123 protein-coding genes, 2 tRNA genes and 2 pseudogenes are annotated in these 112,680 nt (G+C 51.2%); 83 read left to right on the top strand and 44 right to left on the bottom strand.

Features of this window, described 5'->3' with window-relative positions:
• Positions 1-7 precede the first annotated feature (7 nt).
• Positions 8-981: pseudogene (locus GN278_02575) on the top strand (LysR family transcriptional regulator).
• Here the strand turns inward: GN278_02575 and GN278_02580 are convergent.
• Complete coding sequence (locus tag GN278_02580; protein XAT59800.1) at positions 978-2,507, bottom strand: trimethylamine methyltransferase; 1,530 nt, start codon at positions 2,505-2,507, stop codon at positions 978-980. The pseudogene GN278_02575 and the gene GN278_02580 sit on opposite strands and share 4 nt — an antisense overlap.
• Before the next feature lie 191 nt (positions 2,508-2,698).
• Between GN278_02580 and GN278_02585 the strand changes: the two genes are divergently transcribed.
• On the top strand, positions 2,699-5,134 hold the full coding sequence (locus GN278_02585) for an FAD-dependent oxidoreductase (protein ID XAT59801.1): 2,436 nt from the start codon (positions 2,699-2,701) through the stop codon (positions 5,132-5,134).
• 88 nt (positions 5,135-5,222) lie between these two features.
• On the top strand, positions 5,223-5,390 hold the full coding sequence (locus GN278_02590) for a DUF1737 domain-containing protein (GenBank protein ID XAT59802.1): 168 nt from the start codon (positions 5,223-5,225) through the stop codon (positions 5,388-5,390).
• Positions 5,391-5,454: 64 nt separating this feature from the next.
• Here GN278_02590 and GN278_02595 read toward each other — a convergent pair whose 3' ends face one another.
• From GN278_02595 to GN278_02660, 14 genes and pseudogenes are all read right to left on the bottom strand, one after another.
• Complete coding sequence (locus GN278_02595) at positions 5,455-5,856, bottom strand: hypothetical protein (protein XAT59803.1); 402 nt, start codon at positions 5,854-5,856, stop codon at positions 5,455-5,457.
• A 135-nt stretch (positions 5,857-5,991) separates the two neighbouring features.
• Positions 5,992-7,380 (bottom strand): uroporphyrinogen-III C-methyltransferase, encoded by a 1,389-nt coding sequence (gene cobA, locus GN278_02600; protein ID XAT62514.1) that lies wholly within the window; start codon positions 7,378-7,380, stop codon positions 5,992-5,994.
• Positions 7,381-7,407: 27 nt separating this feature from the next.
• Positions 7,408-8,358, bottom strand: coding sequence for a glycosyl transferase family protein (locus tag GN278_02605; protein XAT59804.1), 951 nt, complete (start codon positions 8,356-8,358; stop codon positions 7,408-7,410).
• Positions 8,355-10,985 carry a molybdopterin-dependent oxidoreductase gene (locus GN278_02610; protein ID XAT59805.1) on the bottom strand — a complete coding sequence of 877 codons (2,631 nt, stop codon included), beginning with the start codon at positions 10,983-10,985 and terminating at the stop codon, positions 8,355-8,357. The genes GN278_02605 and GN278_02610 overlap by 4 nt, the downstream gene beginning before the upstream one ends.
• Positions 10,985-11,314 (bottom strand): nitrite reductase small subunit NirD, encoded by a 330-nt coding sequence (nirD, locus tag GN278_02615; GenBank protein ID XAT59806.1) that lies wholly within the window; start codon positions 11,312-11,314, stop codon positions 10,985-10,987. The genes GN278_02610 and nirD overlap by 1 nt, the downstream gene beginning before the upstream one ends.
• Positions 11,311-13,742 (bottom strand): annotated as a pseudogene (locus GN278_02620) (nitrite reductase large subunit). The gene nirD and the pseudogene GN278_02620 overlap by 4 nt, the downstream one beginning before the upstream one ends.
• Before the next feature lie 6 nt (positions 13,743-13,748).
• Entirely contained in the window at positions 13,749-15,434 is a 1,686-nt protein-coding gene (locus GN278_02625) for an ATP-binding cassette domain-containing protein (GenBank protein XAT59807.1), read from the bottom strand.
• A gap of 5 nt (positions 15,435-15,439) precedes the next feature.
• Entirely contained in the window at positions 15,440-16,516 is a 1,077-nt protein-coding gene (locus GN278_02630) for an ABC transporter permease subunit (protein ID XAT59808.1), read from the bottom strand.
• Positions 16,517-16,589: 73 nt separating this feature from the next.
• Positions 16,590-17,957 (bottom strand): nitrate ABC transporter substrate-binding protein, encoded by a 1,368-nt coding sequence (locus tag GN278_02635; protein XAT59809.1) that lies wholly within the window; start codon positions 17,955-17,957, stop codon positions 16,590-16,592.
• Between the two features lie 266 nt (positions 17,958-18,223).
• Positions 18,224-19,396 (bottom strand): nitrate transporter, encoded by a 1,173-nt coding sequence (locus tag GN278_02640; protein XAT59810.1) that lies wholly within the window; start codon positions 19,394-19,396, stop codon positions 18,224-18,226.
• The gene (locus tag GN278_02645) at positions 19,393-19,977 is read right to left on the bottom strand and encodes an ANTAR domain-containing protein (protein ID XAT59811.1); all 585 of its coding nucleotides are present in this window, start codon (positions 19,975-19,977) and stop codon (positions 19,393-19,395) included. Before GN278_02645 ends, GN278_02640 begins: the two co-directional genes overlap by 4 nt.
• Positions 19,978-20,269: 292 nt before the next feature.
• Positions 20,270-20,686 (bottom strand): hypothetical protein, encoded by a 417-nt coding sequence (locus GN278_02650; GenBank protein ID XAT59812.1) that lies wholly within the window; start codon positions 20,684-20,686, stop codon positions 20,270-20,272.
• Between the two features lie 160 nt (positions 20,687-20,846).
• Positions 20,847-21,434: an HD domain-containing protein gene (locus tag GN278_02655; protein XAT59813.1), complete on the bottom strand. Its 588-nt coding sequence runs from the start codon at positions 21,432-21,434 to the stop codon at positions 20,847-20,849.
• A complete protein-coding gene (locus GN278_02660; GenBank protein ID XAT59814.1) occupies positions 21,424-22,575 on the bottom strand; it encodes a gamma-butyrobetaine dioxygenase in 1,152 nt (383 codons plus the stop codon). The genes GN278_02655 and GN278_02660 overlap by 11 nt, the downstream gene beginning before the upstream one ends.
• 96 nt (positions 22,576-22,671) lie before the next feature.
• On the opposite strand from GN278_02660, the gene GN278_02665 reads away from it, so the two are divergent.
• The 4 genes from GN278_02665 (at position 22,672) to GN278_02680 (ending at position 24,925) form a co-directional block, all read left to right on the top strand.
• Positions 22,672-23,532, top strand: a complete 861-nt coding sequence (locus GN278_02665; protein ID XAT59815.1) for a LysR family transcriptional regulator — start codon at positions 22,672-22,674, stop codon at positions 23,530-23,532.
• Between the two features lie 373 nt (positions 23,533-23,905).
• On the top strand, positions 23,906-24,064 hold the full coding sequence (locus tag GN278_02670; GenBank protein XAT59816.1) for a hypothetical protein: 159 nt from the start codon (positions 23,906-23,908) through the stop codon (positions 24,062-24,064).
• 62 nt (positions 24,065-24,126) lie between these two features.
• Positions 24,127-24,576 (top strand): hypothetical protein, encoded by a 450-nt coding sequence (locus GN278_02675; GenBank protein XAT59817.1) that lies wholly within the window; start codon positions 24,127-24,129, stop codon positions 24,574-24,576.
• A 190-nt stretch (positions 24,577-24,766) separates the two neighbouring features.
• Positions 24,767-24,925, top strand: coding sequence for a hypothetical protein (locus GN278_02680; protein ID XAT59818.1), 159 nt, complete (start codon positions 24,767-24,769; stop codon positions 24,923-24,925).
• Here the strand turns inward: GN278_02680 and GN278_02685 are convergent.
• Both GN278_02685 and GN278_02690 read right to left on the bottom strand, forming a co-directional pair.
• Positions 24,915-25,859, bottom strand: a complete 945-nt coding sequence (locus GN278_02685; protein ID XAT59819.1) for an SDR family NAD(P)-dependent oxidoreductase — start codon at positions 25,857-25,859, stop codon at positions 24,915-24,917. The genes GN278_02680 and GN278_02685 overlap by 11 nt on opposite strands.
• 112 nt (positions 25,860-25,971) lie before the next feature.
• Complete coding sequence (locus tag GN278_02690; GenBank protein XAT59820.1) at positions 25,972-26,292, bottom strand: hypothetical protein; 321 nt, start codon at positions 26,290-26,292, stop codon at positions 25,972-25,974.
• A gap of 40 nt (positions 26,293-26,332) precedes the next feature.
• Between GN278_02690 and GN278_02695 the strand changes: the two genes are divergently transcribed.
• Complete coding sequence (locus GN278_02695) at positions 26,333-26,539, top strand: hypothetical protein (protein ID XAT59821.1); 207 nt, start codon at positions 26,333-26,335, stop codon at positions 26,537-26,539.
• Here GN278_02695 and GN278_02700 read toward each other — a convergent pair whose 3' ends face one another.
• Both GN278_02700 and GN278_02705 read right to left on the bottom strand, forming a co-directional pair.
• Positions 26,540-26,866, bottom strand: coding sequence for a hypothetical protein (locus tag GN278_02700; protein ID XAT59822.1), 327 nt, complete (start codon positions 26,864-26,866; stop codon positions 26,540-26,542).
• 266 nt (positions 26,867-27,132) lie between these two features.
• A tRNA-Thr gene (locus GN278_02705) sits at positions 27,133-27,207 on the bottom strand.
• Positions 27,208-27,455: 248 nt separating this feature from the next.
• Between GN278_02705 and murA the strand changes: the two genes are divergently transcribed.
• From murA to GN278_02730, 5 genes are all read left to right on the top strand, one after another.
• Positions 27,456-28,727: a UDP-N-acetylglucosamine 1-carboxyvinyltransferase gene (gene murA / locus GN278_02710; GenBank protein XAT59823.1), complete on the top strand. Its 1,272-nt coding sequence runs from the start codon at positions 27,456-27,458 to the stop codon at positions 28,725-28,727.
• Entirely contained in the window at positions 28,724-29,203 is a 480-nt protein-coding gene (locus GN278_02715) for a DUF2948 family protein (protein ID XAT59824.1), read from the top strand. Before murA ends, GN278_02715 begins: the two co-directional genes overlap by 4 nt.
• 64 nt (positions 29,204-29,267) lie before the next feature.
• On the top strand, positions 29,268-30,569 hold the full coding sequence (gene hisD, locus GN278_02720) for a histidinol dehydrogenase (protein ID XAT59825.1): 1,302 nt from the start codon (positions 29,268-29,270) through the stop codon (positions 30,567-30,569).
• 93 nt (positions 30,570-30,662) lie between these two features.
• Positions 30,663-31,142 carry a UPF0262 family protein gene (locus GN278_02725; protein XAT59826.1) on the top strand — a complete coding sequence of 160 codons (480 nt, stop codon included), beginning with the start codon at positions 30,663-30,665 and terminating at the stop codon, positions 31,140-31,142.
• Positions 31,143-31,147: 5 nt separating this feature from the next.
• Entirely contained in the window at positions 31,148-31,597 is a 450-nt protein-coding gene (locus GN278_02730; protein XAT59827.1) for a low molecular weight phosphatase family protein, read from the top strand.
• 14 nt (positions 31,598-31,611) lie between these two features.
• On the opposite strand, the gene GN278_02735 is transcribed toward GN278_02730, so the two are convergent.
• Both GN278_02735 and GN278_02740 read right to left on the bottom strand, forming a co-directional pair.
• Complete coding sequence (locus tag GN278_02735) at positions 31,612-32,622, bottom strand: enterochelin esterase (protein ID XAT59828.1); 1,011 nt, start codon at positions 32,620-32,622, stop codon at positions 31,612-31,614.
• 61 nt (positions 32,623-32,683) lie between these two features.
• Positions 32,684-34,009, bottom strand: a complete 1,326-nt coding sequence (locus tag GN278_02740; protein XAT62515.1) for a cytochrome P450 — start codon at positions 34,007-34,009, stop codon at positions 32,684-32,686.
• Positions 34,010-34,191: 182 nt separating this feature from the next.
• Between GN278_02740 and GN278_02745 the strand changes: the two genes are divergently transcribed.
• From GN278_02745 to GN278_02755, 3 genes are all read left to right on the top strand, one after another.
• Positions 34,192-34,728, top strand: a complete 537-nt coding sequence (locus tag GN278_02745) for a hypothetical protein (protein XAT59829.1) — start codon at positions 34,192-34,194, stop codon at positions 34,726-34,728.
• Positions 34,729-34,916: 188 nt separating this feature from the next.
• Positions 34,917-36,092, top strand: coding sequence for an elongation factor Tu (tuf, locus tag GN278_02750; protein ID XAT59830.1), 1,176 nt, complete (start codon positions 34,917-34,919; stop codon positions 36,090-36,092).
• Positions 36,093-36,251: 159 nt separating this feature from the next.
• Positions 36,252-36,327, top strand: a tRNA-Trp gene (locus GN278_02755).
• Between the two features lie 173 nt (positions 36,328-36,500).
• Here the strand turns inward: GN278_02755 and GN278_02760 are convergent.
• The 3 genes from GN278_02760 to GN278_02770 are packed head-to-tail and all read right to left on the bottom strand — an operon-like array spanning position 36,501 to position 38,801.
• Positions 36,501-38,129, bottom strand: a complete 1,629-nt coding sequence (locus GN278_02760; protein XAT59831.1) for a recombinase family protein — start codon at positions 38,127-38,129, stop codon at positions 36,501-36,503.
• Positions 38,129-38,542: a DUF2924 domain-containing protein gene (locus tag GN278_02765; GenBank protein XAT59832.1), complete on the bottom strand. Its 414-nt coding sequence runs from the start codon at positions 38,540-38,542 to the stop codon at positions 38,129-38,131. The genes GN278_02760 and GN278_02765 overlap by 1 nt, the downstream gene beginning before the upstream one ends.
• 4 nt (positions 38,543-38,546) lie before the next feature.
• A complete protein-coding gene (locus GN278_02770; protein XAT59833.1) occupies positions 38,547-38,801 on the bottom strand; it encodes a DUF3489 domain-containing protein in 255 nt (84 codons plus the stop codon).
• A 99-nt stretch (positions 38,802-38,900) separates the two neighbouring features.
• Here GN278_02770 and GN278_02775 point away from each other — a divergent pair, with 99 nt between their 5' ends.
• On the top strand, positions 38,901-39,074 hold the full coding sequence (locus GN278_02775; GenBank protein ID XAT59834.1) for a hypothetical protein: 174 nt from the start codon (positions 38,901-38,903) through the stop codon (positions 39,072-39,074).
• 123 nt (positions 39,075-39,197) lie between these two features.
• On the opposite strand, the gene GN278_02780 is transcribed toward GN278_02775, so the two are convergent.
• Complete coding sequence (locus GN278_02780; GenBank protein ID XAT59835.1) at positions 39,198-39,620, bottom strand: AsnC family transcriptional regulator; 423 nt, start codon at positions 39,618-39,620, stop codon at positions 39,198-39,200.
• A 130-nt stretch (positions 39,621-39,750) separates the two neighbouring features.
• Between GN278_02780 and GN278_02785 the strand changes: the two genes are divergently transcribed.
• The gene (locus GN278_02785) at positions 39,751-41,274 is read left to right on the top strand and encodes an aldehyde dehydrogenase family protein (GenBank protein XAT59836.1); all 1,524 of its coding nucleotides are present in this window, start codon (positions 39,751-39,753) and stop codon (positions 41,272-41,274) included.
• Between the two features lie 9 nt (positions 41,275-41,283).
• Complete coding sequence (locus GN278_02790) at positions 41,284-42,342, top strand: L-lysine dehydrogenase (protein XAT59837.1); 1,059 nt, start codon at positions 41,284-41,286, stop codon at positions 42,340-42,342.
• 163 nt (positions 42,343-42,505) lie between these two features.
• On the opposite strand, the gene pcaF is transcribed toward GN278_02790, so the two are convergent.
• From pcaF to GN278_02820, 6 genes are read right to left on the bottom strand one after another with little or no spacing between them, the layout of a single operon-like run.
• Positions 42,506-43,744: a 3-oxoadipyl-CoA thiolase gene (gene pcaF / locus GN278_02795; GenBank protein ID XAT59838.1), complete on the bottom strand. Its 1,239-nt coding sequence runs from the start codon at positions 43,742-43,744 to the stop codon at positions 42,506-42,508.
• Positions 43,741-44,421 (bottom strand): 3-oxoacid CoA-transferase subunit B, encoded by a 681-nt coding sequence (locus GN278_02800; protein ID XAT59839.1) that lies wholly within the window; start codon positions 44,419-44,421, stop codon positions 43,741-43,743. The genes pcaF and GN278_02800 overlap by 4 nt, the downstream gene beginning before the upstream one ends.
• A complete protein-coding gene (locus GN278_02805) occupies positions 44,418-45,140 on the bottom strand; it encodes a 3-oxoacid CoA-transferase subunit A (GenBank protein XAT59840.1) in 723 nt (240 codons plus the stop codon). The genes GN278_02800 and GN278_02805 overlap by 4 nt, the downstream gene beginning before the upstream one ends.
• A gap of 30 nt (positions 45,141-45,170) precedes the next feature.
• On the bottom strand, positions 45,171-46,529 hold the full coding sequence (locus tag GN278_02810) for an aminotransferase class III-fold pyridoxal phosphate-dependent enzyme (GenBank protein XAT59841.1): 1,359 nt from the start codon (positions 46,527-46,529) through the stop codon (positions 45,171-45,173).
• A complete protein-coding gene (locus tag GN278_02815; protein XAT62516.1) occupies positions 46,486-46,824 on the bottom strand; it encodes a DUF3470 domain-containing protein in 339 nt (112 codons plus the stop codon). The genes GN278_02810 and GN278_02815 overlap by 44 nt, the downstream gene beginning before the upstream one ends.
• Positions 46,825-46,880: 56 nt before the next feature.
• Positions 46,881-48,311 (bottom strand): hypothetical protein, encoded by a 1,431-nt coding sequence (locus tag GN278_02820; protein XAT59842.1) that lies wholly within the window; start codon positions 48,309-48,311, stop codon positions 46,881-46,883.
• A gap of 204 nt (positions 48,312-48,515) precedes the next feature.
• Between GN278_02820 and GN278_02825 the strand changes: the two genes are divergently transcribed.
• A complete protein-coding gene (locus GN278_02825; GenBank protein ID XAT59843.1) occupies positions 48,516-49,421 on the top strand; it encodes a LysR family transcriptional regulator in 906 nt (301 codons plus the stop codon).
• A gap of 200 nt (positions 49,422-49,621) precedes the next feature.
• Here the strand turns inward: GN278_02825 and GN278_02830 are convergent, their stop codons facing one another.
• Genes GN278_02830 through GN278_02855 form a run of 6 tightly spaced genes read right to left on the bottom strand, consistent with a single transcriptional unit; the run spans position 49,622 to position 54,975 of the window.
• Positions 49,622-50,434, bottom strand: a complete 813-nt coding sequence (locus GN278_02830; GenBank protein XAT59844.1) for a TSUP family transporter — start codon at positions 50,432-50,434, stop codon at positions 49,622-49,624.
• 30 nt (positions 50,435-50,464) lie between these two features.
• Positions 50,465-50,875, bottom strand: a complete 411-nt coding sequence (locus GN278_02835) for a hypothetical protein (GenBank protein XAT59845.1) — start codon at positions 50,873-50,875, stop codon at positions 50,465-50,467.
• Positions 50,876-50,879: 4 nt separating this feature from the next.
• Positions 50,880-52,187, bottom strand: a complete 1,308-nt coding sequence (locus tag GN278_02840) for a TRAP transporter large permease subunit (GenBank protein XAT59846.1) — start codon at positions 52,185-52,187, stop codon at positions 50,880-50,882.
• 1 nt (position 52,188) lies between these two features.
• On the bottom strand, positions 52,189-52,785 hold the full coding sequence (locus GN278_02845) for a TRAP transporter small permease subunit (protein XAT59847.1): 597 nt from the start codon (positions 52,783-52,785) through the stop codon (positions 52,189-52,191).
• Positions 52,736-53,734, bottom strand: coding sequence for a C4-dicarboxylate ABC transporter substrate-binding protein (locus GN278_02850; protein XAT59848.1), 999 nt, complete (start codon positions 53,732-53,734; stop codon positions 52,736-52,738). The genes GN278_02845 and GN278_02850 overlap by 50 nt, the downstream gene beginning before the upstream one ends.
• Before the next feature lie 53 nt (positions 53,735-53,787).
• Complete coding sequence (locus GN278_02855; GenBank protein XAT59849.1) at positions 53,788-54,975, bottom strand: M24 family metallopeptidase; 1,188 nt, start codon at positions 54,973-54,975, stop codon at positions 53,788-53,790.
• Positions 54,976-55,069: 94 nt separating this feature from the next.
• Here GN278_02855 and GN278_02860 point away from each other — a divergent pair, with 94 nt between their 5' ends.
• Together GN278_02860 and GN278_02865 are read left to right on the top strand one after the other, a co-directional pair.
• The gene (locus tag GN278_02860; protein XAT59850.1) at positions 55,070-55,981 is read left to right on the top strand and encodes a LysR family transcriptional regulator; all 912 of its coding nucleotides are present in this window, start codon (positions 55,070-55,072) and stop codon (positions 55,979-55,981) included.
• 109 nt (positions 55,982-56,090) lie between these two features.
• On the top strand, positions 56,091-57,929 hold the full coding sequence (locus tag GN278_02865; protein ID XAT59851.1) for a gamma-glutamyltransferase family protein: 1,839 nt from the start codon (positions 56,091-56,093) through the stop codon (positions 57,927-57,929).
• Between the two features lie 702 nt (positions 57,930-58,631).
• Here the strand turns inward: GN278_02865 and GN278_02870 are convergent.
• Positions 58,632-58,955 carry a hypothetical protein gene (locus tag GN278_02870; protein XAT59852.1) on the bottom strand — a complete coding sequence of 108 codons (324 nt, stop codon included), beginning with the start codon at positions 58,953-58,955 and terminating at the stop codon, positions 58,632-58,634.
• Between the two features lie 149 nt (positions 58,956-59,104).
• Here GN278_02870 and GN278_02875 point away from each other — a divergent pair, with 149 nt between their 5' ends.
• The 15 genes from GN278_02875 (at position 59,105) to GN278_02945 (ending at position 69,280) form a co-directional block, all read left to right on the top strand.
• The gene (locus tag GN278_02875; GenBank protein ID XAT59853.1) at positions 59,105-59,422 is read left to right on the top strand and encodes a hypothetical protein; all 318 of its coding nucleotides are present in this window, start codon (positions 59,105-59,107) and stop codon (positions 59,420-59,422) included.
• 167 nt (positions 59,423-59,589) lie between these two features.
• Positions 59,590-59,973 (top strand): nuclear transport factor 2 family protein, encoded by a 384-nt coding sequence (locus GN278_02880; GenBank protein ID XAT59854.1) that lies wholly within the window; start codon positions 59,590-59,592, stop codon positions 59,971-59,973.
• 49 nt (positions 59,974-60,022) lie between these two features.
• Complete coding sequence (locus GN278_02885; GenBank protein ID XAT59855.1) at positions 60,023-60,334, top strand: hypothetical protein; 312 nt, start codon at positions 60,023-60,025, stop codon at positions 60,332-60,334.
• Positions 60,335-60,520: 186 nt separating this feature from the next.
• Entirely contained in the window at positions 60,521-60,808 is a 288-nt protein-coding gene (locus GN278_02890) for a hypothetical protein (protein ID XAT59856.1), read from the top strand.
• 301 nt (positions 60,809-61,109) lie between these two features.
• Positions 61,110-61,409, top strand: coding sequence for a hypothetical protein (locus GN278_02895; protein ID XAT59857.1), 300 nt, complete (start codon positions 61,110-61,112; stop codon positions 61,407-61,409).
• Between the two features lie 9 nt (positions 61,410-61,418).
• Positions 61,419-61,577, top strand: a complete 159-nt coding sequence (locus GN278_02900) for a hypothetical protein (protein XAT59858.1) — start codon at positions 61,419-61,421, stop codon at positions 61,575-61,577.
• A 492-nt stretch (positions 61,578-62,069) separates the two neighbouring features.
• Positions 62,070-62,462 (top strand): hypothetical protein, encoded by a 393-nt coding sequence (locus tag GN278_02905; GenBank protein ID XAT59859.1) that lies wholly within the window; start codon positions 62,070-62,072, stop codon positions 62,460-62,462.
• A gap of 658 nt (positions 62,463-63,120) precedes the next feature.
• Positions 63,121-64,539 carry a dihydropyrimidinase gene (hydA, locus tag GN278_02910; protein XAT59860.1) on the top strand — a complete coding sequence of 473 codons (1,419 nt, stop codon included), beginning with the start codon at positions 63,121-63,123 and terminating at the stop codon, positions 64,537-64,539.
• Positions 64,540-64,547: 8 nt separating this feature from the next.
• On the top strand, positions 64,548-65,237 hold the full coding sequence (locus tag GN278_02915; protein XAT59861.1) for an Asp/Glu racemase: 690 nt from the start codon (positions 64,548-64,550) through the stop codon (positions 65,235-65,237).
• Positions 65,230-66,147: a dihydrodipicolinate synthase family protein gene (locus GN278_02920; protein ID XAT59862.1), complete on the top strand. Its 918-nt coding sequence runs from the start codon at positions 65,230-65,232 to the stop codon at positions 66,145-66,147. Before GN278_02915 ends, GN278_02920 begins: the two co-directional genes overlap by 8 nt.
• Before the next feature lie 202 nt (positions 66,148-66,349).
• Positions 66,350-66,709: a hypothetical protein gene (locus tag GN278_02925; protein XAT59863.1), complete on the top strand. Its 360-nt coding sequence runs from the start codon at positions 66,350-66,352 to the stop codon at positions 66,707-66,709.
• 66 nt (positions 66,710-66,775) lie between these two features.
• Complete coding sequence (locus GN278_02930; protein XAT59864.1) at positions 66,776-67,444, top strand: hypothetical protein; 669 nt, start codon at positions 66,776-66,778, stop codon at positions 67,442-67,444.
• Between the two features lie 471 nt (positions 67,445-67,915).
• Positions 67,916-68,545 carry a hypothetical protein gene (locus GN278_02935; GenBank protein ID XAT59865.1) on the top strand — a complete coding sequence of 210 codons (630 nt, stop codon included), beginning with the start codon at positions 67,916-67,918 and terminating at the stop codon, positions 68,543-68,545.
• A gap of 7 nt (positions 68,546-68,552) precedes the next feature.
• Positions 68,553-68,924, top strand: coding sequence for a hypothetical protein (locus GN278_02940; GenBank protein XAT59866.1), 372 nt, complete (start codon positions 68,553-68,555; stop codon positions 68,922-68,924).
• Positions 68,921-69,280 (top strand): hypothetical protein, encoded by a 360-nt coding sequence (locus GN278_02945; GenBank protein ID XAT59867.1) that lies wholly within the window; start codon positions 68,921-68,923, stop codon positions 69,278-69,280. Before GN278_02940 ends, GN278_02945 begins: the two co-directional genes overlap by 4 nt.
• Positions 69,281-69,302: 22 nt before the next feature.
• Here GN278_02945 and GN278_02950 read toward each other — a convergent pair whose 3' ends face one another.
• A complete protein-coding gene (locus tag GN278_02950) occupies positions 69,303-69,677 on the bottom strand; it encodes a hypothetical protein (protein ID XAT59868.1) in 375 nt (124 codons plus the stop codon).
• A gap of 298 nt (positions 69,678-69,975) precedes the next feature.
• On the opposite strand from GN278_02950, the gene GN278_02955 reads away from it, so the two are divergent.
• Positions 69,976-70,641 carry a glutathione S-transferase gene (locus GN278_02955; GenBank protein ID XAT59869.1) on the top strand — a complete coding sequence of 222 codons (666 nt, stop codon included), beginning with the start codon at positions 69,976-69,978 and terminating at the stop codon, positions 70,639-70,641.
• Positions 70,642-70,881: 240 nt separating this feature from the next.
• On the opposite strand, the gene GN278_02960 is transcribed toward GN278_02955, so the two are convergent.
• A complete protein-coding gene (locus tag GN278_02960) occupies positions 70,882-71,247 on the bottom strand; it encodes a nuclear transport factor 2 family protein (GenBank protein XAT59870.1) in 366 nt (121 codons plus the stop codon).
• A 144-nt stretch (positions 71,248-71,391) separates the two neighbouring features.
• A complete protein-coding gene (locus GN278_02965; protein XAT59871.1) occupies positions 71,392-72,195 on the bottom strand; it encodes an alpha/beta fold hydrolase in 804 nt (267 codons plus the stop codon).
• Between the two features lie 239 nt (positions 72,196-72,434).
• On the opposite strand from GN278_02965, the gene secE reads away from it, so the two are divergent.
• From secE to GN278_03010, 9 genes are all read left to right on the top strand, one after another.
• Entirely contained in the window at positions 72,435-72,632 is a 198-nt protein-coding gene (gene secE, locus GN278_02970) for a preprotein translocase subunit SecE (GenBank protein XAT59872.1), read from the top strand.
• 199 nt (positions 72,633-72,831) lie between these two features.
• Positions 72,832-73,365, top strand: a complete 534-nt coding sequence (gene nusG / locus GN278_02975) for a transcription termination/antitermination protein NusG (GenBank protein ID XAT59873.1) — start codon at positions 72,832-72,834, stop codon at positions 73,363-73,365.
• 105 nt (positions 73,366-73,470) lie between these two features.
• Positions 73,471-73,896, top strand: coding sequence for a 50S ribosomal protein L11 (gene rplK / locus GN278_02980; GenBank protein ID XAT59874.1), 426 nt, complete (start codon positions 73,471-73,473; stop codon positions 73,894-73,896).
• 1 nt (position 73,897) lies between these two features.
• Entirely contained in the window at positions 73,898-74,596 is a 699-nt protein-coding gene (rplA, locus tag GN278_02985; GenBank protein ID XAT59875.1) for a 50S ribosomal protein L1, read from the top strand.
• Positions 74,597-74,851: 255 nt separating this feature from the next.
• Complete coding sequence (gene rplJ / locus GN278_02990; protein XAT59876.1) at positions 74,852-75,367, top strand: 50S ribosomal protein L10; 516 nt, start codon at positions 74,852-74,854, stop codon at positions 75,365-75,367.
• A 69-nt stretch (positions 75,368-75,436) separates the two neighbouring features.
• A complete protein-coding gene (gene rplL / locus GN278_02995) occupies positions 75,437-75,820 on the top strand; it encodes a 50S ribosomal protein L7/L12 (GenBank protein XAT59877.1) in 384 nt (127 codons plus the stop codon).
• 240 nt (positions 75,821-76,060) lie between these two features.
• The gene (gene rpoB / locus GN278_03000; GenBank protein ID XAT59878.1) at positions 76,061-80,197 is read left to right on the top strand and encodes a DNA-directed RNA polymerase subunit beta; all 4,137 of its coding nucleotides are present in this window, start codon (positions 76,061-76,063) and stop codon (positions 80,195-80,197) included.
• Positions 80,198-80,248: 51 nt separating this feature from the next.
• Positions 80,249-84,490 (top strand): DNA-directed RNA polymerase subunit beta', encoded by a 4,242-nt coding sequence (gene rpoC / locus GN278_03005; protein XAT59879.1) that lies wholly within the window; start codon positions 80,249-80,251, stop codon positions 84,488-84,490.
• Positions 84,491-84,681: 191 nt separating this feature from the next.
• Positions 84,682-85,569: an EamA family transporter gene (locus GN278_03010; GenBank protein XAT59880.1), complete on the top strand. Its 888-nt coding sequence runs from the start codon at positions 84,682-84,684 to the stop codon at positions 85,567-85,569.
• Here the strand turns inward: GN278_03010 and GN278_03015 are convergent.
• Positions 85,544-86,353, bottom strand: a complete 810-nt coding sequence (locus GN278_03015; GenBank protein ID XAT59881.1) for a hypothetical protein — start codon at positions 86,351-86,353, stop codon at positions 85,544-85,546. The genes GN278_03010 and GN278_03015 overlap by 26 nt on opposite strands.
• A gap of 374 nt (positions 86,354-86,727) precedes the next feature.
• Here GN278_03015 and GN278_03020 point away from each other — a divergent pair, with 374 nt between their 5' ends.
• From GN278_03020 to rplP, 13 genes are all read left to right on the top strand, one after another.
• Positions 86,728-87,099: a 30S ribosomal protein S12 gene (locus GN278_03020; GenBank protein ID XAT59882.1), complete on the top strand. Its 372-nt coding sequence runs from the start codon at positions 86,728-86,730 to the stop codon at positions 87,097-87,099.
• Between the two features lie 12 nt (positions 87,100-87,111).
• Entirely contained in the window at positions 87,112-87,582 is a 471-nt protein-coding gene (gene rpsG, locus GN278_03025) for a 30S ribosomal protein S7 (GenBank protein ID XAT59883.1), read from the top strand.
• A gap of 21 nt (positions 87,583-87,603) precedes the next feature.
• Entirely contained in the window at positions 87,604-89,721 is a 2,118-nt protein-coding gene (gene fusA / locus GN278_03030; protein XAT59884.1) for an elongation factor G, read from the top strand.
• A gap of 82 nt (positions 89,722-89,803) precedes the next feature.
• A complete protein-coding gene (gene tuf, locus GN278_03035) occupies positions 89,804-90,979 on the top strand; it encodes an elongation factor Tu (GenBank protein XAT59885.1) in 1,176 nt (391 codons plus the stop codon).
• A 141-nt stretch (positions 90,980-91,120) separates the two neighbouring features.
• Positions 91,121-91,429 (top strand): 30S ribosomal protein S10, encoded by a 309-nt coding sequence (rpsJ, locus tag GN278_03040; protein XAT59886.1) that lies wholly within the window; start codon positions 91,121-91,123, stop codon positions 91,427-91,429.
• 12 nt (positions 91,430-91,441) lie between these two features.
• Positions 91,442-92,164, top strand: coding sequence for a 50S ribosomal protein L3 (gene rplC, locus GN278_03045; protein XAT59887.1), 723 nt, complete (start codon positions 91,442-91,444; stop codon positions 92,162-92,164).
• Positions 92,161-92,778 carry a 50S ribosomal protein L4 gene (rplD, locus tag GN278_03050; GenBank protein XAT59888.1) on the top strand — a complete coding sequence of 206 codons (618 nt, stop codon included), beginning with the start codon at positions 92,161-92,163 and terminating at the stop codon, positions 92,776-92,778. Before rplC ends, rplD begins: the two co-directional genes overlap by 4 nt.
• Positions 92,775-93,071 (top strand): 50S ribosomal protein L23, encoded by a 297-nt coding sequence (locus GN278_03055; GenBank protein ID XAT59889.1) that lies wholly within the window; start codon positions 92,775-92,777, stop codon positions 93,069-93,071. Before rplD ends, GN278_03055 begins: the two co-directional genes overlap by 4 nt.
• Positions 93,072-93,221: 150 nt before the next feature.
• Positions 93,222-94,064 carry a 50S ribosomal protein L2 gene (gene rplB / locus GN278_03060; GenBank protein XAT59890.1) on the top strand — a complete coding sequence of 281 codons (843 nt, stop codon included), beginning with the start codon at positions 93,222-93,224 and terminating at the stop codon, positions 94,062-94,064.
• A 3-nt stretch (positions 94,065-94,067) separates the two neighbouring features.
• Entirely contained in the window at positions 94,068-94,346 is a 279-nt protein-coding gene (rpsS, locus tag GN278_03065; GenBank protein XAT59891.1) for a 30S ribosomal protein S19, read from the top strand.
• Between the two features lie 4 nt (positions 94,347-94,350).
• Positions 94,351-94,731, top strand: coding sequence for a 50S ribosomal protein L22 (gene rplV / locus GN278_03070; protein ID XAT59892.1), 381 nt, complete (start codon positions 94,351-94,353; stop codon positions 94,729-94,731).
• Positions 94,731-95,438 (top strand): 30S ribosomal protein S3, encoded by a 708-nt coding sequence (gene rpsC, locus GN278_03075; GenBank protein XAT59893.1) that lies wholly within the window; start codon positions 94,731-94,733, stop codon positions 95,436-95,438. The genes rplV and rpsC overlap by 1 nt, the downstream gene beginning before the upstream one ends.
• A gap of 13 nt (positions 95,439-95,451) precedes the next feature.
• Positions 95,452-95,865: a 50S ribosomal protein L16 gene (gene rplP / locus GN278_03080; GenBank protein ID XAT59894.1), complete on the top strand. Its 414-nt coding sequence runs from the start codon at positions 95,452-95,454 to the stop codon at positions 95,863-95,865.
• 127 nt (positions 95,866-95,992) lie between these two features.
• Here rplP and GN278_03085 read toward each other — a convergent pair whose 3' ends face one another.
• Positions 95,993-96,613 (bottom strand): hypothetical protein, encoded by a 621-nt coding sequence (locus tag GN278_03085; GenBank protein XAT59895.1) that lies wholly within the window; start codon positions 96,611-96,613, stop codon positions 95,993-95,995.
• A 232-nt stretch (positions 96,614-96,845) separates the two neighbouring features.
• On the opposite strand from GN278_03085, the gene rpmC reads away from it, so the two are divergent.
• The 14 genes from rpmC to GN278_03155 all read left to right on the top strand — a co-directional run bounded on the left by rpmC (position 96,846) and on the right by GN278_03155 (position 102,764).
• Positions 96,846-97,058: a 50S ribosomal protein L29 gene (gene rpmC, locus GN278_03090; protein XAT59896.1), complete on the top strand. Its 213-nt coding sequence runs from the start codon at positions 96,846-96,848 to the stop codon at positions 97,056-97,058.
• A 3-nt stretch (positions 97,059-97,061) separates the two neighbouring features.
• The gene (gene rpsQ / locus GN278_03095) at positions 97,062-97,292 is read left to right on the top strand and encodes a 30S ribosomal protein S17 (GenBank protein XAT59897.1); all 231 of its coding nucleotides are present in this window, start codon (positions 97,062-97,064) and stop codon (positions 97,290-97,292) included.
• Positions 97,293-97,365: 73 nt separating this feature from the next.
• Positions 97,366-97,734: a 50S ribosomal protein L14 gene (gene rplN / locus GN278_03100; protein XAT59898.1), complete on the top strand. Its 369-nt coding sequence runs from the start codon at positions 97,366-97,368 to the stop codon at positions 97,732-97,734.
• Entirely contained in the window at positions 97,734-98,045 is a 312-nt protein-coding gene (locus GN278_03105; GenBank protein XAT59899.1) for a 50S ribosomal protein L24, read from the top strand. Before rplN ends, GN278_03105 begins: the two co-directional genes overlap by 1 nt.
• Positions 98,038-98,601 carry a 50S ribosomal protein L5 gene (rplE, locus tag GN278_03110; GenBank protein ID XAT59900.1) on the top strand — a complete coding sequence of 188 codons (564 nt, stop codon included), beginning with the start codon at positions 98,038-98,040 and terminating at the stop codon, positions 98,599-98,601. Before GN278_03105 ends, rplE begins: the two co-directional genes overlap by 8 nt.
• Before the next feature lie 21 nt (positions 98,602-98,622).
• The gene (gene rpsN, locus GN278_03115) at positions 98,623-98,928 is read left to right on the top strand and encodes a 30S ribosomal protein S14 (protein XAT59901.1); all 306 of its coding nucleotides are present in this window, start codon (positions 98,623-98,625) and stop codon (positions 98,926-98,928) included.
• A 12-nt stretch (positions 98,929-98,940) separates the two neighbouring features.
• Positions 98,941-99,333, top strand: a complete 393-nt coding sequence (gene rpsH, locus GN278_03120; protein XAT59902.1) for a 30S ribosomal protein S8 — start codon at positions 98,941-98,943, stop codon at positions 99,331-99,333.
• 11 nt (positions 99,334-99,344) lie between these two features.
• Complete coding sequence (gene rplF / locus GN278_03125; GenBank protein ID XAT59903.1) at positions 99,345-99,878, top strand: 50S ribosomal protein L6; 534 nt, start codon at positions 99,345-99,347, stop codon at positions 99,876-99,878.
• Positions 99,879-99,889: 11 nt separating this feature from the next.
• Positions 99,890-100,249 carry a 50S ribosomal protein L18 gene (rplR, locus tag GN278_03130; protein XAT59904.1) on the top strand — a complete coding sequence of 120 codons (360 nt, stop codon included), beginning with the start codon at positions 99,890-99,892 and terminating at the stop codon, positions 100,247-100,249.
• A gap of 12 nt (positions 100,250-100,261) precedes the next feature.
• A complete protein-coding gene (gene rpsE / locus GN278_03135; GenBank protein XAT59905.1) occupies positions 100,262-100,831 on the top strand; it encodes a 30S ribosomal protein S5 in 570 nt (189 codons plus the stop codon).
• Positions 100,832-100,843: 12 nt separating this feature from the next.
• On the top strand, positions 100,844-101,032 hold the full coding sequence (rpmD, locus tag GN278_03140) for a 50S ribosomal protein L30 (GenBank protein XAT59906.1): 189 nt from the start codon (positions 100,844-100,846) through the stop codon (positions 101,030-101,032).
• 130 nt (positions 101,033-101,162) lie between these two features.
• Positions 101,163-101,546 (top strand): GFA family protein, encoded by a 384-nt coding sequence (locus tag GN278_03145; protein ID XAT59907.1) that lies wholly within the window; start codon positions 101,163-101,165, stop codon positions 101,544-101,546.
• Positions 101,547-101,552: 6 nt separating this feature from the next.
• Complete coding sequence (locus tag GN278_03150) at positions 101,553-102,203, top strand: HAD-IA family hydrolase (GenBank protein ID XAT59908.1); 651 nt, start codon at positions 101,553-101,555, stop codon at positions 102,201-102,203.
• A 120-nt stretch (positions 102,204-102,323) separates the two neighbouring features.
• The gene (locus GN278_03155) at positions 102,324-102,764 is read left to right on the top strand and encodes a GNAT family N-acetyltransferase (GenBank protein ID XAT62517.1); all 441 of its coding nucleotides are present in this window, start codon (positions 102,324-102,326) and stop codon (positions 102,762-102,764) included.
• 132 nt (positions 102,765-102,896) lie between these two features.
• Here the strand turns inward: GN278_03155 and GN278_03160 are convergent, their stop codons facing one another.
• Positions 102,897-103,748, bottom strand: a complete 852-nt coding sequence (locus GN278_03160; protein XAT59909.1) for a hypothetical protein — start codon at positions 103,746-103,748, stop codon at positions 102,897-102,899.
• A gap of 216 nt (positions 103,749-103,964) precedes the next feature.
• On the opposite strand from GN278_03160, the gene GN278_03165 reads away from it, so the two are divergent.
• The 9 genes from GN278_03165 to rplQ all read left to right on the top strand — a co-directional run bounded on the left by GN278_03165 (position 103,965) and on the right by rplQ (position 112,588).
• On the top strand, positions 103,965-104,189 hold the full coding sequence (locus GN278_03165) for a hypothetical protein (GenBank protein ID XAT59910.1): 225 nt from the start codon (positions 103,965-103,967) through the stop codon (positions 104,187-104,189).
• A 160-nt stretch (positions 104,190-104,349) separates the two neighbouring features.
• Positions 104,350-107,115, top strand: a complete 2,766-nt coding sequence (locus tag GN278_03170) for a DUF2339 domain-containing protein (protein ID XAT59911.1) — start codon at positions 104,350-104,352, stop codon at positions 107,113-107,115.
• Between the two features lie 193 nt (positions 107,116-107,308).
• Positions 107,309-107,785 carry a 50S ribosomal protein L15 gene (locus GN278_03175; GenBank protein XAT59912.1) on the top strand — a complete coding sequence of 159 codons (477 nt, stop codon included), beginning with the start codon at positions 107,309-107,311 and terminating at the stop codon, positions 107,783-107,785.
• Between the two features lie 107 nt (positions 107,786-107,892).
• Entirely contained in the window at positions 107,893-109,254 is a 1,362-nt protein-coding gene (gene secY, locus GN278_03180) for a preprotein translocase subunit SecY (GenBank protein ID XAT59913.1), read from the top strand.
• On the top strand, positions 109,251-109,895 hold the full coding sequence (locus GN278_03185; protein ID XAT59914.1) for an adenylate kinase: 645 nt from the start codon (positions 109,251-109,253) through the stop codon (positions 109,893-109,895). Before secY ends, GN278_03185 begins: the two co-directional genes overlap by 4 nt.
• A gap of 198 nt (positions 109,896-110,093) precedes the next feature.
• Positions 110,094-110,462, top strand: a complete 369-nt coding sequence (gene rpsM / locus GN278_03190; GenBank protein XAT59915.1) for a 30S ribosomal protein S13 — start codon at positions 110,094-110,096, stop codon at positions 110,460-110,462.
• Positions 110,463-110,477: 15 nt separating this feature from the next.
• Positions 110,478-110,870, top strand: a complete 393-nt coding sequence (gene rpsK, locus GN278_03195; GenBank protein XAT59916.1) for a 30S ribosomal protein S11 — start codon at positions 110,478-110,480, stop codon at positions 110,868-110,870.
• A 114-nt stretch (positions 110,871-110,984) separates the two neighbouring features.
• Positions 110,985-112,001: a DNA-directed RNA polymerase subunit alpha gene (locus GN278_03200; protein XAT59917.1), complete on the top strand. Its 1,017-nt coding sequence runs from the start codon at positions 110,985-110,987 to the stop codon at positions 111,999-112,001.
• A gap of 167 nt (positions 112,002-112,168) precedes the next feature.
• Complete coding sequence (gene rplQ / locus GN278_03205; GenBank protein ID XAT59918.1) at positions 112,169-112,588, top strand: 50S ribosomal protein L17; 420 nt, start codon at positions 112,169-112,171, stop codon at positions 112,586-112,588.
• Positions 112,589-112,680: the final 92 nt, after the last annotated feature.

The raw sequence follows: 112,680 nt of genomic DNA on the forward strand, positions 1-112,680 counted from the left end.
AGCAATTATGCAGGAAACCGAATTGAGCCTGAAGTGGCTGGAAGTATTTAAACTCACGGCGGCCTTGGGGTCGGTGCGCGCTGTGGCCAAAGAAACTGGGCTTTCGATCAGCACAGTTTCGCATCATTTACGCAGTTTAGAGACCAAGCTGGGCGTCAATTTGCTGGATCATAAACGCCGCCCAATGGTTTTAACTCCGGCAGGCCGTGAATTTTTAAAATATGTCGAGCAGGCCTTGATGTTGATCCGGAAAGGACAGGCCGAGGTGATGACCGGCAATGTCCATGAAGCGCGCATGCTAAGGCTCGGGTTGATCGAGGATTTTGACAATGATATCGGCCCTGATCTTGCGGTGCGTTTGGCCAGAACCATGCCGAAATGCAACTTTATCCATCGCACCCGCTCAAGTCATGAAATCCTCGATTTGCTGCGTCGGCGTGCAATTGATATTGGGATCGCTAATGTGCCAATCGACGGCGCGCCCGATTTGCAGGAAACACCTTTCCTGCGCGATCCGTTTGTTCTAGCTCTGCCGGTTAATTGCCAACATACGCCAGCCGATCTGCTTGACGGCTTAGATAGTTTGCCGTTTTTGCGCTATGACGCTGGTCAGATTATTAGCAATCAGATCGAAACCCAGCTCAGGCGTTTGAAGATTAATCTGCCCCGGCGGTTTGAAATCGAAAGCAATCAAACCTTGATGGCAATGATCGCCGAAGGGGGGGATGGGCCATTACCACCCCGCTTTGTTATATGCGCGCCAGTCGGTTCCATACAAAAGTAAAGCTATTCCCGTTTCCTGAAAAGGCATTCGCCCGCTCGATTTCCATATTTGCAACGCCAGAATGTGCCACCAAATCCCAACAGATCGTACAGGATATTATGGTACGATTGATCGAAAAACGCGCTCTTGAACCGGCGCTTGCGATGATGCCTTGGCTTGCAGGAAATTTCGGGTTTGATCCTCAGGCGGAATACTAACTTAAGATTTTAAACCCTGCCCGGATTTGCCGATCCTGCTGAGAGGACAAATACTCGGGGCGATGGGTTGCCAAAATGTCTTGAGCACGGGATTTTGCGACCGCCCATGCATCGGGTGCGCCGCTTGCCTGCCAGGTGCGCGGCTCGTCACGATTGGCGAGCGAAGGGTAAAAATAATCGCGCTCCATCGCGGCGAGTGTCTGCGCGCCGCCAAGAAAATGGCCCTCTCCTAAAACTGCCTCGCAAATCGCATCAAAACCAAGGTTGTCCTCTGTCACTTCGATCCCTCTCAAAGCGCGGTAGATGTTTGAATGCATTTCATCATCCAGAACAAAGCCTTCAAAGCTGGCACCAAGAAGCGAGGCGGTCATTCCAGAGCTTTCATAAATCAAATTACCCCCGGCCAATGCTGTCGCCATGGCGGTGATGCCTTTTTCTGCGCCATATTGGGCGTCGATCGCTTTGCTGTCGGTCATTGAAGACGCCACGCCAGAGGGCAGGCCAAGCCAGTTGGACACTTGCGCCGAGGCGGCGTTGAGCACAGCGGATTCTCCGCTGCCGCCAGAAAAGGCGCCAGTGCGAAGGTCAATCACCAGCGGCCAGTTGGAAAATATCATCGGATGGCTGGGTTTGATGGCATGCACCATCACCAAACTGGCCAGGGTTTCGGCCAGTGATTGCGCCAAAAATCCTGCCAATGTGGCCGGGGCTGTGGCCCCAGCCTGTGCTGCAGTTATGCAGGAAATTGGAATATTGTGGGCAATACAGCCGAACACCACATCCACGGCGTCTTCGGCAAATCGCATGGGCGAGATGACTGGGCTAATATGCGCCTTTAAAAAAGGCCGCTTTGAAAATGCGCCTTCACCGCCTGCTGCAATATCTAGCATTTGGACAATTGGCGCGATATGCTCGGCCAGTGTAAAGGCGGTGGCCACGGGTTTGGTGGTGTTCTTTATCAGCGCATAGGCCGTGTTCACATCCAGATCGAAATTATCCGCAACATCCGTTGCAATGCAGCAGCGCGTGAACCAGCTAACATTGGCCAAGCTGTCCTGCAAACGGGTAAAGTCATGCAGGTCTTTGAGCGTAGAGGGTCGATATAGCCCGCTGTCCATATCCAAGGTCTGCACGGCAGCGCCGCCGGTGCCAAAGTATACTTTTTGGCCGCCAACCTCGATTGAGCGGTCTTCGGCGCGCCCATGCAGGACAAATTTTTTCGCCGCGCAATCAATAGCATCTTCGACCAACGCAGGGGGAAATACAATCCGGCCGCGTCCGGTGTCCTCGGCGCCTGCCGCCAAGAGTTTTTCAGATAAATTTTTGGGAACTTCGCCCATTCCAAGCTCGGCTAAAAGCCGCAAGGATGTCTGGTAAATTTCCTCAATGTTACGCTCTGACAATGGACGGTATGCGCCGCCAATTTGACCGGGTGGGCAGGGATCTATGACCGGCTTTGCGGCGCGCTGGGCAAGCCGTTCGCGCCGTCCGCCGCGTTTTGGTTTTGGGGTCTGCTTTGGTGTCATCTATATCCTGTGTATGATGCGCTTTGAGCGCTGACTAAACGGGGTCTGGGCCTGCGTTCACAAGCGAAGAGCCCATATGTGGAAAAATTAGTAACTCTGTTTCTAATTTTTAGAAATTACACGGCTTGGGTTGACCTTAGGCGGCGGTTTTTGTGCAGCGTGCTAACAGAAGATAATCGGGAGAGTGTGTGATGAAATCAAGAACCAAAGTGGTGGTCATTGGCGGCGGCATTGCCGGGTGCTCTACGCTCTATCATCTGACGCAAGAGGGCTGGAGCGATGTTGTTTTGCTCGAGCGTAATGAACTGACCAGCGGAACAACTTGGCATTCCGCCGCGCAGGTCACCAATTTTGGCATGAACCAAACCATGGTTGGGCTGAAAACCCATTCTATAAACCTATATAAATCACTGGCTGAAGACCCCGATTATCCAATTAATTACCATCATGGGGATGGTGGTATAAGGCTGGCCAATACCGAAGCACAAATGCAGGGATATCGCCATTTTGCATCCATGGCGCGCGGTATGGATGTACATTTTGAAGTGATTGACGCCGATGAATGTGCCCGGCGTCATCCGCTGATTTCAACCGATAATCTTTTAGGCGGGCTATGGGATCCTCTGGATGGGGATATTGATCCTGCGCAGCTTTGTCAGGCATTGGCGCGCCGTGCCCGCAAAGCCGGCGCTGAGGTTTATCGCAACACACCCGTGATCGGACTTAAGCAGCATGCAGACGACACTTGGACGGTGCAAACCGAACAGGGCGATATTGCCTGTGATATTGTTGTCAACGCCTGTGGGTACCGTGTCAACGAAGTGGGCGCGATGATGGGGGTACACCATCCGGTGATGTCGATGGAGCATCAGTATTTCCTCACCGAAGAAATGCCTGCTATTGCGGACGCAGGCCACCGGATGCCGCTGCTGCGCTGCCCGATCAGCGATTATTATTGCCGTCAGGAAAAAAACGGCTTGCTTGTCGGGTTTTATGAGCAGGATTGCAAAACATGGGGCATGGACGGGATTGATCCCCATTTTGTCAACGCGCTGTGCCCCGATGATCTTGATCGGGTCAGTGACGTGCTTGAAGGCGCCTTTGCACGGATGCCTGCCTTGATGGACGTGGGCATCCACACCGTGGTCAACGGCCCGATCACCTATACCATTGATGGCGCACCTCTGGTGGGGCCTATTCCGGGCAAACGCAATGCCTATTGCATTATCGGTCTGCGCGCGGGGCTTGGCGAGGGCGGGGGACATGGCTGGCTTTTGGCGCAGCAGATCGTTCACGGTGAGGCCTGTTATGACACTTGGGTTCTAGACCCGCGCCGTTTTACCGGCCATGCAAACGTAGAACTGACTGCGTTGAAGGCCATTGAGGATTATCAAAACGAATTTCGGTTTCATTTCCCGCATGAGCACCGCCCTGCAGGGCGGCCCGCCAAGACAACGCCTTTGACGCCGGTGCTTGCTGCGGAAGGCGCTGAATTCACCGTGGTCAATGGCTGGGAGCGGGTGGATTACATCAAGCCCAATAAGGATTTTCATCCCACTCTTGGGTTTGATTTCGACGAAACTTTTGATCTGGTGGCAGAAGAAATTAGAAACCTGACCGAAAATGTAGGCCTATGCGAAGTCAACGGCTTCAACCGATTTGAAATTACCGGCGCAGATCGGAATGCATTTCTGGACCGGATGTTTTGTGGCCCTGTAACCAAACGCGTTGGCCGCGTGGGACTGGGCTATCTGCTGAACCACCATGGCATGATCAAAAGTGAGGCAACGGTTGCCAATCTGCCCGCATCAGACCGCGGACCAGCGCGGGTCTGGTACGGCTCTGCTGCGGCCAGCGAATTTCATGACATGGATTGGCTGCAATCCCATCTTGATCCAAGCCAAGATGTCCAGATCCGCAGCCTGACCAATGAGCAAACCATATTGGTTCTCGCCGGACCACGCGCCCGTGATGTGCTATCTGCCTGCGCGCGGGGCGATTGGTCAAAAGAGGCCTTTCCGTGGCTTTCCGTGCGTGTATGTTTCATTGGCATTGCACCTGCCACAGTGATGGGGGTCAGCTTTTCGGGTGAGTTGGCCTATGAGCTTCATCTGCCCAATGCATCACTTTATGCCGCTTATTTGGCCCTGCGAAAAGCCGGTGAGGCCCATGGGATGAAGCTTTTCGGTGCACGCGCGGTTGACTCCATGCGGATGGAGAAAGGGTTTTTGCATTGGAAAGCGGATTTGCTGACTGAGTTTGATCCTTTTGAAACTGGACTTGAGCGCTTTGTGAAACTGAGCAAACCTGACTTTATCGGAAAAGTGGCGCTGCATCAGCGCTTTGCAGAAGGTCCCCGCCGAAAACTGGTCACTTTGGAAATCGCATCGCGCGCAGCGCCCGCCCATGGCGGCGCATCGCTCATGCAAGGCGATAAGGTGATTGGCACGGTGACCTCGGGCGAGTGGGGGCACCGCGTGCACAAAAACCTTGCCTATGCTTTTGTTGCCCCGGAACACGCAGCGATCGGCAGCGCCGCCGAGCTGGATCTATGCGGTCAGCGGGTGGCGACGAAGGTCGTCCCATTTAGCCCCTATGATCCCGACAATCTTCGCATGCGCAGCTAGGACTTGGCAAATTTGACTTGCCAGCATCGGCTGGCTTGCGATGCACCAACTTGTCGTTTAGCCTGTCGTTGCGGTCAGGAGTGGGCAGATGCAAGCGGTCAACTATGAGATTTTGAAGGGCAAAGACCCAGGGACCTTGGAGGAAAAGGTCAACGAAAAACTAAAACGTGGTTGGGTTTTGGTCGGTGGGCCGTTTTCTGCAAAGTATGACCTGCATCACTGGTTTTATCAGGCGGTTGCCCTGCCGATAATTTAACCACTTTACTGAGCGCAAAAAATTTACGAATGCAATTGGGTGGCACGGGTCACACGGTTTGCGCCTATTGGCCCAACTCTTCTCGCAGCGCTTTAAAGGTTTCCTCCATCCGGTCGGACTGGGCGCAATCAATACTCATGGTCATGCGTTCTTGCGCGATTTGTTTTGGGCCGTCAAAAGTCACATCTGGATATTTCTGGCTTAGTTGAACCTGCAAACTGCTGCCGTGGTAGGTGCGCACACGCGCTTTGCCATTTACAAAGGGCACGTGCCGCATGGTGCCAAGGTCATGAACAACAAAGGCGTTATCTGGCACCTGACATGAATTGTCTAAATCAATGATGGCAATCAGCGGCAAGGGAGCCGGATCAATCAGCGCCTTTATTCGGTCATGGTAATAATACGCTGCCACCGCTCCCAAAGCGGCTGATATAATTACAGTAAGGATAAAACCCACCACTCTCATTAATGGTCCAAACTTTTAGATTGCGTGAAAACGATAACATTTATCCACCCAAAATAGAAGTAAAACCGGTGCGGCCTGCCAATCCCGTTACCCTTGCCGCATCATCCAGCAAAAAGGCATCGTTTCACAAATCAACTATGCGGAGTACTTTAAAGAGTTGTGCGCCAGAATTGGCCGAATGGCCGATTGCTTTGGCCATGTCACCAATAAAACTGCGCACCCGTTGACGTCGTGCTCACTTAAGGTTTTAGACACGGTTGCAACTGTCGCCACCAAATGCCTTTGGCTTGGTTTTGAGACATCAATGCAGATATCAACACGGTTATTTGACGGCATGCCTTGCTGCATCCATTTACGAGAAAGCCGTTCTGCACCGGCAACAGACATATAAAGTGCCGTTGTGGTACCGGGGCCGGAATGGCGTGTGCTGTCCGGCGTCGGATCATCTGTGCAACCGGCCCCAGAGGCCAGAACAAGCGTATTGGCCACACCGCGTTCGGTCAGGCTTCGTGTAAGGCTTGCTCCTGCGGCAGAGGCGGCCGTAACACCTGGTATAATTTCTACGGTAATACCTACTTTACGGGCGGCTGAAATTTCTTCGCCCGCACGGCCAAAAATTCCTGGGTCCCCGGATTTTAGCCGCACCACACGCAGGCCTTTACGCGCTTCGGCGACGATCATTTGGTTGATCTTATCTTGTGGCCACGAATGTGCGCCAACGTGTTTGCCAACAAAGATCCGTTGCGCATCGCGCCGTGCAAGTTCTAATACTTCGGTATCCACTAAACGATCATAAAGTATGACGTCAGCTTCTTGAAGACGCTGCACAGCACGCAGTGTGAGCAAATCACGCGCACCGGGACCCGCGCCCACCAAGGCAATGTGGCCAGTGTTAGGGTCTTCGTTCGGCAAACCTCCTTCAGCAATCGCTTTCTTGATTTCTTTGGCGGCTTCGCGCTCTGCCCCCTGCACCCAAGTAGCGCTAGGAGCACCCTTGAAAACCCAAGCCCAGAATGCACGGCGCTGCGCTCGGGGGATGTGCCTGTTCACACTTGAGCGCAGACGTCCGGCAAGCGCAGCAAGACCGCCCATGGACTGCGGCAGCATAGCCTCCAAACGGGTTTTAATCTCGCGGGTTAGAACCGGCGCAGTGCCTTCGCTGCCGATGGCAATGACAACTGGATCACGATCTAGAATAGCCGGCGTGGTCATGTCACATAGATCGGGTTGATCAACCACATTGACAGGACAGCCTACAGATTTTGCCAAGGCATGGGCCGCTGCATCCAGCCCGGGGCAACCAGTGCCGATAAAGGCCATGGCAGCACCTTTAAATATTTCGCTTGAAAGCGTTTCTGAGTGCTGCGCGCGGTTGCTGTCAACCACTTCTTGCAGCTCATCCTCCAAATATGGTGCCACTAGCATCAGCTCTGCATCAGTTTTCAATAGCAAGCGGGTTTTTTGGGCTGCCTGTTCGCCGCCGCCGACGATGATGACGCGACGGCCGGTGGTGCGAATAAACATTGGGAAAGATTTCATGGCGGTTTCCTTTCACGCGGTGCTGGTGGCCCTTTGATCATTCCAGAGATCCTCAGCTGCCCTTAAGCCATCGCTCTTGCCCAGGGTCTCTAGTGCTAGAGCTGCGGTGCTGATGATAATATCGGTTTCGAAATTCGTTGGATTCAGCTGCAAGATGGATGTTTTCCCATCTGATACCTTTTGCCCAGACAGCCGGCGGATTTCGCTGCGGATCGCAGGGTATTGGCGTTTCCATATCGCGCCAGAGCGCAATCCAAACGCTTCTGTTGTTTTGGCTGGATGGCGCTCAAACTCGCCACCGCCGCCTTTAATTACGGTTAGGTTGTCCCACCCCATATGTTTGGCCGCATCAGCTTGCAGCAGGCGGTAAGAGGGATGAAACACGCCTTGTGCGCTTGCATTAGCGGCTCCGGGGTTGAGCATACGGCAGACCGTGTTGATGCAAGAGCGCAGGCCAAGCACCTGCCGCAGGTTCAGCAGGTGAAATAAGGCAGGGTGATGGGTTTCAAGGGGCAGATAGGCGATCCGATGCTGTTTGAGAAATTTTGCCGCCTCAGATGGCGAAGATGCAACTCTAATCCTGGCATGGGTAAGGTTTGCGCGCACGCTTTGGTCTGCACCGTTCCAGCCATGCAACAAAACCCTATAACCTGCGTTGGCGACGAGCTTGGCTGAGATTAAAAACCAAGGCGCTCCCCGTGTCCGTCCAGCAGCATAACTGGGCCAATCTAGATCAACAGGTGGTAGATTAGGCAGAGCTGCCTGCGCGCTTGCAGCAAAACCTGCAATTTCCTCTGCAATCTCACCTTTCATCCTGAGCAACATCAGCAGAGCGCCAACCGCCTCGGGTGCGTCTTGCCCCGAAAGCATGGCATCCATGGCGTCAAAGGCTTCCTCTTGGGTGAGCGAGCGTGATCTTCCCGGGCCTCGGCCCAAAGTGCGCACATGCTCGGACAGGGTCATTCTGCAGCCTCTTTTATGGATCGGCGGCCAAGCAGTTCCGTCAGCTCCGGTCTGCAAGAGCCGCAATTTGTGCCGGCGCCAAGAGCCGAACCAATATCGTCAACAGAGGTCAGTCCTTGGGTTTCAACAGCGGAAATGATCGTATTGACACCAATGCCGAAACAGGAACAAAGCACGGGGCCGGGGTCGGGTACATCTTTTGGTGGCACACCCAAAAGCGCTGTTGAAGCATCGTCGCCGGGCAAGGTTGCCAGATAATCACGCATGACTGCCACCGGGGCAGCAGAGATAAATAGCGCCCCGATAAGCCGCCCTTCCTCTTGCAACGCCACCCGCGCAGAGCCGCGCGCAGTATCAACCATAGTAATGGCTTTGGCATTTTGTGCCGCAAAAAGCCGTCTTGCGTAGGCTTCCCAATTCTCTGGCGTAGTCGAACCCGCCAGCTCAGCCCGATATCCCGCTTGAGTTCTGGCAAGTGCCCAATACTCTGAGGTAAGCACCGGAGTGCTTTGCGAAACCGCAAACCCATACCAGCTTGCATCATAGCAAGAGAGCGAAACCACGCTTGCTTTGCTTTCAGGTTGGCCCGAGACAGGATCGCAAGCTGCCGCGACAAGCGCGTCGATCCGCGCACATTGGGCGGTCTGCGCTGTCCAATGCATTGGTGCAAAAACCTGCCGCGGCTGTACGGCGTCGGAAATACGGACCCGCAGGATCGCTGATCCGCTTGCACTTTTAACCTGCACCAGATCCGCGGGCCTGATTGATAGCTCTTTTGCGTCCTCTGGATGAATTTCCAGAAACGGTTCCGCCAGATGTGCTGACAAACGTGGACTTAACGCCGTTCGTGTCATGGTGTGCCACTGGTCGCGCACGCGCCCGGTGTTCAGTTGGAAAGGATACTGTTGCGAGGGTTTTTCGGCCGGAGGCTTCCATGATACTGGCAGGAAACGGGCTTTTTTATCGGGATGAAAGAACCCGCCGTCTGCAAAGAAGCGTTCACCCCGGAGTGAAGTCGTCACTGGCCAGCGTTGCGGGGCCATGGTCTCGTATTCACTTTCGGAAAGCGCCGACAGACCCGAGATATCGAAGTCACGGCCAAACTGTCCTGCAATGCCCGAAAGTGCGGCATACTCGCGGAAAATCTCGGCCTCATTGGTGTAGTCGAAGGCTTTGGCAAAGCCCATGCGGCGCCCGACCTCAGCCAAGATGGCCCAGTCCGGTCGCGCCTGACCGGGGCGCGGTAAAATACTGCGTTGGCGGCTAATCGTGCGATCAGAATTTGTGACGGTGCCCTCCTTTTCCGCCCAGGCCGTCGCGGGCAACAGCACATTGGCCACTTGGGCGGTATCGGTCTGCGCAGTAATGTCGCTGACTACGGTAAAAGGGCATGACCCGATGGCGGCCATAACAGCATCGGCCTCGGGCATAGAAACAGCTGGGTTGGTATGGATGATCCACAGGGCCTTGATCTGGCCGGAACGCACTGCACAAAACATATCTACAGCCTTAAGACCGGGCGCGTTGGGTATAGACGTAGCCCCCCAAAAATCGCGCACGGCGCTGCGATGATTGGCGTTTTCAAGATCAAGATGGCACGCAAGCATATTTGCCAGCCCACCGACTTCGCGCCCCCCCATGGCATTGGGTTGTCCAGTGACAGAAAACGGTCCACAGCCCGGTTTTCCAATCCGTCCAGTGGCAAGGTGGCAGTTCAGAATCGCATTAACTTTATCAGAGCCCGAAGTGGACTGGTTTACGCCCTGTGAATAAACCGTCACCACCTTTTCAGTATTGATCCAGAGATCGCAGAAGGCTTTAATTTCCTCATCTGATAAGCCTGTTGCATCAATGCCATCTTCCTGAGCGGCTTTCAGGGCGTCATCAAACCCTTCGGTGTTTTCCATATAACTGTTATCAAGCCCGCCCTGTTCACACAGCGTAACAAGCAGGCGATTGAAAAGCGCCACATCACTTCCGGGCTTTAAAGCAAGGTGCATATCGGCGCTGTCACAACTGGCCGTGCGGCGGGGGTCAATAACGACGATGCGTGTGCTGCGGGACTTTCGCGCGGCAAGCAAACGTTGATACAGCACCGGGTGGCACCACGCGAGGTTCGAGCCAACCAAAACAACCAGATCTGCCTGATCAAGGTCTTCATAAGTGCCCGGCACTGTATCACTGCCAAAGGCTCGTTTGTGACCGGCCACCGAAGACGCCATGCAAAGGCGCGAATTTGTATCGATGTTGGCCGAGCCGATAAACCCTTTCATCAATTTATTGGCAACATAGTAATCTTCGGTCAGAAGTTGGCCCGATACGTAAAACGCCACACTGTCAGGACCGTGATCTGCAATGGTTTGAGAAAAAGTATCTGCCACCAATTGCAGGGCGTGATCCCATGTGCTGTCCTGACCATCAACACGCGGTGCAAGCAGCCTTTGGTCTAGGCCAACCGTTTCGCCCAAGGCCAAGCCCTTGGAACAAAGGCGCCCAAAATTCGCGGGATGTTCTGGATCGCCGCGCACAGCAAGACCGCCTTCACCATCGGGGCGCATAAGTACGCCGCATCCTACGCCGCAATAGGGGCAAGTGGACCGCGTTTCGGGCAAGCCCGTCCCGTCCATCAGGCCACGCTCCTCGGGCTGAGTTTTGCACTGTTGATAAAAATGCGCCCGTTTTCCACTTGCACTGGAAATGTCTCAATGGAACTGTTTTCGCCTTGAGCCTGTCCAGTATTTAGATCAAAAACCCAGTTGTGCAGCGGGCAAGTTACGGATTGGCTGTGCACGATACCTTCGGACAACGGACCGCCCTTATGTGGACAGCTATCGGTCACTGCAAAAACCTCATCTGCATCAGTGCGAAACACAGCTACGCATCCCAAGACAGTTTTAATCTTCCGTGCCCCGCGCAGAGGAATATCTTCTAACCTACCAATTTCGACCCAGCTCATTCCGCAGCCTCCAATGTCAAATCTGCCAACGGCTGGTATCGTGCGGCTTGCTGTGTATGCTCGGCCCAAGGGTCTTTGCGGTAGATGCTTTGTGAAAGTTCAAACGCCTCAAGCAATCGGGCACGCTCTTCCAGATCATCGACCACCCGCGCCTTGACCCAGTCAAGTCCGACCTTTGCGACCCATTTATAGGGGCGGTCAAGATATTTGGCGTTTTCGCGATACAGCTGGATGAATGCCACCGTGAGGTCGATAGCCTCTTGTTCGGTCGCGGCGTATGCTAAGCGCTCGGTTTCCTTCACATCCATACCGGCGGCGCCCGCAACCCCCACTTGATAGCCGCTGTCGACGCAGATAATGCCGACGTCCTTGCAGGTGGCTTCGGCGCAGTTGCGCGGGCAGCCTGAGACGGCGAGCTTGACCTTATGGGGCGTCCATGACCCCCATAGGATCTTTTCCAGTTTAATTCCTAATCCGGTGCTATCCTGTGTGCCAAACCGGCAATGGTCAGTTCCGACACAGGTTTTGACTGTGCGCAGCCCTTTGGAATAGGCATGACCCGAAACCAGCCCAGCCTTGTTCAGATCGGACCAGATAGAGGGCAAATCTTCGCCTTGAACACCAAGCAGGTCGATCCGCTGGCCGCCTGTGACCTTCACTGTTTGGACGTCATATTTTTCCGCCGCATCCGCGATGGCACGCAGTTCGGTCGGATTGGTAATCCCCCCCACATACGCGGCACAACGCTAAAGGTACCGTCTTTTTGAATGTTGGCGTGTTTGCGTTCGTTGACAAAGCGGCTTTGTGGGTCGTCTTGGTAATCAACTGGCCAGTCTGCCAAGAGGTAAAAATTTACGGCTGGACGACAAATATGACACCCGTTACGGGTTTTCCAACCAAGTTCCTGCCAAACAGCTTCTTGACTTTTTAGGTTCCGGCTTTTGATCAGGCGGCGTACATCTTCGTGTGTTAGATCGCTACATCCGCAGATGGGCTGCGCGGTGGGCATTTGAAAATCATCCCCGAGCGTGACCTGTAAAACCTGCTCGACCAGACCGGTACAGGTGCCGCAAGACGCACTGGCCTTTGTTGCGGCTCGCACAGCACCTAGATCGGTTGCCCCATCCGAGATTGCATCCACGATGGTGCCTTTGCAAATGCCGTTACAGCCGCAGATTTCCGCATCAAGCGGCAAGGCTGCAACGGCTGAAAGCGGGTCCGCGGTATCGCCCCCTTGAAACGCTGGGCCAAAGATCAGCGTTTCCCGCATTTCATCGATCTCCGTTCCGTCCTTGATCAATTGAAAGAACCAGTTGCCATCAGCTGTATCGCCGTACATGACAGCACCCACCAGACGGTCATCTTCAATCACAAGTCGCTTGTATATACCTTTGCCTGGGTCCCGCAGCACAATGTCTTCGCGCCCTTCGCCATCAGCAAAATCACCTGCGCTAAAAAGATCACAGCCGGTGACTTTAAGCTTGGTTGCAGTATCCCGAACGATAAAGGCATCTTCTTTGCCAAGCAGCGTCTGCGCCAGTATCTTGGCTTGATCGTAAAGGGGGGCCACAAGACCAAACAGGTGGCCATTGAATTCGACACATTCCCCGACAGCAAAGATATTGGGTTCAGAGGTCTGCATTTGTGCGTTTACCTCGATCCCGCGGGCGACATCCAGCCCAGCATCAGTGGCCAGCCTTGTTTCAGGCCGAATACCCACAGCCATCACAACCAGATCGGTAGGCAGAGTTTCACCGCCTTCCAAAAGCACCGCTTCGGCGCGGTCGTCCCCAATAATTGCCTTGGTCGAGGCAAGCGTTCGGATGGTTATACCGCGGCTTTCAAGATCTTTGCGCAGCAGATACCCAGCGGCCTCGTCCAATTGCCGTTCCATCAGGTGGCCCATCAGATGCACGACCGTGACATTCATGCCTCTTTCGGCCAAACCTGCTGCGGCCTCTAGCCCCAACAGACCGCCACCGATAACAACCGCGTTTCCGCCTGTTTCGGTGGCCTCAATCATGGCATTGGTATCATCAATGTCGCGGTAACTGATCACGCCGGGAAGGTCTTTTCCCGGCACAGGGATAACAAAAGGGGCAGATCCGGTTGCGATAACCAGTTTGTCATAGCTTACAGAACCATTTTGCCCTGTTATGACCTTTGTGTCCGCATCAATGGCAACCACAGGTTCGCTGAAACGGCAGGTCACGCCCTGAGCCGCGTACCAATCCGCATCGTGGGTGACAATTTCGTCATAAATTTTCTCACCCGATAGAACCGGAGACAGCATGATGCGGTTATAATTGCCACGTGGTTCAGCATTGAAAAGGGTGATGTCAAAAGCCTCTGGGGCAGTTTCTACAAGCTGTTCGATAACCCGGCCTGACGCCATGCCTGCGCCGATGATTACAAGGTTTTCCTTCATTGCAATCTACTCCGCTGCTACGGTCGTTGGGACCGGTTTTGTGGGTTTCGGATTACCGCCGTTTTCACATTCTTCAAGAAAATCGAGCACTTCTTGGCGGTAGGTATAATAGTCGGGATGCTCTAGCAGCGCCTTGCGGGTGCGCGGGCGCGGAAGGTCAACGTTGGTAATTTTGCCTATGGTTGCTTGTGGACCATTGGTCATCATTACCACGCGATCAGCCAAGAGGATTGCTTCGTCAACGTCATGCGTGACACAGATTGCAGTCACCTTTGTGCGGGACCACACTTCCATTAAAACTTCCTGAAGTTCCCACCGTGTGAGGCTGTCAAGCATACCGAAAGGTTCATCAAGGAGCAGTAACTTGGGCGAAAGGGCAAAGGCCCGCGCGATGCCTACACGTTGCTGCATGCCGTTTGATAGCTCGGTTGCAGGCTTGTCCATCGCATCGCCAAGCCCGACCCGTTCAAGGTAGTATTCCACTACATTCTGCCGTTCTGGCTGGCCGGCTTTTGGATAGACTTTGTCCACCCCGATGGCCACATTCTGTTTCGCCGTAAGCCATGGGAACAGATTGGGCGACTGGAACACAACGGCACGTTCCGGATCGGCGCCTTCGACGTGGCGCCCATCCAGAGTAATGGCTCCTTTCGAGATCGGATTAAGACCTGCGGCCATAGTCAGCACTGTCGACTTGCCACAGCCGGAATGGCCAATCAGGCTGATAAACTCACCGCGGTTCATTTTTAGATCAAAATCTTCGACAACGGTCAGCGGACCTTTGGGAGTTGGGTAAACCTTGTGCAGCTGACTAAAGTTCAAAAACCGCTTGTATATTGCACCCTTTTGGGCATCTGCAATCGCGGTTGGCACGCCATGAATAGGGGTCACATCAGGTAATTTACGAGTGCCTTCTACCTTGGCCTCGATACCAACATCCATAAGATATTTGGTCACGTCAGCGCGTAGGGATTTGAACGCATCATTGCTGTTCATTTCCGTCCGGTCCCGTGGGCGCGGGATGCTCACGGTAAACTCTTCGCCCAAAGTTCCATCCGGATTTAATGCGATGATCCGATCCGCAAGAATGATCGCTTCATCCACGTCATTTGTGATTAAAACACAGGTTTTCTTTTCAGTGTCCCAAATACGCTCGATCTCATCGGCAAGGTTGGCGCGGGTAAGCGCATCTAGCGCCGAGAGCGGCTCATCCAAAAGCAGCATCTCGGGGCTCATCGCAAGCGCGCGGGCCACATTCACACGTTGCCGCATACCTCCGGACAGCTCGGCTGGACGGCGTGTTGCCGCGTGGCTCAGGCCCACCATATCAACGTAATGCGCAACCTTTTCTGCCTTTTCCGCTTTCGACAGGTTGGGAAAGACACAGTCCAATGCAAGCCCGACATTGCCGGTTACCGTCAGCCAAGGCATCAGTGAGTAGCTTTGGAATATCACGCCGCGCTCTGGCCCAGGTCCAGTGATCGGGGCACCCTTGAAAGTAACGCTGCCTGTGGTGGGCTTTTCTAGCCCAGCCATCAAATTGATCAGCGACGTTTTACCAGTTCCAGAGAAGCCAAGCAGCACAAGGAATTCGCCTTCGGCAACCTTGAGGTTTATATTTTTTAGCACATGGGTGGCGTGCTGGCCTGTGCCAAAACTTTTGTTGACGTTTTCTAGCTTGAGAATACTCATAGCGCTTACCGATTGTTGGTGAAGGTGAAAAGGGATTGTAGCGCGTACATCACGCGGTCGAGCAAAAAGCCGATGATCCCGATGGTCAGAACTGCAACCATTATTTTCGCCAATGAACTTGAAGATCCGTTTTGAAACTCATCCCAAATGAATTTGCCCAAGCCGGGGTTTTGCGCCAGCATTTCGGCAGCTATCAGCACCATCCATCCAACCCCAAGGCTTAGCCGCAGCCCGGTGAAAATAAGTGGCAGCGCTGACGGTAGAACCAGTTTGGTAATCTTGGTCCATGTATTCATCTTTAAGACCTTTGAAACATTGACCAGATCTTTGTCGATGGACGAGACGCCAAGTGCAGTGTTGATCAATGTCGGCCAAAGCGAGCAAAGCGTCACTGTCACGGCAGAGATCACGAAGCTCTTGGGCAGAAGACCATCGTTTGAGGCGGCCAATGCAGAGACAACCATCGTCACAATCGGCAACCATGCCAGCGGTGATACCGGTTTGAATATTTGGATCAGCGGATTAAGCACGGCGTTCGCTATAGGTGATAGCCCCGCAGCAATACCCAGAGGTACAGCGATAGCGGTGGCGATTAAGAAACCAAAGAAAACAGTCTGAATAGATGTCCAGATCTGCTGATAATAGGTTGGTGCGCCGGTGTAGGCGCGATTAACAGGCTCTTTGCCTTGCTGAATCCGGCGCTCATTAAGCTGAGCGACCTTCGCATCAAAGTCCGCTTTGCTTTGTGCTTTTGCCTCGGCATCTGCATGAAGGTTGACCGCTTGGGACCAAACCTGCGCTGGTCCCGGTACGGCCCCAAGCGAGGTTTGTACCTTGGGTGCCAGCATCCCCCACAGCATTAGGAAGGCCACAATTGCCAAAAGTGGAACTGCCAGAAGGCGCCAAATTTCTTTTACCTGGGCGGACGGGTTGTCGCCGGCTATAGCTTTAAGGATGGGCGTCATCCACGACAGTCCCAAAATCTGGAACCATTTGTCGGCGGCATTGATGCGCGTGAAAAGCCGGGCACGCTTTGCTTCGCGCTGTTCGGCGGCAGAGAAATTTGGATCAATGGTGGTCATGGATCTGGTCCTCGTCTTGGTTGAGGGGGCGGTTTGCAGGCCCCAGAGCGCAGCACTCTGGGGCCCGTGCGATTTAGTCTTGGACGTTGTTTCCAACAACCAACTGATCTTTCTTCAGCCCAATTGGCAGGCTTTCAAGATATGCGTTGGGGGCTTTGCCGTCATAAGCAATGCTATCTATGATATCTTCGGCAGGCGTTGGCGCTTTGTAACCATCGCTATCCCAGGGGAAATCTGCTTCGTTGGCAAAGCCCTCGTCTACCAGCAGGCGTGCTGCTTCTAGATAAATTTTGGGCTTATAAACAGACTGCGCGACCTCGTCATACCAGCTGTCTGGCTTATGTTCTGCGATCTGGCCCCAGCGGCGCATCTGGGTCAGATACCAGACAGCGTCGGAATAGAACGGATATGTCGCATTGTAGCGGAAAAAGACGTTAAAGTCGGGAATGTCGCGTTTGTCACCTTTTTCGAACTCAAAGAAGCCCGTCATAGAATTCGCAATCACCTCGTAATCGGCACCTACGTATTCCGGACGGCTCAAGATTTTGACTGCTTCTGGGCGGTTGGCGTTATTATTTTCATCCAGCCATATCGCCGCACGGATCAAAGCCTTGGTGATGGCAAGCGTGGTGTTTGGATTTTCCTCGGTGAATTCCTGGGTCAGTCCAAAGACCTTTTCGGGGTTATTTTTCCAAAGCTGGTAGTCGGTAATGACAGGCACACCGATCCCTTTGAACACCGCTTGCTGGTTCCAAGGCTCACCTACGCAGTATCCGTTTATTGTTCCTGCCTCCAGCGTCGCCGGCATTTGCGGCGGCGGTGTCACAGACAGAAACACATCAGCCGCGATTTGGCCCGAGATGTTATCCGGGCTGTAATAGCCGGGATTAATCCCACCCGCAGCAAGCCAGTAGCGCAATTCGTAGTTGTGGGTGGAAACCGGGAAAACCATGCCCATATTAAATGGCTCGCCACGCGAATTGAATTCTTCGATCACTGGCGCAAGGGCCTGTGCGGAAATCGGGTGCATGGGCCGGCCGTCATCCATAGAAGGAATATTGGGGCGCATCATGTCCCAAACCTCGTTCGACACTGTGATCCCGTTGCCGTTCAGGTCCATGGAAAAGGGTGTCACAATATGCGCCTTAGTGCCGTATCCTATGGTTGCTGCAAGCGGTTGGCCAGCAAGCATATGAGCGCCATCAAGTTGGCCATCTATCACGCCGTCTAGCAGCACTTTCCAGTTGGCTTGTGCCTCCAATGTCACAAACAAACCTTCATCAAGGAAATACCCTTGCTCATAAGCTACGGCGAGCGGCGCCATATCCGTGAGCTTGATAAAGCCGAAGGTCAGCTCGTCTTTTTCAAGATCCAGCATTTCGGCAGCTGCCGTGCCGGCAAGCGCTGTCATAGTGACAAAGCTTAGGAGGGGTTTTCTCATATTATATCCTTTCCAATCACCCGGCTACAGCCAAAAACAAAAGCCGGGAAAACAAAAAAAAGGCCGTTCACCACCTGCTGATAGTATCAGCAGAAAGCGAGCGACCTTGCTCAGTACAACCCTATCAACGGGAGAAAATTCGTTACGCCCACATCGTTGTAGGCACTCCCTTTTCTATGCTGCGGTGCAGCGAGAGTTCAACGCTTGAACAGATAAATTATAGCAAAAAAATTGACCAAACTGTCATTTGCACAAAAAAAGGGCACCTATTTCAGTTCTGGGTCGAAAATACGGGCATCAAAGAAACGATTTGGCAGCAGCGTTAGTGTACCACCAGCTGCGGCTACCAATGTGGTATCACGAATCGCACCTTCAAGTTTTTCTGAGGCACCGGGCATCTCGCAGCCTGCAACACCCAGATGCTGGCGATGCAGATCAGAGCGAAACACACGGGTTGCGGCATCAATATCGGCGGCTTGCGCACTTTGATGCGAAAGTTGCAGCTGCCGGGCGATCCATCTGGCTTGACTGCGCCAAGGAAAACTGGCCGCACCATGGTGAAATTCGACAAACCGCTCCACCTGACGCTGATCGCCGCGTGCCGTTACCGTCAAGTGACCTGAAAGAGCGCGGTCAAGCCATTCGGCCGAGACATCGAGATAGGATTTTCGCGCTAGCAAATCACTCGCGGTCGCATGCACATCAGAATTGGCCAGCCACCGGCCCGCGCGCCATGTCGCGCGCATCAAACGCCCCAGCAAATCTGGTTCAGTCTCGGCCCAATCGGTGCGTATGGCAAGTACCTTTTCGGGCGCAAAGCTCCATATGGAAGCAGTGGGCAATAACAGCGCGCCGACCCCTTGTTCCACCGCAACAGAGCCCCAAGGTTCACCGACGCAAAATGCATCGATATCGCCAGCTTCCAGTGCTTTGGCCATTAAAGGTGGTGGGACTGTGCGAATGACAACACCATTAGGGCCGAGAGCGGTTGCCCGGATCCAGTAGCGTAGTAATTCCACGTGCATTGAGAAAGGAAATGGTACACCAAATACGATCGGACCATCGCTGACTTGCGCTAGGACATTGGCCGCGAGGACAGGATCGGCAAAACCGAAATTAAATCCGGTCGCGCGCAATCGGTCCTCCAGCGGCTTTCCAACACCAATGACATTGCCGTTAATCGACAGAACTGAAACCGCTGAAAGTGCTGTTGATACGCCGCCCAATCCCATTGCCATTGCTACTGGCACAGCCGACAGCATATGCGCCGCATCCACGCGCCCAAAGGCGAGCATATCGCGCACAGATGACCAAGAGGGGGCAGGGATCAGGTCAAGAGCAATACCTTCTGCTTCGGCAAACCCCATTTCCTGCGCGATGATCAGCGGAGCTGCATCTATCAATGGCATGTAAGCAACGGGAAGTGTGACCGTATTCATCCCAGCAACCTCGACGCAGTGACCAGCGCTTCGGCCACGTCTGCGACGCGCCTACCCTGATCCATTGCGGTTTTCCGTAAAAGAGCATAGGCGGCGTTTTCATCGATGTTCTTAGCCTTCATTAATAGGCCTTTGGCGCGGTCAACCACCTTGCGTTCTTCCAAAGCGCGGCGGGTTTCAGCCAATTCATTGCGCATTTGCCGCACTATCCTGAACCGCGCGATGGCTGTGTCGATGACAGGTTTGATCCGCTCGGGTGACAGACCATCCACCACATAGGCAGAGACCCCAGCCTCTAGCGCAGTTTGCGCGAGGCCACCTGCCGTACCGGAAACAAACATAGCGACTGGGCGCTCTAACGGGCCAGAGGCTAAAGTGAGTTCTTCCAACATGTCGCGTGTCGGATTGTCGACATCGATCAGTACGATGTCAGGGGCGTGTATGGCAATTTGGCGTGCGAGCCCGCTTGGGTTACCAACAACGCATATATCACAGGCAAGCGAATCTTTTAGCGCATCAACAATCGCGACTGAGCGCTCTTGATCTTCTTCAACGACAACAATGGTCAAATCTTTTGGCATAAGGCGGGGGTGACAGATATTAAAATGACCAGCAAGGGTCAGAGTGTGCCGGGATAGGCTGGCGGCATTTCCACGAGGGCGCTTTTGAACAAATGCCCACGACTCATCAAATATGCCCAATAATTTAGCAGGCTGCTAACCGATAGGGGGGCAGCGAGGTGCACTTAGGGATGCAAAAAGCGCTGCCCTCGCATCGTTGACCGCAGTTTACTTCAAGGTTCCAAGCTCAAATGTTCATTTATTAAACGCAAATGCAGCCGTTCAAAAAGTCTTCAATGTGCAGCTGATGGGCTCATGCTTGTTTTGTGACCACGCGCTTCTCAAAGGCTGGAATGCCCTTGGCGATGTGATGATAGGGTTGTTTGTCACAGGTGAAAATAGCGAGCTTTGGTGTGAAAAAGCTTTGATCGTCAAACGTGCCAATCTTTACGATCATTAAATTTGGGTTTGTCGGGCTTTTGTTGCCAATGGCTGTTCCGCAGTTTGAACAGAAATGCCGGACCACGGGAGTTTTAAGATCACTGCGCGCAAAAGTTGCGATCCTGCCCGCAGTGTATTGGAAATCATCCTTGGAAAATACGGCGAAAACAGCTGGGTTGCCGCCAGTGATATATTGACACTCACGGCAATGACATTGAGCGGTAACCTTCAAAGCGCCGTTAATTTCGTAGCGATTATCTCTGCAATAGCATCCACCAGTGGCTTTCATTTTATTCTCCTCTAAAGCTGTGGGTTTTTTTTGGCATAGATTTCGGGGCCTGATCGGCCAAAAGAAATGCAAAATAGGGGGCAAAATGTAATTGCCCTGCCGCCAAGCACTATAGCTCTTAGGCCTCTGCCAGTCTATAAGAATAGCCTCAGCGGTCTGATTATTGTACTGTGTATCGGTTGACCATGCGCTGCACCATCGGGGCGAAATGCCAGTAATCCGGAGTTTCCATATTTGGCCTTTTTCCCGCATCATCCAAATATCGAACCGCAATAATATGATTGAGATTTGGATTTTTCTCAAACTCAGCAACCTCTGCAGGGTTCATAGGGCCGCCCTGAAGGTTGAGCGAGTGAACCGATGCTTCCGAAAGCCGTCGGAAATATTCAGGCCGCGTGGCGCAGAGATAGCGTTTTGCGGCAACGTGATAGCGCACGCAATCTGTTACGACACTTGGGAAGAACCGCTCTAGCACTTCCGCACCGGCGTCTTCGTGGTGCCGGTCCTCTGTATCGTTCATGGTAAAGGTGCCAAATTCGCTGGTGAAGTGCCCGATGTCATGCAGTAAAGCGCCGACGATAATTTCTTCGGACTGGCCATTTTGCTCGGCTATCGTTGCCCCCTGAAGCATATGCTGACCCATATTTACGGGTTCTCCTAGGTATTCTTCACCGCCGCGCCGGTCGAAAATTGACCCGATGAAATCTACGATGTTGTCAGGGGTCAACCTATCAATTTCAGGCCTCATCCACGGATTCCTTTTTCTGGTTTTGACGCATGGCGTCATAGGTTGATCGCAGCCCGTCCTTATCGGCATAGCATCCTTGCAGCCAACGCGATCCTTCACCGGAATAGCCTTTACGGGCATGAAGAACACGGGTGTTGTCCACAACAAAAGCCTCTCCCGGGTTGAGGCGGAATGTAACCTCCATCTCTTGGTTGTCGATGATTTCGCCAAGACTCCGGTAGGCTGCATAATACAATGGCATTTTATCAAACGGTACATCAGTGATTGCTGCCAGTGATCGGTTGTTGAACCGAACAGAAATCAGTTGGCCGTCTGGTGCCAGTTCAATCATTGGGCGGCGTGACGTTAAGCATACGCTTTGATCACCTGCATATTCAAAGCGCGCCGAATAATTGGCCAATACGTTAAAATACGTCTCATTTTCCTCACGCAGACGCAAGGCGGCAGCAAACCCATCCACCACCATATTGTCGCCTCCAGCAGCAGAGCTTTCAAGGCAATAGAGAACCTGAACCGTGGGAACAGGATCGCGGTAGGGATTATCTGTATGCGCCTGAAGGCCCATACCCGTAAAGGCCAAGTTGGTTGGGTTTACTTCGGTACGAACATCGAAATGCCGCCCGTAATTTGTTTCACGCACGTAACCGAAGAGATCAACGATTTGAAACAGTGCCCCGGGTTTAACAGGGCCGTTAGTGACTTTACCAAACCCATATCGGTTCACCAATGAAAGCCAGTTAAACAGCGCGGAATCATCGCTTACAAGTGCCTCAAAATCGCCTGTGGGGACACTAGTTGTCAGCTCCGCATCCCAAATTGCAATATCTGGTGCAACCCAACCATGCGGCCGCGATGGTGCCTCATCATAGGCGTTCTCTTCGAGCCAAGAGATATCAAAGCGCACCACCTTGTCCTCTGGGGCAAACCTGACGTCCATGGTATCGCCGTTTAGGTCAGTGTTTGTGATAGATGTGTCATGGGGAATATCCCTTAATGCGATCAGGCGCTGACCATTTTCCGGCGCGCGCGTCTGGTGGTCGCTGGCATTATCGCGCAGCCAGATTGCATGAAATCGGCGGCGGCCGGTTGAACTTTTTAGGGTCAGGTATTCACCCGATGGATCAATCGTGACAGATGCCATGTGTAACGCCTTATAATTGCTTTTTTATCGACAGAATGGCCTTGCTCATGCATAAGATCAAATTAAGAATTTTCCTACTGAGGCTTTGATTTTCTAATGTCTAGCCAGCCATTTAAAATGCCACCTTTGGAATGGGTACGCGCCTTTGAAGCTGCTGCTCGGTGTGGAAGTTTCACGGCAGCTGCCGCTGAAACCGGGTTAACCCAATCCGCAATCAGCCAACGCATTGGGCATCTTGAAAGACTGTTGGGAACAAAGCTTTTTTACCGGGGTGCCCGATCTATCAAACTCACCGTCGAAGGTGAAGCTTGGCTTCCACATGTGCGCGCCGCATTTGGAAACCTTCGTCAAAGTTCAGAAGCGCTTTTTGGGCCCACGCGGGGGCGAATGGTCTTTTCGGCCAGTCAGTCTATGATTAATTTATGGCTTCTGCCCCGCTTAAAGCGGCTACAGCATATTGCTGGAGGGCATCTTTCTATGCGGTCGTTGGTTTTGGGCTCACATGACGCCCCAACAGATGATGCCATCGGCATTCGCTATGGGGCAGGTGGTTGGCCGCATGTTTATAAGATGCAACTGTTTAATGAACAGATTGCTCCTTTGGCCTCTCCTGCATTGGCTGAAAATGGCGGACACTGGTTAGAGTGGCCGCGCATCGCTTGTGCAGGGCCTCGTCCAAACTGGACAGATTGGTCGCGCCGTTTTGGAACGCCAACAACACCGGTGCCCAATGTCCGATTTGACATATTTCTCTCGGCCCTTGGGGCTGCGAAAGCGGGTGCTGGGGTGGTTCTTGGCTCGCTACCTCTTTGCGCTGAGGATATTGCAGCCGGGCGTTTGATACGTCTTGGTGAAGATATTTTGGAGCACCATGAAAGTTACTGGGCCATTGCGGGTTCGGATGCAATCACGCGATCTCAATGGGATGAGCTTATCGAAGTACTTGCCGACAACTAACGTTTTAACAAATCGCATAAGGCCAACAGTCTACTAGTCTAGTTCAACATTAGCAGGTTATTTAGCATTGATATGATGGATTTTTTCTGGTGCCACAGGGGAGGATTGAACTCCCGACCTCACCTTTACCAAGGAAGCGGTCTGCCGTAGAAACGGTTATAAAACAGGGTTGTTTTCATTGTATAAATTTCAATAATTCTTTTTTCGTTCACAAATGTTTTACCTCAACTGCGGCCATGGTCGCAAATGGTCGCATTAAAACTGTGTTGCAGATACCGCCCGCAAGCCGCGATCTGGCGTGAAGTGAAGGTAATTCTTATCAATAGTGCAGTGGCTTGCCGCTCCCGTTGCCGTGTTTGTCTGGATGTTGCATGTGAAAATCGGAAGGCATGAAACCTCCATTGCCGTGCTTCAATCGCAAACCATGTCTGACAAACTGGCGCATGACCGCGAGATGAAAGACGTCAAAGATGCACTGCGTTCCATAGCTGCCAAATTGGATAACATCGAACAGGCTTTGAGGGAGAAGTGATCACAAGCAATTTGATTATCTACTTAAAAACTTAGTTGGGGCAGAGGAAGAATTAAAGGTGCGTGGCAATCGCAAAAAAGGACGGCCTGTTTTCCAAAGTTATGGGTAAGTCCGCTGATGACTTCGATGAATTTTTGGCGCTGCAGCAGATAGCTGAAAAGCGCAAGGAACTGGAAAGCATGTGCCGCCTTTATGCAAAGGCAGGCACATGGGACAAATTCATCGCTTACGAAAGCAAAATGCGCGCCCAGCGTCAGATAGCAGCAACAATCTGCTATTTATCGTGGGGCTTTATCGCTTTGATTAGCGTCGGTGGCTTTGCCTTGCTGTATTTTTTCACGGAGTTTTTGCGTGGGCTAAAGGAGTTACTTTTGGCTCTTAATATAGTTTTTCGTCACCTCTCCTTCATGGAAAAAACTATCTTTAACGTAGGGCGCCATCAGCTCCACCATTTTTGCGCGACCGTCAAGATTATTTTCCGCTTCCTCAAAGGATGGGTAAAGCGCAATTGAGATAGCTGATGTTGGGCCTGTCTTGATGTTTATTACCTGCTCAAGGTTTGGAAAGTATTCGTCAACAATTGAGGCATAGAGCGCCTCTATCTTATCATGCATCCCTTCTTCATTCAATTCGTGCATGGTTACTCGCGCGATGCTCATTTCATAATCTCCCAATAATTTAAGTGAACCCTAGGGGCAAAAAATGAACGAAACAATACCTTACAAAGAAGCCTACCAGACCAACCGTCACCGTATGTGTTGGGCTGCGCTGGGCATGATGATCGCGTTTACTATTGCAACGATTCACGACCCGGTGCGGCCTAAAGGACACCCAAGACGTAGGCTTTGGCTTAAAGCTTAAAGCCTTTGAAGTATTCTTCCATATCGGAACCCTTTACATTGGTGTCTGAAAGCCTCCACGGTAAAGTTTTGGAATTATAATCCTCGAGATCAACATCTTGCTGGTTTTGAAAGTGCGCCTTGTTTGCTAGGCTTCTGAAAAATTTTGCTTCCTCAATTTTTGTGGCTGTGACTTCACCCTTTGGATCATCGTCATGCATGAAACCGTATTTTTCAGCTAATTCGCCTGTAAATACTATTTTGCCATTCATAGCATTTAGATCGTCACCCGAAGCCTTGTCGGATATAGACAGCGCGGCACGTCCAACAAAGACAGTGCTTTCTGCGCCAGGCCACTTCATCAGTTCGGTATTGCACCCACCCTGGGGATGAAGGGTCACAGTTTTTACACCATGTTCGCGCAATTCAATGCCCATATCAGCGGTAAGTTTATCCATGCCCGCGTGTGCCACTCCATACGCGACGTCAAAGGCGTATATAAAGCTGCCCAAACTCGACGTTTGAATAATCAGGCCTTCTTTTTGGCCTACCATTATTGGTGCTACAAATTTACTCATGACGTAAGAACTTCTAACGCCAATATTCATGGCGTCATCAAACACGGCTGTAGGACGTTCCCAAAATGGTTTTCCAAAATGAGGAGCGATTGCGACAAGGCCACCGTAAGAGCTATTAACCAGAACATCCACTCTGCCCTCATTGGCCGAAACAATAGAGACAAATTGTTCAACGGCGGCATCATCGTTTTGATCCAAAACATAGGGGTGAACAACTCCGCCCAGTTCATTTTCAGACGCTTCGGCGGATAGCTCTTTTAGAGCTGTTCCGTTCCTCGCAGTAGCATAGACAGAGTAGCCGCCTTCCTTTGCCAAAGTAAGGGCAATACCGCGCCCCAATCCACGAGATGCGCCGGTAACAATAGCAACTTTTCCCATAATCAAATCCTTCAAAAATTGATAGTTGAGCAGCCCCTACCTTGATGTGAAACACATTTTCGGGGTTTTAACCACTAAGTCAATCTTTGCAGGTGGTTCTGCTTTTGCAAAACTATTTGCTTTGAAAAGAATGCGGCGCGTCCATTTCCAGACCCGAATAGGCTTGGGTTCTGCTTCCCTCTGCATCTTTTTCTAAAAGGTGATCTACAGTGTCGAGCCATTCAAGGCCCTCAATTTGGCCTTCAACGATTGTATCAATGCTGGGTAATCGACTTATCTGAACAATTTCTCCAGTATCGAGTTCAATCAAACTCCAGACAATATCTGGTTTATTCATTATTTCCGCTAAACGTGTTAGGCCATTTTCCTTAAACTCATCCTCACAGCCAGCTTTTGGTTTGTACTTAATAATCGACCAAACTGCTTCTGACATCTTCAATCTCCCAAAATTTCGAAAACCATAGAGGCAAAAAATGAATGAAACAATACCCGACAAAGAAGCCTACCAGACCAACCGTCGCCGTATGTGTTGGGCTGCGCTGGGCATGATGATCGCGTGTACTATTGCAACGATTTACGACCCCGTCCGGATGTCTGAAGCCGATAGCATCTTGATGGCTCAGTATCTAGCATTGTCGGGTCTGGTGGGCGCTTACTTTGCGCTGGGTGGGAAGAATTAATTAACGAAGTCGAGTGGGAATAGGTGATCTTTTAACTATGGATCGCCAAGTTAAACCATCTTTTTTTAGGTTGACGCGGACAACAAGTTCATCGCCGTCTATCCATTTTGTCTCCATGACGTGATTATTCTCGTGGACTAATTCGATGTTTTGCCAATCCAGCTTGCCTTGTTCCATTAGCTCACCAATAGAAGCGCAAAACTCATCACGTGTTACCAAATCCGTCTCTCGAACAAACATAAATTCTTCGTGAAAACAATTTTTAAAAGCAACGGGGTCCCATTTTTCTGCAGCAAAAATTTCTGTCGTTCTGGCGAAACTCGTCATCTGTTCATCCTCTAATATGCATTTATTAAAACCGTATCCAACCCGCTCTAAAAAATCAACGAAAGGTAGGCTTATGATTGGGCAGATACTTGGATCGTTTGGCGCTGTGAAAAAACTGTAAATTTCAATGAAATTTGGTTTTTGAAAAGTTGCCTAAATCATATTAAAATTACAGTACGTTTTAGAAAGTGGGCCAACTGCGACCATGGTCGCACTTTTGCCGTTCTCTCAATGTTCTTTATTTCGTGTAAGTCATTGATTTTAAATGGTGCCACAGGGGAGGATTGAACTCCCGACCTCACCCTTACCAAGGGTGCGCTCTACCACTGAGCTACTGCGGCATCATGCGCAGGGTGATTAGACCGAAACCCGCCGATGCGCAAGAGCAATCTAGACCCTTTTCGCCGGATGGTGTAACCTTTGCACATGACGGCGAAATCACAAAAACAAACTGAGCAGAAACCACAGAAAAACCGTAAAGACCGGCTTAAACTGGCGCTGAAGTCCAATATGGCCAAGCGCAAGGCACAGGCCAAGGCACGGGCAAAAATGGTGCCTGCCGAAACCGAGGCAGAAAAGGACTAGGCAGATGGATGCAATATTGGTGACAGGCAACGGTCCGTTGTCCGGGCAAATTCCGATTGCCGGAGCCAAAAACGCCGCTCTGGCTTTAATGCCCGCCACGCTGCTCAGCGAAGAGCCCTTGACCCTGACCAATGCGCCGCGCCTTTCGGACATCAAAACCATGTCGGATTTGCTGCGCTCGCTCGGCAGTGAAGTGACAAGTCTTAACGATGATATGGTGATCGCGCTCTCTTCGCAAAACCTAGATAACTTAACAGCAGATTATGATATCGTGCGCAAAATGCGGGCTTCTAATTTGGTACTTGGCCCGATGCTAGCGCGGGCAGGGCAGGCGGTTGTTTCGCTGCCGGGGGGCTGCGCAATCGGGGCGCGGCCAATGGATATTCACATCACCGCGCTTGAGGCGCTGGGCGCAAAAATTGATCTTAAAGACGGCTATTTACACGCTAAAGCGCCGACCAAGGGGCTAATTGGCGCCCGCCATGAAATGCGCTTTGCCTCGGTCGGTGCGACAGAAAACTTTGTCATGGCGGCGACGCTGGCCAATGGAACATCGCAATTGGTCAACGCCGCCCGCGAGCCTGAAATTGTCGATCTGGTTGAATGCCTTCGCAAAATGGGCGCCCAGATTGAAGGCGAAGGCAGCCCTGTTATTACCATTCAAGGGGTGGACCGGCTGCATGGGGCGACCCATCCGGTGGTCAGTGATCGGATCGAGCTGGGCACCTATATGCTGGTTCCGGCGATCGCTGGCGGTGAGGTCGAGCTGATTGGTGGCCGGATGAATCTGGTGGCAGCATTTTGTGAAAAACTGGATGAAGCCGGCATTGACGTCAGTGAAATTGCAAACGGTCTGCGGGTGAAGCGGCGCAATGGGGCGGTGAAGTCTGTGGATGTCAAAACCGAAGTGTTCCCCGGGTTTCCAACCGATCTGCAAGCCCAGATGATGGCGCTTATGTGCACTGCGCAGGGCACATCTATGCTGGAAGAAACGATTTTTGAGAACCGGTTTATGCACGCTCCCGAATTGATGCGGATGGGGGCCAATATCGAAGTGCATGGTGGTACGGCGCGCGTGAGCGGGGTAGAAAACCTAAAAGGCGCGCCGGTGATGGCAACCGATTTACGGGCTTCGGTTTCGCTGATCCTCGCAGGTCTGGCGGCTGAGGGCGAAACCTTGGTCAGCCGCGTTTACCATCTGGATCGCGGCTATGAAAAGCTTGAGCAGAAATTGCAAGCGGTGGGCGCCAAGATCGAAAGGGTTGCAGGCAAATGACGACGGACGCCAAGTTCGAAGATGGCGGTGAGGCGCCGCTGAATATCGGAGCGCTGGACAGCGAAGACCTCACGGTGATTTCGGCAATGGTGCAAGATGCGGTTTTGCCGATCGGTGAAATTAGCTGGCAAGCAAATCAACGCCGTCTTGCGCTGCTGATCAACCGCTTTCGCTGGGAAGATAAAACCAATGCTGAACGGCAGGGCAGGCCGGTTGAGCGTGTACAATCTTTGCTGGTTATTGAAACTGTGCTCTCTGTTGCCTCGCAGGGGCTGGATCGCAGTCAAAAGGATCTGGTTCTTTCGGTTCTGTCGATCACCCTGGAAAATGCCGAGAACGAGGATTGCTTTTTAACTGTAACCTTGGCCGGCGATGGCGCACTTCGCATCCGGGTCGAAGCGGTCGAGGTGCAACTGCGCGATGTCACGCGTCCCTATTCCGCCCCCTCACGTAAATCCCCAAATCACCCTGACTAAAGCGCGGGGGACTTGAGCCCAAGCGCGTTCGGGGCTATGTCCAGCGCAACTATCGGAGAACAGCATGGCCGTTTTTTTGAACGCAGACGATCCGGACTTTGAAACCGCATTTGCAACGCTTTTGGGAGCAAAGCGCGAAGACAGTCCTGATGTGCAAAATGTTGTGGCCGAGATTATTTCTGAGGTGCGCGCAGGCGGTGATGAAGCTGTGCTGCGCCTGACCGAAAAATTCGACCGTCTGGCTCTTACGGCTGATCAGATGCGGTTTTCGAAAGATCAGATCGCACAGTACTGCGCCGAGGTTAGCATCGAAGAACGCGCGGCGCTTGAGCTTGCCGCCGAAAGGATCCGCGCCTATCACCAGAAACAGCTGCCCGAAGATGCACAATGGTCTGATCCGAGCGGCGCTGAACTGGGCTGGCGCTGGACGCCGGTGTCGGCCGCTGGTCTTTATGTACCTGGTGGTTTGGCCAGCTATCCTTCTTCAGTGCTAATGAATGCCATTCCCGCAAAAGTGGCGGGCGTTGAGCGGCTTGTGGTGGTTGTGCCAACACCGGATGGTGTGGTGAACCCCTTGGTACTGCTTGCCGCCGAAATAGCAGGCGTTGACGAAGTTTACCGCATTGGCGGAGCCCAGGCGATAGCGGCGCTGGCCTATGGAACTGATACCATCGCGCCAGTGGATAAAATCACTGGTCCGGGCAACGCTTATGTGGCTGTGGCCAAGCGGCAGGTGTTTGGTAAAGTAGGCATTGATATGATTGCTGGCCCGTCAGAAATCCTTGTGATTGCCGATGCCGATAATGACCCTGACTGGATCGCTTTGGATTTGCTAAGCCAAGCGGAACATGACGCCAGTGCGCAGTCCATTCTCATTACAGATGACGCAGAATTTGCAAAGGCCGTTGATAAGGCTGTAGAGGCGCGCCTTGAAACACTTGAAAGGCGCGATATTGCAGCGGCCAGCTGGCGTGATTTCGGGGCAATCATTAAAGTCCCCTCGCTAGAGATCGCCGCCCAACTGTCTGATCGGATTGCGCCGGAACATCTTGAACTGTGTGTTGCAGATCCAAAGGCTCTGAGCGAAAAAGTCACCCATGCAGGTGCGATTTTTCTGGGTATGTGGACGCCAGAGGCCATTGGGGATTATGTGGGCGGTCCCAATCATGTTTTGCCAACGGCGCGATCTGCGCGCTTTAGCAGTGGGCTTTCGGTACTGGATTTTGTCAAACGCACGACCTTGGCCTCAATGAGCGCCGAAGCCCTGAGGGCAATTGGGCCGGCGGCAGAAACGCTTGCCATTTCAGAAAGCCTTGAGGCGCATGGGCTTTCTGTGCGCGCCCGATTACGTAAACTGAATGACTAGCACCTTTATCGCATTAGGCAGTGTTCTGCGTTTATCCGTTGCGCTCTATTCTCTCTTTCGTTAGGCCGTTTATAGGTAGTAAAAGAGAACAGCATGACGCGGATTGTCCATATCGAAATCGACGACAGCAATTTGCCTCCGCCCACGCCCGAGATCGAACAGGAGCGGCGGGTTGCGGTTTTTGATCTGCTTGAAGGTAACCATTTTTCCCTGCCGGCGCGCACGGATCGGGAACAGCCTTCGGGGCCTTATCGCGTGGGGCTGTCAGTCAAGGAAAAACGGCTGGTGTTTGATATCCAAACCGAGGCAAAGCAAAAGGCAGCCGAATTTCATCTGTCCCTCTCTCCATTTCGGCAGGTGGTCAAAGATTATTGGTCGATCTGCGAAAGCTATTTTGATGCGGTCAAAAACATGCCGCCCAGCCAAATCGAAACTATTGATATGGCCCGCCGCGGGATTCATAACGAAGGCGCAAGGATCTTGACTGAACGTTTGGCGGGCAAAGCGGATGTGGACAATGATACGGCGCGCCGATTGTTCACACTCATTTGTGTTTTGCATTTCGGAGGCTGATCGGAATGACGCTGGACCTTCCACAATCGGTCCTTTTTTGTTGTGATCATAATGCTGTGCGTTCGCCCATGGCGGAAGGCATTATGAAAAAGTTCTATGGCACCGGGACCTATGTGCAATCGGTCGGGGTGATGAATGATCTTGAAATAGACGGCTTTGCCATTGCCGTTTGTGAAGAGCTCGGTATCGAGCTTTCACGCCACCGTTCGCGCAGTTTTGATGAAATGCAAGAATGGGGGGATGATCTGTCATCTTTTGATCTGATCATTGCGTTGTCACCGGCCAGTCAGCGGCGGGCTTTGGATTTAACCCGTTTGTTTCACCTCACTGTCGAATACTGGCCGATTATGGACCCAACCGGACTTGGTGAAACCCGCGAAGCGAAGCTCGTCTCTTATCGTCAAACCCGCGATCAAATCGTTGACCAACTATTGCGGCGTTGGGGTAAAGGTTAAGCTGCGCCCTTTTCCTAGTGTTGAAGTGCCCTGACCAGATAGGGCAGGCTCTTGTCAAATCGGTAATCAAGACCAAAGTGGTTATCTGGGAACTCTTCGTAATGATGCGCGATTTGTGCCCCGTCGAGTTTTTGCTTCAACCGCCGTGCAACATAGACAAAATCAAACTGGTCTTGGTCGCCGCAGTCGATCCACAGACCTTTTAAAGAGTGTAGCGCCTTGGCATGGCTGTCAAATATATGTAGTGGGTCCCAGGCCTGCCAATGCACCCAGCGGGCATCATCCAATTCACAAGTGTGCAAATCCACTGGCAAACGGACACCGCAAAAGGCGCTTGGGTCAGGATCATAGCTGGCCCCCATGGCAAGGATCATCAAAGCATGAATATCCGTATGGCTCGGGCTGTGATTGGCCCAGATGGATTTTACAAAATTTTCGGCCGACATGTCATGTTTGGCCAGAGCTCTTAAGGTGGCAGGAAAGTCGCGTTGATAAGCGATCTCAAAGCCCATATCACCGGAATGACAAGCGATGGCCGACCACACATCAGGATGGCGCATCGCATGGAGCAAAGCGCCATAGCCGCCTGAGGATTTTCCAAAAAGCCCGCGCTTGCCCATACCGCCGCATCCGAACCGGCCTTCAATGGCGTTCAGCATATCGGTGATTAAAAAATCTTCCCAATTGCCCATAGCGACCGAGTTTATATATTGGTTGCCGCCCAGCCGGGTGTAGCAGTCGGGAAAGGCTATAACTGCGGGCGGCATTTCCCCCGTTGCGATTAACCGATCAAGCCGCTCTGGCACATTTTCGCCAAAGTTCTTCCAGTTGAGCTGTGACAAACCGCTGCCTGTGTATCCGGCCAGTGATACCAGAAGGGGAAGCCCTTCTGGGTCTGTATCATATGGGATGTAGACCCCGACTTTCCGTTCGGCCGGATCGCCAAGCATATTGCCGGCCAGAGCGTGTGAATGCACCGTTATAAAAATCATTTCACCCGATTTGAAATCACCGCTGAACTGCATTGTTATTCCTTTACGCCCAAAGCCTTAAACACCGACCCGAGCCTATCACGTCCGATTTACCTTAGGAAGGTTCGTCTTGCGGCTCCAAAGGGTCAGCCATAAGCCATACCCCACCTTCGGGCCGCAATGTTAATGTCATTTCCGGGATCGGATCGCGCCCTGCGACGGGCGAAAAGCGAAACTGCTTAAGTAGGCTAGCAAGGATGATGACAGCTTCTTGAATGGCAAAACTGGCGCCGATGCAAATGCGCGGCCCATCCCCAAACGGCAGATAGGAATAACGTGGGACAGCTTTCATATCGTCGAACCTCTCTGGCCGAAAGTCGTCTGGCCTGTCCCACAGCACATGGCTGCGGTGCAGCGCATAAATCGGAATGATGATTGTATCACCTTTCCTGACTTCGCGCCCGCAAAGCACATCACTGGCCATCGCGGTGCGCGATACAATTGCGGCCGGCGGATATAGCCTTAGGCTTTCATCAATGATCTGCCGAATATAGGGAAGGTTCGGCACATCATCGCCGGTTACCTCGCCGCCCTCAACTGCGCCGGCCACTTCAGCGCGTGCCTTGTCCTGCACCCTCTTGTCATGCGCAATAAGGTAGAGGGCCCATGACAGTGAAAGAGCCGTTGTTTCATGGCCCGCCACAATAAAGGTCAAAAGATTATCACGCAGCTCGGCGGTCTGCATTTTGCGGCCGGTTTTCGGATCTTCTCCTGCTAGAAGCAGGTCAAGCAGATCTGGGGGTGATTTTTCTTTGCCTTTTCGACGGTCATCAATCACCTGATCGGAGATCTGTTTCATTTGCCGCAGTGAGGGTCCGGTTACCAAACGGCTTAAGCGGGGCACCCAGTTTGGCGCGCCCAGAATATCCATCAGGGACACTTTACCCGCCTCGGCCACATAGGCATTGATCGCGTTGTGAACGGCATCACGATCAAAGCCTTTGTCATCGGAAAACGTGACATCGGAAATTACATCAAATGTTGTGGCGACCATTTCATCAAACATATTCACCGCACGCGGACCTGCAGCTGCGATGCGGGCGTTGCACCGGCTTGCGGCGTCCGTAACAAGGGGGCTTAACGCGCGGACATTTCGATGTGAAAAAACCGGTGCGGTTGCCCGTCGCTGCCAGCGCCAATGCGCGCCTTCGGCAATAAACAGTGAATCGCCAATAGCTGGCTCTAACAGATTTTTGGTGACCAAAGATTTAGGATAATTGGCCACATTTTCCAGCAGCAGACGGCGCAGGGCATCCGGGTCCATCACCATATGCCAGCGTTTGCCGGTTTTGCCGGACACCATGGGCTGACGGGTCGCAATGTCGGGAATGATCGACAATACGTTGCGCCGCGCGGCTGCGAGGGAGGCCAAGATGCCCATTGGCTTGGTCACCAAAGGAACCCGAACTGGGAAATTTTCTGCCTGTGCCATAAAGATAAGCCTATGGCACTGCGGCCGCAAATCAAATTGTTTTTGCGCAAATCCTTAGCTGGATTATGCAAACTCCTGCGCTGGCAAAACTGCCACTGGCCTTGGTCGACTTATAAAGGTATGTCAGAGGCATGTGGTACCGGTCTTTTTGCATCCTCTTTTTATGGCTTAGCTTGGTGGGCTGTCTTGGGCCTGTGGACTTGCAAGAGCCGGTTAAACCAATTGGTGATTTTGCCCTAGGCTATGCGGTCGTGGTTGGCCCCGATATGGTCAAGGGCCCGATGTCGCGTGATGGTGATCCGGATGAAATTATCACAGCCGTGAAAAATTCTATTGAGACCCATTTTGATCCTCTCAGCGGGACCCAACTGTACCATGTGGCTGTGAAAATAGAAGGCTATGTTCTTGCTCAGGCTGGTGTGCCTTTAGTGGTATCGCCGCAATCTGCGCTGATACTTTCCGTTACCATTTGGCAGGATGAAACCGGAGAAAAGCTTAATCCTGTGCCACATCAGATCACGGTGCTCGAAGCCCCAAGTGGGCGCACCCTGATCGGTTCAGGGCTGTCGCAAACACCGTCCCAGCAATTGGCGAATTTAGCCCGATCGGCAGCGCTGCAAATAGAAGAATGGACGCGCAGCCAGCACCTCAACGAAAACTGGTTTTAGCAAAATACACTCGACTAAATCGACCGTGCCATGGCTGCTTTGACCAAGTGCGATATTATTGCGACGATCCACGATAGAAACACTATCCTTGCCTGCAACATAAGCTTGATTTTTTCCCAAATTACACCTAAATCCGCGCGAAGATGGCAATCGGGCGATGGCCCCACAGCGACGAGGCGCAGAATACCATGGCGAAGGAAAAGTTTGAGCGTAATAAACCGCATTGTAACATAGGCACGATTGGTCACGTTGACCACGGCAAGACGACGCTGACGGCGGCGATCACGAAGCAGTTTGGCGAGTTTCAGGACTATGACCAGATTGACGCGGCGCCTGAGGAAAAAGCCCGCGGCATCACCATTTCGACAGCGCATGTTGAGTATGAGACGGATGCGCGCCACTATGCGCATGTGGACTGCCCTGGCCACGCCGACTATGTCAAGAACATGATCACCGGCGCGGCGCAGATGGATGGCGCGATTTTGGTTGTGAACGCAGCGGACGGCCCGATGCCGCAAACCCGCGAGCATATTTTGCTTGGCCGTCAGGTTGGTATCCCGGCGATGGTTGTGTTCCTGAACAAAGTTGATCAGGTAGACGACGACGAGCTTCTTGAGCTGGTGGAAATGGAAGTGCGCGAGCTTCTGAGCGAATATGATTATCCTGGTGATGATATTCCGATTGTTGCGGGCTCTGCGCTGGCAGCACTGGAAGATCGTGATGATGCGATTGGCAAAGGAAAAATTGCAGAGCTGATGGAAGCGGTTGACGCTTATATTCCACAGCCTGAGCGTGCGGTTGACCAGCCGTTCCTGATGCCGATCGAAGATGTGTTTTCGATCTCGGGCCGCGGCACAGTTGTGACCGGCCGGGTTGAGCGCGGTGTGATCAATGTGGGCGATGAAATTGAAATCGTTGGCATCAAAGACACCCAGAAAACCATCTGTACAGGTGTTGAGATGTTCCGCAAACTGCTGGACCGCGGTGAAGCGGGCGACAACATCGGCGCATTGCTGCGCGGTGTTGACCGTGAAGCGGTTGAGCGTGGTCAGGTTTTGTGTAAGCCGGGTTCAGTCACCCCGCACACCAAGTTTGAAGCCGAAGCCTATATCCTGACCAAGGATGAAGGCGGGCGTCACACCCCGTTTTTCGCCAACTACCGTCCGCAGTTTTATTTCCGCACCACGGATGTGACCGGAACAGTGAACCTGCCATCAGGTACGGAAATGGTGATGCCGGGCGATAACCTGAAGTTCGAAGTTGAGCTCATCGCGCCGATTGCGATGGAAGAAAAGCTGCGCTTTGCGATCCGTGAAGGCGGCCGCACCGTCGGATCAGGCGTCGTGTCCAAAATCCTCGACTGATGATCCACAGGCCTGACCAAAAATTAGGCCAAAAACAAAGCTACAATCAAGCCGCCCGTCTGGGCGGCTTTTTTTGATCTATCGCTCTTTAGCAAATGCCTTTTATCCTCATTCGGTGCTTGATCTTTGGTCTTTGATGCCGTAACCCCCTGCACCAATAGGGGTATAGCTCAGCTGGTAGAGCGACGGTCTCCAAAACCGTAGGTCCCGGGTTCGAACCCTGGTGCCCCTGCCAAACACTTCCCTAATTTCTGTCCCTGCTGGTTTGCTCTGTTATTGTCGCGCGTTTCCCGCCGCTTGGCGTACCGCGGTGTGGAGTGAGACGCGATCGTGAACGCTTTCTGGGTCGTTTTTGGGCCGAAGTCTCTGTTTGCGATTCCGGCGGTACGAGTTTGGGGCGGTTCGCTTTCAGAGCGCGGAGAATTGCGCGCGCTGTTCTGACCAGATGGCGGAGAAGCGGGTCTTAATCAGGTAATCGGTGGAGAGACCATCGGACTTTTCGCCAAGCGTGATGGCATCTAAAATATCGGGTGCGATCAGTGCGAGATTGGCGATGTCCTGGACGCGGCGTGTTGATACATTCTCGATCTGCGCGATTTCTGAGAACGATTTGCCATCAATAACCATCGCCAACCAGCGGCGCCCCTTTACAATGTTCTGCACCAGCGTTTCGTCGATCTCCGGCGGGGGATCACCAAGATGGAGTTTCAGCTCGATACCCCTCCTGCGCATCTGGAATGGATTTTCGATTGTCAGCCCCGATACATTGATATGTCCCGGCAGGCAGTCCAGCCATTTTGCTAGAACCAGAGTATCCAGCTGAATGCGCATTGCGCCCGGACGCAGATGTACCTTTTCGATCAAGTTCAGGCAGTCAGTCGAGCTGATGCAAGCGGCCAGTCTCTCGGCGGTCGTCTTGATCTCGGCTGCCGGCAAACCCCGTATCACTGATGCCGCTGCATCCGGCCTTTCGAGATGGCGTCTGATCATTTCGGTCAGTACCCTCTCGACCTGTTCAGCGGGCAACCGCCAGGCATCTGGATGTTTCTTGCAGCCACCCGCAATTACTCGTCGGGAGACGTAGTAGCGCAATCTCTTGCCATTCTTCCGGCTATGGCTGGGCGTCAGGCGATCACCGGTTTCATCAAAGAGCTTGCCAGCCAGCGGTGAGGTGATCGCCTTTTTCCTGTTGCCGCGTGAGATTGTGGCGCCGCTTTGCAGCAGTTCCTGAACCTTGTCCCACGTCTTTGGGTCGATAATAGCGGGATGCTGCCCGTCATAAACCTGCCCCTTGTGCCGGATTCGCCCGGCATAAACTGGGTTGCTGAGAATGTGATGCAAATGCCCGCGGTCGAACGGAATGCCCCCGGACACTCGCCCGCATGATCGTGCGCGGCGACGAGACCTGAAGCCTAGCGCTTCTGCGCGGTCTTTCACTTCGCGTACGGAGCCCAGTTTCCGGTAAAGGTCGTAGAGCGTCCGGATCGTGGGCGCTTCGGCCTCATCGATCTTCAACGTCCGTCCATCCGCGCGGTAGCCAAGGGGGACATGTCCACCCATCCACATGCCCTTGCGCTTGGAGGCAGCGATCTTGTCCCGGATACGCTCAGATGTCACTTCACGTTCGAACTGTGCAAAGCTCAGCAGCATGTTCAACGTCAGGCGCCCCATGCTGGTCGCGGTGTTAAAGCTCTGTGTCACCGAGACAAAGGACGCCTCAGCCGCATCCAGCCGGTCGACCAGCTTCGCGAAGTCGGTCAATGACCGGGTCAGACGGTCGATCTTATAGACCACAATCTGATCGACGCGTTTCTCGTCCACCGCCTGCATCAGGCGCTGCAGCGCAGGGCGATCCAGATGACCGCCCGAGATCCCCCCGTCATTATAATGATCCCGCAACACCTCCCAGCCTTCATGTTTCTGACTGGCGATATAGGCTTCACAGGCCTCACGCTGCGCATCGAGAGAGTTGAAATCCTGTTCCAATCCCTCTTCGGAGCTCTTGCGTGTATAGATTGCACAACGGATGCGGCGCATCACTGCACCCCGAAAAAGCGCGGGCCCGACCATCGGGCACCGGTGATGTGCCTGGCCATGGCCGACAAGGACCGCCAGGTCTTGCCATCCATGACATAGCCACCATCCACCACCTCAACCTGATAGGTTCGCCCGTTCCAGTCCCGAACCAGGTGGGACCCCGGTTTTGCTGTTGCGGGCACTGATTGCCTGGCTGCAATTTGCTTCAGACGACGCTCAGTTTTTGCCGATACACCGCCCAGCATCTGATTCTGCAGGTTCCAGGTCAGCACCCGTTTCATGAACTGCAGTGAGAGATGCTTCGGCGGAGGCCGGTCTAACGCCTCACGCCACCTATCCAGGCATCTGCCTCGGTGCAGATGATCAATCGCTAAAATCGTCCTCTCAAGTTCGAGCGTCTGATCCGCATCCATCGTCTCAGGCCTTAGTAACGATACGGTAAACTGATCCTTTGTCCGTGTCGGACCATTCAATCGCAGTTCCGGCTTTGCGCAACGTCGAAAGTGCAGCCCGTGCCGTATGCGGCTGCCAGCAGAAAGCACTTTGAATTTGTAAAATCGTTGCGCCAGACTTGCGGTTCAGAAGTTTTGAGAGTTGTTCCTGCCGCTTGGGCTTTGCCTTGATCGCTATAATGTTTGCGACTTTGGGTTCTTTCTTGATCTCAATCGTCATCGTTTTCTCCACTCTTTCAACGAAGGCCAACCCTTCGCCTTGTACTAAGTGGAGCCCGGTATTCCCGGGCAGAATCAAAGGTGCGAACACTACCGCTCGATGTCACGCCGAAGTCCAGTTTTTCTGGAAATCGCGGGGAACGGCCATTGGTGCACCGCCGTTCACACGCGGCGATCTGGGCTGAAAAGGCTCCGATTGCGAGGCCCCTGCGGTGTTCAAGACGAATTTACCCTCACAGCTACCGCCCAATACCTCTGGAAGCTGTCGCCCTGATACAGCCGCTACGGAAGATTAATAGTATTTCGAACTCGGCAATCCTCAGATTATTGAACATCTCGGAAACGGGTGCCAGATGTGACTTTCCAAGCTTCGTCACATTTGATTTGGCTGATATAGTTATTTGAGTGCCTGAGCCAATCTGATGTGGCTCTGAGTTTCCGCAACCTCTTGCATCGCACGGATCTGATCTAAGGCCCTATCAAGCCTTTTGAGAGATGATGTACGAAGCTCTGCCACGATATCGAAATTGCCGCTTAGGGTATGAACATCGAGAATTTCCTCCATTCGGCGGAGTGTGGCAAGTGTCCCCCGATGATCGTCAGCTTTCAGTCGGATCAGAGTAAAGGCACTGATTTGGTGGTCGTGTTCTGACTCTCCCAGTTCCACAGTGAACCGGTGAATGACTTTGGTGTGTAACAGACCCTCAATACGGTTTTGCACCGTGCCTCGCGACACACCCAAGGCACTCGCCAACTCTGTAGCGGTTGATCGAGCATTCCGTGTCAGCAGGTGCAGCAGCTTGTCGTCGAGATCGTCCAAGACTCTTCTCCAATCTAGAATCTGAATACCAAAATGTCAGAAAAGTGCCGAAATGTAAAGTTTTTTACCGTTTTGTTTGACGCTGCGGCGAGACATCATCGCATCTGAATTGTGACAAAGGGGAAATGCAATGCCAAACGAACAGCAGAAGACCGCCTATAATGATATCTTGTCAGCCTGCGGCCTCAAAATCCAAGAGTTGCAAGGAAAAGCGCTTGAAGTATACACGCCGGTGGACGGCCAGAAGATTGCCACTTTGGATATGCACGATGTACCCGCCACAGAGGCAATGATCGATCTTGCAAAAGACGTATTTCTGCACTGGCGCAAGGTCCCGGCACCGCGCAGAGGGGAATTTGTTCGCTTGCTCGGAGAAGAGCTGCGTCGCGAAAAAGAAAATCTCGGACGACTGGTGACTCTGGAATGTGGGAAAATTCTACAAGAGGGCTACGGTGAAGTTCAGGAAATGATCGACATTTGCGATTTCGCTGTCGGCCTTTCTCGGCAGCTATATGGTCTCACTATCTCCTCTGAGCGTCCTGGGCATACCATGCGCGAAACTTGGCACCCAATGGGAGTGTGCGGCGTCATCACCGCCTTCAACTTCCCTGTGGCTCCGTGGTGCTGGAATGCCGCTTTGGCATTGGTATGTGGCGATCCGGTCATCTGGAAGCCATCGGAAAAAACACCGCTGACCGCTTTGGCGGTCCAAAAAATCTGCGACCGTGTCCGGAAAACCTTCGGCGATGACGCTCCCGAAGGGTTGATTCAGACTGTGATCGGCGAGCGGGAAGTCGGAGAAGTGCTCACCGCGTCGAAGAATGTTGCCATTGTGTCTGCCACCGGTTCGGTACCGATGGGGCAAGCCGTGGCCAGCGACATGTCCAAACGACTTGGCCGCACGATCCTGGAACTTGGCGGCAACAACGCAATGATCGTTGCGCCTTCAGCAGATCTCGAAATGGCTCTGCGCGCCATTGTGTTTTCGGCGGTTGGGACGGCGGGCCAGCGTTGCACGACACTGCGCCGACTGATTGTCCACGAGGATGTTTATGACGAACTCGTACCCCGACTGGTAAAGGCCTATAGTGGTTTGCCAGTAGGCGACCCGTTGGCTGAAGGTACGCTCGTTGGCCCGCTCATTGATTTTGGAACACTGAATTCAATGGAACAAGCAATGGAGCAGGCAAAAGTCGAAGGAGGCATCGTTCACGGCGGAGCAAGAACGCTTGCGACCGAATTTCCCGACGCGGCATACGTGAACCCAGCGATCATCGAGATGCCCGGGCAAACCTCAATCATGCACACCGAAACCTTCGCTCCTATTCTCTACATTATAAAATACCGAAAGTTGGAAGATGCGACCATAATGCACAATGAAGTACCGCAGGGTCTGAGTTCCTGCATCTTCTCTACCGATGTTCGTGAAACCGAATATTTTCTGTCGGCCTTGGGGTCAGATTGTGGAATTGCAAACGTCAATATAGGTCCGTCTGGAGCCGAAATCGGCGGCGCATTCGGAGGCGAAAAGGAAACGGGCGGTGGACGTGAAAGCGGCTCTGATGCCTGGAAGGGCTACATGCGACGCCAAACCAGTACCGTTAACTATTCACGCGAGCTACCGCTCGCGCAGGGCATCAAATTCAATATCTGAGGAAACGACATGAAAAAAATTGCAGTATTGGGACTAGGCAAAGTTGGCACTCTTGCGGCGGAATTGCTTCATGATTCCGGGTTCACCGTTACGGGTATCGACATCGTCCCAAGCAAACAAAGCTTCCCTTTCGCCACCAAGGTGCTTGACCTGGGGAGCAAAGCAAACATCGAAAACGAATTGGCTCAGCAAGACGCTGTTTTGTCATGCTTGCCGTTCAGTCTTAACGTGGCACTTGCCGAGGCTGCTCACAAAGTCGGGATTCGCTACTTTGATCTGACCGAAGATGTTCCAACCACCAACCGGATTATCGAGTTGAGCAAAACGTCGAATGCTTTGATGGCACCCCAATGTGGCCTTGCCCCCGGATTTATCGGGATCGTCGGTGCGTCGCTGATCGAAAAGATGGACGATTGTCGAAGCTGCAAGATGCGTGTCGGGGCATTGCCGCAACATCCGACTGGTTTGATGGGTTACTCATTCAACTGGTCGCCAGCCGGAGTTGTCAACGAGTACCTGAACGATTGTGAGGTGATCGAAGACGGCGAACGCAAAATGGTTTCTGCCATGGAGTGGTTCGAGGATATCTATATCGACGGTACCAAGCTGGAAGCTTTCACCACGTCAGGCGGTTTGGGCACGATGTGCGAGACTTACGGCAGCCAGGTAGCCAATATCGACTACAAATCAATGCGTTATCCTGGCCACGGAAAGCTGATGAACTTCTTCTTCCATGAGCTATTAATGCGCGAGCACCCAGATGTCGCCGGCGACATTCTTATAAAAGCCAAACCGCCAGTGAATGATGATGTCGTTTATGTGCATGCTTCCGCAGAAGGTATGATTGACGGTAACCTGCGTCGCGAAGAATTTGTGCGCGCATACCGCCCAATCGAAGTTGCAGGCAAAACCCGAACAGCCATCGCCTGGACAACTGCAGGGTCGGTCGTTGCCATCATTGAAATGGTGCGCGACGGCAAGTTGCCAAACAAAGGGTTCCTGAAGCAAGAAGAGATCCCGCTGCAGGCATTCCTCGAAACGCCCACCGGTTCACTCTACGCTAACTAAGTTGGTTGCATTTGAGCAACGACAAGCGAATAGAAGCGGCCCCATGCACTGATGTTTCTCCCGCCGTGCATGGGGTCTTTTTGTTAGACCTGACAAGATCTTGAAGTAGATCAACTCTTGTCAGGTCTACGCTGAGGTTTGGTGGAAGTTGCTTGCGATAGCGTCAGAAATTCGCGGAGTGAGGTTGGCGAAATTGGCCAACGCTCTCCAAAGCGATTGCGATACCCTGTCCAACACCGATGCACATCATCGCAAGCGCTCGCTGCCCGCCATTTAGGTTGAGTTCAAGGGCCGCTGACCCTGTTATGCGAGCGCCTGACATGCCCAAAGGATGCCCCAATGCAATTGCCCCTCCGTTTGGATTTACGCGCGGGTCATCATCAGCAATTCCCAGTTCACGCAGGGTGGCCAATCCTTGGCTGGCAAAAGCTTCGTTGAGTTCAATGACGTTGAAACCAGATTGCGTCAGTCCAAGCCTGTGCATCAGTTTCTTGGAGGCAGGTGAGGGACCAAATCCCATGATGCGCGGTGCGACACCGGCGGAGGCACCGCCCAGGACCCGTGCAATTGGGGTTAGCCCATGTGCTTTGACTGCGCTTTCTGAAGCGAGGATCAGCGCCGCAGCGCCATCGTTCACCCCGCTGGAATTGCCGGCTGTTATCGATCCGCCGGGGCGCACAAAGCCTTTGAGTTTAGACAGTGCCTCTGCCGTTGTGGCGGGTCGGGGATGCTCATCAGCCTCAACAACAATCGGATCATCCCTGCGTTGCGGGATTGTGACGGGAATGATTTCTTTCATGAGCCGACCGTTGGCCATGGCCGCGCCTGCTTTGAGTTGGGACTGCAGGGCAAAGGCATCTTGAGCATCGCGGGAAATATCAAAATCATCAGCGACGTTTTCAGCTGTTTCGGGCATGCTATCGACACCATATTGCGCCTTCATCAAAGGGTTGACGAACCGCCAGCCAATTGTTGTGTCATGCACTTCGTTGGAGCGCGAGAAAGCTTGCGTGGCTTTGGGCATGACGAACGGCGCTCGGGACATGCTTTCAACGCCACCGGCAACAATCAATTCCGCCTCGCCAGCTTTAATGGCACGGGCTCCAGTAATGATGGCATCCATTCCAGAGCCGCAAAGCCGGTTCATCGTTGTGCCGGGCACGGTTTCTGGAAACCCGGCAAGAAGAAGCGACATACGCGCCACGTTCCGGTTGTCTTCACCCGCCTGATTGGCGCAGCCAAGAACGACCTCGTCTATTGCTGCTAGATCAAGGGATGGATTGCGTGAGGCCAAGGCCCTGAGTGGTAGCGCACCAAGATCATCCGCACGGATTGAGGATAGCCCGCCGCCATATCGGCCAATGGGTGTTCGGATGTAGTCACAAATAAAAACGTCGATCATAAGTTGAGCTCCGGCACTGCAAGGTCTGCCACATCACCAATTGTATGTAGCGTGGCCCCTGTAAGCGATTGCAGTTCATCGAACGACATATCGGCCAATTTTTCGCGCAGCATGAACCGCCCATCCTCGATGTCAACTACAGCAAGTGATGTATAGATACGCGTGATGCACCCAACCCCGGTCAGTGGGAAGGTACAGTGTTCAACAAGCTTTGGCTTGCCATCTTTAGTGGTGTGATCGGTGATTACCGCGACACGTTTGGCGCCATGCACAAGGTCCATGGCACCGCCGACAGCAGGCACACCTTTAGATCCAACACGCCAATTGGCAAGGTCGCCGTTTTGGGCAACCTGGTAGGCACCGAGCACAGCAAGGTCCAGATGACCGCCGCGGACCATCGAAAAACTATCAGCATGATGAAAGAAGGATGCGCCCGGCTTCAGAGTGATCGCTTTCTTGCCGGCATTGATCAGATCCCAGTCTTCTTCGCCTTCTGCTGGGGCTTCACCAATTCCCAAAACACCGTTTTCGGTGTGGTAGGTGATGTGGCGACCTTCGGGTTGAAACTTGGCAACTAATTCAGGGATCCCTATGCCGAGGTTCACATATGCACCGTCTTGAATGTCTTGTGCGGCGCGCCAAGCGATTTGCGGGTTTTTAAGCTTTTGCCAGGTCATGCGTATTCTACCCCTGTGCGGATCAGCACTTCTTCTTGTTGCGGGTCAGGCACTGCCACGACGCCATCGACGAAAACGCCGGGCGTGACCACCTGTTCCGGGTCGATGTCGCCTGGGGCTACAATCTGGGACACTTGCGCGATGGTTTTGTCTGCCGCCATGCACATCAGCGGATTGAAATTGCGACCGGCCAGACGATAGGTCAGGTTGCCATGTGTGTCGCCTTTTGCGGCTTTTACGATTGCAAAGTCAGCCCGCAGCCAACGTTCAAGCACATAAGATTTACCGTCAAATTCTTGGATCTGTTTGCCCTTGGCCAATTCGGTTCCGTAGCTTGCCGGGGTAAAGAAGGCCGGGATACCGGCCCCTGCTGCGCGAATGCGTTCCGCCAATGTGCCTTGCGGCACCAACTCCAACGCGATTTCACCAGCCAGATATCTATCAGTAAACGCCCGCGGATCAGAGGATCTTGGAAATGAGCAGATCATTTTGGCGACCATGCCCGCGTCTATCATCGCCGCAATGCCTATTTTACCATTGCCTGCGTTGTTGTTGATCACCGTAATATCTGCAGGGCTGCCGGTGGCTTTGTAGCGGTAAATCAAGGCGTGGATCAGTTCTATTGGGGCGCCCGATCCACCGAACCCGCCGATCATGAGAACCGCGCCATCCGGGATATCTGCAACAGCTTTGCTGAGGTTTTGAATAGTCTTGTCCATCTGGGTGCTACCCGTTCCTAGCGTTTTTTGTCACAGCATCGGTTTGATTTTGCGCAGACCATCCAGAGTGACTTGGCTGAGCTGGTCGATTTCTGACTGGGTCATCGGCGTGGAAAGCAGACCAGAGCACGTCTCGATCATGATGAGCCCGTTGTTAAAGAAGTGATCGAGCAACGCGGAAACACATTTCTGTTCATCGGGCGTGATAAACGCATTCCGATATGTGGTTGGCTCTGCCTCTTTCAAATGAATACGGAACATTGATCCGCGGCCGGTCACGCAGGCGGGGACATCGGCGAGCTTGATGGCTTCGGCGATACCAGCGCGCGCTTTGTCAGCCAGGGTGTTCAGTTTCACCACCGTCGCCTCATTGAAGTGGAACATCGCTATGGACCCAGCGGTCAAGGTAATCGGATTGGCGCTGAACGTTCCGTAATGTGGGAAGGGCGCAGGGCCGTTCAGGGGGTTCATAACTTCCAGCACGTCCGCGCGGCCAGCAAGCCCACCGACGGGAAATCCCCCACCGATCATTTTACCAAGCGCAGTCAGATCCGGGCTGACGTCATACGCCTGCTGGGCTCCGGAAAATTCGGCTCTGAAGGTGATCACTTCGTCAAATATCAGCAACGCGCCGTTGGTTGTCGTCCATTCACGTAGGGCTTTAACAAAAGCATCAGAAGCAGGGATCACACCGATCCGGTGCGGCAGAAGATCCAACAGAACGCCTGCAATAGTGTCTTTGTGTTGATCCAGAATGGCAATTGCTCGGTCGGGATCGTTGAAGGGGATAACAACCACATCGTCCAGCGCAGATTGAGGTGTGCCTTGTGCAACGGGAACGCTGGAAGGTGCGTCAACGTCACCCCAGTTGGCAGGTTTGGAAGTCTGGCTGACTTCGGCGTAGTCATACAGACCGTGATATGAGCCTTCGACCTTGGCAATCTTTGACCGACCGGTATAAGCGCGCGCGGCTTTGAGGCAACTCATCACGGCTTCGGTGCCGGAATTCACAAATCTGAGCCTCTCGAAACCGGGATTTCGCGCGACCAGTTGTTCGGCGTACTTCACTTCGATCTCGGTACCGACGGAGAACGCTGATCCGTTGTCCAATTGGTTCTTCACACCTTCGACAATCGGCCCGTAAGCGTGACCGTGAATGAGGGACGCTACGTTGTTGGCAAAATCGATGCGCTTGACGCCTTCGATATCCGTGACAAAGCAACCCTCGCCCTTATCGGCATAAACCGGGTGAGGTTTGCGCAGGATAGTATTGCGGCTGCATCCGCCGGGCATGACCTTTTGGGCGCGCTCGTATAAGGCCGCGCTTTTCGCAAATTCGGTCATTTCAACTATCCGGTGCTGTTTTGATGAGATGTTCAAGTTTGCCATCGACGCCGTCCCATTTGGCTGCATCCGGTAGCGGATCTTTTTGATAGGTGATCTGCGGCCAGACCTGGCTTAGCTCCTCGTTGATTTCCAGGAAGTGCTGTTTGTCTTCAGGCAGATCGTCTTCGTTGAATATTGCTCCGGCAGGGCAAGCGTCTACACAATCGTTGCAGTCGATACATTCGTCGGGGTGAATAACAAGGAAATTGGGGCCTTCGTAGAAACACTCGACCGGGCAAACCGCGACGCAATCGGTGTATTTACATTGGATGCAGTTGTCTGTGACGACATATGTCATGGTCTTGGTCCTTCGTTGGCCGACGGCGATGTTCATATCCACCGCCGGCCGAGTGGTTATTCAGCAGCAATCGCAGAAATCGCTGGGATGCCATACATTGAGAACAGCTCAGCTTCATCCACGACGACGCGGTCGTCATATCCGCTGAACCAGATTGCTGCCGGGTTGCGCCCAACAATTGTGACCTTGGCCCGGTTGGAGGCATCCGCTGCACCACGCAGCAACTTGAAGATGACAACGCCGTTTTCACCACCCTTGACCCCGGGGACGGGCTCATTGGTGACTGCGGCGACTTCGGTTTTGCCTTTGTAATGGGTGATCGACAATCGCGCGTGGGCCTCTACGCCAGATAGCCCTTGCTGAGATTCATTCAGGATTTCCCAAGCCTTTTCGATTGGCACGTTGAAGGCCTTGTGACCCACGATGTCGCGACCACAAAAGAAGTAGTGGTTTTCGATGCCATTGCGCTTCATTTCACGCTGCAGAATACGCAAGGCGTCCGCATCATCATTGATACCGGCAATAATGGGCGACTGGTTATCCATGTTGATCCAGCTGCGACTTGCGAAGGCTTGTACCGCCGCAAGCGCATCAGGATGCCATGTCAAACCACCTTGAGGGTCATCAATAAATTCGCCATCAAGACTTTTCAGCAGCACCTCATCGGGGTGGTTGAAGTGAACCATCATGCGCAGATTGACCCGCGGATAGGCGTCGTGAAACGCATCAAGCATAGCAAAGAAAGTTTCATCAAACCGTTTAGGGTGGAAAGCAAGTTCCTTGGTGCCGATGCGGATGTTTTCGATCCCGGCTTGTGCAAGTGCTGCCAGCCATTGGGCAATATTCTTGTTGCCGAGAACCATGGGATCGCCGCCTGACATCAAGATCTCGCGCAGGCGCTCGCGGTTGGTTTCCGGGTGGCGGCCATCGTTTTCGTCCACAAGACGGTTATGTTCGGTGATGTATTCGACGATGTCTTTGATCTGTGCCAAGCCCTTTGGGGCGACGGTACCGTCTTCGCGGGTGATCTCTTTTTTCGCAATCAGCTCTTCGCGATAGCAGAACCGGCAATGCGCCGAACAGGTCGACGCAACATAGATCAGGCCCAGTTCATATTTGTGGATCAGACCCTCAACCGGACTGTAAGTCATTTGCTTGCCGGGGTCTTCCGCACCATCAAGGTCGTAAGTTTCTTTCGGGCTCGCCTTGACCAAAGTCTGGATCGCCTGTGAATTCCGCGCCTGCTCAAAGTAGTGACGGGTAATCTTCACGGGCATACGTGCCTGCACATCGCGATCGGTGCCGTCGAGCGCTCTGACCGCGTCCAACTCTTCCGGAGAGTAGAAGCCTTGCATGTCTTGAGGGACAGTCCCCGCCATAAACTTCTTGAGGCCTGTGATAACGTCACGGTCATATTTGCCATTTTGAACGGTTGCCAAAAAGACAGACTCTTTCTGAGACGGTACGTATTTTTCTTTGGTGGCCATATTGAACATCCTTTAATCGAAAGCGGTTTGGGCCACGTCCTGACCCGCGCAATTAAGGAATGGATGCAGACAAAGCCCGCGAATCACAAACGTTGATTTGTTGCCAACCCATGAGTATTAATCATATCTAAGAGTGAATTCAGCACTTGGAACGCTCAATGCCTGCAAAAACCGCACATCATGCGACAAATCTTAGGGACTGACATGGATTCACTACAGCGACGCTACATACCTTCGATGTCGGCGATGCGCAGCTTTGAAGCCGCTGCTCGACACCAGAGTTTTACCTTGGCCGCGAAGGAGCTGAACCTGACGCAAAGTGCGATCAGCCGACAGGTCAAAGAAATGGAACAGATTGTCGGGGCGCAACTGTTCCGGCGCACCGGACGCGAAGTGATATTGACCCGAGCAGGCACGCGACTGGCCGCTGACCTTGGCAGTGAGCTTGACAACATTCGCCGGGTGATGATGCGCGCCGTTTCGGCGGGCAATATGAACTCTACACTGCGTGTGGCTACATTGCCGACATTTGCGACTCTTTGGCTTATTCCGCGCCTGCCGGATTTTTTCAAAAAACATCCCGACATCGAGATCAGCTTTTCAACTCGTCTGGAACCATTCGATCTGGCCGAAGAGAACTTCGACCTTGCTATCCACTTCGGACAGCAAAACTGGCCGAACACGCAAATGCGAAAGTTCTTTTCCGAGCGCATGATCCCGGTAGCGTCTCCCACTTTTGTTAGCCAACAAAACATCCAAACGATTAAGGATGCCAAAGAAGCACCACTCTTGCACACCTCATCGCGCCCGACTGCTTGGCACGATTACCTTGAGAAGATCGAGTTCGAAGGGCGCCCCTATTTGACTGGGCGGTATTTTGATCAGTTTTCGATGGTGATTTCCGCTGTTGAGGCATCGCTCGGGATCGGGCTTCTGCCCAAATATCTGGTAGAGAAAGAGATTTCCGAAGGTCATCTCATCGTGATTGACGACGAAGAACTAGTGACAGCAAACAGTTACTATTGCGTGACACCAATTGATCAAGAAGACGACAATGTCGAAAATTTTTGTAGCTGGATGATAGAGGAGGCTTCTGCTGCGGACTCTTGAAATGCATTTCAGCAGCCAACCAATCTGGAAACAAAACCCACATCAAAAACCCAAGCTTCATTCTGTTCCATAATCGCTAGGTAGTTGGTTGCACCGCTGAATCGCGTTGGCTTAAGCGCGACGCGATCCCCTGAGGCATGACTTTCGCGGTGATTGGATTGCTGCAAACGATGGCAAAGATGACTCCAAGAGTGAAGCAATCAGACTATAAAGCTGATAATGACGCAGACGAGGAACAGTCCAAAGCCGATCTCAAGTCTTCGCGCAGGAAGCCTGTGCGCAAGTTTAGCACCGAACGGGGCCATTAGCATCGAAAATGGTGCGATCAGCGCAACGGCCAAAAGATTGACGTAGCCGAATACCCAGACAGGCAGGCCTTCTGCTTCCCATCCGGCATAAACATAACCAAGAGTAGCCGGAATGGCGATCAGGACACCCAAACCAGCAGACGTGGCGACTGCCTGGTGCATGGATTGTCCAAACAGTGTCATAAACAGGTTGTTCAGATTGCCGCCACCGATACCCATAAAGGTCGACAGGAATCCAATGCCAAACCCGACACCTTTGTTTATTGCGGGTCCGGGCAGCTCTTGCGTGATCACCCAGTTTTTTGGGTTGAACAGCATTTTGAAGGCGATCAGCAATGCAACAGCCGCAAATACATATTTTAAAATGATCCCCGGAACGAAACCAACCACAGAAGATGCAGCGATGACACCAAAAGGTGCCCAAAAAAACCATGACCGCAACAAAGTTGCATTACCTGCTCCGTGCTTGCGATGGGACAAGTAGGAACGGATGGCAGTTGGTATGATAATTGCCAATGACGTGCCAACGGCCATGTGTGCAATGTGTTCCGGCAAAAGGTTCTGAAGTGTGAAGGTCGCAACCAATATCGGCACAAGAACCGCACCGCCACCGATCCCGAACAATCCGGATAACACGCCGGCAAAACATCCTGCCGCAGCCAACAATACTGCGGACAGCAAAACGTCTGGTGTAAAAAATGACATCAACAACCCTCAGGTATTACGGACGGGCTATCAAACGGAACACTCTGCGTGGCGCGCTATGCGCGCTGCCTTTGGTCCCAAGAGATAGTCTTTCAGGGCATCACTATATGCTCCAACAATAATCAGAGCCGCCTCGATCTCGTGAGCAAATTCCTGTATCTCTACATGCACGTGTCTACTTTTCAGGTGCATTTTCACAGTTACATCTGGTCCGATTTGCTGGGCCATTTCGCCCAACAGGTCTTTGGCTTCTTTTCGATGGCTCTGAGCAAACCCCTTTGGAACGAATTGTGAAAATTGACCTAGCGCGCTTGGTTCTGGAACAACGTGAACCAAATGAATTGTGTTTCCCGAATTCGCGTAGGGCTTCAAAGCCTTACTCACCATTGGCCAGGAATCTTTATCATAAGGGTCAATAGCGGCGATTATATTGTTGGTCATTTCACTAATTCCTCGCAGTCAGAACTTCTGGAAGCCAGAGTGCGATCTCGGGAAATAAAATCAACAAAATGACAGCGATAAACATTAGTACGAACATAGGCGCTGCGGCGCGCGAAATGAAGCCGATATTGCGACCTGTCACGCCTTGCACCAAGAACAAATTAAATCCAATAGGTGGGGTAATTAGGGCCATTTCGCCGACAAGAACCACAAAAACACCGAACCAGATCAGATCAATTCCCGCCATACGGACCAGTGGTTCCACAACAGCCAGCGTGAGCACGATCATCGAGATCCCGTCCAAAAAGCATCCTAAAATCATATACATAACCATCAGGGTCAGCAGTAAAGCCGTTGATGATAATTCCATTGCACCGATCCATTCAGCAAGCGCACGTGGAAGTCCTGTGAAGCCCATAGCAAGTGTGAGAAAAGCAGATCCAGCAAGCAACAAGATAATCATTGACGTCGTTTTCACCGTCCCCATCAAGGTCTCCACCAATACCTGAATACTCAGTGATTTTTGCAATGCAGCTAAAGTAATGGCACCAGCCACGCCAAGAACTGCAGCCTCAGTTGGTGCAGCAATACCTGTGTAGATTGACCCGATGACACTAAATATCAAAGCCCCTATTGGAAATAATTCAGTAAGCCCTTTTAACTTTTTAGAAGCGCTTGCGCGATCTTCGCGTATATTGCGACCTTGTTCAGTAAGAAGGCCCCACCCGACGTTGTAAAGGATGAATAGTCCAGCCAGCATCAGGCCGGGTATAAGGCCCGCCATGAATAAACGGGCAATAGATTCCTCAACCATAATTCCATAAATGATCAAGGTAATTGAGGGTGGGATTAATAATCCTAAAGTCCCTGCACCAGCTAATGTTCCAGCAACCATACTGTCTGGATATCCGCGCCGTTTGAGTTCCGGGATGGTGATCTTGCCAACGGTCAACAACGTGGCTGCCGAAGATCCCGAAATCGCGGAAAACGCCGTGCAACCAACAACATTCACATGCAATAGTCCTCCTGGCATGCGCTGAAGCAAGGGGGATAAACCGTTGAACAGGTTTTCTGACAACCGTGTGCGGCACAGAATTTCCCCCATCCAGATAAATAGCGGCAATGACGCTAATCCCCAAAGCGAGATATGAGTCCACACAGTTGTGGCCATAGCCGGGCCGACGGGGCGCAAGGTGAAGAACTCCATCGCAAAAAAGCCTGCAATCAGCAACGCCGCACCGATCCAGACACCAAATCCGAGGCAGATGATTAGGATGACAGTTAAAAGAATGGCTATTGTTGCTGGGTCCATTTTAAGACGGCTCCTCATCCAAAAGGCTATCTTGAAGCGTCCATGGCGTTTGACCGGTAATACAAAACCGGATTAGATTATGGATCAGTGCGACGCCAAAGATCACAAAACCTAAAGCTGCAGGGAATTGGGGTAACCACAGTGCTAGTCCATCAGATTTTGAGGATATGTCACCAAAGTTCCAAGAGATTTTCACCATCTGCACCATGAACCAAGCAAGGTAAAGGATTGCCAAAGTTGTTAGAACAAGGGCAATCAGCTCTGCACCACTTCGCAACCCTCCGGTCATGCGACCAATGATCAAGTCTACACGGATATGATCGCCAGCCTGAAACGTATAGGCCAGACCAAAGCTGCCTGCAGCGGCCATGGCGTATCCAGCGCTTTCGGTCAGGCCGCCGATATAGACCCCAAAAAGACGCGAGATGATTTTGGTTGCAACAAAGATTGCGATCAACACAATACAAAACGCTGCGATCGCGCCGCAGGCAGCATAAAGCCGACCCAAAGCGCGATCTAGTGAAATGACGAAATTTTTCACTGCCGTCTTACCCAGCCTTATAGGCGTCGATGATTGCTGCCCCAGCGTCACCAGCAGCCTCGATCCATTCGGCGGTCATCTTTGCACCGATTTCATTCAAGCCTGCTTGTAAATCAGCGGACGGATCGGCAATGGTCATGCCATTCTCTGTCATCGTCGCTTTGTAGCCGTCGTTCTGCACTTCCATTTCATCCCAAACACTTGCTTCAGCAGCAGCAGCCGCTTCGGTCACAGTGGCTTGCGTGGCACTATCAAGCGCGTCCCATGCATCTGCGTTCACTATGACACCGGATTTAGGCAACCACGCATTTACCTCGTAGTAGAAATCAGCGTAATCCCAGATTTTCTGCCATGTTCCGATTGCGCCTGAGGCGATCATGGACTCAGCAACGCCCGTCGAAAACGCCTGTGCGATTTCACTGGCTTCTGTCTGCGTCGGCACGGCACCCATCAATTCAGCCAAGCGAGTGGTTGAGGCGTCATAAGCGCGGAATTTGACACCGTTCATGTCATCCACAGTTTTGACTTCCTTTTTAGAAAATAGCCCTTGGGGCGGCCAAACAGGTGCAAACAAAAGCTTCAGCCCTATCTCCTCCAATGCAGCACCAATCGCATCTTTAGACACATCATAGAGTTTACGTGATTGAGCTCGTGTGGTTGCGAGGAACGGAACAGTATCCAAACCCAAGAGTGGTACTTGTTTGGAATGAGCGCCAAGGAAACGACCGCCGATGGGGACTTGTCCTTCACGCACAGCGCGCAAGATGTCGCCGCCGCTATAGAGCGAGCCGCCAGGGTGCAATGTAATCGCCAAATCGCCATTGGTGCGTGTGCTGACGTCTTTACCGAATGCGGCATAAGCCTTTGAGATGAAATTGCCTGCACCGTAAGCGCTTGGCATATCCCACGTTGTTGCCGCCAGTGACATATTTGGAATAAGTGTCATTGCACTGCCTGCAACACCTGTTGCAAGCATTTGACGGCGATTCAATTTGATATCTGTCATGTTAGTCTCCTTGTTTTCTTAGCTTTCTTGATAAGTGCCTTATAAGCTCAACGTCATGCGTCGATTTCCATAAGGTCACGCGGGTAATTTGTTAGTACTTCGCAACCGTCCTTTGTCACACGAACACTGTCACTAATCGCCATCCCAAACCCCTTCCTAAACATCGTTGGGATTACATGGAAGGTCATATTCTCTTCAATTATCAGAGAGTCATCCGGGCGAATGGCGTAGATATGCCCTTCCGCCCAGTTTGGGGGAAAAGCTATACCAATACCGTAAGCTAGGCGGCTTTTGAAGAATTTGTCCAAACCCAGTTTTTTGATGCCTTCTCTGCATCGACGGTCGATTTCACTGGCAGTCTCACCGGGCTTGATCACCTCGATTGCGGTTTCCAAAATACCTATCAGTGCATCAGCCGTGGCTTTGTGTTCATCGCTGGCTTTTCCTACCACTGCAGATCGTGCCATCATGACGTGATACCGATCAACACAAGCGCCACCTTCCAGCAGAACGACATCACCACACTCTATGGTCTTACGTTTCCATAAAGCGAAACACAATTCGCTACGTGGGCCAGTAACAACCATAGGAGGATGACCAATATATTCACTGCCTGCGGCAATAGAGCCATGATAAAGTGCAGCTGCCAAATCATTGTCAGTTCGGCCTGGAGCAATGGTCTTGAGGGCATTATCCATTCCCGATTCAAGAGCCCTGGCGGCACGTCGCATTTTATCTATTTGTGCTGGAGTTTTAATAATACGTTGCGATTGAATAACACCGTCCCAGTCTTCGAACTGGATCTCAGCATCGACCAACCTGCGATAATCGCTTACATTTAAATGTCTCGACAAGGTATCAAGACCGATTTTTCCTGGGGAAAGACTCTTAAGAAATCGTATCAGTTCTTCGCAATGATCTTCAGTGTCTTTTACTTCCACTACATTGGCTATTGTTGGCAGAGCCATCGCCATATCTCGATTCACGACACGGGTAATGACCGTCGGCAAACCTTCTCTCGAGATATACATTCCTTGAAAGGTGAAATAACCAATTGTCTGAAATCCGGTCAGCCAATACATATTCTCAGGATCAAAAATTAAAGCACCCTGCAGGCCGCGACGTACAAGGTCGGATTGAACAAAACGGATGTGATTTAAAAAATCTTTGGCTGGAAACCCTAATTCATCAGGCCAAAAAACGCGACCTGTTTCCGTTGAAGTGTCCGCCAGTTGCAGCATGTGTTATCCTATCCATCCTTAGTTTCTCTTGATCATGCATTGAGTTACATATAACATAAAAGTGAAATTTTTTGGGGTAGAGGAAAGAAAAGTTATGAATATCAGGCAGGTTGAGATCTTCCAGAAAGTGATGTCTTCTGGTTCAGTGACTAAGGCCGCAGATTTGCTGTGTATAAGCCAACCTGCTGTAAGCAAACATTTAAAGCTCATGGAGTATAATGTCGGCTTTGCTCTTTTTGAGCGAAAAGGCAACCAGTTGGAACCAACGTCTGAGGCATTGGCGCTATTTGAGCAAGTCGATCAAGTTTACACTGGTATGGATGCGTTGTCCCGCTTTGCGGACGATTTACGGGACAATCAATTGGGTGAGTTAACCGTCGCTGCGATGCCCTTGCTCGCCCACCAATGGCTTCCTTCGATTATCGGAAAATTTGCAAAAGAACATCCAAATGTTTCCTTGTCAGTGCCTATTAGGAGTACGGAATGGATTACCCGGGCAGTTGCTACGGGACGTGCGGATATTGGCCTTGGTTTGGTGCGCAACAACGATACAAGTGTTATTTCTGCACCACTAATGAAGTTGCCTCTCGTGGCAGTGCATGAGCAAGGTCACAAACTTTCAAGTAATGCAACTTTGAAACTCTCTGATCTTGTCGGACACGATCTGATCACATTGAGCAATTTTGATCGTTGGCCTCTGGAGCTAAACAACATTTTGGCTAGCGACAATGTACGACCAAAGCGTCGTCTTGAAGTTTTTACAGCGCACATTGCCTGTGAACTTGCACTACACGGTGCCGGGGTGGCGATCGTTGACCTACTAACGGCCATGGATTTTCAGGAAAAAGGGCTTAACATTAAGGGGTTTGATACCGACATTTCGCTTCAGATCATGCTTCTGCGCCCTAAACATCGCCGAGAAACACGAGTGGCATCCAGCCTCAGAGATAAAATCATACAAGCGGCGCACGCGACCGAAGCGCAAATTCTAAACTACCTAGCATAACAGTTCTGTCGGAAAGCCACCCATAACCTTATCTAAGTGTGCAGTTCGCTTTTGATATTTGCATCACAATAACGACAGGCTGTGTAATGGTAAATATTATTGAATCAAAATGATCGGAATAGTTTTGAGCTCGAATTTCACAACAAGACCAGACCTTACTGGTCATTTTGGAATGGCCGCATCAACCCATTGGTTGGCAAGTCAAACCGCCATGCGAATGTTGGAGATTGGCGGAAACGCTTTTGATGCCGCTGCTGCCGGCGGGTTTGTGTTGCAGGTCGCAGAACCACATTTAAATGGCCCACTTGGTGAAGTTCCGATTATTTTTCATAACGCAAAATCAAATAAAACCCGCGTGATCTGTGGTCAGGGCACTGTTCCTGCGACAGCAACGGCTGCGCGATTCGAGGAGTTGGGCTTAGATCAAATTCCTGGCACTGGCCTTCTTGCTGCGGCAATTCCGGGCGCATTTGATGCCTGGATGTTGATGTTGCAAGACTATGGTAGCTTATCGCTATCCAATGTCTTAGAGCCCGCGATTTCATATGCCCGCGATGGTGTACCCATTGTGCCTAAACTGATGAAATCTATCACGCAGCTGCAAGGCTGGTTCAATCGGGCCTGGCCGGAAAACGCAGCTATCTACCTTCAGGATGGGGCGCTGCCAGAGGAAGGTTCGCTTTTACGCAACCCTGCACTTGCAGATATGTATCAACGCACGTTGGACGAGGCCGAAGCAACCAGTACAGATCGTGAAAAGCAAATTGCTGCAGCACGCCAGATTTGGAAGACTGGGTTTGTAGCCGAGACGATTGCCACATTCAGCTGTACAACCAAGCATCTCGACATCACTGGGCAGGAAAACGGAGGCCTGATTACAGGCGATGATCTCGCAAGATGGAGTGCCACCTACGAAAATCCAACCTCAATCGTGTTCTGCGGCAAGACTATTTGTAAGACCGCACCTTGGGGTCAGGGCCCGGTTTTATTGCAAGGGCTTGCTCTGGCACAAGCTAAAGGCCTATCGGACATAGAGCCTGAATCGGCCCAGTTTTATCACACACTGATCGAAGTCATGAAGTTGACCTATGCCGACCGGGAAACCTTCTACGGCGATCCGAATTTTTCTGAGGTGCCTTTGTCGACGTTGCTCAGTGAGAGCTATGCTGAAGAGCGCGCGAAACTCATTTCTGACGCAGCAGATCTGACTTGGCGTCCAGGAAGCATCGGGAGGTTTGGGTATCAAGTCGACTATGATGCCGCTTCGAATATGGAGATTGATGAGGCGGCCCTCGTCGCGGCGGGTATTGGTGAACCAACGTCAAAAAGCCAGGCGTCCGAAGCCGTCGCCGCAATTGTAAATGGTGACACCTGTCATATAAATGTAGTGGACAAATGGGGGAATATGGTCAGCGCTACACCGTCTGGTGGATGGATGGAATCATCACCCATCATTCCCGAACTTGGCATTTGCCTTGGGACCCGGTTGCAAATGATGCGACTTGACCCCGATGCCCCCGATTTTCTGGTTCCAAGTAAGCGACCCAGAACAACTCTGACACCGACGCTTGTTCTGAATGAAGACGGATCACCCTATCTTGCCTGCGGGACGCCCGGCGGGGACAAGCAAGATCAATGGCAGTTGGCCTTTCTGATCCGCCACCTGATGTATGGGCAGAGCATGCAGCAAGCGATTGACGCGCCGGGCTTTGGATCAAGCCACTGGCCAAACTCGTTTTATCCACGTCAGGCTGAGCCCGGGAAAATGTCTATTGAAAGCCGCGTAGGGAAGGAAATTATTGCAGATTTGCGTGCGCGTGGTCATATTGTGACTGTTTGCGATCCCTGGTCGGAAGGCTGGATTTGCGCATCGTCAATTACGCTAAATGGACAACTCAGCGCCGCAGCCAGCCCGCGCGGTGTCCAAGCATATGCTGTCGGAAGGTAACAACTCAAATTCTGAAAATATCAGTCGCAGCGCTGCAAAGGCCAAAATTGGCGAAATTTTCCGCGACATCACGCTAAAATATCCGAAAGTGGACTTTGGGACGATTTACTATTTCGGAAGCACTGTCCGCGCTTCGAAAATTTGTTGCTTTGCAAATTCTGCGCAGACAACGAATGGCCGATTTCCCCACTGCTTGCGACGCTGAAAACTGAGCACCTGCGGTAATTTTCGTGCTGCGAGCGCTCGCAGCGGGATATTGGCACTTCTGCTGTGGGCTCCAAGCCACCATTGGCTGCGCTCTTCATCAATGACTGCAATTGGTGCAAGTGGACTTCGCGGCGGTTGATCTTGTCGATTGAGAAGTCATGCTTTCGGGGCGAAATGAGGCTTCCCTTTTCTTTGGTTTTCTTTCCCTGTTCCGGAATTAATTTTCCCTGTTCTTTAATTAACAGGGAAATGGCCTGTAAGACGTTGTTATTGTGGTACGATTCAGAACCAAATCAGCAGAAAACGGCCAATATCGACCCAAAGCGCACGTTTTTCCCTGTAAATTCCCTGTTAACAGGGAAAATGCTGTGAGACAGGCTAGCTCGAGACTGTCTGCTCTGCCAAAATCTTAACGTGGTATCAGTAGCTTAGAAAAACCCTTGTTAGGGCGGCTACGGTTTTTGAAAAGTGTATTCTTTGTTGGCTGCTCTCATATTAGGCGGCTTCGTCTATCGGCACTCTGTTTACTATTTGCCTCCAAGCTTTACCTTTCTTGATGAGAATAACCACGGTAACCATTTCGTTTTTCTCTTTCCATCGATTTTCGAAAACATATTCATTTTCGTGAATCAACTGACCATTTTGGGTATTTTTCAAAAAGTTTGTTGTTAGGGCTAACTTATCCAAATTTTCCACATGATCATCTAGTGTTAGAAGTTCGGTTTCTCGAATAAACATAAAGTCCTCATGATGGATATCTCTAAAGACTTCTTTGTCCCAATTGGCAAATACTGCTTTGTATTTTTGACTAAGGCTCATTTTATTCTCCTAAAATGCACGGATTTCTAAATCGTAACTTACCTGCTTTCTCAGTTCAACGAAGGCTCAGCCCATTTCCACCCTTAAAAAACTTTATTTGCGCAATAAACTTCATGCGTTATTCTGGGTGAAATCAGTGGAGATTTGCTATGAAGAAACATTTCATGTGTACACATACTTGGGCCAGCGAAGAGGCCAGAGTTGCCTTTTTCGAGCAGAGTGCCGGAATGACTGACCGGCAACTGTTTGATGGAATGCAAACCGATCGTGCCGAGCTTTTGGCCAATTGGATGGGCAAAGAAGATTTCTTTTACTGTCATTGGTTTGCCGAAAGTGACGATGCAATTTTTGAAGCGCTTGATCAGCTGGGGCTTAATGAGGTTATGGTAAGTATGCCGAATGAGATGCAGCGTTACGTGAGGCATGACAATATAAAAGACGAAGTTCTCGGAAACCCTTATGAGTGAATGCGTATAAAGTTCTGCGCGTCTTCGATATAGCCTTTCAAAAAATAGAGGCTTTTAAAGCATCTACCGCTGATCTGCACAGCGGCATAAATTGGCTTAAAACCCCAAGCATTGCCTAACGCATCCAACTGGTTATGCTTGATCATATCAGTTTAGGAGGTGTTGCAATGGATAATTTGGTTACAGCAAGGTCATTTTTTGATGCCTGCGATTATGGCAAGGGTTGGCTGGAATGTAAAAAATACTGCCATGACGGGGCCACATTCGAAACAGAAGCTGAAACGCTGGCGGGTGTTGACCGGATGGACATCTATTGTGACTGGATGGTCGATGCCTTGGCGATGTTTGATGAAAATGTGGAGATTGAAGTCAAAGCCGAAGCACATGACCAATCTCGGGATATTGTTCTCATTTACGCAGAAATACGCGGGAATGTGATCATTGGCCCAGAGCCTATGTTTGCCAAAACCGATTATGTTTATGCCATTCATTTCGAAGGTGGTAAAATACGTCACATGACAAAAGTTTGGGAATTAAAGCTGCCATCGTAGTCCCATATGCGCCATCCCGAAAGGGCAGGTTGTAGGAAAGGTAAACGTAATGGACGAAATTCGACGCACGATCATGAACGAGTTTTCGGATGAAAAATCCTGCGACATATTTATTATGGTCCTGAAACAAAAATGGTCTGAATTCCAAGGCAATCTGCAAGGAAAATGCGCGGTTGAAATTGTTCGGGATTCAAATGATGCGCGCTGTATGAGTGCTATTTTAACTTTTGAATATCTCGATGATTTCATTTTAATTTCTGAGTGGGCGGAAGAAACGGTGACCCCCTATCGCGATACTTTATCTCCCAAAACGCAAACGTTTTCGGGTGTAATAGAGGCTAAATTTGAATTTGGTGGATAAGTTATGCACTTAATACAGATCACACTCTTAAAAAGCCGTGCCACTGAGGTGGCGGCTTATGGTTGATGCTGCCACATCGAGGGGTAGGATAAGGTTGGTGAAGTTTAGCGCTGTGAACACAGCCAGTTTTGACAGCAATGGCCCCCTGTGCTTGGGTTGAAAAGTGATGGTTTAGGATGGTAAAAGATGACTGTAGCAAGAATTTCAATGGCAGAATTTAATTCAGAGGAAAGCGCTAATATTTTTGAAGAACGCTACCAAAAAGTGGCGCCACCTGCGTTGCCCGAGGCCAATTCACTGACCATGATACGGACTGGCCCAACCTCGGTGATGTCAGTGGCGCTCTATCCTGATCTTGAAACTGCCAACAACACTTTGGAGGCACGCAAAGACATGCTTGAAGAGTTTTTGCACACTGTCAAAGACCTTTGGCATATGGAGGGCGCGGTCAGCCTGCATCATGTGAATAGCTAAATTGGATTTGTAGTTAACGCGGTTGATTAAAACCGCCTTATGGTGGAAAGCCTCTTGATCAAAGACATCGTTATAACACTGACGTGACTTTAAATTTTGCCGCAGTAAGCGCCCCCCATAGCACTTAATTTTTGTGCCCCTGCCAAAAACCCTATTGAAACAGAGCAGCGGTCATAGCCAGGCCCTAAGTATTGTGGGCAAAACAGCAATGTGAACCATGTCCAACTATTCGCAGTGCGCGGCAACTATTGTTTGGTTGGTCCTAGGGGGCTAGGATCATAGAAAAAGAGGGAAAAAATAAATGAGCTATCTTCGCGTTAATTTGGTTGATTTCGAAAGCATGCAAAATAGAGATGACAGTCTTGATCGGATCAACAAAACCGCCAGTGAGATGTTTCCAGATATCGAAATGATGCTAGGTATCACCACAGGGGATAAGTCCTGTATGACAGTTTCCATTTACGCCGATAAAGAAACCGCAAGCAAGGCCGTAGATCAGCGCGATAAACATTTCTTAGATCTAGGGGGCATGGAACTTGCGGTTGCATTCGAAGGTGACCTAAAAGCGTTTTACAAAAGAGAGCATATTAAATCGGAATAGGGGCCTTTAATGCAGGATGATTGTCCAAGAGGGCATAGCAGCCGTCTTCATCGGCTCTGCTCCGGTGCGCTAAAACCGCGCGATGGGCAAAAGCCGTTTGGATCATGGTTGCGCCTCGCTACCGTTGCTTTACTTTGTCAGCCTGAAATGATCGCCATCGTGATTTGAACCGGATACATTTTGATATGAGCGAAGAGCCTCCCAAAAAGAAAAAACCCAAGTCGGATGCCCGCATCGGCGGTGAGATCGCCACCTATGTTCTGATTTTCTTGGCTATTTTCGTCTCTGCTATGGTCTGGATTGCGGGGTAGCATGCCAGTCTATGGGCGTGCCTACCGAAGCATTTCATTTCCTTGAGCGCGGTCTTTGGTGCAAAAAAAAATTAAGTATGCTCGCCGCTTGGGCACAAGTTCGGCGCACCATTTGTCTGATCTTCGGTCCATAGCCCTGACATAGACATCAGAGCGGCGCCCATCCGGTCATAAAATTGTAAAAAGCCGGGCTGGAGCCTAGATCCACCTTACATAATTTTGCCATAAATATTGATTAGAATAGATTTCACCTTGGCAAAATAGCGCCTTTTATTCCCAAAATATTCTTTAAAGCTATGGCTCTTTTAGAACTTTTTTAATTACAAAAAAATACATAAGGAGGATGATTATGTTAAAAATATTTTTCTGTTTATTTATCTTAATAGTCGTGATGTGGGGATCACAATTAACTGCAGGATCGTTTACGTGCAAAGTTAAAGATGGTGGCTATGCACACAGTACAAATGCAGCTGCAGGGAATTTGAAAAAGCAACTAGAGATTATCAAATCTTGGATACCAGGAGAGTTTGTGATTACGCCAAAGTCACTAACCTTTTCTGGGTGGCGAGCAATGGATGTTTCACTGGGCAATAGAGAAACCACCTTCACCGTTTTCTTCACCAAAGAGAGAAAAACATATCGTATTAAAATCAATCCCAGTGAATCCCGAGGCGTTGTGAGTATGGAAGCGCACGGTTATAAAACTGCGGGCCCAGTATTTTTCTATTGTGAAAATTTGTAGACTTTAGCACTTTGCAAAACTCGAATTTGATTGGCGATACGCGCGGTTTCAGTTTATATTTGCATGTGACCCTATTTGACATCCTTATAGCTATAGGTCGCCATTATAGTGCTATCGGGTTTTTGCAAAAACTTTCTTAAATTACCTTCGTAATAAAAACGGTCTTTGACCACATCTTGCTACGAGGCTTGGTATTCTTCGCGCCCCGCCAATTTTTTTGGCATCTTCATAGCTGGGATAAATGGCCAGCGACATTTGCGAACAGGGTCCGGTTTGCACATTTATCACAAGCTCGGCATTTGGAAAAGCTTCCTTTTGTATACTGAGATAATGCTCTTCTGCCGCCAGCATTGTCTATTCGGATGTCCACTCCATCATTGTTATTCTACCAATTGACATTTGATGCTCATACTTTTCCCAAATGCTGTGCTCAGGGGTTGCAGGAGAATTACACAGCAAAATCCAACCTTCAACTCTTGCACTTAGCGCGGCAGGCCATGGCTAAAAGCGTGTGATCAGCCTCGCCGCTACACTGCAATCCCTGACCTATAGCCTTTCAAAGCACAGCAAAAATTACAGATGTGTGAGGATGCGCTTGCAAGATTGAAAAAATACGGCAAGGTTTACCCATCAAGCATTGGCAAAGGGGCCGCTTTGGATGGGTGCAGACTTTGATCTGATTATTCGCGATGGGCAAATCATAACGCCCGAAGGGATGGTCGAGGGCGATCTTGCAATAGCTGCTGGGCGCATTGCGGCGATTGGATCAAATCTAGGCCGTGCGGCGCGCGAAATTTCCGCTGTGGGCAGATATGTCATGCCGGGCGGTGTGGACGTCCACGCCCATATTGAACAGATGTCCGGTATGGGGCTTATGAACGCCGACACCTTTGAAACCGCAACCCGCTCGGCCGCGATGGGGGGCACAACCAGCGTGATTTCCTTTGCCGCGCAGGCAGGCGGGCAGCAATTATCGCAAACACTTTCCGACTACACAGCCCGCGCGAAACGCGGCGCAATGATTGATTATGCCTTTCACCTTACCCTTACCGACCTTAGCGTGCCGTCCTTTGAGGAAGATCTGGCAAAATTGGTCGCAGCGGGGCATCGCTCGCTTAAGATTTTCACCACTTATAATATTCAGCTGCGCGATCCAGAGGTGCTTAAGGTTCTGACGCTAGCGCACAAATACGGCGCTTTGGTCTGTGTTCATGCTGAAAATGATGCCATCATTGCGCGGGCCAAAAACGCTTTACTGGCTGCTGGCAAAACCGCACCGCAAGATCATGCAACATCACGCCCGCGCATGGCTGAAGTTGAAGCGGTCGAGCGGATCTGCCGATTTGCTGAATACCTAGATCAGCCTGTCATGCTGTTTCACATATCAACCGAAGAGGGCGCAGCAGCGGTCCAGGCTGCGCAGCGGCGCGGTGCGCCGGTTTGGGCCGAAACCTGTCCGCATTATTTGCTGATGACGGATGAGGTTTTAAACCAGCCCGGCCTTCAGGGGGCAAAATTCATGTGCTCGCCGCCGCAGCGCAGTGCGGCGGATCAGGCTGCGCTTTGGCACGCACTTGATGCTGGCACGCTGAGCGTTGTGTCCTCTGATCATGCGCCTTACCGGTTTGATGCCAGTGGTAAACTGTCCGCTGGCCCCAATCCGCGCTTTGATGAAATAGCCAATGGCCTGCCGGGTTTGGAGACCCGCTTGCCCCTATTGTTCGATGCGATGGTGTCGCGCGGCACGCAGGGACCAGAAGCGTTCTGCCAGATCACATCAACTATGCCTGCACAGCTGTACGGGTTAAAAAATAAAGGTGCGCTGAGCCCGGGAATGGATGCAGATGTGGTCATCTGGGACCCCGACAAAACTATGACCTACGGGGCCGATGACCTGCATGACAACGTTGGCTATAATCCATGGGAGGGCCGCACTGTGAAAGGTTGGCCAGAGCAGGTTCTGCTGCGCGGAAAAACCGTGATGCAAAAGGATGAATTTTTTGGCGTGGCGGGCGAGGGCGCTTGGATTGACCGGCCTGAACTTGCCAGCAAACCCAAGGGATTAACCAATGAATAGGAAGCACGATGCCTAAGCCCAAAAGCCTTATTGTGATCAATCCTAACTCCAGTCAAACGGTGACTGATGCCATTGATCTGGCAATCAACCCGCTGTGCCGTTTTGGCACCCAGGTTCGCTGTTTGACACTTGCTGAAGGCCCGCTTGGTATCGAAAGCCAGAAGCAGGCAGATTTGACCATCGCGCCAATGCTTGATCTGGCTGCAGCCCAAACCGATGCGGCCGGTTATGTGATCGCCTGTTTTGGCGATCCCGGGCTTTATGCGCTGCGCGATCAAACCCCACTTCCGGTGGTCGGGATCCAGCAAGCAGCGGTGATGACTGCTTTGACATTGGGTCAGCGCTTTGGCGTGATTGCCATTCTGCCCAACTCAATCCCTCGTCATATGCGTGCCCTCGGCGCTATGGGCGTTCTTGAGCGATTAGCGGGGGATCGCGCGCTTGGGCTAAAGGTGGCTGATCTTGCGGATGAAAGCCACACTTTACCCGCGATGATCGCTACTGGGTGCGAGCTGCGGGACAAAGACGGCGCCGATGTGCTGATCATGGGCTGCGCCGGCATGGCGCGATACCGCGAGGCCCTAGAGACCGCCACCGGGCTTCCTGTTGTTGAGCCATGCCAAGCCGCTGTCTCGATGGCGCTGGGCCAGATAGCGCTAAATCTTGCGCATAAAATAGGGGAGACGCACCATGCTTGATGAAACCGCCAAAGGCGTCTTTACCATTGCAGCAACCCCGTTTTTGCCGGTTGGCGCGCTTGATTTGCCAAGTTTAGACCGGCTGGTGGATGCCTATATTGAAAAAGGCGCAACCGGCCTGACAATACTGGGCATGATGGGCGAGGCGGAAAAACTGTCGGCCGAGGAAAGCATTGAGGTCATTCAAGCGGTTACCCGCCATTGCGACATTCCGGTTATTGTGGGGGTTTCTGCCCCCGGTTTTGCGGCCATGAGCACGCTAAGCAATGCAGCGATGGATGCGGGTGCCGCCGGTGTTATGGTTGCGCCGCCGCCGCGCCTGAGAACCGATGAACAGATCATCAGGTATTACCAAGACACATCGGAGGTGCTTGGAAAAACGCCTTTTGTGCTACAGGATTTTCCTTTGGCCACAGGCGTGATCATTTCGCCCTCGGTGATTTTGAAAATTGTTGAAGACTGCGCCAATTGCGTCATGCTCAAGCACGAAGACTGGCCCGGGCTGGAAAAGATCACCCAATTGCGACAGGCTTCGGATGCAGGTGGGCGGCGGATTTCGATCCTGTGTGGAAATGGCGGGATGTATTTGCTAGAAGAGATGCTGCGCGGTGCAGATGGCGCAATGACCGGCTTTGGCTATCCGGAAATGATGGCGCAGGTTATTGCGGCTTTTAATACAGGCGATGTTGCGCGCGCGCGGGATATTTTTGACGCCTATATGCCGATGATCCGATATGAAGCGCAGCCGGGGATGGGATTGGCAATCCGAAAATATTCATTGGCCAAACAAGGTATAATTGCTCATCCCACATTGCGCAAACCCGGTGCAAAGCTGACCAACCAAGCGATGGTGGAAATTGATGCGATCGCCGAGCGTCAGACACGGCGGTTGCAAGAACTGGGTTTATGAAATCAAAGAGCAAGATAGCTTGACTACAGCATGGGGCGCAGTGATTAGCTTGAAAAAGTAATCGCCAAATGGCGTTTTCGCATTTTTTTTAGTCGAATAATTCCAAAGCCAAACGATAGGCTCCCGATATTGTGTCTTTGCCAAAAAAACGATCCGGAGTATGATCCCTCAAATTTTTCTCAAACCCGAGTGGAGTTCACGCATGACTGAAAAACACTTTATGTGCATACATACCTTTGTCTCCGAAGCGGCGCGGCGTGAATATCTGACCCCGCCCGAATTTCGCAACCCACCTGAAGAACGCGCCACAGAGCGGCAATGGGTTGAAGCGTCCTCGGGCGAATTTGCAACCTGCTTGCAAACCTGGCTTGGCAACTCTGAGTTTTTCTTTTGCCATTGGGTGGCAGAAAGCGAAGACATGGTGATCAAACAGCTTGAGGCGTTCGAGCTTGAGGGACGATTGATCAACACCATGGTCCACGAAACCCAGCAGTTCATGTCCGCCTTTCGAAACTCTGACGATATTAAGCGGCAATATCCCAGTGATGGATATATGTGGTAATTGCATTGCAAATGTGATTGCGCAATTAAAGATCGACGCGCCACTTCTGGCCCAAGGAGGCATCTTATGCGAAGCACGCTGACAGCAATTTTTTTCGGTTTTGGAATATTTTCCGCCACTCTGGGCCATGCGGACCGGCTGGTGGCATCGGCGCAGGAAGCCCTTGGTCAGCTGGGCTATCAGGTGGGGCCAGCCGACGGGATTGCCGGCAAAAAAACCATTGCTGCCATCGCGCAATTCTACGCCAGCAGAAATCAACGTTTTGACGGTACGATTGACGCGCGAGAACTGGTGGATTTGCAAAATGCACTAAGCTCGAAAACGGCCAAACCCCAAGCTCCGAAATTTGATCTTGTATGTACCGTATCCAGCCAGTTCCGGGTTGATCAATCTGGCGCAAACCAAACCGAGCTGGCCAAAAGGCCAAGATTTAGCGTCAATGATGTGGTCAATGACCCGCAAACCAAGATCATCTACGAAGATGATGCCTCTTTGGTGCTTGAAATGAAGCGATTGCCCAACTGGCAAACCCCGCTTCTTTACACCAGAACGATCATGATCGACAAATTCAAGAGCCGGTTTCAAACAACAACATCACTGGCAGAGTATGAATTTTCCTTCCGGCAAATCAAACCCTTTGCTGTGATTGAAACGGGGCCCTGCAAGCGGCAGGTATCTTTTCAATCCGGCCAATCCGGCGGGTCAACATTCACTTTTTCAATTCAGTCCAAATAGCCTTTTGGGTTAGAGCGCCGCGGTTTGCCAAGTTTTTAGACGACCTGAACTCCCAAGCCGCGCCCGATAAGGTTTGTGTGAAAGGGCTGGGTAAAAACCCAAAGGCCGAGGTTTGTTATTTGGAAAGTACCCTGCCCGCACTTTCGTCGAACCGGTCGTTTCGGGGTTTGAAAACCATGGCGTATGTCGCAAGGCCGAGAAAAAACACCATCAATACGCCAACTATGATCACTGTAGGTCTGCTCATTTTATCCTCTTCTAGACTATAGAGTCCTCAGGTCGCTTGCCAAAAGCTGATGATGGTATTTTAATTGATCTCGGTTAGGAACGCACGAAAAAAAGGCAAACACGATAAATCCATGATTTTTGGGGATTGATAGTCACGCAAAATTCCATGCAGTATTGGGTCTAAATGGACTTAACAAAATCGCAATTTTTGCTATACTAAGCTCCTGAAGGGACATGATTGACATGCGGTTAAAGTATCTATTGGCAGTTTGTTTCATCTTTGCGGGGACCATGTGCTCTGCTCAAAGCACCGAGTTGTCACTTGGGTTCGAGCAAAGCAACAGCGAGGTGCGGATCGATGGTAGCAAATATTCGGGTGATTTAAGCGGGTTCAAACTTTCTGGACGCAGTGCGCTGTCGCAGCGGTATTTTGTCAATTTTGACTACACAACCGGGTCCGGAAAAGTCACCGCCAGTGATACCAAAGATGCTTCCTATGCAGAATATTCGGTCTATGTCACATATGGTTTTGGACAGGCAAACGACGGCGGGCAGGGCGGTGCATTTCCCTATTTTGCTGGACTTGGATACCTTAATAAAGAACTTGAGTTCGATGCCGCCACCTATAGCGAAGAAAATTTTCCGGTTTTCTTTGGGGCGAATTTTGAGCTGAGCCAAAATTTTGGCCTGCGCGTTATGGGTTTTGCCCCGCTCGATAAAATTCGAAACAACCGCGCGGCGGACATACAGCTTGTCATGGCCACTGGCGAAAGCTCAAAAATCGTTGCCGGCTATACGAATTATTCGTCTAAGCTCGGCAATATCAAACAATGCGGCGCGGGCTTTGAGCTCAGCTACCGCATAGATTTCTGACCGCACCATGGCGTTGAAGCGACTGGTACTAGAGCTTGGAATGGGCACGGCCTTGCGGTCGGGCAGCTATACCAAAGCGGCGTGCCGCGCGGTGCAAAACGCCCTTTGGCATAACTCGCTGGCCTTGGTGGAACTTTTTGGTGCCGAGAAAGACGCAATGGTGATTACGGTCGAAATTGCCTGCCAAAACCCTGAAAAGGTCGATTGTGAAAAAGTTGCGGCCGAGTTCCCCTATGGTCAGGTCTCAGTGGCCGCCGTTCCCGGCGGTTTGGATATCATTCCGCCAGATAGGCCCTCAGCCACACCGACGATTATGGCCCATGCTGCGATTTCTGTCAGCCTTGATATTGAGCGCAAAGCCCAAGAGGGTGCATCATGAAGCGGCTGATCTTGGAAATGGGCGCAGGCAATGATCTTTATGGTATGGATTATACCAAAGCGGCCATTCGTGCGCTGGACAATGCGCTGCATCACAGCTCGCTGACGTTGTTTCGCGCACTTGATATTCCCCATAGCGATATGCAGGTCAAAGTCACCGTCGGGGTTCAAGACCCAGATCAGGTTGATGTTGCAAAACTGGCCGCGCATATCCCACGCGGCCAGCCAGACATCACCGTCATCTTTGGTGGGCAAAATATCAAAGACCCCGAAACCAACAGCTATGCGGTTATTGCAAGCTGCGCGGTTGAGGCCTTTGTCCCCATTGAGGCACAAAACTGGGTGGTCAAACCATAGGCTTTGCCTGTCTTGGGGGGCCTTATCCCCAGATCACCACGAGCTGGCTTAGGGCCGTCAGGCCAAAAATAAGCGCGATCAGGCTTTTAAACATCCCCCAAGGTGCTTTTGCAAATTTCTGACCAAAATGCGTTTGTGCTTCGTCGTCGTCCATATCGTGCGCGTTGGCTTTAAGATCATCCATACAGTCGAATGAATTGACCAAAACAAACACAAGCGTTCCAAGGATCATGGCCGAAATGGCAAGATCTAATCCGCTGTCCATTGATAAGATCGCCAGTGTTGCGATGTTTGAGAAAACGCCAATGGTTATGCCCCAATATAAATCCCGACCTCGGGTTGCGCCGATTTGTTGCCTGCGATCACGATCTGCTGCTGTATTCATAGTGTTTGACATATGTTTTACCTTTTTAAAAAACCGAGGATTTTAATCCTCAAAGAAACCTTAACATGGCCAAATTGCTTCAAATAGCCATAAGTAACAATAAATAATTAAACTGATTATTTTAAAAATTCATATGTTTTTGCACTTGCTGACATGATTAATTAATTCCATTAGTTATATTCTATTTTTCGGTGTTTTAAATAAAGCCAGTAAATTATAAGTGGCGACATCAGGTTTTGGAATCGGCGGCGCTGGCCAAAGGCCTGAGCGAAAGCCATAACTTGCTTGATACAGCATAATGGAGCCCGATATGAATCTAAGCATTATCTACGTCGACCTTCCGTTTTGGAGGGCAGAAGTTAGCAGAGTTACATTGCACATTGGCGGGGTCACTTTTGAAGACCGGAGGATTACATCGTCAGAATTTCAAACGGCAAAAGAAACCGGCAAACTGACAGACGGCACACCACTGCCGTTTCATCAAATTCCTTGTCTGCTGGTGGATGGTGTCCCAATTGCACAAACCGGTGGAATTGCGCGGTTTTGTGGCAAGCTGGCGGGTCTTTACCCCACTGATAATGATCTCAAAGCAGCGCAGATTGATCAGTTTTTGGATTTGGCAACCGATCTTAATATTATGGTATCCAAAACAGGCAGCATAGAAAATCCGGCCGAAAAGCTTGCTGCGCGAAAAGAGCTTGCACAGGGGCTGCTTGCCAGAAAGCTGACGATGCTCGAACGCTGCATTCCCGAAGGCTCAGATTGGATAGTTGGCCCGCAAGTTACGATTGCTGATGTCGCTATCTGGCGTCTTCTTGGGTGGTTAACTTCGGGTATTCTAGACGGTCTTCCAGCAGATCTGTTGAAAAATTTCCCTAAAATTCGTCGGGTCTGTTTGGCTGTGGATACGCTTCCCAAGGTGCGTGAATGGGTGGCCTTAAAATATCCTGAAAACTACAATCGTGGACAATATTGACGCAGAAAACCAATTTTGCTAAGCATGTGGCGCGTTGGAAACAACGCATGTGAAACTCCACACCTGCCAGGCATCATCCCAGCCATTTTTTTTTGAGTGTGACACAAAAAGCCGTTGTCAGTTTAGTTTGTCGCGGTTCTATTGGGCATAGGCTGACCTCTGAGATTTTATTTAACCGAGAAAAGGCGCCAACTTTCTGAATGGTGCGCCTGGTCAGCGCGCTGTGACCTGTGGGACTCGTTAGGAGCTAGCATGGCATGCCGATGCCTGAAATACTCGTCCATCATCATCAAAGTAAAGTGTTTCTGCGGCTAGAATATTATTTTGATTTCGATATGAAATCACCATCATCCTATAGCCTTCGAATACGTTGATCACAGTAAAGCGTAGGTTTGGTTGCCGTTTTAAGGCCTCATTCCAATAGAGTTTCAAATTGTCTAGGCCAATTATTTCACCTGTTCCCATTTGGGGCATCGCCTTTTGTGATCGAAACAAGATGTCTTTGCGATAATGGCTTGCAATAATATCTAGATCATGGCCGTTCCAGCCTGTTTGCCAATCACTGGCAAATTCGTGATAGTATTTTTTGTTAAAGTCCAAAATCAGTCCTAAGCTTCAATTCTTCTATGTATTTAAAGCCGATGCGATATGTGAATTCAGGGTTTGTTTTGCGCAACGAAAAATGGCGCTCTCAAGCTATTATTCTGACCTTGCAATACGACGCCTTTGGCTAAAGTACAAAAGTCGGGGTTACTCCGAAAGGGCCTCTGCCCTTCTAATGGTGCGAAGGACATGTGCGGCGCAGTCTTTGGGATGGGTCGATATTAAAAAATGCCCGGCGTCTTTGACTTCACATATCTGCGCTTTTGGCAGATAAGGGCCAAGGTGACGGGTGATGGTTTTCATCGCTGCCGTTGTGTTTGACCCATAGGCCAAAGTGATCGGGCAATTAAGTGCGGCCAGGCGTTCAGGATTAGGCCGGTAGCTCATACCGGTTTGCCAATCTAGCGCGTTTACCTTGGCTGTTGTGGTGCAATAGGTGCGCACATTTTCGGGAAGTGCGTCAAAAAAACCTGCTCCTCCATAATAATCGATAATGGTTTTAGCAGCATCGGGGTCACGGGCGTTCACCTGCGTTTGGAACCCGGCAATCATGGCTTGCAGTTCTGCATCCAAATCGCTCTCACCCTCAAGCTTTAAAAGCCCCAGTGGATTGGCTTCAAAGAACGTCACGCTTAACACCGTCTCGGGCGCGGTTTCCAAAAAGCCGAGGGACACGAGGCCGCCGAAAGAATGCGCCACCAGATGCACGGGTGCACCAATTTTTTTCACGACTTCACTTAGCAGATCAATCTGGGGGTTTAGCGAGATATCTGCGTTGCTACGCCGCTCGCGGCTCTGGCCATAGCCAGACAGGCTGGTGGCAAAAAATTCAAACCCCTCGGGCAAGTGGCTTTGCACCGGCCGCCAGGCTGCAGGGGTGCTGTAGGAGCCGGGAACAAACAAAATCGGCGCGCCGGAGCCGGAGCAGTGAAAATCAAAGTTTTTGGTCATTGGAAATCTAAGCTCATAAAGTCTGGTTTTGGTTGGTGAAAATCACTGGTAGAAAAGCAACTCAGGACAGCTTAACAAAGATGACATTAAGGCGCAAATTAAGCCTGCTGGCCGTGCAATCAATCGCCTGTATCGGGACCTGTGCGATACCACCGCGATACCGACGCAAAACCGACCCTTGAAATTTACCCAAAGGTGGCGTATCTGCCAGTTTGAATAATTAGAAAGACGAAAGCACTATGGCAACCACCAATCCGCTTCAATTTATCCAGCAGGTCCGCTCGGAAGTCTCGAAAGTCGTCTGGCCGACGCGGCGTGAGGTCGCGCTCACAACGGTGATGGTTTTTGTTTTTGCAGCTTTGGCAGCCGTAGTTTTCGCTCTGGTTGATTTGGCTATTCGTGGCGGTCTTCAAGCGCTCTTGGCAGCCATTAGCTAATTGTAATTCTGCAAAGTTTCGTATTATTCGGACTTGAATTTATTGGCTGCAAACTATACCAGTTGCCACATCTATTCAAAATGGCGTGCGGCGATTCGTGTTGCGCGCCGATTTTTTTGTTATAGAAAGCCAGATTGAACTGGCGCTAACGAATTGAATTAGCGATATAAATCGCTCTGAAATAAGGGTCCTGAGGCATATGGCAAAGCGGTGGTATTCGGTCAGTGTTCTTTCCAATTTCGAAAAGAAAATTGCCGAACAAATCAAAACTTCCGTTTCGGACGCCGGTCTCGAAGCTGAGATCGAAGAAGTTCTGGTTCCCACAGAGGAAGTAATTGAAGTTCGCCGTGGTAAAAAAGTCACGACCGAACGCCGGTTTATGCCGGGCTATGTGCTTGTGCGGATGGAGATGAGCGATCAGGGCTATCACCTGATCAATTCGATCAATCGAGTCACCGGATTTTTGGGGCCGCAAGGGCGCCCAATGCCAATGCGCGACGCCGAGGTCAACGTAATATTGAACCGGGTGCAAGAGGGCGAAGACGCGCCGCGCACACTCATTCATTTCGAGGTCGGCGAAAAGGTCAAAGTCAACGACGGACCGTTTGAAGATTTCGATGCCATGGTGGAAGAGGTTGATGACGACAATCAGCGTCTTAAAGTCACGGTGTCTATATTTGGCCGGGAAACCCCGGTCGAGCTAGAGTATACTCAGGTCACCAAGCAGACCTGAGGTTCAAGCGTGGGAGGTACGGTGGCCGCGGCCATCACGCCGGACCACGACAACATCAGACCTCGCTGACGCGTCAGAGAGGTGTTGGTAAAAAGGAGAGGCCAAATGGCCAAGAAACTGGTTGGCACGCTAAAATTACAAGTGCCTGCGGGACAAGCGAATCCCTCCCCACCCGTGGGGCCTGCGTTGGGTCAACGCGGGATCAATATTATGGAGTTCTGTAAAGCGTTTAACGCCAAAACAGCCGATATGGAACCGGGCGCACCGTGCCCGACTGTGATCGAGTATTTTCAGGACAAGTCCTTTACGATGGATATTAAGACGCCTCCTGCGTCCTATTATTTAAGAAAGGCAGCCAAGCTAAAGTCGGGCGCAAGTACACCGGGCCGCGAAACAGCTGGTAGTGTGACGCCTGCGCAGGTCAAAGAGATCGCCGAAGCGAAAATGAAAGACCTCAATGCAAATGATATCGAAGGCGCTATGCAGATTATTCTGGGCTCTGCCCGCTCAATGGGCATCGAGGTGAAGTAACATGGCAAAACTCGGAAAAAGAACCAAAGCCATCCGCGCAGCTGCGGCCGGTAAGGAAAATCTATCCATCGAAGATGCTGTCAGCTTGGTTAAATCCAATGCGCAGGCAAAATTTGATGAAACCATTGAAATTGCGGTGAACCTTGGTGTCGATACCCGTCATGCAGATCAAATGGTGCGCGGTGTTGTCGGTCTTCCGAATGGCACTGGTAAAACTGTTAGAGTGGCTGTGTTTGCCCGCGATGCGAAAGCCGATGAAGCAAAAGCTGCCGGTGCAGATGTGGTTGGTGCAGAAGATCTGATGCAAACTGTGCAAGGCGGCACGATCGATTTCGACCGCTGTATTGCAACGCCAGACATGATGCCGGTCGTAGGTCGGTTGGGTAAAGTGCTGGGTCCGCGCAACCTAATGCCAAATCCAAAGGTGGGCACGGTCACCATGGATGTGGCAGAAGCTGTTAAAGCCGCCAAAGGTGGTGAGGTTCAATTCAAAGCGGAAAAAGGCGGCGTTGTGCATGCTGGTGTTGGCAAAGCCTCTTTTAATGAGGCAATGCTGGTAGAAAATGTCCGCGCTTTTGTGCAGGCGGTGGCCAAGGCAAAGCCATCTGGGGCTAAAGGTTCGTATATGAAAAAGATTGCTCTGAGCTCAACCATGGGCGCTGGTGTGACCATCGACGTTGGTAAGGCCTCTGAGCAATAGAAATTTATATCCCGTCGGGTCTCAATCCGACGGGATATATTTAACAAAGCCCTCGGGCTTTGTTCTGTCCGAGACGGAGGGTTGGGCTTAGGCCTGCTAATTCCTTCCTGAGATGGGGAACGAGATAAAAGTTCATACCGCAGGCATAGACCTTCGGGTGATTTTGGCCTCGGGACCCTGAAGTTGGACCCGAACGCCGTCTTTCGGGGCGGCAAAACTGAGCCGGGGAGAAATCCCCAAATTTGGAGTGAAACTGTGGATAGAGCACAAAAAGAGAAAGTGGTTGAGGAACTCGGCCAGATCTTTGAAAGCTCTGGCGTCGTGGTGGTATCACACTACGCAGGCCTTACAGTTGCAGAAATGCAAGATCTGCGCGCCCGCGCCCGTGAGGGTGAGTGCGCAGTTCGCGTTGCCAAAAACAGGCTCGCCAAAATCGCCCTTGAGGGAATGCCATGCGCAAGCATTGCAGACCTTTTGTCGGGGATGACTGTCTTGACCTATTCCGAGGATCCCGTGGCAGCTGCCAAGGTGGCCGAGGAATTTGCCAAAGAGAATAAAAAGTTTGAAATTCTCGGTGGTGCAATGGGCGAGACGTCTTTGGATCGTGCTGGCGTGGAAGCCGTGTCAAAAATGCCATCTCGCGAAGAGCTTATTGCTTCTATCGTGGGCTGCGTTGGCGCACCTGCTTCGAACATCGCTGGGGCAATTGGCGCACCTGCATCAAACATCGCGAGCGTTTTGTCGACAATCGAAGACAAAGCCGCTGCATAGCAACTTAAGATCTGCGTAGGGTGCAAAGCCCTGTCGTTGGAACACAAACTTAAACGGAAAGAGTCTAAAATGGCTGATCTGAAAAAACTAGCAGAAGAGATCGTTGGTCTGACCCTGCTTGAAGCACAAGAACTAAAAACTATCCTGAAAGACGAGTACGATATTGAGCCTGCTGCGGGCGGCGCTGTCATGATGGCAGGCCCTGCAGGCGGTGACGCTGGCGGCGCTGCTAGTGAAGAGCAAACCGAATTTGATGTGATCCTGAAATCAGCAGGCGCATCAAAGATTAACGTCATCAAAGAAGTACGCGGCATAACAGGTCTTGGCCTGAAAGAAGCCAAAGATCTGGTCGAAGCGGGCGGCAAAGCCGTCAAAGAAGGCGTCGACAAAGCAGAAGCAGAAGAGATCAAAGGCAAGCTGGAAGCAGCTGGCGCAGAGGTCGAACTGAAGTAATCCACACCCAGGGCAACCTGGATGTATTCGGCTGAGAGCAGTGAAAATTGCTCTCAGCCCTACCTGTCTTAGAAAGGTCCGTTGTTCATACGGAGTTTTCTCAGGCGAGGTTCAAAGATCGGGAGGCTTTCATTGGGAAGAAAGCCAGGAATTGATCGAACCAAGCTGTCTCTTATGGGCGTGCCACCGGGACCCGACGGTTGGCGCATCCGGTGAGAAAATTGAAAGGTGATATCGACCATGGCTCAAAGCTACATTGGCCAAAAACGTCTTCGTAAGTATTACGGTAAAATCCGTGAAGTTCTTGAAATGCCGAACCTGATTGAGGTTCAAAAATCCTCTTATGATCTGTTTCTAAAGTCTGGTGATCAGCCAGTGCCTTTGGACGGTGAAGGCATAAAAGGCGTTTTTCAGTCCGTTTTTCCGATTAAGGATTTTAACGAAACATCCGTTTTGGAATTTGTTAGCTATGATTTGGAAAAGCCCAAATACGATGTAGAAGAGTGTCAGCAACGTGACATGACCTATAGCGCGCCACTTAAAGTGACGCTGCGCTTGATTGTGTTTGATGTCGACGAAGATACAGGCGCCAAATCTGTCAAAGATATCAAAGAGCAAGATGTCTTTATGGGCGATATGCCTTTGATGACGCCAAACGGGACCTTTGTCGTCAATGGCACAGAGCGTGTTATCGTTTCCCAGATGCACCGCTCGCCAGGGGTATTTTTCGACCATGACAAAGGCAAAACCCACAGCTCGGGTAAGTTGTTGTTTGCCTGCCGTATAATTCCCTATCGCGGCTCGTGGCTGGACTTTGAATTTGATGCGAAAGACATTGTGTTCGCTCGTATTGACCGGCGCCGTAAATTGCCTGTGACCACGCTTCTCTACTCGCTAGGCTTGGATCAGGAAGGCATTATGGATGCCTATTATGATACGGTTGATTACAAACTTTCCGAGGGTAAAGGGTGGGTTACAAAATTCTTCCCTGAGCGCGTGCGTGGTACGCGCCCCCTCTATGATCTGGTGGATGCGGCTTCGGGTGAGGTTATTGGCGAATCCGGTAAAAAAATGACCCCTCGGGCGGTTAAAAAATTGATTGATGCTGGCAAGGTGACAGAGCTTCTGTTGCCATTCGAGCAAATCGTTGGAAAATTTGTCGCGCGCGATATTATTAACGAAGAGAATGGCGCAATCTACGTCGAGGCTGGCGATGAATTGACGCTGGAATACGATAAAGGGGGTGAAATCTCTGGTGGATCGCTCAAAGAGCTGATCGATGCAGGCTTTACCGATATTCCGGTTCTGGACATCGATAATATCAACGTTGGTCCATATATGCGCAACACTATGGCGCAAGATAAAAACATGAGCCGCGAAACCGCGCTTATGGATATTTACCGAGTCATGCGCCCCGGTGAGCCGCCAACTGTGGATGCCGCCTCTGCGCTGTTTGATACATTGTTCTTTGATAGCGAACGCTATGATTTATCAGCTGTTGGCCGGGTTAAAATGAACATGCGTCTGGCATTGGACGCAGAAGACACCCAACGCACGTTGCGCAAAGAAGACATTGTTGCCTGTATCAAGGCCCTTGTTGAATTGCGTGACGGCAAAGGCGATGTGGACGACATTGATCACCTTGGAAATCGCCGCGTGCGGTCAGTTGGTGAGTTGATGGAAAACCAATATCGTGTTGGATTGTTGCGCATGGAGCGCGCGATCAAAGAGCGCATGTCATCGGTTGAGATTGACACAGTGATGCCGCAGGATTTGATCAACGCGAAACCTGCCGCAGCGGCTGTGCGTGAATTCTTTGGCTCAAGCCAGCTTTCACAATTTATGGACCAAACAAACCCCTTGTCTGAGGTGACGCATAAACGCCGCCTCTCGGCGCTAGGGCCAGGCGGGCTTACCCGCGAGCGGGCAGGCTTTGAGGTGCGCGACGTACATGCCACCCATTATGGCCGCATGTGTCCGATTGAAACCCCGGAAGGGCCAAACATTGGTCTGATTAACTCGCTTGCAACCTTTGCTCGGGTGAACAAATACGGTTTTATCGAAACCCCTTACCGTGTTGTCAAAGATGCACAGGTTACTGACGAAGTGCATTATATGTCGGCCACGGAAGAAATGCGGCACACTGTGGCGCAGGCGAACGCAACCTTGGATGAACAAGGCCGATTCCAAAACGAATTGGTCAGCACCCGCCAAGCTGGCGATTATACACTCGCACCGCGCGAAAGTGTTGATTTGATTGATGTAAGCCCGAAACAGTTGGTATCGGTTGCCGCCTCGCTTATTCCGTTTTTGGAAAATGACGATGCCAACCGTGCGCTGATGGGATCAAACATGCAACGTCAGGCTGTGCCATTGCTGCGTGCAGAAGCGCCGCTTGTTGGCACAGGTATCGAAGAAGTCGTAGCGCGGGATTCTGGTGCTGCGATTATGGCCAAACGCGCCGGTGTCGTCGATCAGGTAGACGCGCAACGGATTGTGATCCGGGCGACAGCAGATCTTGAAATGGGCGATGCTGGCGTTGACATCTACCGGATGCGTAAGTTTCAGCGCAGCAACCAAAACACCTGTATCAACCAACGACCATTGGTCAAAGTGGGTCAGACGGTCAACAAGGGTGAGGTGATCGCAGATGGTCCGTCAACCGACCTTGGTGAATTGGCGCTTGGCAAAAACGTTGTCGTCGCCTTTATGCCTTGGAATGGCTACAACTACGAGGACTCGATCCTTATCTCAGAGCGTGTCGCACGCGATGACGTCTTTACCTCGGTTCATATTGAGGAATTCGAAGTTGCTGCCCGTGATACCAAGCTTGGACCAGAAGAAATCACTCGTGATATTCCAAATGTTGGCGAGGAAGCCTTGCGCAACCTCGACGAAGCCGGAATTGTATATATCGGCGCTGATGTAGAGCCGGGTGATATTCTGGTAGGTAAAATCACGCCCAAAGGTGAAAGCCCGATGACCCCAGAAGAAAAACTTCTCAGGGCGATTTTTGGCGAAAAAGCCTCAGATGTGCGCGATACATCTTTGCGTGTTAAGCCTGGGGATTTTGGTACAGTTGTTGAAGTCCGCGTGTTCAACCGCCACGGCGTTGAAAAAGACGAGCGTGCTTTGCAAATTGAACGCGAAGAGGTCGAAAGCCTTGCGCGCGACCGCGATGACGAGCTTGCGATCCTCGATCGTAATATCTATGCGCGTCTGAAAGCCCGGATTATGGGCAAAGTGGCGGTAAAAGGTCCCAAAGGGGTCAAGTCAAACGCTGTTATCGACGAAGAGCTGCTTGAAACCCTAACCCGTGGTCAATGGTGGCAACTGGCGCTTTCCGAAGAGCAAGACGCGCAAGAGGTCGAAGCGCTTCATGAGCAATATGAGGTGCAAAAACGCACTTTAGATGCCCGCTTTGAAGACAAAGTTGAAAAAGTCCGTCGGGGCGATGATTTGCCGCCCGGTGTGATGAAAATGGTCAAAGTCTTCATCGCGGTGAAGCGTAAGCTGCAACCTGGTGATAAAATGGCCGGACGTCACGGCAATAAAGGTGTGATTTCAAAAGTGGTTCCAATGGAAGATATGCCATTCTTGGCAGATGGAACACCTGTTGATTTCTGTCTGAACCCGCTCGGCGTGCCCTCTCGGATGAACGTTGGTCAGATTTTGGAAACCCATATGGGCTGGGCCGCGCGCTCGCTTGGTCTAAAGATTGACGATGCTTTGCAAGATTATCGCCGCTCTGGCGATTTGACGCCTGTTCGTGAAGCCATGAAACTGGCCTATGGCGATGATGTTTATGCCGAGGGCATTGGAAACATGAACGAAGATGAGTTGATTGAAGCCGCTGGTAATGTGTGCACAGGTGTCCCGATTGCGACGCCAGTTTTTGACGGCGCCAAAGAGGGCGATGTGAATGACTCGCTGGTTCGGGCGGGCTTTGACCAGTCTGGTCAGTCGATCCTGTTTGACGGGCGTACCGGCGAACAATTTAGCCGTCCGGTCACTGTTGGCATCAAATATCTGCTCAAACTGCATCACCTTGTTGACGATAAAATCCATGCCCGTTCAACCGGTCCTTACAGCCTTGTCACCCAGCAACCATTGGGCGGTAAAGCACAGTTTGGTGGTCAGCGGTTCGGTGAAATGGAGGTCTGGGCACTGGAAGCATATGGCGCAGCTTACACACTGCAAGAAATGCTGACGGTGAAATCGGATGATGTTGCCGGTCGGACCAAGGTCTATGAATCAATCGTTAAAGGCGAAGACAACTTTGAAGCGGGCGTGCCTGAAAGCTTTAATGTGCTTGTCAAAGAAGTCCGCGGCCTTGGCCTAAATATGGAACTCCTGGACGCGGAGGAAGGGGAATAAGGCGCGCGCTTTATTCTCCCCCCCCTTCGTCCCTAATTTGAGGAAATCAAAATGAACCAGGAACTGACAAACAACCCATTTAACCCATTGGCCTCACCTAAGGTGTTTGACGAGATCAAAGTATCACTCGCCAGCCCCGAGCGGATTTTGTCGTGGTCATTCGGTGAAATTAAAAAACCAGAAACCATCAACTACCGGACATTCAAGCCGGAACGCGACGGCCTGTTCTGTGCTCGGATTTTTGGCCCGACCAAAGATTACGAATGTCTGTGCGGCAAATATAAGCGGATGAAATATCGCGGCGTTGTATGCGAAAAATGCGGCGTTGAAGTCACGTTGCAAAAAGTCCGCCGCGAGCGGATGGGCCACATTGAGCTGGCCTCACCCGTTGCCCATATCTGGTTTTTAAAATCACTGCCGTCGCGCATTGGTCTTATGCTTGATATGACCCTGCGCGATCTTGAGCGGGTGCTCTATTTTGAAAACTATGTGGTGATCGAGCCCGGTCTGACCGATCTGACCTATGGACAGATGATGACCGAAGAAGAGTATATGGAGGCGCAAGATACCTTTGGTATGGATGCCTTTACCGCCAATATTGGCGCGGAAGCCATTCGCGAAATGCTCGCGGCCATTGATCTTGAGACCGAAGCCGAGCAATTGCGCGCCGATCTCAAAGAAGCAACAGGCGAGTTGAAGCCAAAGAAAATCATCAAACGGCTTAAAGTGGTGGAAAGCTTTTTGGAATCTGGCAACCGCCCAGAGTGGATGATCCTTACAGTGGTTCCTGTGATCCCGCCAGAATTGCGCCCTTTGGTGCCACTGGATGGTGGCCGCTTTGCGACCTCGGATCTGAACGACCTTTACCGCCGTGTGATCAACCGTAACAACCGCCTGAAGCGTTTGATTGAATTGCGCGCACCTGATATCATCGTGCGCAACGAAAAGCGGATGTTGCAGGAATCTGTTGATGCATTGTTTGACAATGGTCGCCGCGGCCGTGTCATTACCGGTGCCAATAAGCGCCCTCTAAAGTCTTTGTCAGATATGCTCAAAGGCAAACAGGGTCGTTTCCGTCAGAACCTGCTTGGTAAGCGGGTTGATTTCTCGGGTCGTTCGGTGATTGTGACCGGCCCGGAATTAAAACTGCACCAATGCGGTCTGCCCAAGAAGATGGCGCTTGAGCTGTTTAAGCCGTTTATCTACAGCCGGCTTGAGGCAAAAGGTCTATCAAGCACGGTCAAACAGGCCAAGAAGCTGGTGGAAAAAGAACGCCCTGAGGTGTGGGATATCCTTGATGAGGTGATCCGCGAACATCCGGTGATGTTGAACCGCGCCCCAACCTTGCACCGCTTGGGCATTCAGGCGTTTGAACCTGTTCTGATCGAAGGCAAGGCGATCCAGTTGCATCCGCTTGTTTGTTCAGCGTTCAACGCCGACTTCGACGGTGACCAGATGGCGGTACACGTACCGCTAAGCCTTGAGGCACAGCTGGAAGCTCGGGTTCTTATGATGTCGACAAACAACGTCTTGTCGCCTGCCAACGGCGCGCCGATCATCGTGCCTTCTCAGGATATGATCCTTGGGCTGTATTACACCACGATCATGCGCGCAGGCATGAAAGGCGAAGGCATGGTCTTTTCCTCGATTGAAGAAGTGCAATACGCTTTGGATACGGATGTGGTGCATTTGCACGCAAAAATTACCGCCCGTATTCCTCAGATCGACGAGCATGGCATTGAGGTCAGCAAACGCTTTGAAACCACACCAGGTCGGGTGCGGTTAGGGTCTTTGCTGCCAAAAAATGCCAAAGCGCCTTTTCATTTGGTCAACGACTTAATGCGCAAAAAAGATGTGCAGCGTGTGATTGATACGGTTTATCGCTATTGCGGCCAGAAAGAGTCCGTAATTTTCTGTGATCAAATCATGACCATGGGCTTCCAAGAGGCCTTCAAGGCCGGGATTTCCTTTGGTAAGGACGACATGGTTATCCCGGATAGCAAATGGCCTATCGTTGATGAAACCCGCGGTCAGGTCAAAGATTTTGAACAGCAATATATGGATGGTTTGATCACCCAAGGTGAAAAGTACAACAAGGTGGTCGATGCTTGGTCAAAGTGTAACGACAAAGTCACCGATGCCATGATGAACACAATTTCTGCCTCTTCTCAGGATGAAAGTGGCGCAGATATTGAACCAAATAGCGTCTATATGATGGCGCACTCAGGGGCTCGTGGATCGGTCACCCAGATGAAGCAGCTTGGCGGTATGCGCGGGCTGATGGCAAAACCGAACGGCGATATTATCGAAACACCGATTGTGTCCAACTTTAAAGAAGGCTTAACGGTTCTTGAATACTTCAACTCGACCCACGGCGCTCGTAAAGGTCTGTCCGACACGGCGCTCAAAACCGCGAACTCGGGGTATTTGACACGTAGGTTGGTGGATGTGGCACAGGATTGCATTGTCAGAATGCGCGATTGCGGCACTGAAAATTCGATCACCGCAGAAACCGCTGTGAACGATGGTGAGGTTGTTAGTTCACTGGCAGAGCGCGTGCTTGGCCGGGTTGCGGCTGAGGATATTCTCAAACCGGGAACTGACGAAGTGATTGCAGCCAAAGGCACCTTGATTGACGAGCTGATCGCCGATGCGATTGACGCGGCTGGGTTGCAGTCTGCACGTATCCGAAGCCCACTAACCTGTGAAGCCGAAGAAGGCGTTTGTTCAATGTGCTATGGTCGGGACCTGGCACGTGGTACGATTGTCAATATCGGTGAAGCGGTTGGTATTATCGCGGCGCAGTCCATTGGCGAGCCTGGTACGCAGCTGACTATGCGGACATTCCACATCGGTGGGGTGGCACAAGGTGGTCAGCAATCGTTCCTTGAGGCCAGCCAAGATGGGGTTATTACCTTTGAAAATGCGCAAACGCTGAAAAACGCCAACGGTGAAACATTGGTGATGGGACGCAACATGAAACTGTTGATCCTTGATGAGCATGGCGAAGAACGTGCCAGCCACAAATTGGGCTACGGCAGTAAATTGTTTGTCAAAGCCAAGGCTAAAATTAGCCGTGGTGACAAGCTGTTTGAATGGGATCCTTATACCCTACCGATCATTGCCGAAAAGGCTGGTATGGCCAAACATGTGGATCTGGTCAACGGTGTTGCTGTGCGCGAAGTAACCGATGATGCCACTGGCATGACCCAAAAAATCGTAACAGATTGGAGGGCCGCGCCAAAGGGCAATGAGCTTAAGCCAGAGATCATTCTAAGCGATGAAAGTGGCGAGCCAGTGCGCAATGATGCGGGCAACCCGATCACCTATCCGATGTCTGTTGACGCGATTCTGTCCGTTGAAGATGGGCAGCAGATTGCAGCCGGTGATGTGGTTGCGCGTATTCCGCGTGAGGGTGCTAAAACCAAGGACATCACCGGTGGTCTGCCACGGGTTGCCGAACTGTTTGAAGCGCGCCGCCCGAAAGATCATGCCATTATTGCCGAAACAGACGGCTATGTGCGCTTTGGTCGGGACTATAAAAACAAGCGGCGGATCAGCATTGAGCCGACCGATGAAAGTCTTGATCTGGTCGAATATATGGTGCCAAAAGGTAAACACATCCCTGTTGTCGAAGGTGACTTTGTGCAAAAGGGTGACTTTATCATGGATGGTAACCCTGCACCGCATGATATCCTTGCAATTATGGGAATCGAGGCGCTGGCCAACTATATGATCGACGAAGTGCAGGATGTGTATCGTTTGCAGGGCGTTAAAATCAACGACAAGCACATCGAAGTGATCGTGCGCCAAATGCTTCAAAAGTGGGAAATCTCTGATAGTGGTGATACCACTTTGCTGAAAGGTGAACATGTCGATAAGGCAGAGTTCGATGCTGCCAATGATAAGGCATTGGCCAAGGGCGGCCGCCCAGCGCAAGGTGAGCCAATCCTGTTGGGCATTACCAAAGCATCCTTGCAAACACGCTCGTTCATTTCTGCAGCCTCATTCCAGGAAACCACGCGTGTTCTGACAGAAGCCTCTGTTCAGGGTAAAAGGGACAAGCTGGTTGGCTTGAAAGAAAATGTCATCGTTGGCCGGTTGATCCCGGCGGGCACCGGCGGGGCGACGCAGCGCGTTCGGCGGATTGCTTCTGAGCGCGATAATGTAGTGCTTCAGGCGCGCCAAGAAGAGGCGCAGGCGGCCGCTGCATTGGCGGCACCGCAAGATGATATTTTCAAGTCTACTGATGACGGCGACAGCAATCTTGCTGATATGCCAGAAATGGACTAGGAAATTTGATAGAGTCCGGCGCTATGCGTCGGGCTTTATTTTTTGACTATATAATTTCGCAGTTAAATTCAGTGCATGAGTGACTTGCCAACGACAGCGGTACTTTGTTCTATACATTTGCGCAAAAGCCCGATTATATCATATATATTCGATGGCCATAGTGCCCAAAAATTCTTCAAATGAGTGGGCAAATGGCGAACTATTCAGAAAATGTAAGAGGTGCGCTGTTGATGGTTGCCAGTATGGCAGCTTTTACGTTCAATGACGTATTTATTAAACTTTTGGGGGCGGAGCTCCCCTTGTTTCAGATCTTGATGCTGCGCGGTATGCTCACTTCCTTGTGCATTTTTATACTGTGCATATATTTCAAGGCGTGGACGTTTAATATTGCACCAAGAGATTGGCGGCTTATTGGCCTTAGATCCTTGGGGGATATTGGCGCATCCTACTTTTTTCTAACAGCTCTTTTCAATATGCCATTGGCAAACGCTACTTCGATCCTGCAACTGCTGCCGCTCACAGTGGCGCTGGGGGGCATACTTTTTTTTCAAGAGGTCATCGGTTGGCGGCGCGCTCTGGCAATTGCTATTGGATTTGGGGGAATGTTTTTGATTGTGCGCCCAGGAATCGAGGGTTTCAACCATTATTCCTTTTATGCGCTCATTGCGGTTGGGTTTGTGACCCTGCGCGATTTGGTGACGCGTAAAATAGGGCGCGAAGTGCCGTCATTAATGGTGACATTTTTCAACGCGCTTTCCATTTGCCTTTATTCAACAATTGCGATGCTCTGGGTTGACTGGGTTCCAGTTGGTTCAACCAATATTGTATATCTGGTCACAGCAGCTTTTTTGGTGAGCGCCGCCTATCTCTTAAGCGTTTTGGTGATGCGGCAGGGTGAGGTATCCTTTATCGCACCTTTTCGCTATACAGGTTTGATCTGGGCTCTGGTGTTAGGGTTTATATTTTTCGATCATTGGCCAGATACGCTTACGCTCATTGGCGCTGGCGTGATAGTGATGTCGGGTCTGTTTACCATGTGGCGTGAAACCCAGATCAAAGCGCGGACCAAGCCGCTTTAACTGCTGTTTCGTCGATATTGAAGTTTTGCTTAAAATAGTTTCGCGACCCTTCATCCAAAGCGGCATACTCAAAACTAGGCTGTCGTCGGTTTGCAAGAGAATCATTGTCACCATGAAAACTGCGTACAAACATGTCCAGATGTGAAAGCGACAAAACAGGCATAAATTCATGCAACCGATGATGGCCATAATTAAGAATACTGCGTTCGACCTTAGGTCTTAAAACGATTGCAAGAGCGGGCGTCCAGAGCTTTTGTTTCACGACCGCTGCCTTGATACCTTTGCGCCCCGGAATAACAGCATAGCCACTGCAAAAATCAATTGCAAAGCGGCGGCCATATCTAAATAGCTCTTGATTATGAGTAATGACTTGCCTCAGCTCAGCAATAAAATCGAGATGAACAGCATCATCATCATCTAATCTAAATTGGGCACAAATTGGCGCCTCCCAGTTCCGCACTGAATTAACCACCTCTTGAGCAACTTGCCGGTAGGGGCCGCTGGGCCGCTCAACAATTTTGATTTGGGGAACATTGGCCGTAACCTCGTAAAGTCGGTCTTTGGCATGGCGGGGCAGGCTATCTCCAATTAGAATCGCAAAGGTGAAATTTGGATCGCTTTGAGAGCGGATAGAGGGCAGGGTTAACGTTTCAAAAGCGCTGAAACGCATGTTGAGCCGCTCCTGGGAATAAAGGTAGTTACAACGCGCTTCTACGGTGTTGTGCTCATTTTGAAAACCACCCACTGCGGGATAGGAAAATCGACAGATTCCGAGTATTTGCATGAATTAATACAGCCAATTAAAAAAAACGATACGGCAACGAACACCAATGGAATTAAAGCGTAAGCACCGATAAAGAATGTTTAACATTCCCAGTTGGATTTTACCACTGAACCGTGTGTTGACAACATGATCGACTCCCCCTATACGCACGCTATCTCGGCTTCGGGGGTCGCCCCATAGCTGACTTCAGGTTTGAAGTGGTCAAGATCCGGGCTTAGGCCTCGATCCTCTGGAAACCCACCGCGTCGTTCCCGCGAACGAGGGGACGCATGCGGTTTTTGTGTTTTGCGGACGCGCGGAGCACGGCAAAGTGAACTGCATGGGCAATGGCTTGTGCGCGATTGATATGTAAGAGCGAAACGGGAAGAACCGGAATGCCAACAATACAGCAGCTGATCCGCAAGCCGCGGCAGCCTAAAGTGAAACGGTCCAAGTCAATGCACCTGCAGGAGTGCCCACAAAAGCGTGGCGTCTGCACAAGGGTTTATACAACGACACCGAAAAAACCAAACTCTGCGATGCGGAAGGTTGCCAAAGTGCGGCTCACCAATGGTTTCGAGGTGATTAGCTATATCCCGGGTGAAAAGCACAATCTGCAAGAACACTCAGTGGTATTGATCCGCGGTGGCCGGGTCAAAGACCTTCCTGGTGTTCGCTATCACATCCTGCGCGGTGTTTTGGATACGCAAGGTGTCAAAGATCGCAAACAGCGCCGTTCAAAATATGGCGCAAAGCGTCCGAAATAAGAGGTTTAAGATATGTCTCGTCGTCACGCAGCTGAGAAGCGCGAAATTCTACCCGATGCCAAGTTTGGCGATCGTGTTTTGTCAAAATTTATGAATAACCTGATGATCGACGGTAAAAAGTCGATCGCAGAGACAATTGTTTACAACGCGCTTGACCGGGTTGAATCGAAAATTAAACGCGCGCCTGTGGAAGTGTTCCACGAAGCTCTGGAAAATATCAAACCAGCGGTTGAAGTGCGCTCTCGTCGGGTTGGCGGTGCGACATATCAGGTGCCTGTCGAAGTGCGTCCAGAGCGCCGTGAAGCTCTGGCCATCCGTTGGCTGATCACCGCATCGCGCGGTCGCAATGAAAACACCATGGAAGAGCGCTTGGCTGGTGAATTGCTAGATGCCGTAAATTCCCGCGGTTCCGCGGTTAAGAAACGTGAAGACACGCATAAAATGGCAGATGCGAACAAAGCATTCAGCCATTATCGTTGGTAATTTTTTAGAGGCTGCAGAGACATGGCACGCGACTATTCCTTAAATGAATACCGTAACTTTGGTATCATGGCGCATATTGATGCGGGTAAAACGACCTGTTCAGAGCGTATTTTGTACTACACTGGTAAATCCCATAATATCGGCGAAGTGCATGATGGCGCTGCGACGATGGATTGGATGGAGCAAGAGCAAGAGCGCGGTATAACCATTACTTCTGCGGCGACGACGACCTTCTGGGAGCGCACGGATGATGGGGAAAACGCCCAAACTCCTAAGCATCGGATGAACATCATCGACACGCCCGGCCACGTTGACTTCACCATTGAAGTTGAGCGTTCTTTGGCGGTTCTAGATGGAGCGATTGCAGTGCTTGATGCGAACGCCGGTGTTGAGCCGCAAACTGAAACTGTTTGGCGTCAGGCTGATCGGTATAAGGTGCCGCGCATTGTTTTCGTGAACAAGATGGACAAAATTGGTGCGGACTTCTTTAACTGCGTGCATATGATCCAAGATCGTACTGGTGCAATCCCAGCGCCGATCCAGATCCCAATTGGTGCTGAAAACGAATTGGAAGGTCTAGTGGACCTTGTCACTATGGAAGAGTGGGTATGGGCCGGCGAAGACCTTGGCGCCACGTGGGAGCGCCGACCAATTCGGGACAGCCTAAAGGATGTCGCTGATGAATGGCGTGCAAAACTGATCGAAACTGCTGTTGAAATGGATGATGACGCGATGATGGCGTATCTGGAAGGCGAAGAGCCTGATGTAGATACTCTGCGCCGTTTGATCCGGCTTGGGACTTTGGCGATTAAATTCATTCCGGTACTATGTGGATCAGCGTTTAAGAACAAAGGTGTTCAGCCTTTGTTGAACGCAGTTATTGATTATTTGCCAAGCCCCTTGGATGTGGTTGATTACATGGGCTTCAAGCCCGGCGATGAAACAGAGACCCGTGACATTGCCCGCCGCGCCGACGACAATATGCCGTTTTCTGGATTGGCGTTTAAAATCATGAATGACCCATTCGTGGGCACGCTGACGTTCACTCGTATTTATTCGGGAACAATGAACAAAGGCGACAGTATTCTGAACGCGACCAAAGACAAAAAAGAGCGTATTGGCCGGATGATGATGATGCATTCGAACAATCGCGAGGAAATTGAAGAGGCATTTGCCGGCGATATTATCGCCTTGGCTGGTTTGAAAGATACCACCACTGGGGATACGCTGAGTGACCTCAAAGATCCTGTGGTCTTGGAAACAATGACATTCCCTGATCCGGTGATCGAGATTGCCGTAGAGCCAAAAACCAAAAACGACCAGGAAAAAATGTCCCAAGGTCTGGCCCGTCTTGCGGCTGAAGATCCCTCTTTCCGTGTCGAGACCGATCTTGAAAGCGGTCAGACCATCATGAAAGGTATGGGCGAGTTGCACTTGGATATTTTGGTCGACCGTCTTAAGCGTGAGTTTAAGGTGGAAGCCAATATCGGTGCACCACAAGTGGCCTACCGTGAAACCATCGGCCATGATGTCGAGCACACCTACACGCACAAAAAGCAATCAGGTGGGTCCGGTCAATTTGCCGAGGTCAAGATGATAATCGCGCCAACAGAGCCTGGCGAAGGCTATTCTTTCGAAAGCCGCATCGTTGGTGGGTCGATCCCGAAAGAGTACATTCCGGGCGTTGAAAAAGGCATTAAGTCGGTGATGGACAGCGGTCCTTTGGCAGGCTTTCCTGTGATTGATTTTAAAGTCGCGTTGATCGACGGTAAGTTCCACGACGTGGATAGCTCGGTTCTGGCCTTTGAAATCGCTGCCCGGATGGCAATGCGCGAAGGAATGCGCAAAGCTGGTGCAAAATTACTTGAGCCAATCATGAAAGTCGAAGTGATAACACCAGAGGAATATACCGGTGGCATTATCGGCGATCTTACATCACGTCGGGGTCAGGTAACTGGGCAAGAACAGCGTGGAAATGCGATTGCGGTCGATGTGTTTGTGCCGCTTGCCAATATGTTCGGCTACATTAACAATTTGCGTTCGATGTCTTCGGGCCGCGCGAATTTCTCGATGGCGTTTGATCATTATGAACCGGTACCACAGAATATCTCGGATGAGATTCAGGCAAAATTTGCTTAACGGGCGGGCAGGGTAATCCCTGCCGTTCCCACAGATTTGACGATGGGCGTGCCCATCACGTGCAAGATAAAAGGAGGCCACCATGGCGAAGGAAAAGTTTGAGCGTAATAAACCGCATTGTAACATAGGCACGATTGGTCACGTTGACCACGGCAAGACGACGCTGACGGCGGCGATCACGAAGCAGTTTGGCGAGTTTCAGGACTATGACCAGATTGACGCGGCGCCTGAGGAAAAAGCCCGAGGCATCACCATTTCGACAGCGCATGTTGAGTATGAGACGGATGCGCGCCACTATGCGCATGTGGACTGCCCTGGCCACGCCGACTATGTCAAGAACATGATCACCGGCGCGGCGCAGATGGACGGCGCGATTTTGGTTGTGAACGCAGCGGACGGCCCGATGCCGCAAACCCGCGAGCATATTTTGCTTGGCCGTCAGGTTGGTATCCCGGCGATGGTTGTGTTCCTGAACAAAGTTGATCAGGTAGACGACGACGAGCTTCTTGAGCTGGTGGAAATGGAAGTGCGCGAGCTTCTGAGCGAATATGATTATCCTGGTGATGATATTCCGATTGTTGCGGGCTCTGCGCTGGCAGCACTGGAAGATCGTGATGATGCGATTGGCAAAGGAAAAATTGCAGAGCTGATGGAAGCGGTTGACGCGTATATTCCACAGCCTGAGCGTGCGGTTGACCAGCCGTTCCTGATGCCGATCGAAGATGTGTTTTCGATCTCGGGCCGCGGCACAGTTGTGACCGGCCGGGTTGAGCGCGGTGTGATCAATGTGGGCGATGAAATTGAAATCGTTGGCATCAAAGACACCCAGAAAACCATCTGTACAGGTGTTGAGATGTTCCGCAAACTGCTGGACCGCGGTGAAGCGGGCGACAACATCGGCGCATTGCTGCGCGGTGTTGACCGTGAAGCGGTTGAGCGTGGTCAGGTTTTGTGTAAGCCGGGTTCAGTCACCCCGCACACCAAGTTTGAAGCCGAAGCCTATATCCTGACCAAGGATGAAGGCGGGCGTCACACGCCGTTTTTCGCCAACTACCGTCCGCAGTTTTATTTCCGCACCACGGATGTGACCGGAACAGTGAACCTGCCATCAGGTACGGAAATGGTGATGCCGGGCGATAACCTGAAGTTCGAAGTTGAACTGATTGCGCCGATTGCGATGGAAGAAAAGCTGCGCTTTGCGATCCGCGAAGGCGGCCGCACCGTCGGATCAGGCGTCGTGTCCAAAATCCTCGACTGATGATCCACAGGCCTGACCAAAAATTAGGCCTGTCTACCAATTCCAAGCGTGCAGATGCGCGCGTTTTGGGTTCGATGAAGAGGGGGGAATGACCCGCTCTCTTCCTCTCAACTCTCACGCCTAAGAACAAAGGCTCGTAACATGCAAAGCCAAAATATCCGGATCCGGCTAAAGGCATTTGACTACCGTGTGCTCGACAGCAGCACGCAGGAAATCGTCAATACTGCCAAACGCACCGGGGCATCGGTTCGGGGTCCTATCCCTCTGCCGAACAAAATTGAAAAATTCACCGTTTTGCGTGGTCCCCACGTAAACAAGAAATCACGTGATCAGTTTGAAATTCGCACACACAAGCGTCTTTTGGACATTGTTGATCCGACGCCGCAAACCGTCGATGCTTTGATGAAGCTCGATCTGGCTGCAGGCGTTGATGTGCAAATCTCGGTATAAAGGAGCAATCAGATGCGCTCTGGAATTATCGCGAAAAAAGTCGGCATGACCCGGCTGTTCATGGAAGACGGGAATCAGATCCCTGTGACCGTGCTTCAAATGCAAAACTTGCAAGTGATTGCGCAGCGCACAGCCGAAGCGCATGGCTACACAGCCGTGCAGCTTGGTGCCGGTGCGATCAAAGCAAAAAATGTCTCTAAGGCAATGCGTGGGCATTTTGCTGTGGCCAAAGTTGAGCCAAAGCGTAAAGTGGCTGAGTTTCGGGTTGCCCCCGAAAACCTCATTGATGTGGGATCTGAAATCACTGCTGCCCATTATGCCGAAGGTCAATTTGTTGATGTCTCTGGCACATCAATTGGTAAAGGCTTTGCTGGTGCAATGAAGCGTCATAACTTTAGCGGTTTGCGGGCCACACATGGTGTGTCTATCAGCCACCGTTCGCACGGATCGACAGGTCAGTGTCAAGGACCGGGTAAAGTGTTTAAAGGTAAGAAAATGGCCGGCCACATGGGCGCCGCGCGGGTCACAACACAAAATCTTCAGGTTGTTAAAACCGATGTGGATCGTGGCCTTATTATGATCAAAGGGGCAGTTCCCGGATCAAAAGGCGGCTGGGTGACGGTAAAGGATGCCATGAAAAAGCCTTTGCCTGAAAGTGTTCCTTTTCCTGCAGCTCTACGCTCGAGCGAAGCGCCTGCACCAGCAGAAGCGCCAGCCGAAGGGGGTGAAGCATGAAACTGAATGTGATCAAACTTGATGGCGGCAAAGCGGGAAGCGTTGAGCTGACCGAAGACATTTTTGGCCTGGACCCACGTGCCGATATTCTACAGCGTGTTGTACGCTGGCAGCGGAATAAGGCACAGGCCGGAACCCATAAAGTCAAAACCCGCTCTGAAACCAGCTATTCAAAAAAGAAGATCTACCGCCAAAAAGGCACCGGCGGCGCACGCCACGGTGACCGCAACGCGCCGATCTTCCGCAAAGGTGGTATCTATAAGGGGCCTACGCCGCGTAGCCATGGGCATGACCTTCCTAAAAAGGTACGTCAGCTCGGCTTGAAGCACGCGCTGTCTTCAAAAGCCAAAGAAGGCTCTTTGGTAATATTGGACAACGCAACAACCGACGGCAAAACTTCCGCGCTTGCAAAGCAGGTCAAAGATTTGGGCTGGAAGCGCACATTGGTCATCGACGGCTCGGACGTCAATGAACAGTTTGCAACAGCGGCGCGCAATATTGACGGTTTGGATATCCTGCCAACAATGGGTGCGAATGTTTATGACATTCTTAAGCGCGATACACTGGTGATTACAAAAGCTGGTGTGGAAGCATTGGAGGCTCGGTTAAAATGAGCGTGAAAGCAGAACTTTATGATGTGATCCGCAAGCCGATCATCACCGAAAAGGCAACCATGGCGTCCGAAAAAGGCGCAGTTGTGTTTGAAGTGGCGATTGACAGTAACAAGCCGCAGATCAAAGAAGCGATTGAGGCATTGTTTGGTGTTAAAGTGAAAGCGGTCAACACCGCCATCGCAAAAGGCAAAAGTAAGCGTTTCCGCGGTACAGCCGGTAAGCGCAAGGACACAAAGAAGGCCTATGTGACCCTCGAAGAGGGAAACACTATCGACGTGACTACTGGTCTTTGATAGAAGACAGCGAATCTTTGATGGCCTCGGATTGTTTCGAGGCCATCAAGTTTTAGAACTTGGGGTTTAATTCCCAAATACTTGGCCACCTTCGGGGGGCTTTACCATAGCAAGGCATTGCCTTGCGATAGCAAACGGAAGACAGAAAGCATGGCACTCAAGTCGTATAAGCCGACGACGCCGGGCCAGCGCGGGCTGGTGCTGATCGACCGTTCGGAGCTGTGGAAAGGACGTCCTGTCAAATCTCTAACAGAGGGTTTGACAAAATCGGGCGGTCGTAACAACACCGGACGCATCACATCACGCCGTCGTGGCGGAGGCGCAAAGCGTCTTTATCGGATCGTTGATTTTAGACGCAACAAACTAGATGTTGCGGCAACCGTTGAGCGGATCGAATATGATCCCAATCGCTCAGCATTTATCGCGTTGGTCAAATATGACGATGGCGAACAGGCCTATATTTTGGCCCCCCAAAGATTAGGCGTTGGTGACAAAGTGGTCGCCAGCACAAAGGCAGATATCAAGCCTGGTAACGCGATGCCATTTTCCGGCATGCCTATCGGTACTATTGTTCACAACATCGAACTTAAGCCCGGTAAAGGCGGTCAAGTTGCCCGCGCCGCGGGTACTTATGCCCAGTTTATCGGTCGTGACGGCGGCTATGCCCAGTTGCGACTTAGCTCTGGCGAAGTTCGCATGGTACGCCAAGAATGTATGGCAACTGTTGGTGCAGTGTCCAATCCGGACAATAGCAACCAGAACTTTGGTAAAGCTGGCCGGATGCGCCACAAAGGTGTTCGCCCATCGGTTCGCGGTGTGGTAATGAACCCGGTTGATCACCCCCACGGTGGTGGTGAAGGCCGGACCTCAGGTGGCCGCCATCCAGTCACGCCTTGGGGTAAGCCGACCAAAGGTAAGCGTACCCGCAACAAAAACAAAGCGTCGCAAAAGCTGATTATTCGCTCGCGCCACGCCAGAAAGAAAGGGCGTTAAACGATGTCTCGCTCTGTATGGAAAGGCCCCTTTGTGGATGCTTATGTGCTTAAAAAAGCAGAAGCATCACGCGAAAGCGGTCGTCACGAAATTATTAAAATCTGGTCGCGCAGATCTACGATTTTGCCCCAGTTTGTTGGTTTGACTTTTGGCGTTTACAACGGCCGCAAGCATATCCCAGTGATGATTTCAGAAGATATGATCGGCCAGAAGTTTGGTGAATATTCGCCAACACGGACCTACTATGGTCACGGCGCTGATAAAAAAGCGAAGCGGAAATAGAGCCATGGGTAAAGAGAAAAATCCCCGCCGCGTGGCCGAAAACGAAGCAATGGCAAAACTGCGCATGCTTCGGACGTCTCCGCAAAAGCTCAATCTTGTGGCTGCGATGATCCGCGGAAAAAAGGTTGAAAAGGCTCTGACCGATTTGACATTTAGCAATAAGCGCATCGCAAATGATGTTCGTAAATGTCTGCAATCAGCCATTGCAAACGCAGAAAATAACCACAATCTTGATGTTGATGAATTGGTTGTTGCCGAAGCATATGTCGGCAAAAATCTCACGTTGAAACGCGGTCGTCCGCGCGCTCGTGGCCGATTTGGTCGCATTATCAAGCCGTTCTCAGAGCTAACCATTAAGGTGCGGCAAGTAGAGGAGCAAGCATAATGGGACAAAAGGTTAATCCAATTGGCATGCGCCTTCAGGTCAACCGGACCTGGGACAGCCGCTGGTACGCAGATACCAAAGATTACGGTGATCTTCTTCTGGAAGATTTGCGGATGCGGGATTTTATTCGCAAAGACTGTGTGCAAGCTGGTGTTGCGCGTATCATCATTGAACGCCCGCACAAAAAATGCCGGGTGACGATCCACACGGCGCGTCCGGGTGTGATCATTGGCAAAAAAGGCGCCGATATCGAAACGCTGCGGAAAAAACTTGCTGCGATGACCACTTCGGAATTGCATCTTAATATCGTTGAGGTTCGCAAGCCCGAACTTGACGCCCAACTGGTTGGCGAAAGCATCTCCCAGCAGCTTGAGCGCCGAGTGTCATTCCGCCGCGCTATGAAACGTGCTGTGCAAAATGCCATGCGCATGGGCGCCTTGGGTATTCGCGTCAACGTTGCGGGTCGTTTGGGCGGCGCAGAAATCGCGCGTACCGAATGGTACCGTGAAGGCCGTGTTCCGCTACATACTCTGCGGGCAGACATTGATTATGCAAATGTCGAGGCGGCAACGGCTTACGGCATCATCGGGATCAAGGTCTGGATCTTCAAAGGTGAAATTATGGAGCATGATCCGCAAGCGCGTGATCGTAAAGCTCAAGAGCTCCAAGACGGTCCGGCACCTCGCGGTGCTGGCGGTCGGCGCTAAGGGGGACTAAACGATGCTTCAACCAAAGCGTACAAAATTTCGCAAAATGCACAAAGGCCGGATCAAAGGCCTTGCAAAGGGCGGCTCTGACCTAAACTTTGGCAGCTATGGCCTAAAGGCGACCCAGCCTGAGCGCGTTACAGCGCGTCAGATTGAGGCAGCACGCCGTGCGATGACACGCCACATGAAACGTCAGGGACGGGTTTGGATTCGGATTTTCCCAGATACGCCTGTGACTTCAAAGCCAACCGAAGTTCGGATGGGTAAAGGGAAAGGCTCTGTCGATTATTGGGCAGCCAAGGTCAAACCTGGTCGGATCATGTTTGAAATCGACGGTGTTGACGATGACATTGCAAAAGAAGCTTTGCGTCTTGCAGCGATGAAATTGCCGGTCAAGACCCGCGTGGTTGTGCGCGAAGACTGGTAAGCCATCCGCGCGGCCAAGCCCTGCACAGCAGAGCAGCCAATAAAAATATAACCCCGTCGATATATTCGGCGGGGTTTTTTGTCGTTTAGCCGGAAGCGAGGAAAACGGTAAAAATACGTTCGACCTCTTATACCCAGCTATAGTTAAAGCTCACGGAGATACGCTCGTCTTCGGCCATGTTCATGGGCACCTCATGGCGCAGCCAGCTTTCCCACAACAGGATATCGCCTACTGCGGGGGCAATATAAGTAAAGGCGCGCACTTCAGGCCGCGCCTTTTTCAGGCGGGTCGGTGCAGCCATCATCATGGATGAACGCGGGTCTTCAAACTTAATCGCACTGGCGCCATCGGGCATGCGGACATATGTGGTGCCGCTGATCACCGAATGGGGATGAATATGAGAGGTGTGAATACCGCCTTCGGGCAAAATATTAATCCATAGCGAGTCTAGTTTAACTTGGCGGTCTCCAAGATCAAATTCAAGATCTTTCACAAACGCCGCTACATGCTGGTCAAGCACCTTAACCAGATCCTCAAAGGCCGGAAAGCGCCAGGCTAAATCTGTCAGTGATGCATAGCTTGTATATCCTGGGTAGCCATTTTTTTCACACCATTCCTGACCCGCTTGATCGTCGTCCGCGATGGACCAGCAAGAGGCTTCTAACTCGGCCATATCAACAGGATCGCCATGCTCTGCGAGTTCTGCGTGATAAAGTCGGGTGACAAAAAGAGAAGATATCTGTGACATGCAGGCGTCTTAGCCTATTCTGGAAATTAAGGCGAGTGGTCAAAACAGCATGATTTTACAGATAAAGCCCTAATTAGCCATTGCGTAATGGATATCAGCCATGTAGGAAACGCCATCGCCAAGCCGGTTCGGATGGAATCGGCGTTGTGGTGATTGAATTAGACAGTATTTCATCCACCAGGCGCAAGGTGACCTTATTGGGCCTTCTGGTGATGTGAGGAAGGAAAAGGCGATGAACGCCAGCGAACTACGCGATAAAACACCAGATCAGCTCCGCGAGGAGTTGGCCAACCTAAAGAAAGAGTCGTTCAATCTACGCTTTCAGCAGGCCACCAATCAGTTGGAAAACACTGCCCGCATGCGTGCGGTTAAGCGCGATGCGGCGCGGGTAAAAACCATATTGAACGAAAAGGCCGCTGCTGCGGCTGCAGAGCAAGGAGCCTAAAAGATGCCCAAACGTATTCTTCAAGGCGTTGTCACAAGCGATGCGAATGCTCAAACTATAACAGTGTCGGTCGAGCGCCGTTTTAAGCACCCTGTTATGCAAAAAACTATTCGTAAGTCCAAAAAGTACCGGGCGCACGATGAAAAGAACGCTTTCAAAGTTGGCGATTCAGTTCGGATTATCGAATGCGCGCCAAAGTCGAAAACGAAACGCTGGGAGGTTCTTGAGGCGTAAGCCAAGAGGCCTTTCGGTTTAATCGAAACCCTGGGGACAAGGCAAAGGCCCCCCAAAGGTCGGGAGAAACCACATGATCCAGATGCAAACCAATCTGGATGTTGCTGACAACTCTGGCGCTCGCCGAGTTCAGTGCATCAAGGTGCTGGGTGGTTCCAAGCGTAAATACGCATCCGTAGGCGACGTCATTGTCGTTTCGGTCAAGGAAGCCATTCCGCGCGGCCGTGTGAAAAAGGGCGACGTGCGTAAAGCCGTCGTTGTGCGCACAGCCAAAGAAGTTCGCCGTGATGATGGTACAGCCATCCGTTTTGACAGTAACGCTGCTGTTATGCTCAACACAGCTGGTGAGCCGATCGGTACACGTATTTTCGGGCCAGTTGTGCGCGAATTGCGGGCCAAGAACTTTATGAAAATTATCTCACTTGCTCCGGAGGTGCTATAATGGCTGCGAAACTCCGCAAAGGTGATAAAGTTGTTGTTCTTGCTGGCAAGGACAAGGGTAAAGAGGGCACGATTGAATCCCTTAACCCCAACGCCAATAAGGCAATTGTTGATGGTGTGAATATGGCGATCCGCCATACTCGCCAGACGCAAACATCTCAGGGCGGCCGACTTCCGAAAGCGATGCCAATTGACCTTTCAAATCTGGCGCTGCTCGATTCGAATGGAAAGCCAACACGCGTTGGGTTTAAAGTTGAAGACGGCAAGAAACTGCGGTTTGCAAAGACCACGGGGGATGTGATCGATGGCTGATGATGAAAAATATACGCCCCGCCTTCGCGCGGCCTATGACAACAGTATCCGCCCAGCTCTGAAAGAAGAGTTTGGCTATAAAAGCGATATGCAAATTCCGCGTTTGGACAAGATCGTTCTGAATATTGGCGCCGGTAAAGCTTCCGTCAAAGACAGCAAAAAAGCCAAATCAGCGCAGCAAGATTTGACCACAATCGCTGGTCAACATGCAGTGGTGACGCGTGCGAAAAAATCAATTGCGGGCTTTCGGGTTCGTGAAGATATGCCAATGGGGGCCAAAGTGACCCTGCGCGGCGCACGGATGTATGAATTTCTAGACCGGTTAATCACTGTCGCGATGCCTAGGATTCGTGACTTTCGTGGCGTGTCGGCAAAAAGTTTTGATGGCCGGGGCAATTATGCTCTTGGGATCAAAGAACACATCGTCTTTCCAGAGATTGACTTTGATAAGGTCGATGAAAACTGGGGAATGGACGTTGCAATTTCCACCACCGCGAAAACCGACGCGGAAGCCAAGGCCTTGTTGAAGCATTTCAACATGCCGTTCAACAGCTGATCCGCGAAAAGGAGTTTAGACATGGCTAAAAAAGCAATGGTCGAACGCGAGAAAAAGCGCCAACGCTTGGTGGAAAAATATGCCGCCAAGCGCGCCGCGCTGAAAGAGATCGCGAATGATGAGAACCTGCCAATGGAAGAGCGTTTTAAAGCACGTTTGAAATTGGCAAAATTGCCCCGCAATAGCTCGGCAAGCCGGCTGCACAACCGTTGTCAGCTGACCGGCCGTCCGCATGCTTATTATCGCAAACTCAAAGTATCGCGGATTGCGCTACGTGAGTTGGGGTCCAGCGGGCAGATGCCCGGTATGGTCAAATCGAGCTGGTAAGGGAGAGACGATATGAATGACCCTATTGCCGATATGCTTACCCGCATCCGTAATGCGCAAATGCGCGGCAAGTCAGTGGTGCAAACCCCGGCTTCAAAGCTGCGTGCTTGGGTTTTGGATGTTTTGGCGGATGAAGGCTATATCCGCGGGTATGAAAAAGTAATGGGCGGCAATGGCCACCCTGCGCTAGAAATCAGCCTAAAATATTTCGATGGCGCACCAGTCATCCGCGAGCTTAAACGGGTGTCAAAACCTGGGCGGCGGGTTTATCTGGGCGTTAAGGATATCCCACAGGTCCGTCAGGGCCTTGGTGTGTCGATTGTCTCCACCCCTCAGGGTGTGATGTCGGATGCGGCTGCACGCACTGCCAATATTGGCGGCGAAGTGCTCTGCACAGTCTTCTAAGGAGAGCTGCAATGTCTCGTATTGGTAAAAAACCGGTCGAGCTGCCGTCAGGTGTCACAGCATCTGTCTCCGGCCAGACCGTAGAGATTAAGGGCCCCAAGGGGGCTCGTAGTTTTCATGCAACCGATGATGTCACCATTGCGGTTGAAGACAATGGCGTTTCTGTCACACCGCGCGGTTCTTCAAAGCGCGCGCGTCAGCAGTGGGGTATGAGCCGGACCATGGTTGCCAATTTGGTAACCGGGGTGACCAGCGGGTTCAAAAAAGAACTCGAGATTACTGGGGTTGGTTACCGTGCTCAAATGCAGGGCAATGTTCTAAAGTTGAACCTTGGCTTGTCGCATGATGTGGACTTTCCGGTCCCAGAGGGCGTCACCGTAACCGCACCAAAGCCAACTGAAATCATTGTTGAAGGTATAGATCAGCAATTGGTTGGCCAAGTGGCAGCAAATATCCGTGAATGGCGGAAACCAGAGCCCTATAAAGGCAAAGGGATCCGCTATAAGGGTGAATTTATCTTCCGCAAGGAAGGGAAGAAAAAGTAAGGAAACGCAAAATGGCAAACAGCAAAAGACAACTGTTCTTGAAGCGCCGCTTGCGCGTCCGGAACAAACTTCGCAAGGTGAACGCCGGACGTATTCGTCTGTCGGTACACCGCAGCAACAAAAACATCAGCGCTCAGCTGATCGACGATGTCAGTGGCCGCACCTTGGCCGCCGCCTCATCGTTGGAGAAAAGCTTGGGCATTTTTGGCAAGAACAATCTCGATGCTTCTGCTAAAGTTGGCGCAGCACTCGCAGAGCGTGGTAAAGCTGCTGGTGTTGAAGATTGCTACTTTGATCGTGGCGGATTTCTCTTTCACGGGGGTGTTAAGGCTTTGGCCGACGCTGCTCGTGAAGGCGGATTGAAGTTTTAAGGAGACGGAAGAATGGCTAGAGAACAAAACAACCGGGGTCGGCGCGAACGCGACGAAGCGCCCGAGTTCGCCGATCGTCTCGTTGCGATCAATCGGGTATCGAAAACCGTGAAAGGTGGTAAGCGCTTTGGCTTTGCTGCCCTCGTGGTGGTCGGAGATCAAAAAGGCCGCGTTGGCTTTGGCAAAGGTAAAGCAAAAGAGGTGCCCGAAGCAATTCGCAAGGCCACTGAGCAAGCCAAACGTCAAATGATCCGTGTTCCTTTGCGCGAGGGCCGCACATTGCACCACGACATGGAAGGCCGTCACGGTGCTGGCAAGGTGGTTATGCGCACAGCCCCGACGGGTACTGGTATTATCGCCGGTGGTCCAATGCGTGCTGTGTTTGAAATGCTTGGTATTCAGGACGTGGTTGCCAAGTCAATTGGATCGCAAAACCCCTATAACATGATCCGCGCAACCATCGACGGCCTGCAAAAAGAAGCCAGCCCAAGATTGGTCGCACAGCGGCGCGGTAAAAAAGTGGCAGACATTTTGAAACGGGATGAGGCTCCGGCTGCGCCTGTTGAAGCTGCTGAAGCGTAAGGAGAGCGAGAAATGGCAAAAACCATCGTCGTCAAACAAATCGGTTCCCCGATCCGCAGACCGGCCAAACAGCGTCAGACCCTCATCGGTTTGGGTCTGAACAAAATGCACAAAACACGCGAACTTGAAGACACGCCTGCTATTCGCGGCATGGTCAACAAAATCTCGCATATGGTTGAGATTATCGAAGAGCGCGACTAACGCATTTTTCGGATCTTACGATTTCAAGAACGCCTCAGCTTTTGCTGGGGCGTTTTTACGTGTTGAGGGTGAGAAAGGTCTTGGGTAGTGTCGCAACATAGATTTACAGCATTGGATTAGGAGATGTCACATGCACAAAGGCTCATGTCTCTGCGGTGCGGTCCGCTTTAGCGTTTCTGGACACCTCAAAGATCCCGATGCTTGTCATTGCAACATTTGCCGTAAATGGACTGGTCACTATCTGGTCTCAACCGATATTCCCCGCGAGGCGCTGATCATTGAGGGCAAGGAAAATGTTTCGTGGTACCAATCGTCAGAGAAAGTTCGCCGCGGGTTTTGTAAAACCTGTGGGACCAACCTGTTTTTTGATCCCGTCGTTCAAACAGACTGGACAGCCGTTTCCATGGGGGCCTTTGACGGGCCGACGGATGTAAAAACCCATATTCATATTTTTGTCAGCCAAAAGGGTGATTACTACGATATCACCGATGGTTTACCGCAGAACGAAAGATAATTTTTTATGCATTATAAAGCTGTGCTGTTCGATATGGATGGCCTTTTGCTCGACAGCGAGCGTCAGTATCTTGAAAGCTATTCGCAAACCTGCGCTGAATTTGATTTACCCAATATGGAACAGGTGTTTTATGATTGTGTCGGGCTGCGCAGCGCCGATAGCAGCATCGTTTTACAAAAAGCACTTGGCCATCTTGTCGACCTTACGGCGTTCAACGCGGCTTGGGTTGAACATGCTGAACAGCAGCGCGCAAAGAACATTCCACTAAAATCTGGCGCACAAGAGCTGCTCAGCCTGTTGCAGGATGCCGGCATTCCCCGCATGGTGGCCACATCCACCCGCACAGACCACGCGCTGCATCATCTGCAAAAGGCAGGCATCTTTGATCTGGTTACCCATGTGGTGGGCGGCGATCAGGTGACCCTTGGCAAACCCGAGCCTGAAATTTATCTTAAAGCTGCTGCAATAGCAGGTTTCGATGCAAAAGACTGCGCGGCTTTCGAAGACAGTGATCCCGGCACGCTCGCCGCCGTACGATCTGGCGCAACCACTGTGCAAGTGCCTGACCTTAAGCCACCCTCGCAAAAAACGCTGGCGCTTGGGCATGTGGTTGCGCATGATTTGCTGACAGGTGCACAGAAAATTGGACTTATCTGAGCAAAGTACAAATCAAAGATGTGAGGCGTTGCCTTGAGTGATATTGCCTATCAGATCAAAGAAGAAAGCCCTGTGCATTATGCTGCCATTCGCCATGTCACCAAAGCAGCCTTTGCCCCGATGTCCTTTAGCAGTGGCGCTGAGCCAAATATCATTGAAACGCTTCGAGCCGAGGGCGATTTATCCCTGTCATTGGTCGCAATAGGGCAGGGCGGTCTTTTGGGGCACTGCGCCTTTTCACCGGTCGAAATTTCGGGCGCTTCGGGCAGTTGGTATGCGCTTGCCCCAATTGCTGTACGGCCATCTGATCAGCGCAAAGGCTTGGGTCGTGCTTTGGTTAAAGAAGGCCTGAGTCGCCTAAAAACTCAAGGTGCACAGGGCTGCGTGGTGATCGGCAATCCGCAAATATATGGCCGTTTTGGGTTTCAAAGTGACGGCCAACTGATCTATGGCGCTTTTGACAAGGCGCTTGTTCAAAGAATTATCTTTCAAGGCCAAGCACCGGCAGGGAATATAAGCTTTGCTCCTGCGTTTGATTTAGAAGTGCCCCCAAAAAAATAGAGAATACTCTTGGTATGCTCAGACCACTGTTTAAAAGTAGGTCGCCAAAAACCACTGGCGTAGTTCCGGCGACCATATATACGTCATTGTGCGCTGCCAAACGAACACACGCCATTGACCCTTATCCTTTAATCAACACTTTCTTGCAGAGCCCATTTTTTGATGTAAGGGCTGCATGCTGCCAAAGAGTTTTTCAAAGAACGCTAGGCGGTTTGGCATTATTTGCCTGACTTTTGTGGACACATTTGACGGCAACCGCCCAGGTGTAATCAATTCCGCATAGGCAAACAAAGCAGATTCAGCCATATCTTCGCCATTTGGTTTGGACCGCGCATAATTTGTTATATAGCCATTATCCGCTGCTTGTGCCGTCTGCCATGTTTTGCTAGCCGACCAACGGTCGTCGAGCGTTGCGTGGACACTTTCATGAAACACGGTCTCTTCTAGGTCATGATTGCGCAGCCGTGTGTCAATATTCTGGTGATAGAGCACAAAGAAATGACCTGCTTCTTCCGCAAAAGCAGACTCGTTCCCGTGATGCAGGACCACATGCGATAAGGTTTTGCGCATTTTACTTGGCAAATGGGAAACCGCACGGGCGACATGATTGACATAAGTTTGTGCAGACTGTTGCGACCCTAGATCGGGATGTGCCCAAAATTCAACTTTGGTGCCATCCGCAAACCGTGCCTCAAACATCGAAACACCTGAAGCCATCAATTCGCCGCCGCGTTTATCGGGCATTTCTGCTGTCCCCTTTCTTTCAAACGCAATGCAGTAATTCACGGCTGGATCACCCGTTTTGATAAAATCAATATCATTTGAGACAACTGAGTTTTCGAAGATTGGTTTTGATGGGGGGCCCTGAGTCGCAGATTTGGGCAAACTCGTGTCTGCCACTTCAATTTCGGGTAGGGTGTCGGTTTGACAACCTGCCAGCGCGCCAAAAGAGATGCCAAGGGTTAAAATTGCGGCTTTATGCATTGCGAAAATCCTTTAAAAAAACAATCAAGACAAGAATATTATTGACTGTAATCACTTTAAGGTGATATTTGAAGTGGAAAATTTTACGATGCATATTCTTATTTTAACTGCCGAGCAGAAAAATCGCCAATTCGCCGACATAAAAGCTAGATCCGGCAAAAAATAGGCTGGCTATGGTTATATTTGACACCAAAATCGAGGGAGCAAGGAAGATCCATGACTGATTTTGACTGGCATAAAAACCTAATTGGCCGCGATACTCCAGTTGATACAAAATATAAAAACACCCAAAATGTCCGGCAGTTTTTAAACTCAGAGTGTGGCCCAGATTTTAAATTCACCCGCCCGTTTATGGCATGGATCAAAGATGGCCGCTCAAAACCCATGGGCGATGTGGCAAATGAGTGGCCCAACCGATTAAAGCGGTCCGGTGCTCCATGACTGAACCGTTATATTTTCCCTATGACCGCAGAAGTCTTGTCAGCGCGAAGCCGTTGGTCACAAGCAAAGTTCAATGGTGTTCTTGCGCAAAGGCGGCCCTTGAAGGCTGTGGGCATTTTCAAGCGGCCTGAGTGCCTAATTTTTAGTACGGAGTTATTTTATGAGCGGGATAATTTTTCTAATCGTTATGTTTTGTTCTGTTCCTTTTGCTATAGTCTTTTTGTTTTTGGCAAACTGGAAACTTAGACAGCGGGTCAGCGCGCTTGAGGCTTTGGTATATGAAAATTCGGGTAAAATTGCGTCTAAGCCAAGCGCGCTACCAGCGAAGGTCCCGCTAAAAAATGAACAGAAAGCCGCCAGCGAAAAAGCGCTAACTGATCCGCAAGCAAATCCCACATCGCCGCAACCTTCGAATCAAGCAAAGGACTTGTCGCCAGCGGCCGCATTGCAAACCCAAGCCCAAAATGATGCCGTCAAAACGGCGGGAATTCCAGCTTTCTCTGAAAAGCCACCTAAGCTTTTTGTGTTCAGCCAAAAAAACATCACCGCGCTTGTACCGTGGATTATACAAAACTGGTTTTATGTCCTATCTTCAGCCTCTCTGGCTTTGGCAGGAATTTTTCTTGTTCTTTATGGAATGGAGCAGGGAGTTTTACCGCCGCATGTTCGCATCATAGCCGCAATCATTTTTGGTGGCGCCTTGATAGGGGGCGGTGAATACTTACGCAGGCGTTATGGCGACGACGAGGCAAACTTAGTCTTTAATCTGCCTTCAACCTTTTCTGGCGCGGGACTCGTCGTGCTTTTTGGCTCGGTTCTAGCGGCGCGATTGCTTTATGGGTTTATCAGCTCTGAGATGGCGTTGAGTGGCTTGGCGCTAATAGGCGCTATGGCGCTGTTGCTTGGGTGGTTCTATGGACCGGTTCTGGCCGCTGTCGGAGTTACCGGTGCGATGGTTGCCCCTTTTATCGTCAACGGCAACTCAGATGACGTTTCATTTCTGCTTTTATATTTCGCCTGTATCACCGCAGTAGGGCTGACAATTGATACGATAAGGCGATGGGCTTGGGTGTCAGTTTTGACGCTTGGTTTGGGCTTTTGCAGTGGCTTTATTCTTATGCTGGCCTCGGATCAGGCGATCGAAGTTTACGGCATTGTTTACTATGCCGCCCTCTCTATAGCAGCAATTGTCATTCCTGTGCGCAGACTAATACCAGATCACAGCGGCTCGCTTTTGAGTGTTACGGTTTTTGCCAGAGATAAAACTGACCCATGGCCCGCGTTTCCAACCCGGCTTGCCGGCGGCGCAATCATCGCCGCCACCATATTGATTTTGATCACGGCCATTGATGCAAAAACTGACAGCGTATTTTGGGCCTCAGTTTTTATCCTGTCAGGGTTGGTGGTGGCGCTGCTGCTCTGGTTTAAAAACGCGGTGGCCTTGGTCGATCTGACAGCAGTGCCTGCCTTGGCGCTGGTGCCAATTATAGCAAATTACAGCCATCTTTGGCGCTTTTATGAATTTGAGGCTCAGAAGCCAGAGGCAGTTATGCCTTTGACGGCAACCAGCGTTGTAACTATCGCAGTCTTGCTTTCCATTGCGGCTGCTTGGCGGTCTCTGAACCGTAAGCCAAGCCAGTTGTTTGTTGCCTTGCTTGCAGCACTCATAGCCCCTGCTATTGCACTTACAGTCGAGGTAACTTGGCAACCAAGAGACATGTTAGGCGGCTATATCTGGGCGCTGCATGCAATGGCAATAGGGTCGGTTATGGTGGCCATGGCCGAGCGCTTTGCCCGCGCCGATGGCCCTGAAAACCGAATGCGCGCAAGTTTCGCAATTCTTTCAGCGCTCAGTTGCGTTACTTTTGGGTTGGTGATTTTGTTTAGCTCTGCAGCTTTGACCATCGCTATCGCTTTTGTGATCGTAGCCGCGGCTTGGCTGGATCGCAGATATGATTTGCCATTAATGGAAATATATATTCTTGTGGGTGTCCCTGCTGTTTTATTCCGCTTGCTTGTCGATCCAGGGATAGCTTGGTCAATGGATGCGCCTTTGATGGAAATGCTGTTGCTGCATGTGGCAACGGTGATACCTTTCTCTGGTGCCTATATTCTGGTCAGACATATAAAACGCCCAAGATCTGAAGTATCATTGGAAACTGCGATATTTATTGCGGTTGGTATTTTCGTCTCGCTTATGCTTTATCGTTTAATTTTAAGTTGGGGCGGTGAAGATGCCTTTATGAGTCACTGGTCTGCCGGGCTTAACGCTTCAATTTGGCTGGCGCTTAGCTTCGCGCAAATTAAGCGGCATCAGACAAAAGATACTTTTGGTTCAGGTCGCTTGGCTATAGGGGCGATATTCGCATTAATTGCGGCCCTACAGTTATTATTCGGAATAACTGTTTTAAATCCGCTATTTGGAGATCCAAATGCTGCCGTTATCGGGGGGCCTGTTTTCAATACATTACTTCCTGCATATCTATTGCCTGCTGTTATGCTGGTTTTGGGCGTGTTATGGACAAGACCCCGATCAGATGGGTTGCCAATAGAAACACTTTTCGGCCCGTTGATACTTTCGGGTCTTTGGTTTGGATTGACAGTCAGACATTTCTGGCGCGGTGCCGAAGGGATGAGTTTACCGGGCATCGACCAGCCAGAGCTTTACAGTTACACCGTTATTCTTTTGCTGATCGGTACCGGCCTACTGTTTCAGTCTGTCGCACGGCAAAGCATATTGCTTCGAAAAGCTGGAATGGCTTTCATCGTGATTGCGATTGCAAAGGTATTTCTTTTTGACATAGCTGGTCTGAACGGTCTTTTGAGGGTTTTTTCCTTCTTGCTTCTGGGGCTTGCCTTGGCAGGTCTTGCTTGGCTTAATCGATGGGCCATCCTGCACACAGGAGGCAAAAGGAACCTAAAGTGACTAGCGCTATTGATTGGCATTGCTGCGCTTTGGGATCACCACTGGTTTCAAAGGCATGCAGAGGGGACTTGCACGAAAAGCGCCATGGGGTTATACGCCCTTCCTGGGCATAATGCCCCAGAATCAAAATTGTGAAACGCCGTGTTTGCCCCTTTGGTCGCTCGAAGGGCAGTTCCGGCAAAGGAGAAGCGACATGAAATTACATGAATTGCGCGATAACGATGGCGCCCTGCAAAAGAAAAAGCGTGTTGGCCGTGGTGTCGGCTCTGGCAAAGGTAAAACTGCTGGGCGTGGTATCAAGGGTCAAAAATCACGTTCAGGCGTGGCAATTAATGGCTTTGAAGGCGGCCAAATGCCTCTGTATCAACGGCTTCCAAAGCGTGGTTTCAACAAACCTAACCGCCAGAAGTACGCTGTTGTAAACCTTGGCTTGATCCAGAAATTTGTCGAAGCGGGCAAGTTGGATGCGTCGGCTGAAATATCAGAGGATACTCTGGTCACTTCTGGCCTTGTCCGCCGTAAGCTTGATGGTGTGCGTATCCTTGCCAAGGGCGAAATTTCCGCCAAAGTGAAGCTATCTGTCACTGGTGCGTCGAAATCGGCCATTGCTGCAGTAGAAAAAGCTGGCGGCACTTTGACTGTCACAGCAGCGCCAGCCGCAGCAGAATAACGGGTTGTTTCAAGCGCAAGCGCTGCTTACATAACCGTTAAGTGTTCAAATAGTGCCGCCAAATCCGAAAAATGTTATTGGCGGCGCGTATATAAAGAGAGATCCACATGGTATCCGCAGTTGAACAAATGGCCGCAAATACAAGCTGGGCCGCATTGGGTAAAGCAACTGATTTAAGAAATCGGATTTTGTTTACGCTTGGCCTGCTAGTGGTGTATCGGCTTGGCACATTTATTCCTGTACCCGGAATTGATGGCGCCGCGTTGCGGGAGTTCATGGAACAGGCACAGCAGGGGATCGGCGGCATGCTGTCGATGTTCACTGGCGGCGCGCTTGGCCGGATGGGGATATTTGCTTTGGGGATTATGCCGTATATTTCGGCCTCAATCATCATTCAGCTTCTGACTTCAATGGTGCCGCAGCTTGAGCAGCTTAAAAAAGAGGGCGAGCAGGGGCGCAAGAAGATCAATCAATACACCCGCTATGGCACAGTGCTGTTGGCGACTTTGCAGGCCTACGGATTGGCTGCAAGTCTTGAAGCGGGGGATCTGGTCACCGACCCGGGTCTGTTCTTTCGGATGTCCTGCCTTATTACTCTGGTTGGTGGTACCATGTTCCTGATGTGGCTGGGCGAGCAAATTACAGCGCGCGGCATCGGCAACGGTATTTCGCTGATTATCTTTGTCGGCATCATTGCGGAAATTCCAGCAGCTTTGGCGCAGTTTTTCGCCTCGGGCCGGTCTGGCGCTATTAGCCCTGCAGTGATCGTGGGCGTGATTGTGATGGTCATAGCGACCATTGCCTTTGTGGTCTTTATGGAGCGCGCACTGCGCAAAATTGCGATCCAATATCCGCGCCGCCAAGTGGGTATGAAAGTGATGGAGGGGCAAAATTCGCACCTTCCGGTCAAGGTCAACCCATCAGGGGTTATTCCAGCCATTTTCGCGAGCTCGCTGCTGCTGCTGCCAGCAACGATTAGCACCTTTTCAGGATCGCAAACCGGACCGGTGATGTCTACGATCCTAGCCTATTTCGGACCGGGCCAGCCGCTATACCTTGCGTTCTTCACTGCGATGATCGTGTTCTTTGCCTATTTTTACACCTTTAATGTATCCTTCAAACCCGAAGAAGTTGCAGACAACCTGAAAAACCAAAACGGTTTCATCCCCGGTATTCGCCCTGGTAAGAAGACAGCAGAGCATCTTGAATATGTGGTCAACCGAGTGCTGGTTCTGGGATCAGGCTATCTTGCGGCTGTATGTTTGCTGCCTGAAGTTCTGCGCGGTCAGTTCGCCATTCCGTTTTATTTTGGCGGCACTTCGGTGCTGATTGTGGTGTCGGTGACCATGGATACTATTCAACAGGTCCAATCCCATTTGCTAGCGCACCAATACGAAAGTTTGATCCAAAAGTCACAAATTCGTGGTAAGGGTAAAGGGCGGAAGAAAAAAGGACCTGCCAGACGATGAACATCATCCTTTTGGGACCGCCTGGTGCCGGCAAGGGCACCCAAGCAAGGCATCTGGTCGAAACTCGGAACATGATCCAACTGTCCACAGGCGATATGCTGCGTGAGGCAAAATCCAGTGGCAGCGAAATGGGCCAACGCGTGTCAGAAGTGATGGCGCGCGGCGATTTGGTTACAGATGAGATTGTGATCGGGCTCATTCGTGAAAAGCTAGCGGGCGAAAATGCAGGCGGTTTTATCTTTGACGGCTTCCCGCGTACTTTGGCGCAAGCTGACGCTTTAGGTGATCTGCTGCAAGAGGTTGGTGAAACACTTGAGGCCGTGGTTGAGATGCGGGTGGATGATGATGCTTTGGTAAGCCGCATAACTGGCCGGTCAACTTGTGCCGGATGCGGCGAAGTTTACCATGATGTGACAAAACCTATTCCGTCAGATGGTAAATGCACCCGCTGTGGAAACACTGAGTTTACCCGCCGAGCTGATGATAACGAAGATAGCCTTAGACAACGGCTGATGGAATATTACAAAAAAACATCTCCGCTTATCGGTTATTATCACGCAAAAGGCACGCTGCGCTCGGTTGATGGCTTGGCTGCGATTGCAGCAGTCCAGACCTCGATTGCCGAGGTATTGGATAATTAAACTTCTAAGGGCTTGACGGGTTGCCTAAATGCTCTTAGGGAGAGCCTCTCTGACGAGAATCAATTTGTTGGATCCGAATTCATTTTGGGTCGCATGATCACCTAATCAGCTTTGGCCCTGTGGCATAGTCCAAAAAGGGTCATAGGTTGTGAAAAAAGGTTCCGGAGCTACGGAACCGCAACGAAAAGGAAAAGACACGTGGCACGTATCGCCGGCGTAAACATCCCGACAAACAAGCGGGTTCCAATCGCCCTTACATATATTACCGGAATTGGCGCAACTTCAGCAAAGCAGATTTGCGAAGCTGTAAACATTGACGCTGCACGCCGGGTCAACGAGCTAAGCGACGCAGAAGTGCTCGCGGTTCGCGAACATATCGACGCAAATTTCTCCGTAGAAGGTGATCTTCGCCGTGAAGTTCAAATGAACATCAAACGCCTGATGGATCTTGGTTGCTATCGTGGCTTGCGTCACCGTCGTAACCTGCCGGTTCGTGGGCAGCGCACCCACACAAATGCCCGCACCCGCAAGGGCCCAGCAAGAGCAATTGCTGGCAAGAAGAAGTAAGAGAGGGCATCAATTATGGCACGAGATACTCGCCGCGTAGGCAAGAAAAAGGTTTCCAAGAACATCGCCGCTGGTGTTGCACATGTGAACTCTTCGTTCAACAACACCAAAATCCTTATTTCAGATGTTCAAGGCAACGCAATCGCATGGTCGTCTGCGGGCACTATGGGCTTCAAAGGATCGCGTAAATCAACGCCCTATGCTGCCCAAATGGCTGCAGAGGATGCTGGTCGTAAAGCACAAGACCATGGTGTAAAAACACTTGAGGTCGAAGTGCAAGGTCCAGGTTCAGGCCGGGAAAGCGCACTTCGGGCTTTGGCCGCGGTCGGATTTAACATTACATCTATACGGGATGTGACCCCGATTGCGCACAACGGCTGCCGGCCGCCAAAGCGTCGCCGGGTCTAATTTATAAGTTTTAGTTGGGGACAGGTTATGTTTCTGCCCCCAAGTATTCGTCTATTTAACCTCGGGCGCGACTGACTTTTTGGACATGGGGCAGTTGCAGGAATGGAGGGACGCATGATCCATAAGAACTGGGCAGAATTGATCAAGCCAGCGCAGCTGGAAGTGAAGCCGGGAAATGAACCCACCCGTCAGGCGACTGTTGTCGCAGAGCCGCTAGAGCGCGGATTTGGACTAACCTTAGGCAATGCTTTACGCCGCGTACTGATGAGCAGCCTACAAGGCGCAGCAGTCACCAGCGTGCAGATTGACAATGTGTTGCATGAGTTTTCATCGGTTGCCGGTGTGGGCGAAGATGTGACCGACATTGTTTTGAACCTAAAGGGCGTTGCTCTGCAAATGGAAGTCGAAGGGCCAAAGCGTCTAACTGTTAGCGCCAAAGGCCCTGCGGTTGTCACTGCGGGCGATATTTCCGAAAGCGCGGGTATTGAGGTTTTAAATAAGGACCATGTTTTGTGCCATTTGGATGATGGTGCCGATCTGTACATGGAACTGACCGTTAATACGGGCAAAGGATATGTTTCTGCGGATAAAAATAAACCGGAAGATAGCCCCATTGGACTGATCCCAATTGATGCGATTTATTCACCGGTCAAGCGGGTGTCATATGATGTTCAACCGACCCGTGAAGGTCAGGTTTTGGATTATGACAAGCTAACAATGAAACTGGAAACAGATGGATCTGTCACACCTGATGATGCAGTGGCTTACGCAGCGCGCATTTTGCAAGATCAGCTGTCAATCTTCGTGAACTTTGAAGAGCCAGAAGCTGCTGGCCGCCAAGATGACGATGATGGGCTAGAGTTTAACCCGCTTCTGTTGAAAAAGGTTGACGAGCTGGAACTATCTGTGCGCTCTGCTAACTGCCTCAAGAACGACAATATCGTTTATATTGGTGATTTGATTCAGAAAACCGAAGCAGAGATGCTCCGCACCCCCAACTTTGGCCGCAAATCTTTGAATGAGATCAAAGAAGTGCTGTCGGGCATGGGACTGCATCTTGGCATGGATGTCGAAGACTGGCCGCCAGATAATATCGAAGATCTGGCAAAAAAGTTCGAAGACAACTTTTAAAATTTGGCCTGACCAAGTTGCTTTTGGTCGGGCGAATTCGCACCTCCGCGATACTGACGCAATACCGACGTCATACCGCAGTGCGAAACTGGGCAATCCCGCCCCAAGGAGAGTGGCTGACACGCATCGGCTGCCGGACAAAGAAAAATAAATATTAGGAGATAAAAATGCGTCACGCAAAAGGGTACCGCCGGCTCAATAGGACCCATGAACATCGTAAAGCTCTATGGGCAAACATGGCTGGTTCATTGATTGAGCATGAGCAAATAAAGACAACGTTACCAAAGGCTAAAGAGCTGCGGCCGATTGTCGAAAAACTGATCACACTTGGCAAGCGCGGTGATTTGCACGCCCGCCGTATCGCGGCATCGCAGCTGAAAGAAGATCAATATGTCAGCAAGCTTTTTGATGTTCTCGGCCCACGCTACAAAGAACGTCAGGGCGGCTATGTGCGTATCCTGCGTGCTGGTTTTCGCTACGGCGATATGGCCCCAATGGCCATTATAGAATTCGTTGACCGCGACCCAGAAGCCAAGGGAGCAGGTGACAAAGCACGGGTTGCAGCCGAAGAAACGCTCGAAGACTAAAGCCCTCGTTTTAAACGGTAAAATGAAACCATTGCAGCTGTCTGCGAGGGTTTTTGCATTATTTGGGAAATGGCTGGCTTGTCATATGTATT

The organism is Rhodobacteraceae bacterium Araon29, from assembly GCA_039640505.1.
Classification (GTDB): Bacteria; Pseudomonadota; Alphaproteobacteria; order Rhodobacterales; family Rhodobacteraceae; genus CABZJG01.

Coding starts and splice junctions, on each gene's coding strand:
- GN278_02580 (XAT59800.1), bottom strand. CDS start 2,507: ATGACACCAAAGCAGACCCCAAAACCAAAACGCGGCGGACGGCGCGAA.
- GN278_02585 (XAT59801.1), top strand. CDS start 2,699: ATGAAATCAAGAACCAAAGTGGTGGTCATTGGCGGCGGCATTGCCGGG.
- GN278_02590 (XAT59802.1), top strand. CDS start 5,223: ATGCAAGCGGTCAACTATGAGATTTTGAAGGGCAAAGACCCAGGGACC.
- GN278_02595 (XAT59803.1), bottom strand. CDS start 5,856: ATGAGAGTGGTGGGTTTTATCCTTACTGTAATTATATCAGCCGCTTTG.
- cobA (XAT62514.1), bottom strand. CDS start 7,380: ATGTTTATTCGCACCACCGGCCGTCGCGTCATCATCGTCGGCGGCGGC.
- GN278_02605 (XAT59804.1), bottom strand. CDS start 8,358: ATGACCCTGTCCGAGCATGTGCGCACTTTGGGCCGAGGCCCGGGAAGA.
- GN278_02610 (XAT59805.1), bottom strand. CDS start 10,985: ATGGACGGGACGGGCTTGCCCGAAACGCGGTCCACTTGCCCCTATTGC.
- nirD (XAT59806.1), bottom strand. CDS start 11,314: ATGAGCTGGGTCGAAATTGGTAGGTTAGAAGATATTCCTCTGCGCGGG.
- GN278_02625 (XAT59807.1), bottom strand. CDS start 15,434: ATGAGTATTCTCAAGCTAGAAAACGTCAACAAAAGTTTTGGCACAGGC.
- GN278_02630 (XAT59808.1), bottom strand. CDS start 16,516: ATGACCACCATTGATCCAAATTTCTCTGCCGCCGAACAGCGCGAAGCA.
- GN278_02635 (XAT59809.1), bottom strand. CDS start 17,957: ATGAGAAAACCCCTCCTAAGCTTTGTCACTATGACAGCGCTTGCCGGC.
- GN278_02640 (XAT59810.1), bottom strand. CDS start 19,396: ATGAATACGGTCACACTTCCCGTTGCTTACATGCCATTGATAGATGCA.
- GN278_02645 (XAT59811.1), bottom strand. CDS start 19,977: ATGCCAAAAGATTTGACCATTGTTGTCGTTGAAGAAGATCAAGAGCGC.
- GN278_02650 (XAT59812.1), bottom strand. CDS start 20,686: ATGAAAGCCACTGGTGGATGCTATTGCAGAGATAATCGCTACGAAATT.
- GN278_02655 (XAT59813.1), bottom strand. CDS start 21,434: ATGAGGCCTGAAATTGATAGGTTGACCCCTGACAACATCGTAGATTTC.
- GN278_02660 (XAT59814.1), bottom strand. CDS start 22,575: ATGGCATCTGTCACGATTGATCCATCGGGTGAATACCTGACCCTAAAA.
- GN278_02665 (XAT59815.1), top strand. CDS start 22,672: ATGTCTAGCCAGCCATTTAAAATGCCACCTTTGGAATGGGTACGCGCC.
- GN278_02680 (XAT59818.1), top strand. CDS start 24,767: ATGAACGAAACAATACCTTACAAAGAAGCCTACCAGACCAACCGTCAC.
- GN278_02685 (XAT59819.1), bottom strand. CDS start 25,859: ATGGGAAAAGTTGCTATTGTTACCGGCGCATCTCGTGGATTGGGGCGC.
- GN278_02690 (XAT59820.1), bottom strand. CDS start 26,292: ATGTCAGAAGCAGTTTGGTCGATTATTAAGTACAAACCAAAAGCTGGC.
- GN278_02695 (XAT59821.1), top strand. CDS start 26,333: ATGAATGAAACAATACCCGACAAAGAAGCCTACCAGACCAACCGTCGC.
- GN278_02700 (XAT59822.1), bottom strand. CDS start 26,866: ATGACGAGTTTCGCCAGAACGACAGAAATTTTTGCTGCAGAAAAATGG.
- murA (XAT59823.1), top strand. CDS start 27,456: ATGGATGCAATATTGGTGACAGGCAACGGTCCGTTGTCCGGGCAAATT.
- GN278_02715 (XAT59824.1), top strand. CDS start 28,724: ATGACGACGGACGCCAAGTTCGAAGATGGCGGTGAGGCGCCGCTGAAT.
- hisD (XAT59825.1), top strand. CDS start 29,268: ATGGCCGTTTTTTTGAACGCAGACGATCCGGACTTTGAAACCGCATTT.
- GN278_02725 (XAT59826.1), top strand. CDS start 30,663: ATGACGCGGATTGTCCATATCGAAATCGACGACAGCAATTTGCCTCCG.
- GN278_02730 (XAT59827.1), top strand. CDS start 31,148: ATGACGCTGGACCTTCCACAATCGGTCCTTTTTTGTTGTGATCATAAT.
- GN278_02735 (XAT59828.1), bottom strand. CDS start 32,622: ATGCAGTTCAGCGGTGATTTCAAATCGGGTGAAATGATTTTTATAACG.
- GN278_02740 (XAT62515.1), bottom strand. CDS start 34,009: ATGGGCATCTTGGCCTCCCTCGCAGCCGCGCGGCGCAACGTATTGTCG.
- GN278_02745 (XAT59829.1), top strand. CDS start 34,192: ATGTGGTACCGGTCTTTTTGCATCCTCTTTTTATGGCTTAGCTTGGTG.
- tuf (XAT59830.1), top strand. CDS start 34,917: ATGGCGAAGGAAAAGTTTGAGCGTAATAAACCGCATTGTAACATAGGC.
- GN278_02760 (XAT59831.1), bottom strand. CDS start 38,129: ATGCGCCGCATCCGTTGTGCAATCTATACACGCAAGAGCTCCGAAGAG.
- GN278_02765 (XAT59832.1), bottom strand. CDS start 38,542: ATGGATGCGGATCAGACGCTCGAACTTGAGAGGACGATTTTAGCGATT.
- GN278_02770 (XAT59833.1), bottom strand. CDS start 38,801: ATGACGATTGAGATCAAGAAAGAACCCAAAGTCGCAAACATTATAGCG.
- GN278_02775 (XAT59834.1), top strand. CDS start 38,901: ATGTCACGCCGAAGTCCAGTTTTTCTGGAAATCGCGGGGAACGGCCAT.
- GN278_02785 (XAT59836.1), top strand. CDS start 39,751: ATGCCAAACGAACAGCAGAAGACCGCCTATAATGATATCTTGTCAGCC.
- GN278_02790 (XAT59837.1), top strand. CDS start 41,284: ATGAAAAAAATTGCAGTATTGGGACTAGGCAAAGTTGGCACTCTTGCG.
- pcaF (XAT59838.1), bottom strand. CDS start 43,744: ATGATCGACGTTTTTATTTGTGACTACATCCGAACACCCATTGGCCGA.
- GN278_02800 (XAT59839.1), bottom strand. CDS start 44,421: ATGACCTGGCAAAAGCTTAAAAACCCGCAAATCGCTTGGCGCGCCGCA.
- GN278_02805 (XAT59840.1), bottom strand. CDS start 45,140: ATGGACAAGACTATTCAAAACCTCAGCAAAGCTGTTGCAGATATCCCG.
- GN278_02810 (XAT59841.1), bottom strand. CDS start 46,529: ATGGCAAACTTGAACATCTCATCAAAACAGCACCGGATAGTTGAAATG.
- GN278_02815 (XAT62516.1), bottom strand. CDS start 46,824: ATGACATATGTCGTCACAGACAACTGCATCCAATGTAAATACACCGAT.
- GN278_02820 (XAT59842.1), bottom strand. CDS start 48,311: ATGGCCACCAAAGAAAAATACGTACCGTCTCAGAAAGAGTCTGTCTTT.
- GN278_02825 (XAT59843.1), top strand. CDS start 48,516: ATGGATTCACTACAGCGACGCTACATACCTTCGATGTCGGCGATGCGC.
- GN278_02830 (XAT59844.1), bottom strand. CDS start 50,434: ATGTCATTTTTTACACCAGACGTTTTGCTGTCCGCAGTATTGTTGGCT.
- GN278_02835 (XAT59845.1), bottom strand. CDS start 50,875: ATGACCAACAATATAATCGCCGCTATTGACCCTTATGATAAAGATTCC.
- GN278_02840 (XAT59846.1), bottom strand. CDS start 52,187: ATGGACCCAGCAACAATAGCCATTCTTTTAACTGTCATCCTAATCATC.
- GN278_02850 (XAT59848.1), bottom strand. CDS start 53,734: ATGACAGATATCAAATTGAATCGCCGTCAAATGCTTGCAACAGGTGTT.
- GN278_02855 (XAT59849.1), bottom strand. CDS start 54,975: ATGCTGCAACTGGCGGACACTTCAACGGAAACAGGTCGCGTTTTTTGG.
- GN278_02860 (XAT59850.1), top strand. CDS start 55,070: ATGAATATCAGGCAGGTTGAGATCTTCCAGAAAGTGATGTCTTCTGGT.
- GN278_02865 (XAT59851.1), top strand. CDS start 56,091: ATGATCGGAATAGTTTTGAGCTCGAATTTCACAACAAGACCAGACCTT.
- GN278_02870 (XAT59852.1), bottom strand. CDS start 58,955: ATGAGCCTTAGTCAAAAATACAAAGCAGTATTTGCCAATTGGGACAAA.
- GN278_02875 (XAT59853.1), top strand. CDS start 59,105: ATGAAGAAACATTTCATGTGTACACATACTTGGGCCAGCGAAGAGGCC.
- GN278_02880 (XAT59854.1), top strand. CDS start 59,590: ATGGATAATTTGGTTACAGCAAGGTCATTTTTTGATGCCTGCGATTAT.
- GN278_02885 (XAT59855.1), top strand. CDS start 60,023: ATGGACGAAATTCGACGCACGATCATGAACGAGTTTTCGGATGAAAAA.
- GN278_02890 (XAT59856.1), top strand. CDS start 60,521: ATGACTGTAGCAAGAATTTCAATGGCAGAATTTAATTCAGAGGAAAGC.
- GN278_02895 (XAT59857.1), top strand. CDS start 61,110: ATGAGCTATCTTCGCGTTAATTTGGTTGATTTCGAAAGCATGCAAAAT.
- GN278_02900 (XAT59858.1), top strand. CDS start 61,419: ATGCAGGATGATTGTCCAAGAGGGCATAGCAGCCGTCTTCATCGGCTC.
- GN278_02905 (XAT59859.1), top strand. CDS start 62,070: ATGTTAAAAATATTTTTCTGTTTATTTATCTTAATAGTCGTGATGTGG.
- hydA (XAT59860.1), top strand. CDS start 63,121: ATGGGTGCAGACTTTGATCTGATTATTCGCGATGGGCAAATCATAACG.
- GN278_02915 (XAT59861.1), top strand. CDS start 64,548: ATGCCTAAGCCCAAAAGCCTTATTGTGATCAATCCTAACTCCAGTCAA.
- GN278_02920 (XAT59862.1), top strand. CDS start 65,230: ATGCTTGATGAAACCGCCAAAGGCGTCTTTACCATTGCAGCAACCCCG.
- GN278_02925 (XAT59863.1), top strand. CDS start 66,350: ATGACTGAAAAACACTTTATGTGCATACATACCTTTGTCTCCGAAGCG.
- GN278_02930 (XAT59864.1), top strand. CDS start 66,776: ATGCGAAGCACGCTGACAGCAATTTTTTTCGGTTTTGGAATATTTTCC.
- GN278_02935 (XAT59865.1), top strand. CDS start 67,916: ATGCGGTTAAAGTATCTATTGGCAGTTTGTTTCATCTTTGCGGGGACC.
- GN278_02940 (XAT59866.1), top strand. CDS start 68,553: ATGGCGTTGAAGCGACTGGTACTAGAGCTTGGAATGGGCACGGCCTTG.
- GN278_02945 (XAT59867.1), top strand. CDS start 68,921: ATGAAGCGGCTGATCTTGGAAATGGGCGCAGGCAATGATCTTTATGGT.
- GN278_02950 (XAT59868.1), bottom strand. CDS start 69,677: ATGTCAAACACTATGAATACAGCAGCAGATCGTGATCGCAGGCAACAA.
- GN278_02955 (XAT59869.1), top strand. CDS start 69,976: ATGAATCTAAGCATTATCTACGTCGACCTTCCGTTTTGGAGGGCAGAA.
- GN278_02965 (XAT59871.1), bottom strand. CDS start 72,195: ATGACCAAAAACTTTGATTTTCACTGCTCCGGCTCCGGCGCGCCGATT.
- secE (XAT59872.1), top strand. CDS start 72,435: ATGGCAACCACCAATCCGCTTCAATTTATCCAGCAGGTCCGCTCGGAA.
- nusG (XAT59873.1), top strand. CDS start 72,832: ATGGCAAAGCGGTGGTATTCGGTCAGTGTTCTTTCCAATTTCGAAAAG.
- rplK (XAT59874.1), top strand. CDS start 73,471: ATGGCCAAGAAACTGGTTGGCACGCTAAAATTACAAGTGCCTGCGGGA.
- rplA (XAT59875.1), top strand. CDS start 73,898: ATGGCAAAACTCGGAAAAAGAACCAAAGCCATCCGCGCAGCTGCGGCC.
- rplL (XAT59877.1), top strand. CDS start 75,437: ATGGCTGATCTGAAAAAACTAGCAGAAGAGATCGTTGGTCTGACCCTG.
- rpoB (XAT59878.1), top strand. CDS start 76,061: ATGGCTCAAAGCTACATTGGCCAAAAACGTCTTCGTAAGTATTACGGT.
- rpoC (XAT59879.1), top strand. CDS start 80,249: ATGAACCAGGAACTGACAAACAACCCATTTAACCCATTGGCCTCACCT.
- GN278_03010 (XAT59880.1), top strand. CDS start 84,682: ATGGCGAACTATTCAGAAAATGTAAGAGGTGCGCTGTTGATGGTTGCC.
- GN278_03015 (XAT59881.1), bottom strand. CDS start 86,353: ATGCAAATACTCGGAATCTGTCGATTTTCCTATCCCGCAGTGGGTGGT.
- GN278_03020 (XAT59882.1), top strand. CDS start 86,728: ATGCCAACAATACAGCAGCTGATCCGCAAGCCGCGGCAGCCTAAAGTG.
- rpsG (XAT59883.1), top strand. CDS start 87,112: ATGTCTCGTCGTCACGCAGCTGAGAAGCGCGAAATTCTACCCGATGCC.
- fusA (XAT59884.1), top strand. CDS start 87,604: ATGGCACGCGACTATTCCTTAAATGAATACCGTAACTTTGGTATCATG.
- tuf (XAT59885.1), top strand. CDS start 89,804: ATGGCGAAGGAAAAGTTTGAGCGTAATAAACCGCATTGTAACATAGGC.
- rpsJ (XAT59886.1), top strand. CDS start 91,121: ATGCAAAGCCAAAATATCCGGATCCGGCTAAAGGCATTTGACTACCGT.
- rplC (XAT59887.1), top strand. CDS start 91,442: ATGCGCTCTGGAATTATCGCGAAAAAAGTCGGCATGACCCGGCTGTTC.
- rplD (XAT59888.1), top strand. CDS start 92,161: ATGAAACTGAATGTGATCAAACTTGATGGCGGCAAAGCGGGAAGCGTT.
- GN278_03055 (XAT59889.1), top strand. CDS start 92,775: ATGAGCGTGAAAGCAGAACTTTATGATGTGATCCGCAAGCCGATCATC.
- rplB (XAT59890.1), top strand. CDS start 93,222: ATGGCACTCAAGTCGTATAAGCCGACGACGCCGGGCCAGCGCGGGCTG.
- rpsS (XAT59891.1), top strand. CDS start 94,068: ATGTCTCGCTCTGTATGGAAAGGCCCCTTTGTGGATGCTTATGTGCTT.
- rplV (XAT59892.1), top strand. CDS start 94,351: ATGGGTAAAGAGAAAAATCCCCGCCGCGTGGCCGAAAACGAAGCAATG.
- rpsC (XAT59893.1), top strand. CDS start 94,731: ATGGGACAAAAGGTTAATCCAATTGGCATGCGCCTTCAGGTCAACCGG.
- rplP (XAT59894.1), top strand. CDS start 95,452: ATGCTTCAACCAAAGCGTACAAAATTTCGCAAAATGCACAAAGGCCGG.
- GN278_03085 (XAT59895.1), bottom strand. CDS start 96,613: ATGTCACAGATATCTTCTCTTTTTGTCACCCGACTTTATCACGCAGAA.
- rpmC (XAT59896.1), top strand. CDS start 96,846: ATGAACGCCAGCGAACTACGCGATAAAACACCAGATCAGCTCCGCGAG.
- rpsQ (XAT59897.1), top strand. CDS start 97,062: ATGCCCAAACGTATTCTTCAAGGCGTTGTCACAAGCGATGCGAATGCT.
- rplN (XAT59898.1), top strand. CDS start 97,366: ATGATCCAGATGCAAACCAATCTGGATGTTGCTGACAACTCTGGCGCT.
- GN278_03105 (XAT59899.1), top strand. CDS start 97,734: ATGGCTGCGAAACTCCGCAAAGGTGATAAAGTTGTTGTTCTTGCTGGC.
- rplE (XAT59900.1), top strand. CDS start 98,038: ATGGCTGATGATGAAAAATATACGCCCCGCCTTCGCGCGGCCTATGAC.
- rpsN (XAT59901.1), top strand. CDS start 98,623: ATGGCTAAAAAAGCAATGGTCGAACGCGAGAAAAAGCGCCAACGCTTG.
- rpsH (XAT59902.1), top strand. CDS start 98,941: ATGAATGACCCTATTGCCGATATGCTTACCCGCATCCGTAATGCGCAA.
- rplF (XAT59903.1), top strand. CDS start 99,345: ATGTCTCGTATTGGTAAAAAACCGGTCGAGCTGCCGTCAGGTGTCACA.
- rplR (XAT59904.1), top strand. CDS start 99,890: ATGGCAAACAGCAAAAGACAACTGTTCTTGAAGCGCCGCTTGCGCGTC.
- rpsE (XAT59905.1), top strand. CDS start 100,262: ATGGCTAGAGAACAAAACAACCGGGGTCGGCGCGAACGCGACGAAGCG.
- rpmD (XAT59906.1), top strand. CDS start 100,844: ATGGCAAAAACCATCGTCGTCAAACAAATCGGTTCCCCGATCCGCAGA.
- GN278_03145 (XAT59907.1), top strand. CDS start 101,163: ATGCACAAAGGCTCATGTCTCTGCGGTGCGGTCCGCTTTAGCGTTTCT.
- GN278_03150 (XAT59908.1), top strand. CDS start 101,553: ATGCATTATAAAGCTGTGCTGTTCGATATGGATGGCCTTTTGCTCGAC.
- GN278_03155 (XAT62517.1), top strand. CDS start 102,324: ATGTCCTTTAGCAGTGGCGCTGAGCCAAATATCATTGAAACGCTTCGA.
- GN278_03160 (XAT59909.1), bottom strand. CDS start 103,748: ATGCATAAAGCCGCAATTTTAACCCTTGGCATCTCTTTTGGCGCGCTG.
- GN278_03165 (XAT59910.1), top strand. CDS start 103,965: ATGACTGATTTTGACTGGCATAAAAACCTAATTGGCCGCGATACTCCA.
- GN278_03170 (XAT59911.1), top strand. CDS start 104,350: ATGAGCGGGATAATTTTTCTAATCGTTATGTTTTGTTCTGTTCCTTTT.
- GN278_03175 (XAT59912.1), top strand. CDS start 107,309: ATGAAATTACATGAATTGCGCGATAACGATGGCGCCCTGCAAAAGAAA.
- secY (XAT59913.1), top strand. CDS start 107,893: ATGGTATCCGCAGTTGAACAAATGGCCGCAAATACAAGCTGGGCCGCA.
- GN278_03185 (XAT59914.1), top strand. CDS start 109,251: ATGAACATCATCCTTTTGGGACCGCCTGGTGCCGGCAAGGGCACCCAA.
- rpsK (XAT59916.1), top strand. CDS start 110,478: ATGGCACGAGATACTCGCCGCGTAGGCAAGAAAAAGGTTTCCAAGAAC.
- GN278_03200 (XAT59917.1), top strand. CDS start 110,985: ATGATCCATAAGAACTGGGCAGAATTGATCAAGCCAGCGCAGCTGGAA.
- rplQ (XAT59918.1), top strand. CDS start 112,169: ATGCGTCACGCAAAAGGGTACCGCCGGCTCAATAGGACCCATGAACAT.